Origin of the sequence: Corynebacterium sp. c24Ua_83 (assembly GCF_039907245.1) — a bacterium.
In the GTDB taxonomy this organism is placed as follows: domain Bacteria; phylum Actinomycetota; class Actinomycetes; order Mycobacteriales; family Mycobacteriaceae; genus Corynebacterium.
Genome location: NZ_JASBOI010000003.1, coordinates 115,344 through 230,686, shown reverse-complemented (window position 1 = coordinate 230,686; position 115,343 = coordinate 115,344). Strand labels below are relative to the sequence as shown.

Genomic DNA, 115,343 nt, shown 5'->3' with positions numbered 1-115,343 from the left:
ACCCGGGCGCTGGGCGCGGTGAACCATGATGGCCGCGTTCCAGCGGATCCAGCGGCGGTAGCGCTTCTCGATCTCCTCGTCGCCCGGGAAGTCGGGTTCCTGGGTGGTGGGGATGGTGTTCACGTAATCAGTGGACAGCAGGGGCGGCAGAGGGACGCGCTTGGCAGTGGCGCGCTCCAGCAGGCGCAGCATCAGGTAGCGGCCGCGATCCGGGCCCGCGGATTCCAGCAGCCCGTCGAGGGAATCCATCCACTCCTGGGTTTCCTCCGGGTCGGAATCGGCCAGGTAGGAGGCCACTCCGTCTCGGATCAAAGCAAAGTTGCTGGCATCGTATGCGCTGTTGTTCTCTTCTGCCGAAGTGGACATTGGTTCGTCCTCCTAAGATCCGCGGGTTGTGGGGCGCCCTTGTTTTTAGGCCCCTTGTGGCTTCCACAGTACGTCAAAGTCGCGTTAGAAAACCTCCGTTGGAAGCCCGACTATGTTAGGTTCAAAAATGAAGTTTTTTAACCACACCAGCTGCGATAACTGCAGGGACGTGTAGCGGTTGTGATACGGCCACTATGCGCTGGCGGTTAGCCGACGGGCTGGTTTTCTTAGAAAGGTACGAAATAACAGTGGCAATGGCCCCCGGTTCGGCTTCGAGCCCTGCAGGCTCCGCTGGCGGTGCACAAGGCAATGGCGCGAAGGATGCACAGCGCGCGCAGTCGCAGAATGGACACGGTTGGGCGGATCTGCTCAACATCGAATCCGACAGCTTGATCCAGGAGATCGGTTGGGACGAAGACTGCGATAACAGCATCAGCGAAGCCCTGGAAGACGCTATCGGCGATGCCCTGTTGGATATCGACACTGACGAAGTGGTTGATGTCGTACTCCTGTGGTGGCGTGACGAGGACGGCGATCTGGTCGACGGTCTGGTCGATGCGACCCGCAGCCTGGGAGAGGACGGCCGCATCTGGCTGATGACCCCCGCGAAGCTGGATGCCGGACGTGTGGAGCCAGGCGTGATCGCCGAGTCCGCCCAGCTGGCAGGCCTGGTGCAGACCAAGTCGGAGCGTCTGGGCGACTGGCAGGGCGCCTGCCTGGTTTCCTCCGGCACCAAGCGCTAGCCCTGTAGGTGCCGGGCAGCTCAGACATCGCGCTGAAAAAGGCGTGTGATGCTGTCTGTGCCGGGCGCCACCTGCGGTTTCGTTATTTCGTGGGTGGGCGTGCTAGAGTCATTATCGCTTCAAACGAAGCACAGTTTCTTTCTTAGAAACAGCTCGCGCCTTTAGCTCAGCTGGAAGAGCAGCTGGTTTACACCCAGCAGGTCGGCGGTTCGAACCCGTCAGGGCGCACCAAAATTTTTACCGCCTCGTGGCCCCTTCGGCTGCGGGGCTGTTTTTGTACTCTGCTGAGACTTGCTCGGCTCCGCCCGCCTGGCTCTGCCCGCTCGGCTCCGACTCTGTTCAGCTCCGCTTTGCCCGCTCGGCCCGGCTCCGCCTATTTGGCAGCCCCGCTGCTCGGGGCAATAATGGAGCACATGGCATCCTCGAAGCGCAGCGGCTGGCGAAACTTCCTCACACCCGGATGGGTCATCACCGCCATCCTGGTCCTCGCCTTCACCTACGCCGCATTCAGCTTCCTAGCCCCCTGGCAGCTGGGGAAGAACAAGGATAAGAACGCCTTCAACCAGCGCCTCGAACAATCCCTGCAAACCGACCCCGCTCCGATCACCGATGTGATCCCGGGCGATGGGGGCTCAGTGGGCGTCGAAAAAGAATGGACCAGAGTCGCACTACAGGGCCAGTTCCTGCCGGACAAAGAGGTGCTGCTGCGCAACCGCCCGGTGGAATCGGCTCATTCTTATCAAGCATTGACGCCCTTTCGGCTCGACGGCGGACAGACCGTTTTGGTACATCGCGGTTGGGTTGCCGTGGAGGGGGATGGGGCCGCGCCTAAGTTGAAGCGGGCGCCGGGAGATCACGTGAAGGTGACCGGGTTTATCCGCATGAGCGAGGCTGTGCCGGATGCGAAGCCGACGGAATCTCAGGGATACACGCAGGTCACGGGCATGTCGACGAAGCAGATTTCCGAGGTGACGGACGAGGACTTGGCGGCGGACTATGTGCAGCTGGATTCGGAGAGCGTCGACCACCTGAACGGCATGGCCGGTGATGGTGCTGACGGTGACGGCAGCGGAGAAGACGGCGGTGCGCCGGATCTGCAGGCGCTGCCGTTGCCGCACTTGGATGGTGGCACGAACTTGTCCTACGGAATTCAGTGGATTGCGTTCGGCATCCTGGCGCCGGTGGGCTTGGGCTGGTTTGTGTATGCGGAGATGCGCGAGCGTCGGCGTGAGCGCGAGGAGAGCGCCGAAGTCGCCCGCCTGAATGCCCAGATCACCGATGGTGCCGGTGGTGGAGATGCTGGTGATGGGGATGCCACTGGCAGTGGAGCCGGTGCGGGTGCTGGCGAAGTTGCTGCTAAACCCAAGCCGGCCGACTCTAAAAAGTCGGAGCCTAGTGGCGCCGAGAAGCCGAAGTCTCGGAAGCGTTCTGATCTCACCGACCGCTATGGAGGCACCCGCTCCCGTTTCGAGGAGCGCCGCGCGGAAAAGCGCGGCCGGGAGCGCTTCTAGTCCCTACAGGTCGCCGGCCCGGGCCCAGGAATGTTGGGTCGGCCCGCGGAATGTTTGTCTCCCGGACTGAGGAATGTCGTTAGATCGGGAATGTGCGAGGGCTGCCGTCCGCGAATGTCGTTAGATCGGGAATACGTCAACGCCGACGGAGCACCAAGATTTTTCAAAACTCTCTGACCTGCGGGTTTGTGTAGATGAAAATAGTTGGCATCAACGTTTTCTCGTTCTAGCGACATTTGCCCATCTAACGTGGCTGAATATGCCCGCCCCGGAGACATTTGGCCACCTGGAGTGGTTGAGAATGCCCGACCCCGGCGGCAATCGGTGGGGCGGGAAGGGCTAAATGTCGGAAAAGTTGCAGAACGGAAAATCAGCAATCGGTCGGCGCGCAAACAAAATGCTCTGACCTGCAGGTATGTGTTAGTGAAAATTGCCTGCAATAACGTTGTGCAACTTTTCCGACATTTAGGTGCCAGCGGTGGCGTTTTGAGGTCTGCGCGGACGCTGTTCTGCAACTCTGCCGAGCAGTAAGCGGCGGAAAGGCCTCCGGCCCCAGCTATCCCGGCGCCCGCGTCCGCAGGACTATCGCCCCAGCTGCTCCCGCACGTACTCCACGATCCCCGGCACGGCAGTCTCAATCTGCTGTCCGACCTCGGTAAAGTCCGACCGGTGGCCATAGTAAGGGTCGGCGACTTCGGCACCGGCGGGGGAGTTGGCGTCAAAGCTACGGAACAAACGAATGCGCTCCGGGGCAACACCCGCATTGCGCAACCCGCGCACATGCCCGTCGTCCATGGCCAGGAAAAGGTCGGCGCCCAAATGCTCAGGTCCGAGCTGTGCCGCGCGGTGCGCCGTGCCGTCGTAACCCATTGACGCCAACTCGTCCACCGCCCGACCATCAGCACCGTCGCCGATGTGCCAGCCGCCGAGTCCGCAGGAATTCAGGGTCACGGGCGCGTCGGCGGAAGCGGAGGATCCAGCGGCAGCGTCGGCGCCGTCAGCATCAGCGGCCGGGGAGTGGCTGGTGGTGATGCCGGCTTCCTCGAGGCCGGCGCGCAGAATCACCTCGCCCATCGGGGAGCGGCAGATGTTGCCCGTGCATACGACAGTGATGTGCATTGAGTTCCTTTCAGTTCGTTGAGCAGCCCGGCTAGCCTTCGTTGGCCCAGCGCTGCACCAGCGCGTCCAGCTCCTCCAGTGTGTCCACGCTGTAGGCGGCCTTGGCGTGCTCTTCTGCGGAACCGTAGCCCCAGCCGACCAGCACCGTGGGGATGCCGGACTGCGCGGCACCCTCCACGTCGTGGATGCGGTCGCCGATCAGCAGCATCTTCGTCGGGTCGAGGGCCTGCAGGCCTTCCTCGGCGCTCATGTGTGCCAGGAATTCCCGCACCTCGGGAGCCTCTTTCAGCTGCTCGAGCGCGTACTCAATAACAGCGGCCTTGGACCGGCGGGTGCCGTCCTCCTGTGCTGCGCCGAGTACCGCGAAGTACTTCAGCATGTCGTGTTCGCGCAGGATTCGCTCCGCCGACACCTCGGACTTTGACGTCGCCGTGGACAAAATAATGCCCTCGTTCGACCACTTTTCCAGCAGCTCGCGCATGCCGGGGAACGGGGTGGCTTCCTTCCAGCGTCCGTTTTCCTGGTCCGAGAGGTACGTGTCGAAGACCTTCTGCAGCAGCTCGCCTTCCAGGCCAATGTCCCGCAGAGTTTCCACCATCGGAGGGCCGGGGATCTCGCGCACGCGCTCCTCGGGAGGCACGGGCACTCCGTGTGCCTCCAGGGCATTCACAAAGCTGGCGCGGATGCCGGGGTAGCTATCCATCAGCGTTCCGTCTACGTCTACAAGCAGAATAGGTAAATCTCGCACTCCTCCAGTGTGTCAGATCTGGCTAGGCTGGGTGGAGCATGCAGCCAGCCGAGCGAGCAGCTTGGCTGGCAGCACCTTGCAGCAGCACATAGCAGTACCCCAGGAGAATCCGTGCCAGAGCCATCTACCAACCCCGCACCCGCCTCGAACCAGGCAGCCAACGCCGCATCCGCCGCGAACCAAACCACCGTCGCCGACGTCGTCGCCGCCCTGGAGGCCGCCTACCCGCCCCACCTCGCGGAATCCTGGGACGCAGTCGGCCTGATCTGCGGCGACCCCGCCGAGCCCGCCGACAAGGTCGCCTTCGCTCTGGACTGCACCGACGATGTAGTGGAGGCCGCCATCGCCCAGGGCGCGCAGATGCTCGTGGTCCACCACCCGCTGCTGCTCCGTGGCGTCACTGCCGTGCCCGCCAACTCCCCGAAGGGCCGCATCGTCCACAAGCTGATCCGCAACGGCATCGCCCTGTTCGCCGCGCACACGAACGCGGATTCCGCCCGCCCCGGCGTGAACGATCGCCTGGCTGAACTCCTCGGCGTCACCCCGGGTGCACCTCTGCGTCCGATTCCTTCCGGCACCGACAAGTGGGGCTTCACCGTTCCTGTTAATGACGCCCCCACGGTGAAATCTGCCATCTTCTCCGCAGGCGGTGGCGCGCAGGGCGACTATGAGCAGGCCTGCTTCGAGTTCTCCGTCACCGGCCAGTTCCTGCCCACGGAGGGTGCGAATCCGCATCTCGGCGCGGTCGGGGAGGTCGAGACAGTCGAGGAGGTTCGCATCGAGTTCGTTGCCCCCGCCGCGAAGCGGGAAGCGATCCGCGCGGCTCTCATCAAGGCCCATCCTTATGAGGAGCCTGCCTACGACTGTGTGGAAACCTCCCTGCCCACGCCCGCCGACCAGCAGCTGGGCATCGGCCGCGTCGGCGAGCTGGATACTCCAATGACCCTGCGGGAATTCACCACCCGCGTGGCCGAGCGCCTGCCCGCCACCGAATGGGGCGTGCGCGCAGCCGGAGACCCCGATGCCATGATCCACACCGTCGCCGTCGCCAGCGGCGCCGGCGACAGCTTCCTCGGCCAGGTCGCAAGAATGGACGTGGACTGCTTCGTCACCTCCGACCTGCGCCACCACCCAGTGGATGAGCACCTGCGCATGGGCGGATGCCCGGTCATCGATACCGCCCACTGGGCCAGCGAGTTTCCGTGGTGTTTCCAGGCGGAAGGCGTCATTAAGAAGGCAACGAAGGCACAGACCACAGTGATCGACGTGCGCACCGACCCGTGGACCGTGCACAAAAAGTAGGAGGGCAACTGCGATGCGCTGGACGACCGACGACCGAAGGATCCTGGCAGACCTAGCACGCGACCAGGAGGAGCTGGGTATCGCGCAGGCGCGGCTGGATTCGCTGCCGGAGCAGGCGAAGCTGGAGGAGCTGCAGGCTCAAAAGCGCGAAGATCGCCGCCAGCAGGTGCTGAACAATGCGCAGGTCAGAAGCGACAAAGCGACCCTGATGCGTCTGCGTCAGGACGTGGCGAAACTCAAGGAACGCGAACGGGCGAATATTGCGGGGCTGAACTCGCAGACCGACCCCGAGCGGCGGCGCGACCTGAAACACGACCTGCGCAGCACCCACGACCGGCTGCAGGATCTGGAGAGGCGACTGGAACGCTCCATGAAGGTGCAGTCCATGTTCAGTGGCGCGAACTCCGCCGCCGACGAGGCCGACGACCAGACACATGCGCAGGTCGACAAAGATATCGCCGCAGCGCAAACAGAGTTGGACCGCGCGACCAACGCACTAGAGGCAGATGTTTCCGCGATTAAGGCCCGGCTGGCCCAGCGCCGAACCGCACTGGAAGACACGAACGCGGAGCTGCTACAGGCCTACGACCAGCAGCTCGCCGAGCACGGGGTGGGTGCGGCGCTGCTGAAGGGGCGGACGTGCCAGGCGTGCTTCATGGAGTTGGACCCTCTGTCGCTGAAGGAGATCGACGCGCTGACGGCAGACGGCGGGTCAGTGCCGCGATGCCCTGAATGTAATGTCCTGCTGCTGCGATAGAGTGGCCTGAAGACGACAGAACGAGGGTGATGAATGATGCGTTTAGACGTGGAATGCGACGGAGGATCCCGCGGTAACCCGGGCATCGCCGGTTGCGGAAGTTCGGTCCTGGAGGGTGACCAGGAAGTAGCCGCACGCTGGGAGTTCATCGCCAAGGCTACGAATAATGTGGCGGAGTACCAGGGGCTCATCAATGCTCTGGAGCTGGCCATCGAGGTGGCGAAGATACGTGGGGTGGCTGCCGAGGATCTGGAGATCCAGGTGCGCATGGATTCCAAGCTCGTCGTCGAGCAAATGAGCGGCCGCTGGAAGATCAAGCACCCTGACATGAAGCCCCTGGCCGCGCGAGTCAAGGAACTCGAGGCCACCCTCGCCGCCGTCACCTACAACTGGGTGCCGCGCGCGCAGAACAAACGCGCTGACGAGCTGGCCAATCGCGCCATGGATGATGGGGTTGGGGGCCGCTGGTTTGATGACGCCCTCTCGTTCCAACCCGCCGCCGACTCAGCCGAAGCCGACGGGGATGCCGCGCCGGCACCTGCAGGGACTGCGGGCGCGGAGGCCACTGGTGCGGAGGCCGTGACCGATGCCGCGAGCGCGCCGGAATGGCACCCCGGCGGGAAGCCGACCCGCCTGTGGGTGCTGCGGCACGGGCAGACGGAGATGAGCGTGAAGAAGCAGTTCTCCGGGCTCTCCGACCCGGAGCTGACCTCCCACGGGCATGAGCAGGCTCGACGGGCCGCGGCCTACGTGGCCGGACAGCTGGCAGGCGGCGCGGGTGGCAGCGCTGGCCCGGTGGCGATCTACAGCTCCCCGCTGAAGCGCACCCGCCAGACCGCGGAGGCCGTGGCTGAGGCACTTGCCACCTCTCCCCGCGTTCACGTGACCGAGGCCCTGATCGAAATGAACTTCGGAGACTGGGAAGGCCGCACCTTCGCCGAGGTCATGGATGAATTCCCGCTCGAGCACGACGCCTGCTTCTGGGATAGCTCCGCCGCCCCCAGCGGAGGTGAAAGTCCCGACGACGTGCTCGCCCGCGTCCGCCCCTTCCTCCGCGACGTGGCTCGCAACCATCCCGGCGAGGACGTCGTGCTGGTCAGCCACGTCACGCCCATCAAATCCATCCTGCGTCACGCCCTCTGCGCAAGCGGTGCACTGTACCGCACGCTGCACCTGGACCTGGCAGGCTTGAGCGTCATCGAAATCTTCCCGGATGGCTCGAATGGTTCCGGGGGAGAAGTGGGCGTCAATAACAAGGGCAGCAACAAAGACAGCGCTGTGGTGCGAAGGGTCAACGATACGCACTTCCTCGATGGAGAAACCGTGCGCTAGAGTTAAGCCTTGTCGAGACGGCCGGGCGATCGCGGCGCACGGAACCACCCTGTACACGGGGCAGGCCGGGCGCGGAGGAAAGTCCGGACTCCACAGGGCAACGGTGGTTGCTAACAGCAACCCGGGGCGACCCGCGGGAACAGTGCCACAGAAAACAAACCGCCCGCCACGCGCGGGTAAGGGTGAAAAGGTGCGGTAAGAGCGCACCAGCACCCCAGGCGACTGGGGTGGCTAGGTAAACCCCACCGGGAGCAAGGTCAAGGTGCCCGCACGCGCGCCATCCCAGATGGTGCACCAGCGTGCGGCGTAGCTCTAGGGCTGCCCGCCCAACAATGAGCAGGTAGGCCGCTTGAAGCCACCAGCAATGGTGGGCTCAGATGGATGATCGCCTCGTCCCACGCCTTCTTCGCGTGCCCCTCGCGGGCGCTGCGGAATAGGCGGGGGATAGGACAGAATCCGGCTCATAGGCCGTCTCGGCGCAAAAATTTTTTCGGGGGTTTCCGGCGTGGCCGGGAAACTCGGCTGGGTGCGTGGCCGGGGCGGGGCGGTTGTGCCACTCTTGGAGTCATGAAACTTTTCGCCGCCGAGCTGAACTTCCGCGCCATCGCCGAGGAGTTCCAACTGCCGGAACGCTTCCCGGAGGACGTCCACGCCGAGGCGCTGCAATCCAGCGACCGGCACGCCGACCAGCGCCGCGATCTGCGGGATATTCCGTTCGTGACCATCGACCCGGCGGGTTCGATGGACCTGGACCAGGCGGTGAACATTCAGGACGCGCCGGGCGGTGAAGGCGGCGCCGCCCGGTGGCGCGTGCTGTACGCCATCGCGGACGTCGGCGCCTTTGTTGATCCGGTCGGGCCTCTGATGGCGGAATCCTTGCAGCGCGGCCAGACAATGTACCTGCCGGACGAGCCGACCCGCCTGCACCCAGCGGAGCTTTCGGAGGGCAGCGCCTCGCTGCTGCCGGACCAGACCCGTCCCGCCGTGGTGTGGGATATTCTGCTGCGTGCCGACGGTGAGGTCGCGGATTTCACCGTGTACCGCGCGCTAATCCGCTCCGTGAAGCGCTTCGACTACACCGAGGTGGAGGCGGACATGCACGGCGGCGCGCTGCACCCCGCCATCGCCCAGCTGCCGGAGGTTGGCCGGGCGCGCCAGCGCTCTGACCTGCGGCGTAAGGCTATCAACCTGCGTTTGCCCTCGATCTCTGTGGAGCGCACTCAGACCGAGGACGGCACCGAGCGCTACCTGCTGGGCATCGACGAGCGCCAGGAGATGAACGACTTCAACTCCGAGCTGTCCCTACTGGCGGGCATGTGCGCTGGCGAGATGATGGTGCGCGCGGGCGTGGGCATCCTGCGCACCCTGCCGCCCGCCGGGGACAAGGAGATCGCCGCCTTCGACCACTCCGCGCACGCCTTGGGGTTCGATCGCTCCGGCCGCCCGATCGGGGAATTGCTCGCTGATATTGACGCCTCCACGCCGCGCGGCATGGCACTCATGCGCGACGCGCAGAGTCTTCTGCGCGGGGCGGGGTACCAGCAGTTCGGCCTGGCCGGCGGGGCGGGCGGTGCCGGCGGTGCAGACGGCGCGGAGCCTGAGCCCAGCATCCACGCCGGCATCGGCGGCCACTACGCGCACGTCACCGCACCCCTGCGCCGACTGGTGGATCGCTTCGCTACGGAAATCTGCCTGGCGATCGCCAGCTCCCAGCCCATCCCGGAGTGGGTGACCGCCAACGTCGACCAGGTTCTCGGCACCATGAAATCCAGTAGCCAGACGGCCAGCGCCGTCGACCGCGCCTGCATGAAACTCACCGAGGCGGTCGTCCTGCAACCGTGGGTGGGCCAGAATTTCAACGCGACGGTGCTCAATAGCGACGGCGGAGACAAGGCGAAGATCCTAGTCGAGGAGCCGCCCATCTTGACGACTTGTGTGGGCGGCCCAGACGAGGCGTCAACAGTTAAAGTAACCCTGATTGAAGCCGAACCCGCAGCGCGAGAGGTACGTTTCGCCTGGCCGGCCGATTAGGCAGGGGGGTGTCCGGTGCGTGTGGTACACATGAGCCTATGAGCGAAAATGATGCGCAGAAGTGGTACTACGACACGAAGAGCGGCCAGGTGAGCCAGGGCAAGGACAGCGCGTGGGATAGCCGCATGGGGCCATACGACTCGCGCGAGGAGGCCGAGGCTGCCATCGAGACCGCGCAGCAGCGCACCAAGGAGGCCGAGGAGTACGACGCGGAAGATGACGACTAAGGACTCGGAGCGCTCGTGGCTGGCGCGCACCCTGCTGCCCGAGGGGAAGGAGCCGGACCCGCGCTTCACCCTGGCGAACGAGCGCACCTTCCTGGCGTGGATCCGCACCAGCCTGGCGTTTCTTGCCGGCGGGGTGGCGCTGGAGGCGTTCCGTTCGCCCAACGTGCCCGAGCATCTGTGGAGTGCCGCGGCTGTTCTGGTGCTGATCGTCGGCATGCTGATCGGCTTGGGGGCGGCGGTGCGGTGGCTGCGCGTGGAGCGTGCCATGCGGACCGGGAAGGCTCTGCCGGTGCCCGCGATCGTGCCCTTTCTGGCGGGCGTGGCCGTGGTGGCTTGCGCGGTGGTGCTGGGGTTTGTGATCTTCGGCGATTTTGGGATGGAGCTGTAAATGACGCGCCGGGAGGTGCGTGGGGCTGCGCGGGAGGTGCCCGAGCGCCCGCACTCTGACCTGGGACTTCAACCGGAGCGCACCAGCCTGTCGTGGCAGCGCACCTTGCTGGCGTTGTTGGTCGTCAGCGCGATGCTGTTCCGGTGGATCGGCCGCTACGGCGTGATCGTCCTGCCCGCCGCGGGAGTGTTGGTGCTGCTCGCGGCGCTCATTCTGCTGACGCAAAGGCGCCGCTACCTGCGCTTTAGCGCCGGTCTGCGCGCCGAACGCCTCACCGCGAACGTCGGCTCGGTCGTCGCGGTGACTGCGGCTGTCCTGATCTGCGGCGTGGTCGCCGCCACCTTCGTTATTCTGGACGCCATCTAACCCCAACCGCCCAGCATTGTTGTACTGTCCTAAGTGTTGATCAAACGCGCAGTTCAAGGCAGGTCACTATGTGCAGGCGTAATAAAGGGGCTAAAAGCGTGTGGACGTAAATGTTTTCTATCGGACTTTTGACGTCTCTGATGTTGCCCCAGGGGCTAATGTTTTAGATGTCATCTTTCACGGGTTGATCCTCTTTACTGTTCTGTCCAGCATTATGGCCTGGGTGGCAATCATTATTTTGATTTCCAGATCGGTTTGGAGAAAAAAGAACCCCGGCAGACAAACCCGTATGTGGGTAGTTTTCTTTGCTCTGTCCTTTTCGATATACGTGATTTCTGTTCCGTTGTCCTTCAAATTAGTGCTGTTCCCGGGTGAAATATCTTCCAGGATCTACACCCTGGATAAATACGGTAACGGAAGGGCGGTTCCAATGGTGACGGAAGATTCCCCAATAAACACCGTGAGAGTGGATTACGACAAGAAGACTTTTTTGGAGAAGTATCATCAAGAGGTTCTAGACGCTTTGTCCAGTGACCCAGAGTTAATGCAGTATGACCTTGTGGGATGTAGGGATCAGGGGGATGACAAGTATGAGAAGTCAATTTTCTGCGGCGGCTATCTGGATTCCGGTGTTCGTGCCGTTAAGGGAGGGAAAGAGTTTAGTTTAAATCCCCATTTTCATTTTGGGGAGAGGCCAGAATATATTCGAGAAAGTAGAGGGATGGATTTAGAAAACTCGCCTGGCGGCGGCATGCCGGTTCGGCTTACGGTTTACATTTCTGGGCGAAGCTAGTGGTGGCTGGCGGCGGCTCGCGTGGGCGTGGCTGGCGGTGGCTGGCGCGCTAAATGTCGTTAAAGTTGCAAAACGTTACTGGCAACGATTGTAGACACTGCAAAGACGCAGGTCAGAGCAATTTCGCTAGCTGGACAAATTTTTTCGGGAAGACGAATTACCACTTTAACGACATTTAGCCGCTGAGGTGGGGGTGCCAGCCGGCTCGAAGGGTGCCAGAGTGGTCTGTGGGGTTGGTGTGGCGCGGCGGAATTGGGGAGCGGGTCGGTGCCAGGCTGCCGAGGTGGGGGCGGCCGTTGGAGCGAGGGAGCCAGCCAGCCCAGACCAGTCCAGCCTAGCCAGCAGGCCTAGAAGCAGTGCTCCTGCGCCGGGAACTTACCCTCAGCAACCTCTCGCTTGTAGGCAGCAGCGGCGGCCGTCAGGTCCGAACCCACCGAAGCCCACTGCTTAGCGAAGCGCGGACGGTGCCCACCCGCCGGGAATGCAGCCATGTCGTGCCACACCAGAACCTGCCCATCGCAGTCCGGACCTGCACCAATGCCAATCGTCGGGATGTCCAGCTCCTTAGTCACGGAAGCAGCCACGTCCGCGGGCACCATCTCCAGCACCACCATGTCGGCACCGGCTTCCTGCACGGCACGGGCGTCGGCCAGCAGCTGCTCGGCGCCAGCCCCGCGGCCCTGCACCTTGAAGCCGCCCAGCTGGTTGACGGACTGCGGAGTAAAGCCGATGTGCGCGCACACGGAGATGCCGGCGTCAGTAATAGCGCGAATGCGATCCGCAATCCGCACCCCGCCTTCGATCTTCACCGCATGCGCGCCCGTGCGATGCAGCATCTCGGTGGCGGCCTTCACGGCCTGCTCATCCGAAGCCTCATAGGTGCCGAAGGGCAGGTCAGCGACCACGGCGGCGTTGCCGGCTCCGCGGACAACGGCGGCTGTCAGGTAGACCATCTCGTCCATGCTGATGCGCTGGGTGGCGTCGTACCCAAACACCACATTCGCGGCGGAATCGCCGACCAGCATGATTTCCACGCCCGCCTCGGCGAACGCGACGGCGGTGGAGTAATCGTAGGCGGTCAGCATCGCGAACGGCTCGCCCGTGCCCTTGCGCGCCTTCAGATCGGCGATGCGCACTTTCTTGGTGGGGACCAGGTAGCCGTTGGGGGTGGAGCCGGATGTTCCAGATGTTGCAGTCATGCTGTTCATTCTAGGTGACGCCCTCAACCCCAACCGCTAAACCGCCGACTAGTGCAAACGGGGGCGCGGGCGGGCGCGAACGGGGGCGTAGCCTAGCGCAAACGGGGGCGCAGCCGGGCAGGGAACTTCTACAATGGGGGATATGAATCGCCAACAGGAATATGTTCTGCGTACGCTGGAAGAACGCGACATCCGCTTCGTTCGCCTTTGGTTCACGGATATCCAGGGGTACCTCAAGTCCGTGGCGGTGGTGCCAGCGGAGCTAGAGGGGGCTTTCCAGGAGGGCATCGGTTTCGACGGCTCGGCGATTGAGGGGTTTTCCCGCATCGCGGAGTCGGACACGATCGCGCAGCCGGACCCATCGACGTTCCAGATCTTCCCGTTTAAGTCAGATGATGGAGCTTTGTCGGCGCGCATGTTCTGCGACATTGCGATGCCGGATGGCACCCCTTCGTGGGCGGATCCGCGCCAGGTTCTGCGCCGCCAGATGAAGGCCGCTGCGGACCAGGGCTTCAGCTGCTATGTGCACCCGGAGATCGAATTTTTTCTGGTGAAGGAGCTAGAGACGGAGGGGTATCCGCCGGTGCCGACGGATAACGGCGGCTACTTCGACCAGGCGGTGACTGACGATGCTCCGGCTTTCCGCGCCCACGCGATTAGCGCGCTGGAGCACATGGGGATTTCTGTGGAATTCTCGCACCACGAGAACGCGCCGGGGCAGCAGGAGATCGACCTGCGCTACGCCGATGCCCTGACGATGGCGGATAACGTGATGACCTTCCGCTACCTGATTAAGCAGGTCGCCCGCCGCAATGGCGTGGCCGCGACGTTTATGCCAAAGCCCTTCCACGAGCACGCGGGTTCCGCGATGCACACCCACATGTCCCTGTTCGAGGGGGAGAGCAATGCTTTCCACGACCCGGATGATGAACTGCGCCTGTCGGGTACTGCGAAGTCCTTCATCGCGGGCATCTTGGAGCACGCCCCGGAGATCACGGCTGTGACGAACCAGTGGGTGAATTCCTACAAGCGCATTACCTCCGGCGATGAGGCTCCGCGTGCGGCGGCGTGGGGTGCGTCGAACCGCTCGGCGATGGTGCGCCTGCCGATGTACACGCAGAACAAGGCGGCCTCCCGCCGCGTGGAGGTCCGCTCCCCGGATAGCGCCTGCAACCCCTACCTGGCTTATTCGGTTCTACTGGCCGCAGGTTTGAAGGGCATCGAGGAAGGCTACGAGCTGCCCAACCCGGCGGAGGAGGATGTCTCCCGCATGACCCGCCGCGAGCGCATCGCCGCAGGTTACAAGGATCTGCCCTCGGATCTGAACAGTGCGCTGCGGGAGATGGAGCGTTCCGAGCTGGTTGCCGATGCCCTCGGCGAGCACGTCTTTGAGTTCTTCCTGCGCAACAAGTGGCGCGAGTGGTACGAGTACCAGTCGCAGATCACGCCGTGGGAGCTGCGGAACAACCTGTCCTTCTAGTCGCCTAGTCTGCGGCTTCCTCTCCCGCACTTCCACCCCTCCCACCACCTTCAGTACTTCCTTGAGTTCCAGGAGCACCTTCACCCCATGACCCGCCCCCGCAGTTCGCGTTCCTCCGTGCCGACCGCCCGTACCCTGGGCCTGACCCACCCCAAGGCGCAGGACGACCTTGAGCGGCTCGGATGGGTGGATGTCCAGCACGCGGAGCAGATGTGGATTCTCGCCTCGACGGGTGATCCGGATCTGGCGCTGAACAACCTGATTCGCCTGGTGGAGGCGCTCGACCGCGCAGACGCTGCGAACGCTGCGGACAGTTCCAACGGCGCGGCCGGGGGCGCCGCCGGAAGCGGTAGTGGCACTGGCAGCTCCGGCAGTGCAGGCACCAGCGCCGAGCTGCTGACGCGCGTCAACGAATCCCGCCAGTTCGCCGTCCGCCTGCTGAGCCTGTTCGGTGCGTCGTCTATGCTGGGCGACCACATCGTCGCCAACCCGGCGGAGTGGAAACAGCTCGAAAACGGCATGCCGTCGGCCGAGGAAATGATGGAGCTCATGCTCGGCAGCGTCTCGGCAACTTCCGTTGAAGGATCGGGCGAGCGGGTGTTTCGGGCGGGCGTCACAGGCCCAGAGGCCGACGACGCAATGCGCCGAACCTACCGCACCATCCTCGCGCGCATCGCCGCCGTCGACGTCGCGGGCACCTTCGTGCAGCGCGGCGAGGAATCGGCCGAGCCCGTCGAGTTCGAGCTGGTCTCCCGCCGACTCTCCGACGCGGCGGACGCCGCGCTGACCGCCGCCCTGGCCGTCGCGTGCGCGCAGGTGTACGAGCCGGAAGAGCAGCCCGCCCGCCTCGCGGTGCTGGCCATGGGCAAGTGCGGCGCGCAAGAGCTGAACTACATCTCCGACGTGGACGTCATCTTCGTCGCCGAACCCGCCGACCCGAAGGCCACCCGCTGGGCGGGCGAGTTCATCAACATCGGCAGCCGCGTGTTCTTCGAGGTAGACGCCGCCCTGCGTCCCGAAGGCAAGAGCGGTGCCCTGGTGCGCACCCTGGAATCGCACGTGAAGTACTACAACCGCTGGGCCGAAACGTGGGAGTTCCAGGCGCAGCTGAAGGCGCGCCCCATGACCGGCGACCTGGAGCTAGGCCAGGAGTACGTCGACGAGCTGGCATCGAAGGTATGGTCGGCCGCCGAACGCGAGGACTTCGTGCACGACGTGCAAGCCATGCGCCGCCGGGTGATCGAAAACATCCCGGACGACATCCGCGCCCGCGAGCTGAAACTGGGCCCCGGCGGACTGCGCGACATCGAGTTCGCCGTCCAGCTGCTGCAGATGGTGCACGGCCGCACGGACGAATCGCTGCGCACTCGCTCCACCGTCGCCTCGCTGCGCGCCCTGGCCAAGGGCGGCTACATCGGACGTGCGGACTGCCAGAACCTGCAGGAAAACTACGCCTTCATGCGCCTTTTGGAGCACCGCCTGCAGCTGCAGCGCCTGAAGCGCACGCACACCCTGCCGCCGAAGGAGGACAAGGCTGCCCGCGTGTGGCTGGGCCGCACCTCCGGCTGCCGCCCAGAGGGCACGAGGAGCATGGACGAGCAGCTGGCGGCAGACGTTAAGCGCGTGAGCCTGGAGATCAGCCAGCTGCACTCGAAGCTGTTCTACCGCCCGCTGCTAACCTCGGTGGCGGCTATGCAGGCCGACACGATCCGCCTGTCGCCGGAGGCCGCGAAGCGCCAGCTGGCCGCCCTGGGCTACGCCTACCCGGACCGTGCCTTCGAGCACCTAAGCGCCCTGGCCGCGGGCAGCAGCCGCAAGGCCAAGCTGCAGGCCATCATCCTGCCCACGCTGCTGGAATGGCTGGGGGAGACGGTCGACCCGGACGCTGGCCTGTTGAACTACCGCAAGCTCTCGGAGGCCGCGCACGACTACAGCTGGTTCCTACGCCTGCTGCGCGACGAGAACATCGTGGGCAAGCGCCTCATGCACATCCTGGGCACCTCGCCCTATGTCGCGGAGTTGTTCTTAAACTCCGTGGACTCGGTGAAGATCCTGTCCGACGGCGCCACCGGCCCGAAATTCCTGGAGCGCGAGCCGCAGGTTGTCACCCACTCCCTGGTCGCAGCTGCCGGCCGCCATCGCCACCCGGACAAGGCCATCGCCGTCGCCCGTTCGCTGCGCCGCGCGGAGCTGGCCCGCATCGCCGCAGCCGACCTGCTGGGCTTCATGGACGTGGAGCAGGTCTGCGTTTCCCTGTCCTGGGTGTGGGACGCGGTGCTCGAGGCCGCCCTGCGCGCCGAGATTCGTTTCTGGGAAGACGAGAATGTGGCCAACGCACCGGCGCGCATCACCGTTATCGGCATGGGACGGTTGGGCGGTGCGGAGCTCGGGTATGGTTCTGACGCCGACGTGATGTTCGTCGCCCAGCCTGTCGAAGGCGCGGACGAATCAGAGGCGCTGAAGTGGGCCACCAGCATTTGCGACACGGTGCGAACGCGCCTGGGAAGGCCCAGCCAGGATCCGCCCCTGGACGTGGACATTGACCTGCGCCCGGAGGGGCGCAACGGCCCTGTCGTGCGCACGCTGGATTCCTACCGCCGCTACTACAAGGAATGGGGCGAGACGTGGGAGATGCAGGCGTTGCTGCGCGCCACGTGGATCGCGGGCGACAAGGACCTGGGCATCGAGTTCCTGCGCATGATCGACGACTTCCGCTACCCGCCGGGAGGCGTGGACGACAAGGTCGTCCAGGAGGTTCGCCGCATGAAGGCGCGCGTGGATGCCGAGCGCCTGCCGCGCGGCGCGGACCGCAAGACCCACACCAAGCTGGGCCGTGGCGCCCTGACGGACGTGGAGTGGACCGTGCAGCTGCTTACGATGCAGCACGGGGACGATGCGGATAACCTGCGTAACACCTCTACCCTGGAGACCCTGCGCGAGCTCGCCAGCGGCGAGTACATCGCCGAATCCGATGCGGAGATTCTGCGCGATGCCTGGATCACCGCCACCATCGCCCGCAACGCAATTGTGCTGGTCAAGGGCAAGCGGAAGGATCAGCTGCCCAGCCACGGCGACCAGCTGCGCCACGTCGCGGCGGCCGCCCACTGGCCGCCGGAGCAGGCCCAGGAGTTCCTGGACGACTACCTGAAGAAGACCCGCAAGGCCCACCGGGTGGTGGATCGGGTGTTCTGGGGCGAGGACGTTGGCATCGACTACGGCGGCTAGGCCCGCGGCCGAAGCTGCCGGCGGGCGAAGCGACTAGACCCGTGGCCGGAGCCGCGTGTAGCCAGCCGCCGGAGCCGCTCGCCGCCAGCGGGCTAGACCAGCTCGCCCTCGACGATGACGTTGTAGCCGAGGTCGTTGCTGCCGGAAACCGAGCAGGCGATCAGCACGATCCGCCCCGGACGCTTGTCGTCCATAATGTCCGGATCCACGATGGCCTCGTTCTTATCCACCAGCCAACTGCGGGTAACCTTCCAGGTCCGCTGGTGGTTCGCGCCGTCGCGCATCTTAATCTTTGCTCCGTTGAGCACGTCGGAAGAGTAGCGCTTCACCGGCTTGCCATCCGTGCCCTTTACGTTCTTCGGTGGGGCATTCAGGTCCACATCCGCCGTCACGGCCTCGCTCAAGGGGTTAAACACCAGCGGGGCCGCACCCCACGCATGCCCCAGGACGTACATCGTGCCCTTCTCCGCATCCTTCGGCGAAACACCCCAGCCATTGACCCAGCGCACCATGGTGTTCTGCGGACCCGCCGGGTTCAGCGGCAGGGCGTAGGGCATCGAGTCGAACGTTGCACCCTGCACCGGCGCGGGGCCGTCCATGTTGAAAGACCCGGTTCCCCCGACTGGCCCCGGAACCACCGAGGGGTCATCCTCGTCCTCCCGCTTGTCGTCCTTCTTCGGCTTCTTCTCGCTGGGCTTCGCGGAGCTTGAGGTGGCGGAGTTGGACGAGCCCTCGCTGGAGTTGGTGGTGTTGGAGGCCGAGGGGGCGTCCCCACCCAAAGAGTCCAGAGCAACCCAAATAAGCGAAGCGATTATGAGCAGCAGGACCACGACGAAGACCAAAACACGGAGAGGATTAGAGAAGGGGCGGCGAGAGCTCATGGTGAATAAGTTTATCCATAACCCACGGAGTAGCGTGAGATGAGTGACAGCTACGGATAAAGACAAACTCAGCGCACGCGCGCTCATCGTGTGGGGAGCCGGGGTGCTGTGCTACACCCCGGCGGTAACGGGACGCACGTCCTTCGGCGTGGCCAGTGTGGATGCCATCGACCGCTTCCACATCAACGCTGCACAGTTGGCGGTGTTTACCGCACTCCAGCTGGCCGTGTACGCCTTCGCGCAGATCCCGGTGGGACTACTGGTGGATCGCTTCGGCCCACGCAAGCTAATGGTGGCCGGCGCTTTCGTTATGGCGGTGGGGCAGGTCACGCTGGCTTTCACCACGAGCTACCCGGTGGCGATCTTCGCCCGCATGCTGATCGGCGCGGGTGATGCGACGGCCTTCCTGTCCGTGATGCGCCTGATCCCCGCGTGGATTCCGCTGCGCCACGCGCCGCTGCTCGGCCAGCTGACGGGTGCGGTGGGGCAGTTCGGCCAGTTCCTGTCTGCTGTGCCTTTCCTGAGCCTGCTGCACGCGACCAGCTGGCAGACCGGCTTCGTGAGCCTCGGCGCGGTTGGTGCGCTGCTGGCGCTGGCCGCGGGCGCGTTGGTGAAGGACTCGCCAGAGCCGGAGGCAGAGGCAGAAGCGGAGGCGGCGCGCGGAAAGGCCAGCGCTGATGCGGGCACCAAGGCCAGCGCCGAGCCCGCCAAGCCCGCCGAGCGCCTGGGCGTGAAGAAGGTCCTGGCCAACGTGCTGACCAACCGTGTCTGCTGGCACGGCTTCTTCGTCCACTGGACGGGCCTAGGCGCGCTGGTGGTGTTCACCCTGCTGTGGGGCCTGCCGATCATGACACTCGGTCTGGGGCTGCCCGCCGACCAGGCCGGCCTGGCACTCTCGCTGGGCACGCTGGCCTCCGTGGCGGTCGGCCCGATCGTGGGTCTGCTGTCCGCCCGCTTCTACAATCGCCGCATGCAGATTGTGATGGTCTTCTCCATCACCGGCTGGCTGGGCTGGCTGTGGTTCTTCACCTCCGCGCCGACGGGCGCGCTGTGGGCGGCGTGTCTAATGAACATCGTCATGGGCTTCACAGGCCCGGTTGCGAACTTGGGCTTCGACTCCGTGCGCGAGAAGGTGGACCGCCGCTTTGTCGCGACCGGCACAGGCCTGGCGAATATGGGCGGCTGGATCGCGGGAATGATCGGAGCTCAGGCCGTCGGTGTGCTGCTGAACCTGCGCGCCCCGGACGGCAACTACGACTGGGCGGACTTCGGCATGGCCTGGATCGCGGTGGCTACCGTATGGGCCTGCGGTTTCTGCGGAATGTGGCTCACGCGTGATCGCAACGTGCGCCGTTACTCTTAAGCCCTTTTCCTCAGGCTTTTTCCTTAAGACGTTCTTTCTTCGTGACGCCCTCAGCCTCCCGCTTCTTTGCGGCTCGCGACTTTAACCCGGCGTGGATGGTGAGCTTGAGCGCCAGGTAAGTGATGTAGACCATCAGGATGTTCCGGGCGGTGAGTACGAGGGCTGCGAACCAGTGGGGACCTTCGAACAGCAGGTTATAGGTGAAGGGGAACACTGCCGTGGTCAGGGCGGCAGTGAGCACGCTGAGCCATGCGAGCTTGCGCAGCGTGTCGGCCTCTCTACTCGTTCCGGCTTGCGCATTGGCCTCGTCGCGTGTGCTGTCCCGCCCGGAGGCGCCGGGGTTGTCCGGCTGCTTTGCCAACAGGACTGCCAACACCGGGCCGAACCATACGACGTACTGCGGGGAGAACACCTTGTTGGAGACGATCAGCAGCAGCACCATCGTCAGGAAGAACAGGGCGGTACTGAGGGGAGACCAGGCGTCACCAAGAAAATGCCACAGAGCCCAGGCAAGGCCGAACAACATGGTGCACGCCATCAACACGCTGCTGGCCGTGACCAGCTGATCCACGCCCGGGCCGAAGATCTCGAAACTCTTCGACGGGGCCTTATCGATGTGCCAATGGCCGGGGAAGAACGCAGCCGCGACAATCAGGGGAGTGGCGAGGATCGACTCGATCTGCAGGCCACGGACGTCCTGGTAAGTCAGCGGGGAGACCAGGCGATCCCAGCCGGAAGTCAGCGCCGTAATCGCGCCGACGACCACGAGGGTGCCACCGAACGTGGCCAGGCGAGCCCAGGTAGCGGAGCGATTCCACCGATCCACCAGCCCGGCGGCCAGCGCGGCAGGCCACAGCTTCGACATCGCTGCAAATCCCAGCAGTGCGGAGGCGAGCTTCGGGTGGGTGAACAGTGCGGCTGCGGTGGCGGCGACCAGCAGGCCGGGGATGAGATCCAGGCGAGAGTAGGCGATAGGCCCCGCGGCGGCGGTGAAGGCAGTCCAGAACAGTGCGGCGCGGTGGCTGCGGTTCAGTAGGTAGAAGAAGAATGCCGTGCTGAGGGCAATGAGGAACCCAGAGAACAGGGTGAGGAAAACAAAGGCGTTGTCTCCGCTCAGCTGGATGATCGCGCGGACGGGCCACAGGCCGGCATCCGGATACTCGGATAGCGGCAGCGCGCCATGGCTGGGATGCGTGGGCTTGCCCAAGGAATTACGGAAGTAATACATCGGGTCGCCCTTGGCGAAGGGCCAGAAGATCAGGATTCCAACGATAACCGCATTCGCCGCTACCCAGGCTGCGATGATTCTAGAACGGGGCCAAGTGGCGGTAGTTACGTTGGTCTGATCACTCACGAGAGTGAACTGTACCTAAAAGTTTTCAGCTTCCCTAGCAAGCGCACGGATGGTCTGCTGGATTCCTTCCTGCAGGCTAGCCTCGAACTTTTCCTCCCCGCCGAGGACGACCGCGACCAGTACACGGGAGATCAGGGAGGTCTTGCCACCGGGAGCCAGGCGCTTCTCTGTGAGAACCGTCTGAGCGCCGTCGGCGGCGGAGGCGAGCTCGAAGTGCCAGCGCGTGCCGTTCAGGGGGATCTTGAACTCGAAGACCTTCTCCGGCTCGACTTCGGTGACGACCGCCCAGGTGGGCCACCAGAGGATCCCCTGGCGGTTGAAGTTGATGGTAACGGTGCCTGGGGTTGGGGGCGGCGCTGGGGCGCCCGCGCCCGCTGCGTTGCCCGCGCCCGCTGCGTTGCCCGCGCCCGCTGCGTTGCTGTTGCTGGAACTGCTGCCACGCGGCAACAGGATCATCTTCTTGCACTGCGGGCTGCGCTGGCCCATCGCCGAAAGGTCGGTAACCCGCTGCCAGACTTTGCTGGCGGGTGCGTTGACGGTGGTGCTGGCGGAAATTTCCGGTGCTGCCATGTTTGTGATGCCTTTCGTAGGTGAACCGTGTTGTTAGTGGGTGATCTCGAGTGGATTGTCTCTTCAGCGGAAGTTTTGTCGCCGTAACTAGCGGTGGTTCCACACTACGTGCTGGAAGCTACATATCCACCACAATCGAAGAATCCACATCGCCATGCCGGGAGCACTCCGCCGTCCAACCCATCGGATTAACCTGCACCTTCATGCGGCGCCCGCACAGCGGGCAGAAACGCGGTGGCTCCAAACCCGCCAGTGCCCCGCGGCTCGCCTGCGCAAGCGCTCCGCGGCCGACGCGCAAGGTCTCGTCTGAAGAGTCGAGTGGCTGGCCCGTGTGGGCGTCATATAAAGGGGTACCGCCCAAGACAAACAGGGCGGTGAGTTCGCTTAAAGGCATCGAGGAAGTCACGGTATGCCTACAGGGTTGCGTTCAGGGCCTTGATCGGCAGCTGGAGCTTGCCGAGCATGTCCACGTCGCGCTCGGCCGGGCGGCCCAGCGTGGTCAGGTAGTTGCCCACAATGACGGCGTTGATGCCGCCCAGCAGGCCCTTTTCTGCGCCCAGGTCGCCCAAGGTCAGTTCGCGGCCGCCAGCAAAGCGCAGCAGCTGGCGGGGGAGAGCCAGACGGAACGCGCCGATGGTGCGCAGAGCATCGTTGACCGGCATGGGTTCGAGGTCTGCGAAAGGAGTGCCCGGGCGGGGGTCGAAGAAGTTCAGCGGAACCTCTGTGGGGTTGAGGTTCTGCAGGTCGATGGCGAACTCCGCGCGCTGCTCGACAGTCTCGCCCATGCCGACGATGCCGCCGCAGCAGACCTCCATGCCCGCGTCGCGGACCATCTCCAGGGTGGAGGTGCGCTCCTCCCAGGTGTGGGTGGTGACGACCTCCGGGAAGTAGCTTTTGCAAGTCTCCAGGTTGTGGTTGTAGCGGTGCACGCCGAGCGCCTTCAGGCGATCGACCTGCTCCTGGGTGAGGATGCCGATGGACGCGGCGATGTTGATGTCGACCTCCGCCTGGATGGCGGCGATGGCTTTGGCCATCTGGTTCATCAGGTCCTCGTCGGGGCCCTTCACGGCGGCGACGATGCAGAACTCCGTGGCGCCGGTCTTGGCAGTCTGCTTTGCGGCCTCGATCAGCTGGGCGATGTCCAGCTGGATGGAGCGGACCGGGGACTCGAAAAGGCCCGACTGGGCGCAGAAGTGGCAGTCCTCGGGGCAGCCGCCGGTCTGCAGGGAGATGATGCCCTCCATCTCCACGGCATCGCCGCACCACTTCAGGCGGACCTGGTGGGCCAGGTCCAGGAGCTCGTCGAGGTGCTCGTCGCCCAGCTGCAGAACCTGGAGGGTTTCCTGGTAGTTCAGAGGCTCGCCGTTTTCCAGGACCTTCGTGCGGGCGAGGTTTAGGATTTCTGGGGTTTCGGTGGTTGGTGGGGTAGTCATCGTCGATCTCCTCAAAGCTATTGTGAAACTTCTCGTGCGAGTTATAGGGCGCGTATTGGGCGATTATGTGGGCGTATCACTCTTGAACATCAGTCTTGAACGTCAGTATTGAACACTGTTTAGTTTCACATGCTAACGCACTGCGTTCATGACGTGTGGCATACCGGAGGTTAGGGAGTTTCGAGGGGGTGTTGGGCGCGTGGTGGGGGCGCGTGAAATGCCGGGGTTGGGCGCCTGGCGCGAGGGTGATGTCCCAAATCTTCCACTCTGTTTCTATAACTAATTCGTTTGTGCAGGTCAGGCGGTTTTGAGAATTGGGCTGCAAATGTGCTTTTCGCTGAAAGTGGAAGATTTGGGACAATGTCGCCGTAGCCACCTCGCGACTGCGGAGCCTGTGGGGCATAAGGGGTGCATGTGGCGTGAGTGGCGTGGGCGTCTGGCGCTGTGGAGGCCGCGCGGCGGAGGCTACGTGGTGCAAGGCAAAAGAAAAGTGGCACCTCATAAAGAGGTGCCACTGTCGCCAGCTAACCCAGCCACTGTGCCAGCCAGCTCAGGCCAGCTCAAGCCGGCTCAACCCACCCAGCTCAACCAGCTCTAGGCGTGCTCGTCGGCCTGCTGCTTCGGAGGCTGAACGGTCCACTCCGGCGGAACGTCCTTGCCGGACTCCTCGTCCTTCTCTGCCTGCTCGGCGGTCTCCTGCACGATGCCCTTGGCGTGGTGGCTCGGCGCGTAGATCGCGTACACCTGCATCGGCTCGTCACCGGTGTTGATGATGTCGTGCCACACACCAGCCGGAACCTGCACAGCCCAGCCGTCGGAAACCTCCTGCTGGATCGTCATGTTGTCCTTGTCCGGACCCATGATGCACTTGCCAACACCCGCGTCCAGGCGCAGGAACTGGTCGGTATTGTGGTGCACTTCCAGGCCGATGGAATCGCCGGGGGCGATGGACATGAGCGTCACCTGCAGGTACTTGCCCGTCCATGCGGTGGTGCGGTAGTTGGTGTTCTCTCGGGTGGCGGTTTCAATGTCAAAGACATTGGCCTCTGGTCCGTTGTCTACGATCTTCATGATGCTCCTTCCGGTTCGACGTCCTTCAACTCCCAGTGTAGGCCGATTTTCCTGGCCTTTCAGGCGCCCGCCAGCCTGCTGCCACAGCAACGCCGCCGCGCCGAAGCCGTAACGCTGCAACACTGGGGGCATGGCTATTTCTGACATTTATTGGAAGAACAACCCTGGTCGCCCCGGCGCTTGGGAGGTCGCGGGCCTGCGCTGGCTCGCCGAGGCTCCGGGCGGCGCGCCGGTTGTTTCTGTTCACGAGCACGATGCTCGTGGGTTGGGGATCGATCGGGTAGAGCCGATGACGCCCACACGCGCCATGGCCGAAGACTTCGGCCGAAAGCTGGCGGCCACGCATGCCGCGGGGGCGCCCCATTTCGGGTTCTCACCGACGGGAGAGGCTGGATTCCAAGGCCCCAACGACAACCTCTTGGAGCTTCCCCTGAAGCCCTCCGAAAGCTGGGGAGAGTTCTACGCGGACGTATGCTTGTCTCTGCTGGTTGCGCGTGTATTCGGTGGCGCCACAGCAGCGGACATTCCCGCCGAGGTCTCCCGGCTGCTGGAGGCTCTGCGCGCCGGGCGGCTGGACGACGGCACACCTCCGGCCCGCATCCACGGTGACCTGTGGGCGGGGAATGTGCTGTGGGGGAAGGTGGCGTCAAGAAATAAGGAAGGAGGAATCCTCATCGACCCGAGCGCGCATGGCGGCCATCCGCGCGCGGACCTGGCAGCGCTGCGACTTTTCGGTGCGCCGCACCTGAGCAGTATCGAGGGCGCGTATTTCGAGGCCAGCCCGCACGTGGATGGCTGGGGGACGGGTGCGCAGAGCGTGGATCTGCACCAGCAGCACCTGCTGTGGCTGCATGCGGCGGTGTTCGGCGGCGGTTACACCGGGGAGGCCGTCGCGGGCGCGGGGCGCGTGGTGCGCGGGCTGTGACGTGCGGGCGGCGTGCGTGGTGCGCGAGTTGTAAGGCGCCAGAACTGTTGAGCGCCGCCAGCCTCTAGCTGAAGTGCTGTAGGGAAGTCGACGGAGTACAGTCATAGTTCGGACAAAACCGCATTATTTGTTTTCTAATTTTTAGTGAAGGAGTTTTCTCAGCGTGAAGAGAACATTCTCTATCGCCATGGCCTTCGTCGGGCTGACCGTCGGCGCGGGCTTCGCCACCGGCCAAGAAGTGATCCAGTACTTCGTTTCCTTCGGGCTCAACGGCATTTGGGGCGCGGTGCTGGCCGGCATCGTTATGACCCTCGCCGGTAGCGTGATCCTGCAGGTCGGCAGCTACTTCCTGGCCGACGAGCACCGCATGGTGTTCCGCAACGTCGCGCACCCCATCGTCTCGCGGTTCTTGGATGTCTCCGTGACGATCACCCTTTTCGCCGTTGGTTTCGTGATGCTCGCCGGCGCGGGCTCCAACCTGGAACAGCAGTTCGGCCTCCCCGCCTGGGCGGGCGCGCTGTTGATGACGGGCGTGGTGCTGGCCGCCGGAATGCTGGACGTGGAGAAAGTCAGCCAGGTCATCGGCGCGCTGACCCCGCTGATCATCATCGCGGTGGTTTTCGCCTTCGTGTACACGATGATCAACATGCCCTCCGACACGTCGCACCTGAACGAGATCGCGATGGCGGAAGAATCTCCGGTTTCCCCGTGGTTCGTCTCCGCCCTGAACTACAACGGCCTGGCACTGCTGCTGGGTGTGTCCATGTCCCTAGTGATTGGCGGTAACTACTCATCCCCGAAGGAAGCCGGCATGGGCGGACTGATGGGTGGAGTGCTGTACACCGCAATGCTGATCATCGCCGCGATCACCCTGTACCTGAACATCGAGACCGTCCAGGGCAGCGACGTGCCGATGCTGGCGATGATGGACGACATCAGCCCGGTGCTGGGCGTGATCATGGCGATCATCATCTTCTTCATGATCTTCAACACCGCGATCGGCATGTTCTATGCGCTGGGTAAGCGCCTGACCGCCAGCACCGACAAGTCCTTCCGTCCGGTGTTTATCGTGGTGACGCTCATTGGCTACGGCATCAGCTTCGTGGGCTTCGATACCCTCATGACCTACGTCTACCCGGTCATCGGCTACATCGGCCTGGTGATGATCGTCGTGATGATTGCCTGGTGGCTCCGCTCCCGCGCCCGCATCTTCACAGAGTCCAAGCGCCGTGACCGCATCCACGAGCTCGCCCACGCCCGCGAGCACGACGATGAGGAGTACACCGACGAGGATCGCCAGGAGCTGCGCAAGCTGGTCGGTGAGTCCAACATCGAGGACAAGGAGCTGCACGAGACCATCACCGACGAGGTGAAGAGCGAGATCCCGGACGCGGAGCTCGAGAAGTAGCGCGCCCAGCGCGCCCGCACTGCACGCCCACTGCGCCGCGCGCCCGCACTGCACACCTGCGTGCCACGCGCCCCGCGCACACCACGCGCCCGGTGCGCCGTGCTATCTACCTGGGCGTACAATGAGTATCCATGTTTGGCGGGATGCATGAATCATTCACGACGGTTGCGATAAGCGCGGCGGATTTCACCCCGCCGCAGGGGTGGGGGCCGGTGCTGAAGGAACAGCTCGGCATTGATCTGTGGCGCATTCCGGTGGTCATGGTCGCCGCCGTCGGTATCTACCTGACGTTCCTGGTGGCGGTGCGGCTGTTCGGGCAGCGCATCCTCAGCCCGCTGGGCGGCTTCGATGCCGTCGTTATTTTCATGTTCGGCGCAGTCGCGGGCCGTACTGTTCTAGGCCACCCGCCGTCACTGGCCGCGGGCGTGATCGGCCTGCTCACCCTCATGGGCATGGAGGCTCTATTCGGCGCCGTGCAGGACGTCGTGGGTCTGCGCCGCACCATCAACCCACCCCCAACGGTGCTGATCGCCCATGGCGAGGTGCTGGAGGAGACTCTGCAGCGCAACCACATCACAGAAACCGCTATTGCCACGGCCGCACGCAAGGCGGGTGTACGCGACTTTAGCGAGGTCGCGTGCATGATTCTGGAATCCAACGGGTCGATCTCTACCCTGCGGGCGGGGGAGAAGATCGACCCGGATTTGTTGCTGGGTGTCGAGGGCGCCGAGAAGGTTTTGTGACGCCCCCTCGTCCCACCGAACCTTAAGCGTTCAGCACCGGGTGCAGTCGCTTCATGGTCCACGTTTGCTGGCTACGGGCCGATAGCGTGGTGACCAGGAAGCAGCCGAGGCCGACGAGGAACAGCACTCCCACTGCGATCGGTAGGCGTTCGTCGTAGAAGCCGTAGATCAGCTGCCTGAAGCCGTTGACTGTGTACGTCATTGGGTCGAACGGGTGCAGGAATTGGAAGAACTTGTTTTGTGTCTCGACGGGGTAGAGGCCTCCCGAGGCGACGATCATCAACATCAGCACCGCTAGGGCTGTCACGCGGCCTGGTCCAGGCCCCATGAACGCGATGAACATTTGGTTCATCAGCATCCACACCAGCGCCACGAGGGCGGCGAAGAGGAATAGTCCCGGCAGGTTATCGACATCCATGCCCACGCCCCAGACGGTCACGCCGACCACGACGGCTGCCTGGCCGATGGCGAGTAGGCCGGTCGGCAGGAAGCCGGAGAGTGCCGCACGCCAGGAGTGCACACCAGAGTTGACGGTGCGGGCCTGCAGCGGCTTGATCATCACGTAGACCATGATGCCGCCGATGAACAGCGCCATGCTGAAGAAGAACGGTGCCATGCCGGCGCCGAAGGTGTGGTTGCCGGAATCATTGTCGCTCTTCAGATCCACCGGTCCGCCGATGGTGGAGGCGGTGGCCAGGCGCTGGCCTTCGTTCCAATTCGGAACCTGCTTGGCGCCGTCGGAGAGCTTGGTGTGGAGTTCGGAGGCGCCGTCATCCAGCTTGGCGGTGCCGTCCTTGGCCTTGCCGGTGCCTTCGACGAGCTTATCCGCACCGTCCTTGAGCTTGGTGTTGCCGTCGTCCAGCTTGATCACGCCGTCCTTCAGCTTGCCCGCGCCGTCGGAGGCTTCGCCCATCTTTTCATCCAGCGTCTGCGCGCCGTCGTTGAGCTTGTTCACGCCGTCCTGAAGCTGCTTGAACTGTCCTGGCAGGCCCTTCAGCTCGGTCACGCCGTTGCGCAGTGGCGCGTTCGGGTCGTTGAGTTGGTAGGACAGCTGTGCGCTGCCGTCGGCCAGGCGCTTCAGGTCCGAGGCGTTCTGAGACTTCGGGCCGAGGCCCTGCGTTTCCAGGGAGAGGGCCACCTTGTCCAGTTCGTCGGCTGCGGTGATGGCGGCGGGTACGCCGGTGCCGCGCAGGTCGCGGGAGAGTCCACGCAGGTTAGCCGCGTGGTCGCCCTGGGCCTTGGTCACGCCACCGAGTTGAGTGTTGAGCTTCTGCACTCCGTCGTTGACCTGGCTTGCTCCGTCGCCGAGTTTATTGACGCCATCTTCCAGCTCGTTGAGCTTTCCAGCCTTGCCATTGATCTTGTCAGCCGCAGCGTTCACCTTCGTGGCGAGCTCGTCAGTACCGTCGGCTAGTTTGCCCGAGCCGTCGTGGAGTTTGACGAGTCCGTCGTCCAGATCGGTTGCGCCCTTGCGCAGCTTGCCGGAGCCGTCCTTGGCGGTGGCCAGGCCGTCGGCGAGCTTGTTGGCGCCGTCGTCCAATTGGATGGACCCGTCCTTCAGTTCGGCGGTGCCGTCGGCGAGCTTGCCGGCGCCGATGGCGGCCTTTTGCATGCCGGAGCCGGCGTCCACGATGCCGACGAGGACCTTGTCCACGGCCTCGGCACTGATCTTGTCGCCCACCACGCTGATGACCTCACGCATGACGTTCTGGCCGATCATGGTGGACAGGTAGCCGTTTGCATCGTTGTAGGTGCTGATGAGGTTGGCTTTCTCCGGGTTATCGGAGGTGGGCGAGGCCACCGCCTCGGAGAAGTTCTCCGGCAGCTCGAGGGAGAAGTAGTATTGGCCGGATTCCACGCCCTTGCGGGCATCTTCGGCGTCCGTTTCGATCCAGCTGATCTGGTCGTTTTCCTTTAGGCCTTCGATCACCGTGTCGCCGGCGCGCAGCTCCTCGCCCTCAACGTTGGTTCCCTTGTCACTGTTAACCAGTGCGACCGGCAGGCTGTTCAGGTTCCCGAAGGGGTTCCAGAATGCCCACAGGTAGAGGGCGGAGTACAGCAGCGGCATAAGCACAAGGATGACAAGTGCGGCTCGGGTGAGCCGGTTGCGCTTGAAGCTGCGGATTTCGCTGTTTAGTTTGAAACCGGCAAGCATTAACGGTTCTCCTTCTGCTCTGTGGTGTTGGTGTGGTCTTCGGGGATGTCCAGGTCGTCTAGTTCTGGATCGTCGAGCTCTGGGTCATCCAGCTCAGGGTCATGCTGGTCTGAGTAGTGTTGGTCTGGGTCGTACTGGCCTGATTCGACCTCCGCCGGGTCAGGGTATTCGCGCAGTCCGGTATGAATCGGGTGCGCGTGGCCAGCGTTGGCGTCAATTTCAATAACCTTGTGGGGCTCCACAGGACCGACAATGGGGTTCGACGAGTTAACGACCACAGGAATGTCCCGCGAAAGGCGCTCGAGCACCTGCAACAGAATCGCACGGTCGTCGTTCTCGTGCACCTGCTCGATGTCGTCCATGATCAGCAGCTCGACGGGCTTGTTGTCGGCGGGCAACAGGGCCAAGCTAATGCGCAGCATGATCTTGTCCAGGTTGTCCAGCTGGGAGATATAGGCATCCAGCGGGGGCAGGTCGCGGTCGCCGTAGACGTAGTTGCAGAAGCGCTCCAGGTCCTCTTGGGTGGCCTTGCGCATCGGCTTGAACCACGGCTTCGACCAGGACATGGACTCGGTGAGCACGTCCTGGACCGTGACGGAACGCTCCAGCAGGTCGATCTGCTCCACGCCCGCGATGGCTACGCGGGAGCGGATGGGCTTCGGCTTGGATTCGCCGAGGACGCGTAGCGAGCCGCCGGTGGGCTTCATTCGGCCAGAAAGGATCAGAGCCAGGGCCGTGCGGCCGGAGCCACCCTTGCCAAGCAGGTTGGTTAGACCCTGGTTGGGGATAGCGAAAGAAAGAGGGCCGAACACTCGGCCTTCGTCACCTTTTCGCTCGAGATCCTGGGCTTCTACTGCTAGGGAAGACATGGCTTTACCTGATTTCTGTGGGTAGGGAAGCTCGGTCTATTTCAACAGACACCCTGGACATCTTTGTAGATTTTGACGATTTCGTCAATTTCCCTTGCGGAGTGCTCCGGTGGTGCTACGAAAAAGCGCTGCAGCACCCGAGTCTACAAGGAACTTAGCTGGGAAGCTGCAGCGCTATTGGGGAAGACGGGAGGTGGGCTATATCGCCGCCCCGAATAGAGAGCCGACGGCGAAGGTGACCGCCAGGGCGGCCATTCCGCCGATCACGATACGCAGCACCGCGCGGGTCTTCGGTACGTTACTGAGGTGAGCCGGCAGGGCGCCAGTGAGCGCCAAGGCTACGAAGGTCACGCCGAAGATTACGGCGACGGGGGCAAACAGGGCGGCGGCAAACGGCAGTGCGGCACCCAAGATGAAGGAAATGAAGGATGCGATGTCCGCCGACCATGGGTTCACTAGTTGGCTTATGCCCATGGCGCGCTCGGAATCGCGCTGCGAGGAGACGGAGACGTACTCGCCGAGCGCCATGGACACGGCGCCGTCGATGACGGCGGCCAGTCCGGACATGGCGATGGTCTGTGGGTTGCTGGTCGCGCCCGCCACGCCGACGAGGACCGCGGCGGTGGAGACGATGCCGTCGTTGGCACCGAGGACAGCCGCGCGGAGGCGGTTAAGGGGCTCTTCCGGTTTCGGGGTGCGTAGCGGGGTGAAGTAGAACACGACGGGTTCAGCGGGTCACCACAACATGTAGGGGTCCCTGGTGTGAAGATGAAAGTGAAGTGTCCTGGGTTTAGTTCCGATCATTTCTAGAGAAGGATTGGAATCATGCCAAGGAAGTACAGTGACGAGTTCAAGGCCAAGGCAGTGCGTTTGGCTGAGGATCTCGTTGAGCTCGAAGGGTGTTCGAACTGGGGTGCAGCCGTAGAGATCGGTGAAAAGCTCGGCATTCCAGCGCACACACTCAACGACTGGTTGAAGCCGAATATGGCCTCGTCCGATGTTGAGATTGGCGCCGTCGAGTCAACGGCTGACGAAGTGAAGCGGCTCCGGAAAGAAATTAAGGAGCTACGCAGGGCTAATGAGATCTTGAAAACCGCGTCAGCTTTTTTCGCGGCGGAACTCGACCGTCCCACCAGAAGATGATCGAATACATCGATGCGTATCGCGATCGCTTCGGGGTCGAGGCTATCTGCCGCACAGTGAAAGAGACAGAATGTGGGTTCATCACCTCTCGTGGCTACCGAGCAGCGAAAACACGAACGCCGTCGGCGAGGAGTTTGTCGGATGCGCTGCTCATTTTTGAATTGGTGAGGGTCTACGAGGACAACTTCAGCGTCTACGGGGGCCGCAAGATGTGGAAGGCTATGCAGCGCGCCGGCTGGAACATCGGTCGTGATCAGACCGCGCGTTTGATGAAGCAAGCTGGCATTTACGGCCGTAGGCGTGGCCGCACACCGATGACAACGCTTCGGGCCAACGTGCCGGATGGCCGCCCTGACCTGGTCAACCGTGACTTCACTGCCCCCGCACCGCACCGGTTGTGGGTCGCTGACATCACCTATGTGCGCACCTTGTCTGGTTTTTCCTACACCGCGTTTATCACCGATGTGTACTCCAGGAAGATCGTCGGTATGGCAACTCGGGCGAGCATGCGTACCGATGAACTTCCGCTGGAGGCCTTTGAGCACGCCCTGTACCACGCTGGTGATCTTCGCTCAGAAGGGCTTGTCCACCACAGTGACCACGGCTCGCAATATGTGTCGATCCGTTACGGTGAAGCACTCGCCCTGGCGGGTATCGATCCATCTGTCAGCACCGTTGGCGACTCCTATGACAACGCGTTGGCTGAAACGGTCAACGGGCTCTACAAAACAGAGCTAATTTATCCCCACCGGCCGTGGACATCGGTCGGTGAAGTCGAGATCGCCACCCTTCGCTGGGTGCACTGGTGGAACAACCAACGACTTCACCAATCCCTGGGATATATCACTCCACAGGAGATGGAGCACGCCTACTATCAACGATCAGGCGCTCAAACGTTGGGCGTTAAATAAGCGGAACGAAAACCAGGACGCTTCAGTGGCTCCAAAGTTGGGGGTGTCATGGCACACGGCTCGTCAATGGACTTAAGCAGGCCCGCCGTGCGGGAAACATCCCAGAACCCGTGCCTGAAGATCTGGCCGCCGAAAACGCGAGGCTGCACCGTGAAAATCAAGAGCTACGCGACACCAATGAACTTTTAAAGGCTGCCTCAGCTTTTTTCGCGTCGGAACTCGACCCAAAACGTCGGAAATGATCCGGTTCATCGATGAATACCGGAATCGTTTCTCTGTCGAGTTCATCTGTAAGACGTTGAAGGATAACCGGGCTGGTGGGTTCATCACCTCGCGTGGGTATCGCCAGTCCAAGGCCCGTGGACTAAGTGCTCGCCGCCTTCGTGATGCTGTGCTGGTTGAACGCATTGGTGCCATTCATCGGGATAATTACGGTGTCTACGGTGTACGGAAATGTGGCATGCTCTTCATCGTGACGGAATCGATATCGGTCGTGAACAAACCGCGCGGCTGATGCGTCTAGCCGGTGTATCAGGCAAAGGCCGCTCGCCTATGACCACTTGCACACCTCAAAGGCCGGATTTGCGCCCGGACTTGGTGAAGCGAGAATTCAAAGCCGAAGGCCCGAACAAGCTGTGGGTGGCTGACATTACCTACGTTCGCACGAAGAAAGGCTTTGTGTACGCCGCATTTGTCACCGATGTTTACTCCCGACGGATCGTTGGGTGGGCGTTATCAGATTCCATGCGGACTTCAAGCGTTGCCACTGCAAGCTCTCAACCAGGCGATCGCGTGTGCTGAAGAAACAACAAGTCTCATTCACCATTCAGATCACGGCTCGCAGTATGTCAGCGTTGTCTACAACGAGCGTCTTGCCCAGCACGGGATTGCCGCTTCCACCGGAACTGTCGGGGATTCCTATGACAATGCTCTGGCTGAAAACGTTAACGGCTCCTACAACAACGAGCTGATCCATACTCGCAGGTGGAATGACGTTGTCGAGGTAGAAATCGCGACGTTCGAGTGGGTGTCATGGTGGAACGAGACGAGGCTTCACCAAAGCTTGGGATACCGAACCCCAGTCGAAGTGGAAACCGAATTTTAGGAGCAGCACCCGCCGCAAGCAATAATAGAAATCAAGGCAAATGCCTAGGAACAAAACCCGGGGCACTTCAGAAGCCTACTGGAAACCTCGTCGCCGACACTATCTGCCGTACCGCGGAAATCGGGCTTGCCATCACCGGTGCCGCTGATGCCGGACCGCTGACCCTCATTGAGGCCACGCCAGTAGCCGTTATCGGCGTGTGCCCGGACTGCGGACAGCCAGGAATGCTGCGCGACCACATCACCCGTCGACTCGTTGATCTTCCTGTTGTTGGATTTCCCACTAGGCTGCACGTAAAAGTCCCTAGATTCCGGTGCACAGCCGCCTCATGTAAGAGAAAGATCTTCCAAGAATCTTTAACCTGCGCTGATGACGGCGCCAAGCTCACTGACCGGGTTACCCGCTGGATCTTGCAACGCGTTGCTATTGACCGGATGAGTGTGTCAGCTACCGCCAAAGCACTCGGTGTGGGCTGGGACCTGGTCAATAAAGTCGCACTGAACGCCTGCCGCCAGCTTGTCTACGGCGACCCCTGCCACCTAGACGGGGTTCGCGTCCTCGGAGTCGATGAACATGTATGGAAACACACCAGAAAACCAGGCCAGGCATCAAACCTGGTGACCATACTCGTTGACCTCACCCCGCTGGTGGACGGGCGTGGGCCTGCACGTTTGTTAGACATGCGACCGGGCAGGTCCGCAGACGTGCTCAGCGGGTGGCTTAAGGAACGCAACCCCAGCTTCCGGGAGCAGATACAGGTAGTGACCATGGATGGGTTCACCGGATATGCCACCGCAGTCGAGGAGCAACTACCACAGGCGGACAAAGTCATGGACCCTTTCCATGTAGTGCATCTGGCAGCCGACAAGCTCACCAGTTGCCGACAAAGACTCCAACGCGAGACCACTGGGCGCCGCGGACGCAAAGATGACCCACTGTACAAGCACCGGCGCACCCTGTTGACCAGGACGAACTATCTCACCGAGCGGCAAAAGCAACGCTGAGAAATGTTGTGGGCCACCGATAACGACTACGTGGCCCTAGAAGTAACGTGGTTGCTCTACCAAGACATGATCGCAGCGTACGCGCATCCGAAGAAATCGGAAGGCAAAGAGCTCATGGAACGCATCATCCACACCCTGCGTAAAGGATTACCAAAAGGCTTAGAAGAGCTCGCTCAACTGGGACGCACCCTGTGGCGTCGACGCAAAGATGTGCTCGCCTACTTTGATATCGGTGCATCCAACGGCCCCGTCGAGGCAATCAACGGCAGACTCGAACACCTACGTGGCATCGCCCTAGGATTCAAAAACCTCAACCACTACATCTTGCGGTGCCTGATCCACTCCGGACAACTACAGGACAAAATCAACGCACTCTAAAACCGGAAGGGCCGGTTAAGGCTTTCGCCGTGATTCTCATCGACGTCGGCGGGCTCAGCGAGCTCGGCGCTTTCGGGGAGCTCAGCGTACTCAGCTGGGGCAGTGAGCTCGGGGTGTTCGGCTGGAGCGGTCGGCGTGTGTTCGGCCTGAGTGGCTGGCGGAACCTCTGCGTGCGCGGTCACTTCAGCCGTCGGGATGGTGATAATCCCGCGTTCGCACGTAGCCACGGCAGTGCAGCTGCCGTCGTAGTAGCGATCGCAGGGGCAAGATACTGAAGTGCTCATGACTCAATTATCGCTGAGCGTCAGATTTGCTGCAAGCATTGAAAGGCTACCTTTACGCAGGTCAGGGCACATTTTGTTAGGTGAGGCTAGGGTTGGGAAACTAAAGGTCGCGGTAGATTTTTGGGTTAGATAGTTTTGTGTTTGAGAAGTGTACGTGGGTGTCGAACTCGGAGAGCTGCTCCCAGATCTTTCGTACTTCGGACTTTGTCCGAAGCTTCTTCATCTGAAGTGCGCGGAGCAAAACATCCTCAGAGCTGAACGAACGAACTTGGCGCTTTTGTGCCATCTCCTGCCCTTGGCCGTTCTGATGCCACTGCTTCAGGGATGTAAAGGGGAGTCCGTCGATTGTGGTTCCGCGGGTGCCACATCTAGTTCTTGTTTCACCTGCTCTGAGGAAATGCCACGGGCTAGTGCGACTGCGGAAGAAGATACGACGCCCTTGCGATAGCCCCTGGTTGCGTCGGCAACCAGGCGCGGCGATGGTCGTGGCTGGTCTGAAACTAGCGCATCCGCATTGTATTGCTCCCGCCAGCCGTAGAGGGAAGCCAATTTAGGAGCGGACCATTCTTTAGATAATTCGTTGCAGACTTCCTCGCTAATCAATCCAGCTTCTTTCAGCTGGATGGCAGCTACCGAAGGGGAGACGCGGAAGTGTTGAATGATCTTGGAGAGCGTCTCGGGGGCTGCGGGAGAGAGGTTCTGAGCAAATTTCTTTACCCCACCCAAGGGGCACAGCACGTTGCGGGCAAACGAATTGGCTCGAGTCTCCGAAGGGCTGTTTGGCTCGCATTGAGGAACCTCGGAAGATCGGTCAATATCGTCAGCCAGGATGTGTCCGACCTCGTGGGCTACAGTGAAACGTTGCCGATAGGGAGAGGTGCTTGTTCCTACGCCGATGACGATGTTGCCCGTTTGTGGATCCTTGACGGAGATTGCTTCAACGTCCGTTGGGAGAGGGCGAATGAGCAGGTCAGCATTTACGTGCTCGGTAAACGATTCGATGCGATCGATGGGATCGTCTCCAAGCTCGTAAAAGTGCCGGAATTGTTCAGCAAGGCTTTTGCCTTGCCTGGTTGGGGAGGCATTTTGCTCATAGGAAAACGCACTAGGCATCTAACACCTCGTCCAGGGTGTTTCGGAGCTCGAGGTACGGCATCAGATCGCTTTTTATTTCAGAGATGTCGATCTCTTTTGAAGAACGCGCAGCCCACTGGGCGCGCTTAGAAAGTGGAATTTCGTCTGTTAGCTCATTCAGGCTGACTCCAAACACCCAGCTCAGAGCTACGAGATCGCTCACCGTTGGTGGTTTTGCCCCATTCTCCATGCGTGAGATCCCAGATTGGGAAATCACTCCCTCGAGTTCTCGTGAGAGTTCACGAGTCGACAAACCTCGCAGCTCTCTTAGGGTTCGCAGACGTGTTCCAAAATCTTCTGGCACCACTTGAATCACTTCCCCTCTTAACTGATTCACCTCAGATTAGGGCGGAATTCGGTGGTTGTAAAGGCCTGGTGGCGTCAGTAACTAACGAGCGGCACGGCGGGCGCGCAGGCGATTATCGTAGAGCGCGATGACGAGGGCGACGGCGATGAGCGAGCCGATTGTGCCGAAGCCAATGGCGGTGCCGAGAGTCCAGTTGATGGCGCGCGAGCTGGCAAAGACGATCGCGGTGATCAGCGCGAGCCCCATGGCGGTGCCGATGCGCTGGGCGGTTTGCAGGACCGCGCCGGAGCTACCCGCGTAGTTCAGTGGAACGTCCGCGAGCGTGAGGGTTTGGTTCGGGCCGATGACCGCGCCCTGGCCGGTGCCGACGAGGAAGAGGGTGGGCACCATCCACCACTCCGAAATGCCTGCGACGTGGTGCAGCACCAGGGCGAGGATGGTCAGCACGATGCCGGTCAGCGCCACGGAAATGCCGTCGATGACGACTCGCCGACCCCGGTCGGCGACCCTCTTGCCGGCCCAGTTGGCGGCGAAGGAGCTGCTGATCGCGGCGGGAATGCCGACACTACCTGCCACGAGCGCGCTATAGCCCAGGCCGTTTTGGAAGTACAGGGCCACGAGCACCCAGATGCTGGTAATGCCCATGAAGTACACTCCCGCCAGCATGGTGCCCAGGCGGAAGCTGGGGAAGCGGAAGATCTGCATGTCCACCATCGGGTCGAAGGGTTTCGACTTTTTCACGTGGCGCTCCCAGGCCAGCCACCCGGCCAGAAGGGCGACGGCGACGGGGAGGAGCAGGAAGGTGCGCGCGCTGCCGGAGGACTCCACAAATGGGAAGAGGAAGGCCAGGACGGCCAAGCCAAGCAGGAGGGAGCCGGAGGGGTCGAGGCTGCGCACTGCGCGGATGACGCCCACGTTACGGCCGGTGGCGGGATCCTTAACTCGGCTCATCAGCGGGCGCGGGAACCACAGGAGCGCGAGGACGAAGGCAAGAAGGCCGAAGGGAACGTTGACCAGGAATGTCCAGCGCCAGCCGTGCTCCGGTCCGCCGACGCGGATGAGGAAACCACCCAGGACGGGCCCGATGGCCACGGCCACACCCACGACGGTGCCGAACCAACCGAAGGCCCGGCCGCGCTCCTTGCCGCGGAAGAACTGCTGAATCATGCCCACGGCCTGCGGGTTGAGCAGGCCGGCGCCCACGCCCTGGATGAAGCGGGTGACGTTCAGGGCTTCCGCGGTGGGGGCGAAGCCCGCGGTGATGGCGGCCAGGGTGTAGACGCTCAGGCCGATGAGATACATCCCGCCCCGGCCAAGCAGGTCGCCGGCGCGGCCGGCGGCGACGAGGACCACGCCGAACGTCAGCGTGTAGCCGGAGAGCACCCACTGGATGTCCGATTCGGTGGCGCCCAGCCCCTGCTGGATTGAGGGCAGGGCGACGTTGATGATGGACACGCTGATCAGCGACATGAAGATCGTCGTGAGGATGACGCCAAGAACTTTCCAGCGGCGCGGATCCTCACCCGGGGGATAGGTGCCGGGGGACTGGATCGTGGCCTCCGTCGCGCCGGGGCGGGGGTTTGCGGTGTCCTGACCCGGAGTGCCTGGCTGCACGTCCCCGCGAGGGTTGCCCGGCTGTGAGTTTGCGGCGTGCGGGTCCTTTTCAGCCACTGTGGTGCGTGCCCTCCTTCGGATGGCCTGTGTGTAGTTCTGCCTTTATAGAAGCATAGCGCTACTAAGGGTGACCTTATTTCAGGGGTGGTGATGGTTTCAAAGTGGATAGGCTTCTGAAGTGCTGTTGTAGCCTGGGGCACAGGTGGTTCGAAGATCACGGAGGCTTTTGTGATATGGGGATAAACGACGAGTTCACCGAGGCGAACAATGCTCGGAATTCCAACTGGTATCAAATCCAGGGAGCGGAGTTCCATCTTCCGGAGGGTTATGTCTGCGGCTCTCAGCCGGAGTGGCGCCTTGCGCATTTCGCGGTGGTTCTTCCAGTGCCCGAATTATCGGAGGCTTTCGATTGGCCCGAGGCTTGGGTGCCCGGTCGTTTTCGCGGGATTAAGAAGATTGAGTTCGCAGAACGGGATGAAAAAGGGGACTTCGTTCGCCAGTTCTGGGGTAATAAAGTTGATTTTAAATATGTACCCCGCGTTTTCCATAAGAGTGCTGGGTCGTACTTCCGTGAGCCCCTAGCCAGCTCTATGGGGGCGGGTGCGGTTGATGCTGTACCGACGTCTGGTGGGGATCCCGCGGAGTGGATCTCAGATGCATCTACTAATCCTGCCAAGGTCGTCGCGCATCGCCTCGTTTTTGAGCCTGACCTAACGACGGAAGGCAAGCAGCAGGCACCAGAAATGGAGACGTATCCGCTGCGTTTCGCTTTGGACGACACTGGGCACCCCTTTGCGACCTTGAAGTTTGTGTGTGCCGAGTACTTGCAATACTCCGGGCCATGCCTTTATGACCTTGAAAGTGGCGAACCTAGTAACTTCGAACAGAATTTTCTCGTCATCCATGCCGTCGCGGAAAATTGCTCCGGAAAAGCGCTGGAGGAAGCTACTGCGTCGTTGACTAAACCACGAGAGAAAATGACCCTGATTGCGGAGGAAGGCAACGGAGAAGCAAGACAAAGAGAGCTACTTGAAGAACTCACTGGCTCACCACTGACTAACAACAAGGCTAGTGTTTGCCTATTGGAAGCTGCCGTGAAGGTTGTGGAAAAACAGCTATTCGTTGGCTCGGAAACTCACGCTCCGTGGGATCTCACCAAGGGCGGATACTTCAAAATACCCGGTAGAGGAACAAAAGCGAACCACGGGCGCCAGTCTCCTAAACCTTATTGCGTCACGATGGCTATCCCGGGCCGTACAGACATTGCCCTGCCAACCCCCATCGCGGATGCATCTGAGGAGACGGGGGAGAACTGGATGCTCCACGACCAATGGGCATGGTACTTTGCTTCCCGTTTCGACCGGTACACAACAGAAATACCTTATTTCCGCGATGGCTCTATAAACAGAAGCCTCGTGTCCCGCTATCGTGATTGGACTATTCACTCCTGCGAGGAGGGGTTGGCAGTGGTGCGCCGGGCACCGCTAGAAAACTCGCAAAATAATTTCTTTATGCTGGCTGGGACTCGCTTTGTAGACTTGGCTATTTTAGCGCTTAGAGCAGATAATTATCTGGGGTGTATTAGTGAACAACTTCGCCAATTATCTTTCGGTCCGGAAGCGCTCAATGTCTTGGAAAGCTCCGGCTCTGAGGGCAATGCTGGAACCCTCGAGAAGATAAGGGGCGCGGACCAAAAGCTGCAGGGCAGTCTACGGAAGTTCGCAAAGATACAAGCGGAACTAGTCTATGTGCGCGATCACCTCTGGTACGAGCGAGTCCCCGGACGCGACGTAGCGACCACCATTCTGCAGCATATGTTGGAAAAGACAGGTGCACGGGGAGACTTTGATGACATCGTCGGCGAACTTGAGATACGTGAGAACGTCTACACAACCCAGTACAACTTCGCACGTATCAGACTTGATGGCATCGAGGCAGACGCTCATAAGCGTAAACAAGAGCGGCGCGACGAACGCAATGAATTAATCGCGTTAGCAGCCGCAGTTCTGGCAGTCCCAAGCCTTTTTGCGCTTCTGCCCGCTGTTGGGCAGTGGTGGGTTTTCATTGTTTGCCTCGTGGCCATTGTTGTCATATCCGCGGTGACGTACTTCTCGCGCCGTCAACGGAGAAAGAAACAGTCGGGTTGATCTCGATTGCCAAGCGCTAATAAGCGGCCAGGCCTCCCCCCGGCAGCATTAACCCTCGAGGGCGGCCTTCATGCAGCGCATCGCGGCCAAAGTCTTCGGCACGCCGACGTAAGGCATGAGGTGCACGAAGCATTCGGCCACCTCCTCTGGGCTCATGCCTGCGACGTCCACAGCGGTCTTGATGTGGCCGGTGAGTTGCGGCTCTACGCCACCCATCGCAGCCAGGGCAGCCATGTTCAGCACCTGACGGTCGCGGAGAGTAATGCCATCGCGCTGGTAGATTCCGCCGAAGACGGCCTCGACAACCCAGTCGGACGCGCCGGGTGCGAACTCGTCGAGCTGCTTCTTCCACGCAGCGGCGGATTCTGGGGTTTGGGTCTCGCGGACGAATTCTTCGCCCTTGTCGCGGTTCAGTTCCATGGGGGCATGCCTTTCTCCTTGGATCCACGCTCCGGTTAGGTCCGGCTGGTGATGTAGCCAGACACGTGCACCAGGAGCGGGGTGGGTTGCCCCGAGGTTAGCCCAAGTTCTCGCACCAGGACGCGGGGCAGCCGTGGGCTAACCGGTGCACTTGCCCAAAGCCTTTGTCGTACAGCAGTGCCAATCTGAGGGCGTGCGCATGAGCATCGAACCCTTAGTTGGCGCCGAGATGTTCGATATTTTTGAATCTTTGTCTGCAACGCTTGTTAGATTGAGCACATGAATCGGACAACTGTGGTGGCAGATGCGTTGGCGATGATCCGCCTTGCGGACTCGGTACCTGCTTGGGCGATGCTTCGTGCCCATAACGCCCCAGCTGTTCTTTCTGTCTTAAGTGCTGTCTTCCAAGCAGGTAATCGCCAGATCGCCGGATCCGAGCTCACCCTAGCAGTGGAGTCCTTGCTGATCGATATTCGGGAACAGACCAATATGGAGCTGCCCAAGTCAGCCGTGGCTTATATCAATGACTGGGTGAAACTCGGATACCTCACAAGGCGCAGCCCTCAGGGCTCGAGGGAAGAGTTTTACGAGCTCACCACGGACGCGCACGTTGCTATCGACTATGTCCAGCAGTTGATCAGTCCTCAGCGGGTGGTGACCAAATCCCGCCTCGGAACTCTATTCAATAATCTCCAGGATCTGGCGGCTGAAACAGATCCCGACGAAGCGAGAGCGATTAGTCGCCTGGAAGCTCAGCGAGATCAGATCCAAGACCGTATCGACAACATCCGCATGAACGGTGTCGGCGTGATTTCCGACGAAGAGGCAGTGGAGAGGGCACGGGAAATCCTGGCTCTGGCGAGGGATTTGCCCACCGATTTCTCCCGCGTTCGGGAGGAGGTTGAGAATGTCGATCACGAACTCCGAGAATCGCTCGTCGAAGGGCAGCTAAACGCTGGTGAGGTACTGGACAATGTCTTCCGTGGTGTAGATCTGATCGCAGAATCAGAAGCGGGACGGGCATTCAACTCCTTCTATGAGCTTTTCCTTGACCCGGAGCAATCAAAGCAACTCGATGCCGTGATGGATTCGGTGCAATCGCGGGACTTCATGGAGCAGCTCGGCCCGGAAGAGCGGAACGAGATCGCGCAATTGGTAGACATGCTCGATTCCTCCTCGGGACAGGTACATACCTCGCTCACGGGCCTATCGCGGTCCCTAAGGCGCTTCGTGCAGTCCCGAGAAGCAGAATCGCAGCAGGCCCTCACACGGGCAATCAATCAGGCGCAGCAGCAAGCGCTCGAGCTCGCAAAACGAGGGATCGCGCCTTACGAGAAGATCGGCTACGAGCTCGAGCTGACGACGCGGCAACCGACGTCGCTTTCCAGTTGGGAATTACATAACCCGAAGGAATACCGCATCGAGCGGTCGATGGAAGTCAACGAGTCAGGCGAGATCGACTTCGAACAGATGCGTCGGCGTATCCGGGAATCAGAAATTGACTGGCAGGAACTGCGCGACGCAATCAACGATGTGCTCGGCAGAAAAGGGCAAGCATCGATTCGGGAAGTCTTGGAAGAGCACCCTGCCACTCAGGGTCTAGCGAGTGTGGTGGGGCTCATCAAACTTGCGCATGATCACGGCGAAAGATCCGACGGTACGGAAGTCCTGCAGTGGGAGAGACCAAGCGGGAAAAGGTATCAAGGGCGGTATGAGCGTTTCGAATTTCGGAGGAAGGTTGGGCGCATCTAAATGGAAAACAAACTGTATGAAGGCGACACCGGAACCTTGACAGGCTTGCAGCGTCGTGCCCTGGCGGAACTCATCCGCGGCCCATACGTGTCGAGCGTGAAATCGCCAGATGTGTTTGCTGCGATATCCAACTCACGTGAGATTCTTGCCCAACAGCTGGATAATCTCTTCCTCACTCTCATTCTCGACGAGCATGCAGGGGTTGCCTACACAAAGGCGTGGGAAGCGGATGTCCCTGAAAAGCGTGCGCTGCTACGCAAACAGTCGTTGACTTTTATGGACACGGTGGTGATTCTCCACCTGCGCCGTGAGCTGGTGACGACGAGCCCCAACGAGCGAACCATCGTGGATGAGGGTGAGGTTTTTGAGGCGACCCTGCCGTATCAAGGCCACGCCGGCACGGACAAGTCCACGCAGCGTAAGCGCTTTACTGCAGCGTGGAACAAGCTGAAGAGCTACTCGATTATTGCCAGCACCCCGACCGAGGGGCGTTTCGAGGTGTCCCCGGTGCTGCGCATCATCTTTTCCAGCGAAGAAATCGCCGCTGTCACCGAGTCTTTCCGAGCTCTCCTGGAGGAAGAACAATGACGACGACTCTGCCTGGCCAATTCCGACTCTCCCAAATCCAGGTTTATAACTGGGGAACATTCGACAACCTTCACTGTGTCGAGGTGCCGCGGGAGGGCTTCCTCATCACAGGCCCTTCAGGTTCCGGTAAGTCGACGCTGATTGATGCGATCTCGACGATTCTTGTTCCGCCCGGCAAGATTCGTTTCAACGCTGCGGCTGATAACCAAGCACACTCGGGCCGTAACTTGGTTACCTACTGCCGCGGTGCCTGGCGCCGCGAGCACTCGATCGAGGCGGACGAACTTACGCAGTCCTACCTTCGAACAGGTGCGACGTGGACGGGCGTCGCTCTACGCTATAGCGATGGGGCAGGGGAGACCGTAACCGCTTGCCGGTTGATGTTTTTGCCCGCTAACGCCTATTCGCGCCAGGAAATCACGGATCTTTACATTTTGCTCCCTCGGGCCGCCGATCTGACAGAGTTTGAGGATCTGGCACAGAAGAACTTGCCGGTTAGTGAGGCGAAGAAGACATACAGCGATGCCCTGCACGTCAGTCGAAATCATCCGAAGTTCAGTTTGGCGCTGCGCCGAGCGGTGGGGATCGCCGATGCCGGTGCTTTGGACCTGCTGAACCGAACGCAATCGGCTAAAACGCTCGGCGATCTTAATCACTTGATGCGTACCTTTATGCTGCCCGAACCAGAGACCTTCGAGATCGCGGAGCAAGCAGCGGAGAATTTCACAGACCTCCGAACGGCGTATGAGTCGGTGGTGAAAACTCGTGAACAGATTGAGCAACTGGCACCGGTGCGCGTGGCAGCAGAGAAGCGTGCAAGGGTCGAAAACAGGCTGACCACGGTAAAGGAGGACCGAGACGGCGTCGAAACCTTCGTCGACGAGTGGCGGCAGCGTTTCGCCGAACAGGAGCGGGATCAGTGGACTTCCGAGATTAAGACAGTCAGCGCGAAGATTGAAGAAGCCACCGGGGTTCGAGATGCACACCGGGCGCAAGCAGATCAACTGCGCACGTTGATTCATGGAGCGCAGGATTCTGCCTTGGTTTCTGCACAGGCTCGGCGTGACCGTTTGCAGGACCGGCTGGAGCGAGTGACCAAAGAGGAAGAGGCATTCAATTCCCGGCTCAAATCCATTGGGGCTGCAAAGCCCGGCAGTGTCGAGGAATTCACCAACCTTGTGCTGCAGTTGCGTGAAGAGCGGAAGCGGTTGAGTGCTGCATATGAAACAGAATACGTAAAGCTGGGTCAGGCGCACGTGCGCGTTTACGAGCTGGGCGAGAACAAGGACAAGCTGGTCGCGGAGCTTGAGGCTTTGCGAAAATACGAATCGGCCATGGATAACCGGTTGCTCCGTGCGCGAGCCTTGATTGCAGAGAAGTCTGGAGTGCGGGAGTCTGACCTTCCATTCATTGCAGACCTCGTGAGTATGAAGCCTGGTGAAGACCATTGGCAAGGAACTGCAGAGCGAGTGATGGGCGGGTTTGCCCGGCGGATCCTTGTCCCAGACGAGCACTATGACCAGGTTTCTTCAGCTATCGATGACACCTATCTCGGTGCGAAAGTGAGCTACACCAGGTTCACCCGGGATCTGGAAGAACAGCGCCCGTCCCGTTTCGTACCGAACTCACTGGGGCTGAAAATCAACGTAAAGTCCGGGCGGTATCACGACTGGATCCAGACCCAACTTTCTACGAAGTTCGATTACTTATGCTGCGGCTCTGTGGAAGAGTTTCGTGCTGCCCGGCGGGCGGTGACTGCAAAGGGTCAGGTGAAACATAACCGCAACGATCACATTAAGGATGATCGCCGCCGAATCGATGACCGTTCGAACTGGGTGCTGTGGGGCAATCTCGCTGACAAGATCGATGCCCTTCAAACAGCGGTGCGCGACATCGTGGCGAAACTTGAAGACGCTGAACGGCGACGCAAGGCCATCGCGGCCGGCCAGGAGAAAAGGCGTGCCCAAATAGCCACGATCGAGCGGCTATTGGAGACGGAACGTTTTCAGGATATCGATGTGTCATCGGTGACCCAGGAGCTTGCAGAAGCCCAGCGAGTCGTTGATGAACTCACTGATGGAAACGCGGAGCTGGCTGAACTGAAAGCGAGGTTGAAGGGCGTGGAAGCTACTCTCGACAAAGTCGAGGAGCAGGTCATGGCACAGCGGAACCAGCTTAGTGTCTCCAAAGTTCGCCTGGAGCAGGCAGAAGAAACGCTTGAGAAGATTCGGAATCGCCGAGGTGGGAAGACCGTCTCTGAGGACGTTGCGACCCGTCTGACAGAACGTTGCACGGCTATCGACCGCACCATTCGGCCCGATAACATCGATGCGCTCAACAATCGCCTCATTCGTGGTATCGAAGATCGGCTTGCAGACCTCAATGCGCACTTCACCAAATATTGTGGTGATCTGGTCAACGCAATGAACCTTTACTTGGTGCGCTGGCCTGATCGGGCGGGTGACCTCAAGGCGGATATGGAGTGGGAGCAGGACTTTCTTCGGGAACTGGGCAGGCTTGAAGCAGACGACTTGCCCCGTTTTGAACAGCGTTTCCGGGACATGCTGCAAGACGAAACCCACAAGCATCTGGGTCGGCTGCGCCGTTTAATCCGTGACGCGACAGCGAAGACTCGCAGCTCGATCCAGATGATTAATGATTCACTTGCGGAAGTCGAGTTCTATCCGGGTGCTTACCTGACGATCGAGGTGAGGGAGGCACAGCCCGCGATCGCCCGCAATTTCGTTGAACTTCTGGATTCCGCACTAGCAGGGATTATCAATGAAGCTGATCAGGAGGAGAGCGAGCACCGATTCCATAAGCTGCAGGCGGTGATCGACGCAGTGACGGTCTCGGACGGTACGACAACTCGTGATCGCCAGTTGCGTCTGGATACGAGGCAACACGTGAAGTTCCTGGGAGTGGAATACAGCGAGGATGGAACGCGCGGTGCGGTCTATGACTCGTCGGAAGGACTCTCGGGCGGCCAAGCCCAAAAGCTGTCCTCCTTCTGCCTGGCTGCAGCCTTGCGTTACAGGCTGACTGGGATGGGGTTGCCAGCCGCACAAGAAAAGAAATCCATTGTCCGGGTGGGGGAGGATATTTATCCGCGATTCGGCACGATCGTTCTGGATGAAGCTTTTGATCGTGCGGATGCGGAGTTCACTCGGGCTGCGATGGAGGCCTTTCGCCGCTTTGGTTTCCACATGATTCTGGCCACGCCCGAGAAGCTGCTGCAGACCGTGCAGGACTACATCGGGGGTGTGCTGATGGTGGAATGCCCAGACCGGAAGCGATCGCGAACGAGTTCTCTGACGATCGAGGAGGTCCAGGATGAAGACTCCTGATCAGGTGCGCCAACGCGCTGCGGTCTTTTATTCACGTAACCACCGCAGCTGGTTGGCCGGGGAATTCAAGATGCTGACCATCAACCTGGATCCGCCGACTGGAAGGTCGGCAGAGCGTGATGACGGCGCTGCCGTGAGAGCCTGGGTGGCACAGTGGAACCGCAGTTCAATTACCGTCGAGTGGGAGGATAAAAAGCTCAGCTATTTGGGGACTTATTCGCTGCCCCGGCGAGTTGTTCTCGCGGACGCGGATACTGCGGCTCGCGTGGCCGGCAAACTCGATCATTGGCAACGCCTCCGCACGGTCTTGGACCGTTTCTGCACGGAATTGGGGGAGAGCGTTCGACCTGAGCTCATCAGGCAACTTTCTGCGTGGGACGACTGGAATGATACGACTGTGGAGCAGTTCATTGCTGTTGTCCGGTGGGTTCACGAGCACGAGGTCAGCGACTTTTATATTCGCGAATTGCCAATCTTTGGTGTCGATAGCAAATGGTTCGAGGCACACAGGGCGGTCGTTGAAGCGGTGGTCGGGCCACTGAACTTCAAGCCGAAGCCCCAGTTGGTGGAGGTCCGCAGCCTTGACCCGACACTGGGAATTGGCGGTTTTCGGCACTTGGCATGTCCGGCGGCAGAACTCCGTGAGATCCCGGGGGCGCGAGTTCTTATCGTTGAAAATCACCAGAGTTTCCTTGCCTTGCCAGACTTGCCCGCGACGGTCGCGATCTTCGGTGGTGGATTGAACGCTGCCAGGATCGTCCAGCAGATGCCATCGCTAGAGGCGAAGCAAGTTCTTTATTGGGGAGATCTAGATTCGCATGGTTTCTATATCCTGGAACTCGTCAGGCGATACGTGCCTCATGCGCGATCTGTCCTCATGGACCTGGATACGGTTCGTGACCACGTTGATCTTGCGGTGGAAGAACCGCAACCTAGCCGGTTCGAGCCTGAGCTGTTGAGCTACGGGGAGCGCTTGGCATTGGACTATCTCCGGGGGCGTTCTGCGGGCGGGTGCTTGCGCGTTGAGCAGGAAAGAATCTTGTTTGACTATGCGCAGCAGCAGCTGCGTCGGGCAGTGAGTTCCAGTGGGACTGGTGCATAGCAGCGGCAGTAGACCCGGAGCTTGTGAATCAGTCGGCTAATATTCCGCTCATGAGGAAAACCACCCTTTTCCACTGTTCCCGGCGCTCACCAGGAGCTTCACGACGCCGGTGATGCAGCGAAGATGAACTCCCTGCGTGCCGGAGTTTTGGGCGCCAACGACGGCATTGTTTCCGTTGCTGCCCTGCTTATCGGCATGATTGCCACCGGCGCGGGAGATAAGGCCATCTTGATGGCGGGCCTGGCTGCCACCATTGCAGGCGCGGTGTCCATGGCTTTGGGGGAGTTTGTGTCCGTGTCCGCTCAGCGGGACTCCGAGCAGTTCTTGGTGGCCAAGGAGAGGCAGGAGTTGCGGGAGGCTCCCGAGGAGGAGCTGGAGGAACTCGCGGGGATTCTTTCCGGCTACGGCATTAACCGGGATACAGCTCTCGAAGCTGCCCGGGAAATCCATAAGGAGGATGCCCTGCGAGCCCACTTGCAGCTGGAATTGGGCATTGACCAGAACGAGCTGACCAGTGCGTGGGCTGCAGCATTCTTCTCCGCGCTGTCCTTCCTGGCTGGTGCAGCCCTGCCGATGGCTTCGGTGTTCCTGGCGCCGACGGGCACGCAGGCATGGGGGTCACCGCAGTGACGATTTTCTCGCTGGCGCTGACGGGGCTGATTTCGGCGAAGATCGCCGGCACGAGCGTAGGTCGTTCGATGGTCCGCCTGGTCATCGGTGGCGGCCTGGGCCTGGCGCTCACGTACGGTGCTGGCGCGCTGTTCGGTGGAGTGGCTTAAGAGCCGCAACTTCGACGAGGCATCGGCCCCAGTGCGGGGGCGTGCCGGACACTGAGTGAGGTCAGTCACGGGGCATAACCGGAGGAAATTTGGCGCCGCGTCGATTCCGAGAGGCCACTGGAGGGTGGCGCTGTGCCAAGCTAGTTCTGTCCCGCCCGCTGGGCCTTGAGGCGCAGATTCGCACAGACCTGGGGAGCGTTGTACTCGCCCGAATTACAGCGAGCCAGCTGTTGCTTCTCGCCACTGGTCAAACTCGGAGCTCCATTAGGAGCAGTACCGTAGCCACAGCGGTAGGCGGGGCAGTCGGGGCTTGCTCCCTGATTACCCATCGGTGGTTGCTTTTGCACTGGAGAAGTGGCTCTGGGTTGATTAGCTGGAGCCTGCTCCTCTGGCTGCGTGTTCTCTTCGGCAGCAGGGCTACTCTGCTGCGCGGGTTCCGGCGTACTGGTGACTGTGGTGGGCGGGGGCGGTGTGTCCTCGGGCGCACTGGTAACCGTGGCGGTCTCTGGTTCTGAGCTCTCGGACTCGCTAGAAGGAGCGCTGGTGACAGTAGTGGTGGACGGTTCAGCGGTTGTGTCTTCACCGCCGCAAGCGGTGAGGCCGAAAACGCTGATGAGGCTGAGGGCGAAAACTGGAGTGAGGAGTGTACGACGACGAGTGGTGATCACGTGGTGCTTTTCGTTGAGTGACAAGCACAGCTTAAAGTCCCACCCACCACTTCTCATCTTGATTTTCAGTTCGACGCAATAGTTCCTTCGCCGGCGCCTTCAAACCAACCTGTTCTGTTGAGCAGGGGAGAGGGCGAGTGAATAATACCCTTCGAACGACATCCACGAGGTGGCGTCATAAAAATAAAAACGGTGACAACCTGCCAACTAGCAGGTCATCACCGCTTGCTTTGCGCCACCAGCCGATAAGCAGCCGGCGGCGTCAAAAAGCTAGAGCAGCTTAAGCAGCAACTAGCAGTCGAAGTACATCTCGAACTCCTGCGGCGTCGGGCGCAGGCGAACAGGTGCGATCTCGTTGTCGTACTTGTAGGCGATGTAGGTGTCGATCAGGTCGTCGGTGAACACGCCGCCCTCGGTCAGGAACTCGTTGTCCTCCTCCAGAGCCTTCAGGGAAGCCTCCAGGCTGGTCGGAGCCTGCGGAATATCCTTAGCCTCCTCCGGCGGCAGCTCGTACAGGTCCTTATCGACCGGAGCGTGCGGCTCAATGCGGTTCTTCACGCCGTCCAGGCCAGCCAGCATCATCGCGGCGAAGCCGAAGTACGGGTTACCACTCGGGTCCGGAGCGCGGAACTCAATGCGCTTCGCCTTCGCGTTGGAGCCCGTGATCGGGATGCGGACCGCAGCGGAACGGTTACGCTGCGAGTACACCAGGTTAATCGGAGCTTCGAAGCCTGGAACCAGACGGTGGTAGGAGTTCAGCGTCGGGTTCGTGAAGGCCAGCACAGCGCCAGCGTGCTTCAGGATGCCGCCGATGTAGTAGCGGGCGATGTCGGACAGGCCGGCGTAACCGGACTCGTCGTAGAACAGCGGCTCGCCGTCCTTCCACAGGGACTGGTGAGCGTGCATACCCGAACCATTGTCGCCAGCCAGCGGCTTCGGCATGAAGGTCGCGGACTTGCCGGCCTGCCAAGCGGTGTTCTTGATGATGTACTTGAAGGACTGCAGGTCATCCGCAGCGTGCAGCAGGGTGTTGAACTCGTAGTTGATCTCCTGCTGGCCGCCGGTGCCGACCTCGTGGTGCGCACGCTCCAGGTTGAAGCCAGCGTTCGTCAGGTTGCGGCACATATCGTCGCGCAGATCCTGGTAGTGGTCGTACGGAGCGACAGGGAAGTAGCCGCCCTTCATGCGGGTCTTGTAGCCCAGGTTGGTGGAACCATCCGGGTTGACCTCTGCGCCACGGTTCCACCAGCCCTCGACGGAATCCAGCTCGTAGAACGCACGGTTGGTCTCTGCCTCGTAGCGGACGGAGTCGAAGAGGTAGAACTCTGCCTCCGCGCCGAAGAAGCAGGTATCTGCGATACCGGTGGAGGCCAGGTACTGTTCGGCCTTGCGGGCAACGTTACGCGGGTCGCGGGAGAACGGCTCGCGGGTAAACGGGTCGTGAACGAAGAACTTCACGTTCAGGGTCTTGGCCTTGCGGAACGGATCGATCTTGGCGGTCGCCAGGTCCGGCAGCAGGTTCATGTCCGACTCTTCGATGGTGGTGAAGCCACGCACGGACGAACCGTCGAAGGCCAGACCCTCCTCTACGACGTCCTCGTCGAATTCCGAAGCAGGGATGGTGAAGTGCTGCTCGATACCGGGAACATCGGTGAAGCGAACGTCCACGAACTCGACGTCGTTATCTTTGATGTACTTTACGACTTCTTCTGCAGTCTTGATTGACACTGTATTTCTTCCGTTCCTTGCAGTTGGAATCTCAAACTGTTGCGACAATATATAAAAGCAACACAATTGATCCTACGCATACTGGGCGCCGATTCAGGTAAAAATTTGCAAAATTGTGCCACAAACTAACAGCCAGCTAGGCTCTAGACCATCATGAGTGAATCGCGTAGCTGGCTTGAAGGCCCCCTTGTACCAGGCGAAAACGAAGACCTCGCCGAACTCAGCCCGTACCCCGGCGCCCGCTTGGGATTGCCCAAAGAAGGCCCGGGCTCACTGTCCCCCTTGTTCCCCCGGCTGGGTGCATTACTAATCGACTGGTTGGCCTGTTACGGCCTGGCCTGGTTCGTTACTTCCACTACGGACGTGCTGGGTGATTCCGCCACTGCCGCGATGATCTTCTTCATTATCTGGCGCATCCTGACCGTCTGGCTGTTCGCCCAGTCGCCGGGGCACGCCATCGTGGGCATCGGCGTGGCGCGCATCGACAAGCCCGACGAGCGCGTGGGTCTGTGGCGCTCGGTCGTCCGCACGCTGCTGACGGTCTTCCTCTTCCCCCCAATTATTCAAGACACTGACGGCCGCGGAATGCACGATCGCGCCACTGGCACGGCCGTTATCCGCAGCCGCTAAGCGTTACTTCTTTCCGCGCTGTGCCGCGCGGCGGGCGCGGCGGTTCATGCCGGACATCTTCGCGCCCTTCGGCATCGGACCCTTCGGCATGTTGTTGTTCGGGTTGCTTAGCCGCGAGATCGACTCGACCTTGGAGTTAAGGGCGTCCACCTCATTCTTCTTGATGTTGCGCGGCAGGCGCATCAGGTGGTTCTGCAGCTTCTTTACCGGCACCTGGCCCTCGCCGTCGCCGACGATCACGTCGTAGATCGGGGTCTTGCCCACGATGCGAGCGAGCTTCTTGCGCTCCTGCGCCATCATCGGCTTGAGGCGGTGCGGTGCGCCCTCGCCGACCAGCACAATGCCGGGGGTGCCTACCACGCGGTGCACTGCGTCCATGTGGGTGTTGGACGCCACGCCGTTCTCCGTAATCCACTTCATGCCCACGCCGTCACGCAAGTTGGACAAAGCCCATGCGGCGGCTCCGGCCTCGCCCTCAATCTGGTCATACACGCCGGACTGCAAGCGGCGGGAGAACACCCACATCGCCGCCATCGCGCCGATGATGATGCCCACGATCAGGTTCAGCCACCACCAGCCGAAAACCAGGCTGAGCAGCAGCAACAGCACAACGGGAATCAGGAAAGCCAGGACCATGAAGGGGATAAGCTTCTTATCCCGGTCCTTCTGCAGCTTGAAGGCTTGCCACAGCTGGGAGCGCGTCTGCTTGCGCTGCTCCTTTTTCGCTGCCTTTGCGGCCTTCTTTTCTTCCTTGACCCTTACGTCCTTTTTATCCTTCGCCATGGATTCAACAATAAGGCATGAATAAAGGCGGGGCGAAAGTGCCCCGCCGTGATGCTGCTGGCCGCGCGCAGCCTCAGCGCCAGCGCATCGCGCAGTTAAGCGCCAGCATTAGCGGCGCGACGCGGTGACCGGCGTGTCCTCCGAAGCACCATAACGCTCCAGCAGGGTAGAGGCCTCCTGCGACGTGGTGGAATCCAGAGTTTCCTCCAGGTGCTTCAGGTTCTCCGGGATAGCCTCGCCACGAGCCTGCTTCGCCTGCGCGTACAGGCGGCCGGCGCGGTAAGAGGAACGCACCAACGGGCCGGACATAACAGCCTTGATGCCCAGCTCGTAGGCTGCGTCGGAGTGCTCCATGAACTCCTCCGGCTTCACCCAACGCTCAATCGGGTGGTGCATGGAGGACGGGCGCAGGTACTGGGTAATCGTCAGAATGTCGGTGCCGGCGTCTGCCAGGTCCTTAATGGCCGCGCGGACCTCTTCCTTCTTCTCACCCATGCCCAGGATCAGGTTGGACTTCGTCACCAGGCCGTAATCGTGAGCTGCCTGAATGACCTCCAGGGAACGGTCGTACTTAAAGGCCGGGCGGATGCGCTTGAAGATGCGCGGAACCGTCTCCAGGTTGTGGGCAAACACCTCCGGCTGAGAATCAAAGACGACCTTCAGCAGCTCCGGGCGGTTGGAAAAATCGGGCGTCAGATTCTCCACACCAGTGTTCGGGTTCAGCTCGTGAATCTTCTTCACAACCTCGGCATACAGCCACGCGCCCTCATCATCCAGGTCGTCGCGCGTCACGCCGGTGATGGTGGCGTAGCGCAGACCCATCTCGCGGACATTCTCCGCCACGCGGCGCGGCTCGTCCATATCCAGCGGGGACGGGCGGCCGGACTTAATCTGGCAGAAGTCGCAACGGCGGGAACACGTATCGCCGCCGATGAGGAACGTCGCCTCGCGATCCTCCCAGCACTCGTTAATGTTCGGGCACCCAGCCTCCTGGCACACGGTGTGCAGGCCAGCGCCCTTCACGCGATTCTTAATATCCCGATACTCCGGGCCGACCTTCGCGGTCGTGCGAATCCACCGAGGCTTCGACTCGATGGGGGTTTCGGCATTCTTCGCCTCGATGCGGAGCATCCGGCGTCCATCTGCGGTCACACTCATGCCGACTAGCCTACGCTGGGTGCCGCATAGGAATCCACCTCGGTATTTTCGCTGGTGCCAGGCTGCTGGGTTGCTGGCGCAGGAGCGGAACTTTGCCTAGGGATGCACCTAGGAATGCACCGGCAAGTCACCGTTCAAAGCGTCAACGAGGTTGCGGGCGAGGGACGAGTAGGCGTCAGAAACACTAACATCGCGCCCCAGCTCCTCGGTGAGCGTCGTGACACCCGCATCCGCCAGCCCACAAGGCACAATGTGGTCGTAATACTCCATGGTGTTATCGCAGTTCAGGGACACTCCGTGCATGGTCACGCCGCGCGTCACGCGGATGCCGATCGCGGCTATCTTACGTGCGGGCTTAAGCTCGTTATTAATGACGCCCGCAGGCAGCCACACGCCCGAACGCCCCTCTACGCGGCCGGTGCCGTGAAGGCCAAGATCTTCACAAGTCTGGATCAGTGCCTGCTCCAGGCGGCGGACATAATCGACCACGTCCACCGGGTCGGCCAGCTTGATGATGGGGTATGCGACCAGCTGGCCAGGCCCATGCCAGGTGATGCGGCCTCCACGGTCGACGTCGACGACTGGCAGGCCGTTGGTGGGGCGGTCGGAATCCTCGGTGCGCTTGCCGGCAGTGTACGTCGGCGGGTGCTGGAGTAGGAGGATGGTGTCCGGGATTTTCTCTTCGGCGCGCTGGGCGGCGAGATCCGCCTGGAGGTGCCAGGTGTCCTCGTAGTCCACGGTGCCGAGGTCGCGGATGTCGATGTCCTGGATTTTTGACTTGCGGATGCTGCCTTGCTGGAATCCCATGGTTGCGATGATACTCCAGTGGTTTGTTGGTGTTGCTGGGTGCTGTCCCGTGGGCGCCAGGTGCTGCTGGGCGCTGCCGCTGGCGCCAGGTTCCGCTGGGTGCGGTCCCGCTAGCGTCAGGTGCTGCTGGATGCTGTCCCGCTGGCGCCAGGTTCTGCCAGGTGCTGCCGGATGCCGTCCCGCTGGCGCCAGGCGCTGCCGCCAGTGAGGCTGAAGTTTTTGATGGTGCTGGATGTGTCAGGTGGTGACGTTGATACTGGCACCTCCGGTGTTTGGCGCCTCCTGAAAGCTGCTAAATGTCGCTAAATGTCGGAAAAGTTGCAATTCTTCAAATCGGTATTGGTTTCCACTTTCCTAAAAGCTCCTTGACCTGCGCATTTGTATATTTGAAAACCGCTAGCATTAACAAATTGCAACTTTTCCGACATTTAAGGGTCCTGGAGGCCTCTCGAGTGGGGTTTTGGTGTGGGAGGGAGAGTCCAGAGGCGGATATGGAGCTAGGTCTGCTGAATGAGACGCCCCCGAGTCACTGCTCGGGGCAAGTCGGCACCCAACAACACAAAATGCCGACCCCGCGGGAAGCGGGGCCGGCGTTTCGCCTGGTCAGTTGCGCCGAAGCTTTAGCTAGCTGGCTTGAAGCCGTGGTTAACAGGCCGCAGCCTAGTAGCCCAGCGCCAGCCAGCCTGGTCAGTTGGCGCCTGGTACTAGCTGGCTGCAGCCAGACAGCGCAGCCTATTCCAGCGCCAGTCAGCCAGCGTGCCGTAGCAGCCTAGCTGCAGCTAGAACCTAACTTAGAGCTCCAGGTCCTCGGTGAAGTCCGAGTTCTCCAGGCGGTCACGCAGGGTGGACATGAAGCGGCCTGCGTCGGCGCCGTCGATGACCTGGTGATCGTAGGTCATCGGCAGGAAGACCATCTGGCGGATGGCGATAGCCTCGCCCTCGTCCTCACTCAGCACCACCGGGCGCTTCACGATGGCGCCGGTGCCGATCATGGCAGCCTGCGGCGGAACCAGAATCGGGGTATCGGTCAGGGCGCCCTCGGAACCGATGTTGGTGATGGTGAAAGTGCCGCCGGACAGGTCGTTCGGCTTCAGCTTCTTGTTGCGTGCGCGGTCAGCAATGTCGACGATGGCCTTGGCCAGCTCCGGCAGGGACATGTCCTGCGCATCGTGGATGACCGGGCTCAGCAGGCCAGCCTCCGAGTCGACAGCAATGCCCAGGTTGACCTGCTCGTGGTAGGTCATCTCCTTGGTCTTCGCGTTGTAGGAAGCGTTGACGTTCGGGTGGGAGATCAGAGCCTCGACCGCTGCCTTTGCGAAGAACGGCAGGTAGGTCAGGTTCACACCGTGCTTGTCGGCGAAGGCCTTCTTGTTGGCCTTGCGCAGTTCGGCAATGCGAGTCATGTCGACCTCGTGGACCTGCGTCAGCTGAGCTGCAGCGTGCAGGGAATCCAGGGTGGTCTTCGCGGTGATCTCGCGGATGCGGTTCACCTTCTTGACGGTGCCGCGCAGCTCCTGCTTGGCCGGGTCCACCTTGTAGGAGGAAGCGCGCGGGCCAGCCGGGGAAGCGGACTTCGCGGAGGAGCCGGAAGCGGAGGTGTCTTCTGCTGCGGCCAGGATGTCCTGCTTACGGATACGGCCGCCGACGCCGGTTCCCTCGACGCTCGACAGATCGACGCCATGCTTCTCAGCCAGCTTGCGTACCAGCGGAGTGACGTAGGGGAGGTTGCCCTCGGCAGGCTTCGACTGCTTTGCAGCCGGCTTGGAGGACTTGGAGTCAGACTTGGACTCGGACTCTGCCTCAGTCTTGACCTCGGCCTTCTCCTCGGCCTGCTTGGACTCAGCCTTCTTCTCCTCTGCCTTCGGCTCGGCCTTGTCCTCGGACTTCTCAGCCTTGTCCTCGGAGGCGGACTCGTCGGACTTGGAGGAACCGGAGTCGGAGGAATCAGAGGAGCCGGACTTGGCGGCGTTCTCGTCGCCGATGCGGGCGATGACCTCGCCGACGTCGACCGTGTCGTCCTCGTTGGCCAGGATCTCCACCAGGGTGCCGGCGACTGGGGAAGGAATCTCTGTATCGACCTTGTCGGTGGAGACCTCCAGCAGAGGCTCGTCGACCTCAACCTTGTCGCCGACGCTCTTCAGCCACTGGGTGATGGTGCCCTCGGTGACGGATTCGCCCAGCTCCGGCATGGTGACGTCCTCGGCCTCGCCGGAACCAGAGCCGGAACCGGACTCAGAGCCAGAGTTGTCAGAGGACTTGGACTCAGAGTCGTCGGAGGAGTCAGACTCGCTGGAGTCGGACTCGGACTCGCTGGAATCGGAGGAATCAGCGGACTCATCGGACTCGGAAGAATCGGAGCCGGAGTCAGAGGAACCGGAAGCAGCGGCGTTCTCGTCGCCGATGCGGGCGATGACCTCGCCGACGTCAACCGTGTCGTCCTCGTTGGCCAGGATTTCTACCAGGGTGCCGGCGACCGGGGAAGGGATCTCGGTGTCGACCTTGTCGGTGGAGACCTCCAGCAGTGGCTCGTCGACCTCAACCTTGTCGCCGACTCTCTTCAGCCACTGAGTGATGGTGCCCTCGGTGACGGATTCGCCCAGCTCCGGCATGGTGACGTCCTCGGCCTCGCCGGAACCAGAATCAGAACCAGACTCAGAGCCAGAGTTGTCAGAGGACTCGGACTCAGAGTCGTCGGAGTCGGACTCGGACTTCTCAGCGGACTCCTCGGCAGCGTCGCTGGAATCGTCGTCGCTGGAGCTGTCGGCGTCAGAACCAGAAGGCTCTTCGCCCTCCTCACCGATCTCGGCGATGACGGCGCCGACGTCCACAGTGTCGTCTTCCTCTGCGATGATCTTCAGCAGCACACCACTTGCGGGGGACGGGATCTCCGTATCAACCTTGTCGGTCGATACCTCCAGCAACGGTTCGTCGACGGAGACCTTGTCTCCGACCTTCTTCAGCCACTGAGTAACGGTGCCCTCGGTTACGGACTCGCCCAGTTCGGGCATTTCGACGGAGTACGCCATGGTGTTTGAAGCTCCTCAAGCTAAACGGAAATCAGCTGTGGTTATTTGGTTGAAATACTACATAAGTCTACGCGCCTTGCCTCCGCTCCGCCGAGCGCCCCTCGCCCTTATCTTTTGTGACGCCCCCTCACCGTCCCCGCGCACCTTTGGGGAACCGCCGGGTATGTGAACTAGAATCGGCTAACGTGTTTAATCTTTTCGGCCGGAACAAAAATACCTCCACCCGACCGCCGCGTGCGCCGGGGGAGACTATCCGCCCCAAGGACCTGACCTACCTGCAGCAGTGGGCCGGAACCCGCAAGGGTGTGGAGGGTTTTGTGGAGCCGGAAACCATCGTCAACGAGATGTCCGTGGTGCTGGTCGACAGCGAGGGGGAGTGGACGCGCCGCCGCATCGGCGGGCCGAAGGGCATCGACAAGGTGGCCCAGTCCGTCGGCATTCCGCTGTATTTCGCGGAGGAGACCGGCTACCCGCAGCGCATGCGGGATCGCATCGAGCGGGATCGGCTGATCAAGAAGCGCCTGGAGCAGCGCGAGCGGCGCGCGCAGTTTGAGCAGCGCCGCGCCGAGCAGGGGGAGTAGCGCAGCCCCGACGCGCCCGCGCAGGTGCGCGAGCCGCGGGCAAGCGCAGCCCGGCCTGCCTAGCCCTTCAGCGCAATATCCTCCAGCGCGGCGATGATGGTGCGCACCGGCGAGCCGGTTGCCCGCTTCGGGGTGTAGCCGTATGCCGCGCCGTCGTTGTAGGCCGGGCCCGCGACGTCAATGTGCACCCACTGCACGCCCTCGGCCACGAAGCTCTTCAGGTAGTGGCCCGCCACGGACATGCCACCCCAGCGGTTGCCGGAGATGTTCTTGATGTCCGCCACGTCCGACTTCAGCGCTTCGCCCAGCTCCGCGGGCAGCGGCATCGGCCAGCCGGCATCGCCCACGCGCTGGGAGATCATCGCCACGCGGTCGCGGAAATCCATGGAGCCCATGATGCCCGGCGTGCGGTCGCCCAGAGCCACCATCTGCGCACCGGTCAGGGTGGCGGTTTCGATCAGGTAGTCCGGGTTGTCCTCGCAGGCGCGGACGATGGCATCGGCCAGCACCAGGCGGCCCTCCGCGTCGGTGTTTAGCACCTCGGTGGTGGTGCCGCCGTAGTGGCGTAGCACGTCGCCGGGGCGGGTGGCCTCTCCGCCGGGCATGTTCTCCGCCAGCGGGACGGTGGCCGTCACGCGCACCGGAATGTTCAGCTCAGCTGCGGCGATCACCGCCGCGACGACGGCCGCGGAGCCACCCATGTCGGAGATCATGTTCCACATCTTCGCCGGCGGCTTCAGGGAAATGCCGCCGGTGTCGAAGGTGATGCCCTTGCCGACCAGCGCCACGTGCGGGGAATCCTCGGCGATCTTGTCCGGGTTGTAGTCCAGGCGCACCAGACGCGGCCCGCGCGCCGAGCCTTGCCCCACGCCCAGGATGCCGCCGAAGCCCTGCTCTTCCAGGGCGGCCTCGTCCAGCACCTCCACGGTCACGTCCGTGTGCTTCGCCGCCTCCGCGATGATGCCCGCGTAGCTTTCCGGGTACAGCACGTTCGACGGGGTGTTCACCAGGTCGCGCGCCAGTGCGACCGCCCGCACGGTGGCCTGCGCGTGCTCCAGGGTGTCTGTTGGATCCTCGCCGGTCAGCACCTCAATCGACTCGATCGTCGGCGTGTGCTCGGCCGTCTTCAGCCCGCGGTACTCGTAGGCGCCTAGCGCGTGGCCGACCAGCGCGGCCTCCGCGCCCAGCAGACCCAGGGCGCTCACCACTCGGGCGCCGTGCGGCTCGCCCTCGTTTGGGCCCTCTTGTTGTTCGGGCTTCTTGATGCTTCGGGACGCCACGCCTGCGGCCACGCGGACGTCCTCCGCCGACACCTCATCGGCCGGCCCCATACCGATTGCCAGGATCTTCTCCGGGCCGGTGGATCCAGCGCCGGCCTCGACAAGCCCCTCGGCAGTCTCCGGCTCCACGGTGGATTCCTGCACCTGGGCGGACAGGTTGCCGGTGGAGACGACCTCGCTGCGGCGCTCGGCCGAGAGGTTGGGGACCACCGTCACCTCACCAGCGGTGCCCTTCGCGCCAACGGAAATAAGTAGCTTCCACATTTCCAATTGCTGTTCGGCCGTGAGGGCGTCAATAGGAGCGCCAGTGAGCTCCAGTCCAGCCTCACCTTCGAAGACTGGGATGACCAGCGTGTCGATGACCGACGGGGTAACAGTGCCGCTGTCCTCGAGCGTGGAATCGGTGTGTACCAGCGACATCTGCGGAACGAAACCGCGGGACGGCAGGCCGGCAATGGGGGAGGAAGAGTTAGTGGCGGTCATAGGGGGTTCGACTGCTCCTTGATGTCCTTATGAATCTTGCAAGTCTTTCTAAAGTGTTAATTCGCTGGTTTCACTCTACCCAGAATCGTCTGCCGGCAGATCGACGGGAGTAACCACCCCCAAGAAATTGTTAGCCTCCTCACACTTTTTTGTAGCGGCAGAGTAGTCTGGGACTCATGACTACTCCAGAGGCAAACTCCCAGACCCAGAAGGCCCAGCAGAGCTCCCAGGTGGAGTTCAGCGTCACCCGCACCCAGAACCCGGTGACCGACGAGAAGATCGCCGAGATCCTCGCTGCCCCGGGCTTCGGCAAGTACTTCACCGACCACATGGTCGCCATCGACTGGAACGCCGAGGATGGCTGGCACAACGCCCGCGTGGAGCCCTACCAGCAGATCCAGATGGACCCGGCATGCAGCGTGTTCCACTACGGCCAGGCCATCTTCGAAGGCCTGAAGGCCTACCGCGGCGAAGGCGGCAAGATCGTCACCTTCCGCCCGGAGCAGAACGCCCGCCGCTTCCAGAACTCCGCCGCCCGCATGGCCATGCCGGAGCTGCCGGAGGAGCTGTTCCTGGAATCCCTGCGCCAGATCGTGGACATCGACCAGCGCTGGGTTCCGCAGGGCGGAGGCGAAGAATCCCTGTACCTGCGTCCCTTCATGATCTCCCGTGAGGTTGGCCTGGGTGTGCACCCGGCTAGCAGCTACACCTACTTCGTGATCGCCTCCCCGGCGGGCGCTTACTTCTCCGGCGGCATCAACCCGGTGAGCGTCTGGCTGTCCACTGACTACACCCGCGCCGCACCCGGCGGTACCGGTGCTGCGAAGTTCGCCGGTAACTACGCGGCCTCTCTGGCGGCACAGGCTTCCGCAGAGAAGGAAGGCTGCGACCAGGTGGTATGGCTGGACGCGACCGAGCACAAGTACATCGAAGAGATGGGCGGCATGAACCTGGCGTTCGTCTTCGGAAGCGAGGATGAGGGCGAAGGCGAGGCCGTCGGCGCTGGCGCCGAAAATGTCACGCTAGTCACCCCGGAGCTCTCCGGCTCGCTACTGCCGGGCGTTACCCGCCTCTCCCTGCTGGAATTGGCGCGCGACCTGGGCTACAAGGTAGAGGAGCGCCGCATCTCCACCGACGAGTGGAAGGAAGCCGCGAAGTCCGGCGCCATGACCGAGGCCTTCGCCTGCGGCACCGCAGCCGTCGTCACCCCGGTCGGCACCGTGAAGGACGAGTCCGGCGAATTCCAGGTCAACGGCGGCCAGACCGGTCCGGTGACCATGCGCCTGCGCGAGCAGCTGACGGGCATCCAGAACGGCCGCGTCGCCGACAAGCACGGCTGGCTCTACACGCTGGTGGAGCAGGCAGCCACCGCGTAACGCACCATCGGCAAGGCCAGGACGGCGCCCAGCCCCTGGCCGGTGCCGAGCTGCAGATCCAGCAGCGGCTCCAAGCCGAGCGCATTGAGCGCCGGGAGGGCAGCGGGCTCCGTGCCCGCCGAAGCCGCCAGCCACCACGCGGCGGCCCCCGGCGCCAGCATTTGCGCGCACAGTGCCGCCGCAGCCGCCCCTACGCCGTCGAAAATCACAGGCGTGCGGCGCACCGCCGCCTGCGCCAGAATCCCCGCCATCACCGCCAGGTCGGCCGAGCCGATCTGCTGCAGCGCCCGCGAGGCCACCGCCTTATCATCGCGCACGCGGAACATCGCATCGCGGATCACCGCCACCTTCGTCTTCCACGCCTCGTCATCGATGCCGGAACCCCGGCCGATGATCTTCACCGGCTCCACGTTGCACACGCTGCCAATCACCGCAGCGGCCACCGTGGTAAGCCCCCGCCCCAGATCACCCAGCAGCAGCACCTGCGTGCCCTTGTCCGCCTCCTGGTCGGCGAAACGCATGCCGCGCCGCAGGTGCCTTACATAATCCTCGGGGCTCAAAGCGTCCGCGGTGTCGATGGAACCGGAGGGGGTACCCAACGTGGCGTCAATAATAGAAAGAGAAACCCGTGCGGACCTGCAGGCATCCACAATCGGAGCGGTCGCATCGGCCAGGTTCTGGCGCACCTGGGCATTGAAGTCGTACGGCAGGGCGGAGATCTCCGGGTGCGCCTCGGCCACCCCGTGCTCGCCGGTAACCACAACCAGGCGCGCCGCGTTCAGAACCTCGGCGGGGGCGGAACCCTGGCAGGCGGCGATCCAGGTGGCGACCCCCTCCAGCCTTCCCAGCGAACCAGCCGGAATGCCGGCCTTCGTCGGCGCGGAGGTGCGCAGCTGATCGGCTCGACTGCGAGTGGCCTCGTCCGGCGGGACGATAGGCGGGAAGTTCGGGGCGGAGGTGGTAGAAGCCGAGGTCGTAGAAGCCATGGGTTTCAGTCTAAACGTTGTCGGCTTTTAAACGCTGTCGCCGATCTGCTTCTGCGGGGCAGGGGTGCGCAGGCGGCGAATCATCGTGGCGCGGGTGAACGCATACAGACCCAGGCTGAACTTGCCGTGCGGGTTGTCAGGGAAGCGCTCGTTGACCTCGCGGTTAATGCGGCGGCCGAGCCAAATGCCCTCACCGATCATGATGAGGAACACGACCATCATCACCAGCGAAGCCAGGTTGGCGATGTTCGGGTTGGACATGCCGAAGATCATGATGACGATGACCAGCAGCGCCAGCGGCAGGAAGAAGTTCATCATGTAGCGGCGGGAATCGATCCAGTCGCGGACGAAGCGCTTTTCCGGCCCCTTGTCGCGGTCCATGAGGTAATCCTCGTCGCCGGCCATCATGCGCTGGTTGGCGCGGCGTCGCTCGCGGTTCGCCTCGTCCTTCTGGCGCTGCTTCATGGCCTTGTATTCCTCCTTGGACATGGAGGCCTTGAGCTCCTTGCGCTGCTTGCGCGCCTCGCCTGGAGTGGCGGGGGCGGTGTAGGCGCTGCGGCGCACGCCGTGCTTGCGCTCCTGTTCGTTGCGCTTCGGGGTGGCCTTGCCCTTCTTCGGCGTAAAGGCCTTGGAGTTCTTTTCCTTAGTGACGCCACCGTCTGCGTCGCTGTCTACCTCAGCCGACGCATCGGCATCCTGTGGCGAGACCTGATCCTCGGCTGAGTCGGCGACCTTTTCCTGCTTCTTCCATGGCATTTTCACATGTAACAGGCTAGAGCAGGAGAGCAGGGGAACAAAACCAAAAACACTAGCGCGGGAACGCGGAGAAATATCGCTGTCGCGGGAATAACCCAAGAGGGTAGTGGCGTTGTGGAACAATGAGGCGTAGCTTGTGAGCAAAGCCAATTCAAAAATTCGGTCATTTATTGAGGAGGACCAACATGACTGCTCCAGAGAAGGTCACCGGTGTGGAGCTGACCGAGGCTGCCCAGCAGAAGGCCAGCGCCCTGCTGGCACAGGAGGGCCGCGACGATCTTTCCCTGCGTATCGCAGTGCAGCCTGGCGGTTGCGCTGGCCTGCGCTACCAGCTGTTTTTCGATGATCGTTCCCTGGACGGCGATCTGGTCGACGAGTACGACGGTGTGAACCTGGTTGTGGATCGCATGTCCTCCCCGTACCTGATGGGTGCGAAGATCGACTTCGCGGACACCATCGAGTCTCAGGGCTTCACCATCGACAACCCGAACGCTACCGGTTCCTGTGCCTGTGGTGATTCCTTCAGCTAAGCGGCTCTAGCTGCTCTAATTAATGACGCCCCCTAGGGATGAATTCCCTCGGGGGCGTTTTCGGGTCTCTAGCGTCTAGAGCGGGGCGGCGGGCTCTAGAGGTTGGCTCTAGGGGCGAGCTCTAGAGGTTGACCGGGTACTGGCGCTGGTCGATCTGTGGATCGATGCGATCCTCGACGAAGATGCCGTGCCAGACCATGAAGGCGATGACGGTCCACAGTCGGCGGGAGTGGTCCGGCCCGGAGCCGGTGTTCATCGCCACGCGGTGCTCGTCCAGCATCTTCAGGACCTCTGCCTTGTTGAAGATGTGGTCGGTCTGCGAGGCCTCGATGTTCTCCTTGGCCCAGCCGTAGAGCTCGTCGCCGGCCAGCCAGTGGCGCATCGGCACCGGGAAGCCCAGCTTCTTGCGGTGCAGAACGTGCGGCGGCACGATGCGCTCCAGCGCCTTGCGCAGCGCGTACTTGGTGGTGCCATGGGAGATTTTGAGCTCGTGGGGCAGGGTTTCCGCCACGTCGAAGACGACCTTATCCAGGAACGGCACGCGCAGCTCCAGGGAGTTTGCCATGTTGATCTTGTCGGCCTTCACCAGAATGTCGCCACGCATCCAGGTGAACAGGTCCAGGTGCTGCATGCGGGCGACCGGGTCCATGTCCTTTGACTTCGCGTAGATCGGCGCCGTGACCTCGCGGTGATCCCACTCGGGGCGGATCTCGCGCAGTACGCGCTCTAGCTGCTGGTAGTTAAAAGAGCGCGCGTTGCCGTAGTAGCGGTCCTCCATCGACATGGTGCCGCGCTGCAGCAGGGACTTGCCGCGCATGCCCTCGGGCAGTGCGTTGCCCACGCTGGACAGCACGCGCTTCAGCGGGGAGGGGATCTTGTCGAAAGGTGCCAGGCTCAGCGGCTCCTTGTAGATGGTGTAGCCGCCGAAGAGCTCGTCGGCGCCCTCGCCGGAGAGCACCACCTTGACGTGCTTGCGGGCCTCCTGCGCCACGAAATACAGCGGCACCAGCGACGGGTCGGCTACTGGATCGTCCAGGTACCAGATGATCTTCGGGATAGCCTCGGCGTACTCCTCGGGGCTGACAACCTTCACGATGTGCTCGGCGCCGATGGCGGCGGCAGATTCCGCGGCAACGTCGACCTCGGAGTAGCCCTCCCGCTCGAAACCGGTGGTAAAAGTCAGTAGATCCGGGTTATGACGCTTGGCCAGCGCGGCGATGGCGGTGGAGTCGATGCCGCCGGACAGGAAGGAGCCGACCGTGACGTCCGCGCGCATGTGCTTGGCCACGGAATCCTCCAGGGCCTCGGCGATACGCTGGAATACGGCCTCCTCGTCGCCAGCTGCGACCTTCTTCACGGGGAAGCGAGGTTCGAACCAGCGGGTTTCCTCGATCTTCCCGCCAGGGGTGACGAATCCGTAGCTGCCAGATTCCAGGCGGCGGATGTTCTTGTGCAGGCTCTCTGGTTCCGGGACGTACTGCAGATCGGTGTAGTGCGCAATAGCGCGGATATCCAGATCCAGGTTCAGGTTAAGGGCCTCTGCCATCGACAGGATGCACTTCTTCTCCGAGGCGAAGACGGTGCCCGCCTCGGTGGTAGCGACATACATCGGCTTGATGCCGAACTGATCGCGAGCCAGGAACAGCTTCTTTTCCTTGGAATCCCACACAGCGAAGGCGAACATGCCGCGCAGGTGGTTCACCACGTCGGCGCCCCAGTGGTGGAAGCCCACCACGATGGTCTCGCCGTCGCCCTCAGTATTAAAGGTATAGCCAGCTTCCTTGAGCTCCTCGCGCAGCTCGACGTAGTTGTAGATCTCACCGTTAAACGTCAGCGCGTAGCGGTTTTCCTCGCCCTCCGGGCCCCACTGCAGGGGCTGGTGCGAGTGCTCCAAGTCGATGATGGATAGTCGGTTGAAGCCGAAGACGACATCTTGGTCGTGCCACGTGCCGCTATCGTCCGGGCCACGGTGGTGCATGCAAGGGAGTGCGCCCTCTACAGCCTCAACGAAATTTTCCGCGGCGCCGTTCGCCGCAATGATTCCAAGCAATCCACACATGCGTTCTGACTTTACGCGGATGGGGTGGAGGTGAGCTAGTTGCCACGGCGGAGAGCAGACCGTTTTAAGACTGAGTTATTAAGTACATGGGGTTATTGAGCACACGGGCTATCTAGCACCTGAGTGATGTGCATTACATAATTTCACTTCTGTGAGACTGTTCAGCGATCCATGCACTGTTCTATAGCTCCGCGTAGCCTAGGAGGCATGGCAAAAAATTTCGCATCACAGCTGGTAAAGACTCTAGAAAAACAGGGCGTTAAGCGAATCTTCGGGCTGGTGGGCGATAGCCTCAACCCGATCGTCGATGAGGTTCGTCAGTCCTCCATCGAATGGATCCACGTGCGCAACGAGGAAGCCGCGGCTTTCGCCGCCGGCGCGGAATCCCTCGTCACTGGCGATTTAGCCGTGTGTGCCGCCTCCTGCGGTCCCGGCAATACCCACCTGATCCAGGGCCTTTATGATTCCCACCGCAATGGTGCGAAGGTGCTGGCCATTGCCTCCCACATCCCGAGCGTGCAGATCGGCAGCCAGTTCTTCCAGGAAACTCACCCCGAGCAGATCTTCCAGGAGTGCTCCGGCTACTGCGAGATGGTGAACTCCGCAGCGCAGGGGCCAAAGGTGCTGCACCACGCCATCCAGTCCACGCTGGCCGGAAAGGGTGTCAGCGTGCTGGTCATCCCTGGCGACGTATCCTCCCAGGAAATCGAGGAGGAAGGCTTCATCGACTCGGTGTACGCCAAGGGGCGCCCCGTGCTGTACCCGGATGCCGAGGAAGCAGCCCGCCTGGCCAAGGCCATCAACGATGCCGAAACCGTCACTTTGTTCTGCGGTGAGGGCGTCAAAAACTCTCGAGAGCAAGTGCTCGAGCTGGCAGAGAAGATTAAGTCCCCGGTCGGCCACGCCTTCGGTGGCAAGATGCACATCCAGTACGACAACCCATTCGACGTCGGCATGTCCGGCCTGCTGGGCTACGGTGCGGCGCGCGACGCGATGTACGACGCTGACCTGCTGATCCTGTTGGGAACCGACTTCCCGTACACCGACTTCCTGCCGACCGGCAACGTGGCGCAGGTCGACATCGACGGCTCCCACATCGGCCGCCGCACCACCATCGACTACCCCGTGGTCGGCGACGTCGGGGCGGTGATCGACACGATCCTGCCGCACATCGAGGAAAAGACCGACCGCAGGTTCCTGGACAAGCAGCTGCGCAACCACGCGCGGGCGCTGAACCACGTGGTGGACGCCTACACCAAGAAGGCGGGCAAGTCGAAGCCTATCCACCCGGAGTACCTGGCGGACACGATCGACCGCCTGGCGGCTGAAGATGCCATCTTCACTATCGATACCGGCATGTGCAACGTCTGGGGTGCCCGCTACATCACGCCGAACGGCAAGCGTGAAGAAATCGGCTCGTTCCGCCACGGCACCATGGCCAACGCGCTGCCGCAGGCGCTGGGTGCGCAGGCCGCGGACCGCGACCGCCAGGTGATCTCCTTCTCCGGCGACGGCGGCCTGGGGATGCTCATGGGCGAGCTGCTGACCGCCAAGCTGCACGACCTCCCGGTCAACATCGTGGTCTTTAATAACTCCTCGCTGGGCATGGTGAAGCTGGAGATGATGGTCGCTGGACTGCCCGAGCACGAAACCGACCACGAGCACGTGAACTTCGCCAAGATCGCCGATGCTATTGGCATCAAGGCGATCCGCATCGAGGACCCGGCGGACGTGGAGAGCGGCATAAAGGAAGCTCTGGCCTACGACGGCCCGGTGCTGGTGGACGTGGTTACCGACCCGAACGCGCTGAGCCTGCCGCCGAACATCACCTGGGAAATGATGATGGGCTTCTCCCGCTCCGCAACGCGCACCGTGTTTGAGGGTGGCGTGGGGCGCATGGTTGACCTGGCCCGTGCCAACCTGCGCAACATCGGTGGTGCCGGAGTGATCGAGATGAATAAGTTCTAGGGCGCTCTAGGGTGCTCTAGAGCGTTCTGGGGCGCTCTAGAGTGCCAGGGGAGAGCGTCCCAAAAAACTCCACAAAGGCGGGAGCCACGCACTGCGCGGGCTCCCGCCTAACCCGTGTGGGGGCAATGTGGGTAGCCGCCAACCCCGAAAAGGGAAAATCCCGTTCCGCGATGGTGGCAATGTCCTGTTAATGGTCTAAGGTTCTTTAAGTGAAGTGGTTGTAGGTCTATCTATCGCGCGCGAACTGCAGGCGCGCGACGGACCTCAAGGCCTACAACGCAAAGTGACGTGTGAATGAGGAAGGCAAACTCGCGTGGAACAGCGAAATAAGCACGGTTTGACTCGCCGTATTGGCCTCGCCGGTGTACTGGGTCTAGCTGGCCTGGTTCTTTCCGGCTGTACTGTCGCCCCGCCGGAGAACGGTTTCTTTAACTTCTTGCGCATGGGCTGGCCGAAGGGCATCACCCCGGAGTCCAAGGAAATGGGCAACCTGTGGGTGTGGGTCTGGGTCGTCGCCTGGATCATCGGCATCATCATGTGGGTGCTGCTGTTTGTGAACTTGGGTAGGTCTAGCGCCAAGAAGGCTGAGAAGCGCGGCGAGGACGAGTTCCCGCGCCAGACCGGCTACAACGTTCCGCTGGAGCTGGTTCTGACCACCCTGCCGGTTCTGATCGTCTGTGGCCTGTTCTTCTTCAACGTTCAGGCGCAGGATCGCGCAACGGCTCTGGACAAGGATCCGAAGGTCGTTGTCGACGTGACCGGCTACCAGTGGAACTGGAAGTTTGGCTACCACGAGGTAGCTGCGGAGCTGAACGGTGGCAAGGAGTACAAGGGCGTTGACAAGGAAGCTCAGGCTCGTGCAGAGGAATCCAAGAAGCCGGAGGAGAAGCTGGACAAGCACGGCCACCAGGTTCCGGGCCCGATCCACGGCAAGTCCAAGGATGACCTCAGCTACCTGAACTACGACAAGATCGAGACCGTGGGCACCACCCAGGAGATCCCGGTCCTGGTTGTTCCGTCCGGCACCCCGATCGAGTTCAATCTGGCTTCCGCCGATGTTGTTCACTCCTTCTGGATCCCGGAGTTCCTGTTCAAGCGCGACGTGTTCCCGCACCCGAGCGAGAACCGTTCTGAGCGCCGCTTCCAGGTTGAGTCCATCGACGAGGAAGGCGCATTCGTTGGCCGCTGTGCTGAGATGTGCGGTACCTACCACGCAATGATGAACTTCGAACTGCGCGTTGTTTCCCCGGAGAAGTTCGAGCAGTACATTAAGTTCCGCCAGGACAACCCGGAGGCACCGAACTCTGAGGCTCTGAAGGCGATCGGCGAGGAAGGCTACGCAACCTCCACCCACCCGTTCGAGTCTGACCGCACCGGTACCCGTTCTCCGGGTGAGAACTACAAGGACCGTAACGCCGCTTAATCAGCGGAGCGCTAAGGTTAATTAAGGAAGAGAGATAAGCAAATGAACTCTGGTGCAAAGCTTTTCTACAGCATCGGTACCTTCTTCGTTGCGGTTACGGTGTTCTACTTCATCGTCACCTCCTCCGTGAACGACTCAGGCAACATCATGGGCGTTGAGTGGGCTGGTGGCACTGGCCTGGTCATGGCCACCCTGCTGGCCTTCATGCTCGGTGGTTACCTCCACCTGACCGCCTCCAAGACCGACATCGGCCCGGACGACTGGGAAGAGGCAGAGATCGAGGACGGCGAAGGCGTGCTGGGCTTCTTCTCCGCGAGCTCCATCTGGCCTTTCTGGATGACCGTCTCCATCGTCGTGATGGGTGCCGGCCTGGCATGGTGGCACCTCTGGCTGGTCGCCTTCGGTGCCGTTATGCTGATCTGGGCCACCACGATGCTGAACCTGCAGTACGGCCTGCCGCCGGAGAAGCACTAAACTTCACACTTCACTAGAACCTCCCCCTCCGCCAGTCTTTAGGACCGGGCTCGGAGGGGGAGTTTTTCTTATCTAGTGACGCCCTCAGGCGTCACTAGATCAGAATTCCTTGCCGATGATCTTTTCCATCTGCTTGAGGGCGGCACCGGATTCCAGAGCCTCGCGGGCGATCTGCACCTGCTCGCGCAGAGTCTCCTGGAAGCCCTTCTCCTCCCAGCCCCGCACGGCCGTCAAGGCACCGGCGGCGTTAATCAAGACAGCATCCTTGATAGCGCCGGAGATCTCACCCTTCATCAGGCGCACGGCCACGTCCGCGTTGTACTCTGCATCGCCGCCGACCAGGCTGCCGTCCTCGTAGAAGTCGAGGCCGACGTTGCGAGGGTTAATGACTTCCTCGCCGGTGCGGCCTGCGGCGTCCACAGTAACGACCTCGGTAGGAGTGCACACAGAGATCTCGTCCATACCGTCCATGCCTCGTACCACGAGAACGCGGCTGCCCTGGCGGGCGAAAGCGCCGCCCATGATGGGCATGAACTCCTTGAAAGCGCAGCCGATAAGGCCGAACCTCGGGTACGCGGGGTTTGTCATGGGACCCAGCAGGTTAAAGATGGTGGGGGCGCCCAGCTGGCTGCGCACGGGGCCGGCGAAGCGCATCGCCGGGTGGTAGGTCTTGGCAAACATGAAGGCGAAGCCCGTGTCGTGCGCATCCTGGCGGATGGCCTCGGGGGAGCGCTCGATGTCCAGGCCCAGCGCCTCCAGCATGTCCGCCCCGCCGCACTTGGAGCTGGCGGCACGGTTGCCGTGCTTAACCACCGGCACGCCCGCGGCGCTGACCACGAAAGAAGCCATAGTGGAAATGTTCACCGTGTGGTGGCCGTCGCCGCCCGTGCCCACGATGTCCACGCAGTTCGGGACGTCCGAGAAGTCCACCGGGGTGGCGAAGCTAGTCATCGTCTCGGCTGCGGCGGCCAGCTCGGCGGCGGTGATGCCGCGCACGCGGATGCCGAAGGCAAAGGCGGCGATCTGCGCGTCGGTAGCGTTGCCCTCCATGATCTCGTTCATCGCCCAACGTACCTGGGCCTCGCTGAGCTCCTGGCCCTTGCCTAGCCGCCCAAGTAGACCCGGCCAGGTGAAGTAGCTGGGTGGTAGCTGGTCTGGGCTAAGGCCGCTGGTTTCTACGGAACGTGGGGTAGTGGGGGACATAGCTGCTTCGACGCACCTTCCTGTCAGGAACCTGTGCCGAACACCGGCACACTGAGTAAATACATACTGTACTGACCAGTCTATTAGGTGTGTGGGGGCGCGGAAGCCTTTGGGTAGGCGCGGCCCGAGGGACCGGTTCTGCGGGAAAGGCTGTCGGGGGAGCGGCGGGGGATGCAGGGCGGCTAGCCCCATAGTGGGGTGGTCGGTGTGTCAGCCCTTGACGAAAGTGGCATTTGACCTGTCGTTATGTGACTCGTCGGATACGGGGGTGGAAAAGTTCCCAATAGCCCCTAACGGGGTTGGCTTTCAGGTTTATCCAAGGTTTCACCTGGGATTTTACAGATTGCTTCCAGAAAACCGCCGAAGTGAATCGACTATCGGGCTTGAAACGGCCATACTGTTATGCGTGACGAGCGCAGTTGAAAACCCAGGTATGGCAGCACCACAACGTGTTGCGACACTGAACCGACCCAACATGGTCAGTGTCGGCACGATTGTGTTCCTGTCTCAGGAATTGATGTTTTTCGCTGGCCTGTTCGCGATGTACTTCGTGTCCAAGGCCAACTCTGGCGGCAATTGGCCGTCCGAGCCCACCGAGCTGAACGTGCCGTTCGCGGCAACGATTACGGTCATCCTGATCAGTTCTTCGTTCACTGCTCAGTGGGGCGTCTTCGCAGCGGAGAGGGGTGACGTCTTCGCGCTACGCAAGTGGTACGCATTGTCCGCGCTGCTGGGAACTATCTTCCTCATCGGCCAGGGCTACGAGTACGTGCACTTGGTGCAGCACGGAACCACCATCCCCGGATCCGTCTACGGATCGGTCTTCTTCATCACGACAGGCTTCCACGGCGCGCACGTGCTCGCCGGTGTTATCGCCTTCCTCGTGGTGCTGCTGAGGACCGCGAAGTCGAAGTTCACCCCGGCACAGGCCACCGCCGCCGTCGTTGTGTCCTACTACTGGCACTTCGTCGACGTTGTGTGGATCGGCCTGTGGATCACCATTTACTTCATTCAGTAGGCCGGCCAGGTCGGTTCTTCTCCCTCAAGAAGAGAGTCGGCCTACAGCCCATCGCAATTCCATTGACTAACAAATAAGGGAACAAGATGGATATCAACTCCACCAACGCAACCACGGAGCAAGTCTCCAGTGGTTCGAAGGGCAGTGCCGCTAAGGCACGCCGCCGCCGGAAGGTCCGCAAGGCCTTCGCCGGCGCGTTGGCTTTGCTGTTCGCGCTCACAGGCGCGGGCTTCCTCGCCAACGCATTGACCCCCGATGCACAGAACGCCGTTGCCGAGCAGAGCACGGAGGATCTGGCACAGCAGGGTAAGGAAATCTACGAGGTTGCTTGTATCACCTGCCACGGTGCAAACCTGCAGGGCGTGAAGGATCGCGGTCCTTCCCTGATCGGCGTCGGCGAAGGCGCCGTGTACTTCCAGGTGCACTCCGGCCGCATGCCGATGCTGCGCAACGAGGCGCAGGCCAAGCGTAAGCCCCCGCGCTACTCCGAGCAGCAGGCACTAGCGCTGGCCGCATACGTTAACGCTAACGGTGGCGGCCCGGGCATCGTCCGCGATGCTAACGGCGAGATCGCCATGGAGTCCCTGCGTGGCGCCAACAACAAGGATGGCAAGATCGACCCGGCCGACGTTGCCCGTGGTTCCGATCTGTTCCGCCTGAACTGTGCATCTTGCCACAACTTCACCGGTAAGGGTGGCGCACTGTCCAGTGGTAAGTACGCTCCGCCGCTGGCGCCTGCCAACGAGCAGGAGCTCTACCAGGCCATGCTGACCGGCCCGCAGAACATGCCTAAGTTCTCCGATCGCCAGCTGACCGCTGACGAGAAGAAGGACATCATTGCCTACATCAAGTCGGCTAAGGAAACCCCGAACCCGGGTGGCTTCGGCCTGGGCGGTATCGGCCCGGTGACTGAGGGCATGGTCATGTGGTTTATCGGCATCGTGGTTCTCGTTGCCTTCGCTATGTGGATTGGATCGCGGTCATGAGTGAGAACAACAAGAAGTACAGCAACGAAGAGCTGTCGAAGATGAATAACGACGAGCTCGCCCGCCTGGGTACCGAGCTCGACGGCGTGACGGTTGCATACCGCAAGGAGCGCTTCCCAATCGCCAACGATCCCGCTGAAAAGCGTGCGAGCCGCAAGGTCACCATTCTGCTGGCCCTGTCGATTCTGTTCGGCATCGCTTTCATCGGTGTCTACCTGTTCTGGCCCTGGGAGCACAAGGGTCTGGAAGAGGACGGCCTGTGGCTCTACTCGGTCTACACCCCGCTGCTGGGCATCACGTCCGGTCTGAGCATCACCCTGCTTGGTGCGGCCATCGTTGCCTACACCAAGAACTTCGTTCCGGAAGAGATTTCGGTTCAGACCCGTCACGACGGCCCGTCTGAGGAAGTCGACCGCCGCACCCTGGTCGCTCTACTGAACGACTCCTGGAAGACCTCCACCCTGGGTCGCCGCCCGGTTATCGCCGGTCTGGCCGGTACCGGTGCGGTTCTGGCTGGCCTGGTTATCGCTTTGCCGCTGGGCGGCATCGTTAAGAACCCCTGGAAGGCCAAGGCCATGGGTATTCAGGGCGACGGTACCCTCTGGACCACCGGCTGGACGCTGGTGGAGCAGGGCGAGAAGGTTTACCTGGGCCGCGACACCGGCGCAATCGCCGAGGAGCACGACGGTCACTACAGCACCAAGGGCGTGTCTCGCCTGATCCGCATGCGCCCGGAGGATCTGGACGCAGCCTCCATGGAGACCGTGTTTCCGCTGACTGAGGACATGGTCAACGATGGTGACAAGTTCGACAAGAACCGTGACGTCTACGAGGAGCACATGCACTCCATCCACGGCTCGCGCAACGCCGTAATGTTGATCCGCCTGCGCCCGGAGGACGCTGACAAGGCGATTCTGCGTGAGGGCCAGGAGGACTTCCACTACGGCGATTACTTCGCTTACTCGAAGATTTGTACTCACATCGGTTGCCCTACGTCCCTGTATGAGCAGCAAACTAACCGCATCCTCTGCCCGTGCCACCAGTCTCAGTTCGATGCACTGCAGCACGGTAAGCCGATCTTTGGACCGGCAGCTCGCGCCCTGCCTGAGCTGTCGATCTCGGTCGACGAAGAGGGATACATGTACGCCGACCGTAACTTCATCGAGCCTGTCGGCCCGGCATTCTGGGAGCGTCGTTCATGACCACTAAACAACAGAGCCGCGCTGCTAAAGCGGCCAACAACATCGACGAGCGGTACACTGCCTCCGGCCTGATCCGCCCGCAAATTAACAAGGTATTCCCGACTCACTGGTCCTTCATGCTCGGTGAGATCGCGCTGTACTCCTTCATCATCCTGATCCTGTCCGGTGTCTACCTGACGCTGTTCTTCGATCCGTCCATGTCGAAGGTGATCTACGACGGCGCCTACGCACCGCTCAACGGTGTGGAGATGTCCGCCGCCTACCACACCGCACTGGACATCTCGTTCGAGGTTCGCGGTGGCCTGTTCATCCGCCAGGTCCACCACTGGGCTGCACTGCTGTTCGCAGTGTCCATCATGGTTCACATGATGCGCATCTTCTTCACCGGTGCATTCCGCAAGCCACGTGAGGCTAACTGGATCATCGGTTGTGTCCTGCTGCTGCTGTCCGTGGCAGAGGGCTTCATGGGTTACTCCCTGCCGGACGACCTGCTCTCCGGTGTTGGTCTGCGCATTATGTCCGCCATCATCGTTGGTCTGCCGATCATCGGTACCTGGCTGCACTGGATCATGTTCGCTGGCGACTTCCCGGGTGAGATCATCATTCCTCGCCTGTACATCGCCCACGTGCTGCTGATCCCGGGCATCCTGCTGGCCCTGATCGCCGCCCACTTGGCACTGGTTTGGTACCAGAAGCACACCCAGTTCCCTGGACCGGGGCGCACTGAGAACAACGTTGTCGGCGTACGTATTCTGCCGGTGTTCGGTCTGAAGGCTGCTTCCTTCGGCCTGATCACCTTCGGTGTCGTCGCTCTGATGGCTGGTCTCTTCCAGATCAACGCAATCTGGAACCTCGGCCCGTACAACCCGTCGCAGGTTTCCGCCGGTTCCCAGCCGGATATCTACATGCTGTGGACTGACGGTGCTGCACGTGTCATGCCTGCATGGGAGCTCTACCTCGGTAACTACACCATTCCGGCTGTGTTCTGGGTAGCTCTGCTGCTGGGCAGCCTGGTTGTGCTGCTGTTCGCTTACCCGTGGATCGAGCAGAAGATGACTGGCGATGACGCCCACCACAACCTGCTGCAGCGTCCGCGCGACGTGCCGGTTCGTACCGCACTGGGTGTCATGGCACTGGTCTTCTACGTGCTGCTGACCATCTCCGGTGGTAACGACCTGGTTGCACTGCACTTCACGATCTCGCTGAACCTGATGACCTGGGTAGGCCGTATCGGCCTGGTGCTGCTGCCGCCGATCGCGTACTTCATCACCTACCACCTGTGCATCTCCCTGCAGCGTAACGACCGCGAGGTTCTGGAGCACGGCATCGAGACTGGCACCATTCGCCAGCTGCCTTCCGGTGGCTTCATCGAGGTTCACCAGCCGCTGGGCCCGGTCGACGAGCACGGCCACCCGATCCCGCTGGAGTACCAGGGTGCATATGTTCCGAAGACCATGAACGAGCTCGGCGCAGCCGGCCAGCCTGGCCGCGGCAGCTTCTTCACCCCGGATTCCCCGGAGATCGCGGAGAAGGCCGAGCGCATCGAGAAGGCCAACCACGCGGAGCAGAAGGAAATGTTCGAGCGACTGAACGAGGAGAACCGTCGTCGCCACGAGGAGCTCGACAAGTAGTCTCCATTCGAGCTAACTCAACTGCTCTCACATAAGGCTCGAGGAAATCCCGTCCACCATTCGGTGGGCGGGATTTTTGCTGTCAAGAGTTAGGAAGCTGCCGGCAGCGCCCGGAGGGCTTTAGTGCGCCGACAGCGCCCGCAGGACGTCGTAGGTGGCTAGGGCGTCGCTCATTGCGCGGTGTAGCGGACGGTGGGGGACTTTAAGGTATGACGCCACGTTTCCCAGCCGATAGCGCCCCACCGACTCTCTGGGGATGAGCGAGCGGGAAGCCTCCGCAGTGCACACCAGGCGCGGGGTGTATGGAGGGATAACGGGGTCCGGGGCTGGGGCGACATCGCCCAGCTGGGCGCGGAGGATCTCGTGTTGGAGGAAAGAGAAGTCGAAGGAGACATTGTGTCCTACTAGGCGCGGAGTCCCCATGCTTGGTGTCGAGGCTGGGGCCGAGGCTGCGGCCGATCCTGACGCATCCCGGAGGAAAGCCAGCAAGCCCGGCAGAATCTCGGCGAAGCTGGGCTTGTCGGCCAGCAGACCGTCGGAGATGCCCGTGAGGTCTGTGATTTCCTGAGGCACGTTGCGATGCGGGTTGAGCAGGGTAGTGAACTGATCCTGGAGGTCGCCGTCGCAGATACGCAAGGCGGCGATCTCAATGATTCGCTCATCCTGCGGCCGTAGCCCCGTGGTTTCAATATCGATGACGATGCAGTTCTCAAGGGTCTGCTGTAGATCTAGGCGCAGCTTGCCGCTGTGCAGACTTGATGATTCATCTGGAGAGTGAGGCTGGGTAGGGGACACGGGGAGTAAGTCTAGCGGGCGGGTAGGACAGCGGTGGCTGAAGTGATGCGCCGTGGGGTCGTAGGGGCGTCAATAACAGGACAGAAACACGCCAGTAACAGTGCATGTGATGAGGATCACATAAAAGACTTCCTTAAGAGACCCTAAACGAGATTTTTCAACAGTCGCTAGTGCCGCGATTTCCAAATTCGCAGGTCAACGAATTATAAAGCTTTGGTAACTTTCACGTTCGCCTTGAGGGTTTAGAAAATCTCAGTTTTATAACAACGGCACGTCGGCGGCTGAAACGCAGGATATTTGACGAAGAGCTGGACACGGCTTGTGTTCATTTCGTAATCTTTTCGAGACCTTAAGGGTGAGCGACAAAGAGTTCACCGCACCGCGGTAGCGCACAGGAGCTACCGGGCGAGGGGAGAAGGAAGAGTTCCGAACCCCAGACAACGGATTGAAAGGTAATTGAGGACTTATATGGGCAAGCACAGCCTGAAGAAGAACAACGCACCCCGCAACGCAGCAATGATCGCCGCTGTCGGTGTGGGCGCCGCTGTACTGAACCCCGCTGCAGCCCAGGCTGCTCCGGTTACCCACACCCCGTCCGGCGTCACCGTTGACGTCCCGGACCACCTGATGCCGACCATCAAGCCCTACTTCAAGCAGGCCAACCTGACCGCCGGTGGCAACAACGCTCCAGCGCCTGCAGCTAAGCCGGCTGCTAAGAAGCCTGCTGCTTCCTCCGTCGGCCAGCGCATCGCTAACATCGCGAAGTCCAAGGTTGGCGCTCCGTACTCCTGGGGCGCATCTGGTCCGAATGCTTTCGACTGCTCCGGCCTGACCTCCTGGGCTCACCGCCAGGTTGGCAAGAACATTCCGCGTACCTCCTCCGCACAGGCTAACACAGGCAAGAAGGTCTCCCTGAACGCTCTGCAGCCGGGCGACGTCATCTCCTACTACGGCGGTGCTTCCCACGTTGCTATCTACATCGGCAACGGCAAGATCGTCCACGCACTGAACTCCTCCAACCCGGTGCGTATCGACAACCTGCACATGATGCCGGTTTACAACGCGGTGCGTTTCTAAAATTTTTTAGTGACGCCCACCCGGCGTTTCGCCAGCTCGACAGATGCGATCGGGGCTGGTGTGACAACTGGTGAGCATGTGATTGAGTGGGGCTGGAACTCGGTTGAGGCCAGTCCCACTTTTGCCCTTTGTTGTGGCAGAATATCTATCGTTATCAAACGTTGATAAACGTTACCTGGCCGTTCGGCGGCCCGGATTCAGTGAGAATTAAAGAAAGTCCAGTCGTGAACGTGTTGTCTTCCTCTTCCCGTGATCGCCGCTTCGGCACCCGCACCGTCGCCAAGACCGCCACCGCGGCTTTGCTAACCCTCGCCGTTGGCGCCTCCCTTCCGCAGGCCGCGGCGGATCCGCAGCAGGATCAGCAGCAGGGCAACCCGCAGCAGCACGAAGAGAAGAAGGACGACAAGAAGGCCGAGCAGAAGCGCGCCGACGAGATCCACCGCCTGCTGGACGCGCCGATCCCTAAGGACGTAGACGGCCTGCTGGCTCACGTGGACAAGATCTCCGGCTTCGCCTCCGAGACCTCCGACGAGGTTGAACAGCTGAAGATCGACATCGACCAGGCGCAAGGGAACTTGGACAAGGCCAACAAGTCCGCCGAAGACGCGCAGAAGAAGGCCGACAAGCTCAATATCGACGTCGAGGCTTCCCGCAAGAACGTCTCCGGCGTGTCCAAGGCCATGTACCGTGGCGCAACCGTGGATCCCGTCTCCGCCTTTGTTGGCTCGCAGGGCCCGCAGGCAGCCGTTGAGCGTTCCTCCTACCTGGCATCCATCGGCGACAAGCGTGCAGAGACCGTTACCGCACTGAGCCAACAGCTCAAGGAAGCCGTCAGCGAGAAGAACAAGGCCAGCCGTTCCAAGGCCACCGCCGACTTCCAGCTGCGCACTCTGAACGACCGAAAGAAGGACCTGGAAGAGCGCAACGATCAGCTGGATGCGCTGAAGGACAAGGTCATGAAGGCCGTGGACGGCTTGAGCCCGGAGGATCGTCGCCGCTGGGTCGACCGCAATGGCCCGATCGACGTGGACGTCGAGCAGTTCCTCGGCGACCTGAAGAAGAAGGCCGGCTCCGACGGTCCGGTGAACGCCACCGGCGTGGTTGCCGCAGCGTTGTCCAAGCTGGGCGCGCCATACTCCTGGGGCGCCACCGGCCCGGATGCCTTTGACTGCTCCGGCCTGATGTTCTGGGCTTACCAGCAGGAGGGCAAGTCCATTCCGCGTACCTCCTCCGCCCAGATCGCCGGCGGCCAGTCGGTCTCCATCAACGACCTGCAGCCGGGCGACATCGTCGGCTACTACCCGGGCGTGACCCACGTCGGCATGTACATTGGCGACGGCAAGATCGTCCACGCCTCCGACTACGGCATCCCCGTCCAGGTCGTTCCGGTGGACTCCATGCCGATCCAGGGCGCGGCGCGCTACTAAGGCACCTGCCTGTAACGGCGCGTGCGGTAGCATCCTTGCGTATGGCCAAGGAAGACCAGCCCCAAGAAAACCGGCAGAGCCACCCGCGCGTCCTCGTCGTAACTAACGACTTCCCGCCGACCCTCGGCGGGATTCAGACCTACGTGCGCGACTACCTCTCCACGCTGAACCCGGAGAACGTCGTTGTCTTCGCCTCCACGCAGAACACGGAGGATGCCCGCGCCTTCGACGCGCAACAGTCCTACCGGGTGGTTCGCTGGCCGCGCAGCGTGATGCTGCCCACCCCAGCCACCGCACGGAAGATGCAGCAGCTGATCCGCGAGCACAACATCCACACCGTCTGGTTCGGCGCCGCCGCACCGCTGGCGCTGATGGCCAAGGCCGCACGTGCAGCGGGAGCTCGCCGCGTGGTCGCCTCCACGCACGGCCACGAGGTCGGCTGGTCCATGTTCCCCGGCTCCCGCCAGGTGCTACGGCGCATCGGCAACACCGTGGACTGCCTGACCTACGTTTCCCACTACGCGCGCAACCGCATGGCCGCCGCGTTTGGCCCCACCGTCGCCTGGGAACCCATGCCCGGCGGGGTGAACACCGACCTTTTCCGCCCGGACCCAGCCATGCGGGAAACCCTGCGCGCCCGCTATGGCCTGGGGGACAAGAAGGTCATCGTCGCCGTTTCCCGCCTGGTCCCGCGCAAGGGCCAGGACACGCTGGTCAGAGCCATGCCCGCCGTCCTGCGCGAGCACCCGGATGCGCACCTGCTGATCGTCGGACCCGGTACGTACCGCGGGAAGTTGGAGAAACTGGCGCGTCGGCTGGGCGTCATAAAGAACACAACTTTTACCGGCGCCGTCGATGTAGAGGAGCTACCGGGGCATTTCGTGGCCGGCGATGTGTTTGCGCTGCCGGTGCGCACGCAGCTGGGCGGGCTGTCGGTGGAAGGCCTCGGCATCGTGTTCCTGGAGGCGCAGGCCGCCGGAGTGGCCACTGTCGCGGGCAATGGCGGCGGCGCGCCTGAGACGGTGATCGATGGGGAGACCGGGCTGGTCGTGGACTCACGGGACCTCGATGACGTTGTGGGGTGTATCTCTTCTTTGCTTGGTGACGCCCCCACGCGCCAGCGGCTATCGAACGCAGCGAGGGAGTACGTGACGGGGAAGTGGACCTGGGAAGTCCTCGGCCACCAGTGCCGTGCGGTGATGGCCGGAACCGGCGGCATTCCGCCGCACCACAGCTTCGCCTGAGACCCGGCTGGCCGGGGGAAGGTAGCGGCAGAATTTCTATGCGCTGCCCGGCTGGCTAGAATGAGGGGGTTAATCGGCACAGAAGAGTACAGACAAGCACAGACGAAGTGGAGAGGGTGGAACGCCTAGTGACTGGGACCCTAACCGTGGGCGTGGACATCGGTGGCACGAACCTGCGCGCCGCCGTAGTGGACGCGGACGGGCAGATCCTGGACATCGAGAAGCTGCCCACACCCTCTAGCGTGTACGCGCTGGAAACCGCGCTGGCGCACGCCATCGGCTGCCTGCAACGCCGCAACGAGGGCATTGTGGCGGTGGGCCTGGCCGTGGCGGGGTTTATTAACTCCCAGCGCGATACGGTGCGCTTCGCCCCGCACCTGCCGTGGCGCAACGCGAAAGTGACCGAACGGCTGAGCGCGAAGCTAGGGCTGCCGGTGGAGCTGGAGCACGACGCAAACTCGGCCGCGCTGGGGGAGTACTACCTGGGGGCCGCGCAGAACGCGGGGACGTGGGTCCTGTTCGCACTGGGCACCGGCATCGGTGGTGCCGTGATGGTGGACGGGGAGATCTACCGCGGAGCTTTCGGCACCGCCCCGGAGTTTGGGCACCTGACCGTCATGCCCGGCGGGCGGGCGTGCCCCTGCGGCAAGCAGGGCTGCCTGGAGCGCTACTGCTCTGGCTCGGCGCTGGCGCTGACGGCGCAGGACCTGATTGCAACCGGCCGCTACCCGGATTCGGCCATCACCCGCGAGTACGTCCAGCACCCGGAGGAGATCTCCGGCCGGGCGATCGTGCGCCTGGCCCGGGAGGGCGATCCGCTGGCCCGCGCCGCCATCGAGGACATGGGGCTGTGGCTGGGGCGCGGCCTGTCCCTTGTGCAGGACGTGCTGGATCCGGAGCTGATCGTGATCGGCGGGGGAGTCAGCTCCGACGCGGACCTGTTCCTGGACCAGGCGGAATCGATGATGAACTACAGCATCGTCGGTGCAGGCCACCGCCCGGTAGCAGAGGTGAAAACCGCACAGCTGGGTGGCGATGCCGGTATGATCGGCGTGGCGCTGCTGGCGCGCAAGCAGCTTGAGCGTGGCGCTGAATAGGGAAGCCACCAAGGGACGGTAAGTTTTAGAACATGCAGAACAAGGCGTATTGGTTTTTCAAGTACATCCTCATTGGCCCGTGGCTGCGCGTGTACAACCGCCCCTTCACCAAGGGGTTGGAGAAGCTGCCGAAGGAGGGGGCGGGCATCCTGGCCTCCAACCACCTGGCGGTGATGGACTCGTTCTACCTGCCACTGGTATCCAAGCGCCAGCTGACCTTCCTGGCTAAGAAGGAATACTTCACCACCCCGGGCCTGGTCGGTGGCATCCAGAAGTTCTTCTTCAGCTCCGTCGGCCAGGTGCCGATCGACCGCGAGGATAAGGAATCCCAAAACGCCGCCATGGGCACCGCCCTGAAGGTACTGGAGCGCGGGGATCTGCTGGGAATGTACCCGGAGGGCACCCGCTCCCCGGACGGGCGCCTATACCGCGGCAAGACCGGCCTGGCCCGCATCGCCCTGGAATCCGGCCAGAAGGTCTACCCGGTGGCCATGATCAACACGAACAAGGCCAACCCGATCGGCACCTGGATCCCGCGCCCCGCCCGCTGTGGGGTGTACGTCGGCGACCCGATCGATCCGGATGATTTCCGCGATGCCGGCGACGACTACGCGCAGGCCAGGGCTCTGACCGACGCGATTATGGAGGCCCTCCACGAACTGTCCGGCCAGGAGTATGTAAAGGACTTCTACGCTGCTGACGTGAAGAAATCCCTCGAGGCTGGCAAGGGTTACCCGCCGGGCTCCGAGCCGCGCAGCTAGCTATTCAATAGCTACTAGGTAGCTTCTTGGTAGCTACTCGGTAGGACTTTCACCAGGCATTTGCGTCCCCTCATTGGTTTGACTTCACGCGTGTGAACCTGATTCTGTTATAAGAATTATGGCAACTAAAGCGAGAGTCGAATGGGCTGATGCAGCCAAGGGTTTGTCCATCATTGGCGTGTGCATCATGCACGTCGTCACCGGTGTTCCCGGTGGCCAGGACACGGGACTCGGCCATTTCTCTAGTTTCCTCGACCCACTGCGGATGCCACTGTTCTTCCTGGTGTCGGGGCTTTTTGCACACCGCATTCTAGAACGTTCCTTCGCTGACCTGTGGTACCGCCGATTGTGGTTCCTGCTGGTGCCCTACCTGGTCTTCAACCCGTTCCACGCGCTGACGCGCATGCGGATCGACGGCAATGTCTCCTGGCTCGGCTTGGGTAAAGCCATGGTGCTGGGCAACGTGGGGCTCTGGTTCCTCTACGCCCTGATGCTCTACAACATCTTCGCCTGGATGCTGCGCAAGCAGCCGCCGTGGCTGGCGACCCTGGTTTCCTGCATCCCGCTGGTCGTCGGAGCCTTCCTCGGCGGCGGCGAGGACATTTTCTTCCGCCACGTGCTGACGTACGCCCCGATGTTCTTCATCGGCCTGCACTACCGCGACTTCTTCTTCCGCCTAGCCCGCGAGGCCTTCCGCCCCTGGGTGGTAATCGGCAGCGCGGTGTTGTTCTTCGGCACCGAGTACGTGATGCGCACTTTATCTAAGACACTTTTTAGTGATTGGACGCCCACTGTTGCGGCTATAACCCTGGGAACGGACCTGGTGCGCTCCTTGGCTGCTGTGCCGTTTGCCATCGTCGTTTCCGTTTGGATCTGCGCGATTCCGCATGTAAACCGCCTGTTCCTGTTCGTCGGCCGCAACACCTTGCAGGTCTACGTCTTCCACCCCTTGGGCCTGTATCTTCTGGGCGGGATTGCCGGGTCCTTGGCCACGGCACACCCGGAAACGCTCTCCTTCCTGGGCACCATGGCAGGTCAGCTGTGGTGGGGCATCGGCGCTTGCGTGGTGGCCTCCGCAGTCGGCTATGCGATCGGGAAGACTCCCTACCTGGGCTGGGTGCTGTTCCCGCCGGCACTGCGGCGTCCACAAGAAGAGCAGCAACAATCTCGCAACAGCGCACCCGCAGGCGGCGAGCGAGCCCCTTCGGCCTAGCGCGACCCAAAGGGATCTAAACTGGATAATCGTGCGCTACTTCTACGACACAGAATTCATCGAAGACGGCTCCACGATCGACCTGATCTCCATCGGCGTGGTGGCTGAGGACGGCCGCGAGTTCTACGCGGTCTCTACCGAATTCAACGAGCACCGGGCAGGGCAGTGGGTGAAGAAGAACGTGCTGCCGCTGCTGCCCCCGCGCTCAGACAAGGCGTGGATGGATCGCGCGACGCTGCGCACCAAACTGCATGAGTTCCTGGTTCCCGAGCGCACCACCCGCGGTCGCGGTAAGCCTAGCGACCGGCCTGAGCTCTGGGCCTGGGTGGGCGCCTACGATCACGTGGCCCTGGCGCAACTGTGGGGCGATATGACGGGCCTGCCCTCCGACCTACCGCGCTTCACCCACGAGCTCAAGCAGCTGTGGGAGATGGCCGGCCGCCCGCGGCTACCCGAGAGCCCGAGCAATGCCCACGACGCGCTGGCGGACGCCCGCTTCAACGTGGTGAAGTACCGCCTGTCCATGGAGGCCCTGCAGTCCTAATCGCCCCGCCGGGGCTTCAGCGCAAGGGCCGCAGCCGTGGCGCCCCGCGCAGCTGAAAGGGATCTAAATGGCAATGAAACAGGCCACATACAGTATGATCTGCCTATGGCTTGGACTATTGATGCACCGTTAGATGAACTCCCCGATCTGCCGCCGCTGCCAGCGGACATGGCGGAGAAATTAGAAGACGCGCTGTCCCGCGACGCGAAGCAGCAGCCCAGCTGGGATCCGGACCACGCGGGCCGCGTGCGCAAGATCCTGGAATCCGTGCCGCCGATCGTGGTGGCCCCGGAAGTTAAGAAGCTGAAGAAGCAGCTGGCAGACGTGGCCTTGGGCAAGGCTTTCCTGCTGCAGGGCGGCGACTGCGCCGAAACCTTCGAGACGAACACCGAGCCGCACCTGCGCGGCAACGTTAAGACCCTGCTGCAGATGGCAGTCGTGCTGACCTACGGCGCCTCCACCCCCGTGGTGAAGATGGGCCGCATCGCCGGCCAGTACGCGAAGCCGCGCTCCGCGGACCGCGACTCCAACGGTTTGCTGAACTACCGCGGTGACCTGGTCAACGGCGTGGAGGCCACCGAGGAAGCCCGCGCCCACGACCCATCCCGCATGGTGCGCGCCTACGCAAACTCCTCCGCGGCGATGAACCTGGTGCGCGCGCTGACTAACTCCGGCACCGCCGACCTGTACAAGCTGCACGAGTGGAACCGCGAGTTCGTGACGAACTCCCCGGCGGGTGCCCGCTACGAGGCCCTGGCCACCGAGATCGATCGCGGCCTGGAGTTCATGTCCGCTTGCGGTGTGACCTCCGAGAGCCTGCGCTCCGCGGACATCTTCGCCTCCCACGAGGCTCTGGTTCTGGATTACGAGCGCGCAATGCTGCGCCTGGCCCACGACGAAGAGGGCAACGACGCGCTGTACAACCTGTCCGCGCACCAGGTGTGGATCGGCGAGCGCACCCGCGGCCTGGACGACGCGCACATCCGCTTCGCGTCCCTGATCGCCAACCCGGTGGGCGTGAAGATCGGCCCGACGACCACCCCGGAGGAGGCTGTCGGCTACGTCCGCCAGCTGGACCCGAACAACACTCCGGGCCGCCTGACGCTGATCACCCGCATGGGCTACGACAAGATCCGCACGGCCCTGCCGCCCATCGTCGAGGCAGTGGAGGCCACCGGCCACAAGGTCATCTGGCAGTGCGACCCGATGCACGGCAACACCTACACCTCCAACAACGGCTACAAGACCCGCGACTTCGATCGCATCATCGACGAGGTTCAGGGCTTCTTCGAGGTGCACCGCAAGATCGGTTCGCACCCGGGCGGCATCCACGTGGAGCTGACCGGCGAAGACGTTACCGAGGTTGTCGGCGGCGGCCAGTCCATCACGGACCTGGACCTGCCGGAGCGTTACGCCACCACCGTGGACCCGCGCCTGAACACCCAGCAGTCGCTGGAGCTGGCGTTCCTGGTCGCGGAGATGCTGCGCAACTAAAGCGCTAAGCGCCCGGGCGCCGGTATCAGCCCTGGGCGCGCCCAAGCCAGCGCCCAGCTGGCGTGCAAGCGCCGGCTGCGCGCGAGCTTTTAGACCGTGGTCAGCGTGACCACGGCACCGCGGTGGCTACGAGCGCTGGGGCCGGGGGATTGACCCAGAACCAAGCCGTTGGGATCCCCCTTGATCTCCACCTCGAAGCCCGCGTCTTCCAGCTTCTCCCGAGCCCTTTCCCCAGTGAGCCCCAAAACCCAGGGCACGCGCTGGGACGTTGACTCGCGGATCTCCACATCTGTGTTCTTCGACGGGTCCACCAGTTCACCCGCACCAGGCGATTGCTCTGCTACGTCGCCGGAATCCTCGGAAGAGTCCTCCACGGGGGCGCCATCGACCGGGTTGAGGCCGGCCTCCCGCAGAGCCTTACGGGCGTCATCAATAGAAAGACCCTGCACGTCCGGCACCTCGATTGCGTTCGAGAGCACCAGAGTCACCTCCGATCCGGACTCGACCTCCGCGCCCTCCTTCGGGTCGGTGCGGATGGCCTGGCCGGCGGGGATGTCCTTGTTGAACTCCTCGGTTTCCTCGGCGACCTGCAAGCCAGCCTTCTCCAGGGTCTTCTTCGCCCGCTCGCTGTCCTGGCCTTTCACGCCCGGCACGGTGACGGGGCGCTTGCCCTTGCTCATGCGCACCTCGACGGTGGAACCGGTGTTTACTTCGGTTCCAGCGGCGGGTTGAACCTCTGCGACGTGGCCTTTTGCGATCTCGTCGGAGTAGACGTCATCGCCCTTCTTCACCTTGAGCGTGCGGTCGGTGAGCTTGTTCGTGTAGTACTGCAGGCTCGAGTTGGTGCCCGGATCCGGGACCGTTGGCTTGCCCAGGGAAAGCAGTACCGCGACTTCGGAACCCCGCACGGCCTTCTGCCCCTTGGCGGGATCGGTGCCCATGACGGTGTTCTTCTCCGACTTATTGTCGTAGCGCTCGTCCAGGGTGGAGCTGAAACCAGCTTCCTCGACAGTGGCCTGAGCTGTGGCTTTATCCATGCCTATTACGGTCGGGATTTCGCCGTAGCGGCCCGTGGTGAACCACCATCCGCCCAGCACCATGCCAATGACCAGGGCGATGAGGAGGACGATCCAGAAGACCGTCGCCACCGGGGACTTGTTGCTGAGCTTCGGCGCCCGCCGTGCTGGCCCCGGGCGGTGCGGTGCGTGACGGTTTTGCGCGTGCGGTGCCGGGTTATGTGGCACAGGGTTATGTGACGCAGGGCCGTGCTGTGCATACGGCGCGTGCGGCTGGTGTTGCATGCGCGTCGGGTTGGTGTGCGGGGCGTTGGCATTGTGGGGGAGCACCCCCTCGCCCGGTTCGCCCGGCCGCTCCGCGTACCCCGGTCGGCCTTCCGGCTGGAATTGCGTGACGGCGGTGTGGTGCGTCCCCGGCCGAGCGCGATCCTCCTGGGGCAGGACGACCGCGCGGGTGGACATAGATTCGTCGTCCCACGGGGTGCGCTCGCCGAAGTCGGTTCCCGCCAATGCGCTGCGTACGGCGGACTCGGTGGGGGCGGGCACCTGGAAATCGGGGACGTCGAGGTCCTCGGCGGCCTGCTCTACGGCTTCTAGGAACTCGGCGCCGTCTACGAAGCGCTGCGTAGGGTCGCGGTGGCAGGCGCGCAGAACCAGCTCGTCGATCTCCGGCGGGATATCGGGCATCAGCGTGCTGGGGGCGGGGACGGGGCGGTTGATGCGCGCCATGGCCGTCTCGATGGGCGTGCCGCCCTTGAAAGGCGTGCGTCCGGTGAGCAGCTCAAAAAGCAGGATGCCGGCGGAGTACACGTCGCTGGCTTGAGTCAGGTTCTCCCCGCGCACCTGCTCCGGGGAGAGGTAGCCGACGGTGCCGATGACCTGCCCGTTGACGGAGGTGGTGGCGTTGGTGGGGTCGCCCATCGCCTTGTTGATGGCACGCACCAGTCCGAAGTCGGCCAGCTTGACCTGGTTCCGGTCGCTGATCAGCACGTTATCCGGCTTGATGTCGCGGTGGATCATGCCCTTGGCATGGGCGATCGACAGCGCGGTGAGCACCGGCCGCATCACTGCGATGGCGGCGTGGGGCGGCATGGGGCCGCGCTCCTTTAGTAGTTCGCGGAGCGATCCGCCTTCGACCAGCTCCATCACCAGGAAGACATAGTCGTCGTCCACGCCCTGGTCGAAGACGTTCACCAGCGACGGGTCGCTGAGCTTCGCCACCGCGCGGGCCTCGCGCTCGAAGCGGGTGCGGAAGGCAGGTTCGCGGGCGAGTGCCGGATCCATCACCTTGACCGCCACTTCGCGGTCCAGGCGCGTATCGATAGCTGCATAGACTGTGGACATGCCACCGCGGGCGATCTGGGCGCCGATGCGGTAGCGCCACTCCAGCAGGTCTCCGGGGTGTAGCTCGCTCACGTCTATTTTCAGCCTCGTTTTCTAGCGGTTATCAGGGTCTATGGGTGGGCTTACAAGAGATGCTCTTGTGTGTAGTTGTGCTCAGTGTTACGCAATTATTCTAGTGGTACTCGTGTCATTATACGTTTAGCCTGGTGCGCGCCCTACTCGTTTCCTATTGACTCTTATTGACGCCCACGCGCTACAGTGGCCACCGTGAGTAAAGAAAACAAGCACGCAGAAGATCACGGCACCTCCGCACGCTCTGGCGCACGCCCTGGCCAGGAGGGGCAGGGGCGCGTACTCGCGGAGCCGGTGAACGGCGTTCCCGCTGGTGAAGAGGTTCTGACCCTACCAGAAGTCGCGGAGCGAATGAACTTGGTTGTTACCAAGGTCATGGACATTCTGGGCAAGAAGCAGCTGCTGGCAGTCGAGATCGACCGCGTGCGGCACGTGCCGGCCCGCTTCTTGGACGAGGACGGGCAGCTGAACCGCTTTGTCCCCGGGGCGATCGCCCTGCTGAGCGACGGCGGCTACTCCGACGCGGAGATCCTGGATTACCTCTTTACTGAGGACGACTCTCTGCCGGGGCGCCCGGTGGATGCCCTGCACGGCCACCTTGCCCGCGAGGTGATGCGTCGGGCGCAGGCGATGGCAATTCTATAGCCCACCGCGCCTGCTGCGCCTGCTTATCCTGCTGCCCCTGCTGCTGACGGCGGGGCGGAAATTCCAGGCAGGCCTGGACCACCCAGGCGAAGATCGCCGCGAAGGCGAGCACCCACCACAGTGCGTACAAGCGATTGTTTCCGCCGCCGTCGAACATGAAGGTAACCCACATGCAGAACACGCTGGTGAGGTAGATGACCATGCGCGATTGGCTGGCCAGCACAACCAGCGCTAGGGGCGCGGTGTAGTACCAAGGCAGCGTCACCGTGTTGAGCACGCAGGTGATCGCATAGGCGACGGCCATGCCGGTAAACGCGGTGCGCTCGTCATGGCGGAACAGCCACCAGCTGGCGACCAGACCGAGGAGCATCAGGGCGCTGCTGACCGGACGGATCGCATCCACCAGCACGTTGAAAGTCAGGTCGTCATTGATACGCGACAGCACGGGCTCCAACGAGGAGGCGAGGAAGGACGGCAGCGCCAGGGGGTTAATGACCTTGGAGTTGCCGGTAACTTCTGTGACCCAGCCCCACGTCTGATTGGTTAGGGCGGTCACGAGCGCCAGTACGCCTACACACGCCAGCACGCTGAGCAGACCCGCCCACACCAGCGTGCCGAAGCGGCGCCACGTATCGGCAAGGCGCAGCCACCGAGCCTTGCCTGCGGAGTAGGGCAGGGGGCCTGCCAGTCGAGCAACCATGATCCAGACGACGAAGGGCAGGGCGATAAACGCCGTGGCCTTCAGCGCTGCCGCCACTCCAATCAGGGCCGATGCAGCCAGGCCGCCTGGAACCGGCTGCAGCTTCACCGCGCACAGGCAGCCGAGAAGTACCAGCGCCATCATCATGTTCTCGGTGTGCATACCGCCCACCAGGTGCAGCACGCTCAGGGGGTTGAACACGCCCAGCCAGACGGCAACGTCAGGCCGGATACCCAGATGTGTAGCGAGCTTCGCCACCGCCCAGGCCATCATCAGCACGGATGCGATGGAGAGCAGCTTAAAGGCGAAGATGCCGGCGGTGATGTTATCGCCGGTGACGGAAGTGATGGCCTGCCCCACGCCCATGTGCAGGGGGCCGTAGGGCGTGGTGGTGTTGCGCCAGTCGGCGCTGACCTCGAACAGCAGAGGGCCGGGGTTGGCCGCCGCGCCGACCTCGTAGGCGTTGAAGCCATCGCGGGCCAGGGTGCCTTGCATCAGGTAGGAGTAAATATCCCGCGACATCAGCGGTCCGGCCAGCACCAAGGGGCCGATCCAGGCGGCGACGGCGGAGCGGCGCAGCGGCTCACCGTGCACGAGGATATGCCGCCCGACGATGATCCAACTGAGCACCATCGCCGCCAAGGCGAACCACATCACAACCGTCACCATGCCTGCGGCATGGCCGAAGGTAAAGGAGCTTAGGCCGATGACCTGCATGATGCCACCGCGCGAGCGCACGGCGCCGACGCTGTGGGAGGTGATCGTCAAAATGATGCTGCCGACGAGCCCCAGCCAGATAGCGCGGCTGTAGCCCACCGACTGCAGCCAGTAGCGAACCCGGTCCGCAAAGCTCTCCGCAGCCGCCGTCACAACACACCACCGCCGGTGATACGGCGGGCAGCCAACGCTCCGGAGAGGATGACGGTAGGCACACCCACTCCCGGCGTGGTCGAGGAACCGGCGAGCACCAGGTTGTCCACACCGAACGCGCGGGCATTTCGAGGCCGGAACGGGCCAGTCTGGGTGAAGGAATGCGCCAACGCGAACGGGGTGCCCGCGCCGAAACCGTGGTCGGCCTGCCACGAGGCCGGGGTATCCACCCGGGCGGTGCGGAAGTGCTCAGCAATACCCGTGTAGCCGCGGGCCTCCAGCATCTCCACAAGTTCCTGGACGTACGGGTCCGTGACGTTCTCCCAGTCGATATCTGCCGAACGGAGGTTCGGAGCCGGGGCGAGGATGCTCAATGGTTCAAAGGCGCTGGCCGGAGGAGACACGGCGTCACCCTCAAGTACACCGCCGAAGGTGCGGTCAGCAACAGATCGCGCCGGGCGAGTAAGCAGCAATGATGGGTCACTCATCAGCCTGCCGCGACCGTGCGGGGCGGTGATCTCGCGGAAGGTTTCGTCCCATGCCTCCCCGAAGCTGATGGTGTGGTGGCGCTGCGACTCCCAGCGGCGGGAAACGTCCGTCGGAATGCTGCCGTGGATCACCACCGCCGAGGGGGACCAACGCAGTGGGGCGACCTTGCGCCACACGCGGCGGGCGAAGGAGCGGGAAACCAGCCCGCTTTCCCGGCCGGAACGGGTGAGCAGCTCGCCTACCACCGGCAGATCCGGGGTGGCCACGACCGCATCGCACTCAATGTACTCGCCGGAACGGGTGCGCACGCCTGTGATGAGGTCCTCCGCGAAGTCTACGTGCTCGACCGCATCCGAAGTGATGATGCGCCCGCCGGCGGCCCGTAGTGCCGCGGCCATGACCTCCGGCACCTCGCTCATGGAAAAGTCCGGGTAGAACACTCCCATGGAGGTATCCATGTGTGAAATGACGGTGTAGACTGCGCGCGCGTTCTTTGGCGCTACACCTGCGTAGAGCGCCTGGAAGGTAAACAACCGCTGGAGTTCTGCGTCGGGGATGTGCCGTGCTGTGGTCTTGCCGAGGCTGCCGAAGGCGCCGAGGGAGCCGAGGTGGCCAAGGTCGGACGCCGCAGCGGGCGTGGACAGCAGATCCAGCGCACCGTCGAAGTCGGCGGCTAGGAAGTTCTCGAAGCTGGCGCTGAAGACATTCTGCGACCATTCCCGGTGGGTCAGATAACCGGCGGCCAGCTCGTCTGTGGCGGCGCGGTCCAGGCCCTTGGAATCCGCGAAGCGGCGGATCTCCGCCACCATCGCATCGCGGTCGGCGAAGACCTCGGCGTGGCGGCCGCTGGCAAACTGCGCGTGATAGGCCGGAGCCAGGCGCTGGGGAGCCCACGGGCGCTCCAGACCCAGCTGCTCGGCGGCGGCCTCGGAGCGTAAGTCGATGCCGACGGAGGCCACGGCGGATTCGACCAGGCCGGGCATCGTCAGCACGGTGGCGCCGGTATCGGCCACGAAGTCCCCGTGTGCGCTGGTCAGCTGCTCGCTACGGCAACGGCCACCCACGGCGTTGGCGGCCTCGATGACGGTGACCTCGCGCCCCGCGGAACGCAACCGCAGGGCGGCGGAAAGCCCGGCCAGTCCGGCGCCGATCACAACTACGCGCTCGCCGTTGCCGGGCAGGCGCTTGCGCATCGTGGGGCGCGTCATGGGTACCAAGGGGCTGGGCAGGCTCAGGTGACGGCGACCGTCGGCAGAGCGGGTGGATAGCTTCATTTAAAACCTCCGGTGCGTTAGTTCTTCCGCCAGCTGGGTCAGCTCCGCGGTGATGTCGGTGCCCAGACCACCAGCTTGCAGGGAGTCGATGGCCCGCTGCGTGCGCGCCTCGATCAGCTTTTCCACCTCGGCCTGCGCGCCCGTGTCGTAGATGATGTCGCGGAGGCGTTCGATGTCCGCCTCCGCGGACTGCGCGCCCTTGCCGAGCCCTTCGCGTAGGGCTGCGACCTGGGATTCGTCGCCCCGCTGCAATGCCTCGTTGATAAGGGTGGTGCGCTTGCCGGTGCGCAGATCATCGCCGGAGGGCTTGCCGGTGACCTCCGGATCGCCGAACACTCCCAACTGATCGTCGCGCAGCTGGAAGGCCTCGCCGATGTCCTGGCCCACAGTGCGGAGCATGGTCTGAGTCTGTTCGTTGGCGCCCGCCAGCGCGGCGCCGATGTGCAGCGGGCGGGCGACGGTGTAGGAGGCCGTCTTGTACTTGATCACGGCAAAGGAATCGGCGACGTCCTCGCTGCCGTTGGCTTCCAGGGCGATGTCCAGGATCTGACCGGCGATCACCTCGGTGCGCATTGCCCGCCAGGCTGGGCGCGCCCGCTGTAGCGCGGTGGTGCTCAGCCCCGAGCCGTTGTACAGGTCGTCCGCCCAGGCGAAGGCGAGGTCGCCGATGAGGATTGCCTGGCTGACCCCGTAGTGCTCGGAGGAACCCAGCCAGCCGCGTTCGCTGTGCTTCGATTCGAAGGTGCGGTGGGCGGTGGGGAAGCCGCGCCGGGTATCGGAGCGGTCAATGATGTCGTCGTGGATGAGGGCGCAGGCCTGGATGAACTCGAAGGCAGACAGTGCGTTCAGAATGGCGCCCTGGTCGATGCCTGCAGCTGGCGATGAACCGCCGCCGCCTTCGAGCGCCGCGCGGATGCCGGCCCAGGCGAAGGTCGGGCGGACGCGCTTGCCTCCATTGACGATGAAGTCGCGCAGCACCGTGATGGCACCGCTGACGAGGGAGCCGATGTGGGAGAACTCCTCTTGGGAGCGGCTCAGGTACTCCTTTAGTTGGGCATCGACGGCGGACGGAACTGCGGACAGTGGGGAATCGAGGCGCCAGGGGTGCGCGGCCAGCTCATCGGTACTCATGGCTCTCTATTCTAAGGGCTCGCGCGACAAGTGCGAGCAACGGTAGTGCTGGGATGACGCCACCGTGGCGGGCGGGTGGCACGGGGCAGCGAACGGACAGGCCGCGGGGGTGATTGCGCGCAGGGAAAATACCAAATGTAGACCAAAGCCTTGAAATGGACAGCTCTGTCTATATGATCTTTGGGTATGGCTAGTATCCGCAGGCAGGTTGCCGTATCCCAGTCCCTTTCGCTCTACACTCCCGGGCGCGTTCCGTTCTCCGTGGAGTTCATGCCGCCGCGCGATGACGCGGCCGAAGAGCGTCTGTGGAACGCAGCCGAGGCATTCCACGACCTCGGTGTGAGCTTCGCCTCGGTAACTTATGGCGCCGGCGGCAGCACTCGCGAGCGCACCCTGCGTGTCGCCGAGCGCCTAGGTACTAAGCCGCTGACAACCCTGGTGCACATGACGCTGGTGCAGCACACCAAGGAAGAGCTGCAAGACATGCTGCGCACCTATGCCTCGCTGGGGCTGACGAACCTGCTGGCGCTGCGCGGCGACCCGCCGGGGGATCCAAACGCCGAATGGGTGCCCACCCCCGGTGGTTTGAACTACGCCAGTGAGCTGATCGAAATGATCCGCGAAATGCCCGAATGCGCCGACTTCGACATCGGCATCGCCAGCTTCCCGGAAGGCCACTACCGCACGGGATCTTTGGAGCAGGACACGGAATACACTCTGGTCAAGCTCCGCGCCGGAGCACAGTACTCGATCACGCAGATGTTCTTCGACGTGGACCACTACCTGCGCTTGCGCGATCGCCTGGCGAAGGCGGATCCGGAGCACGGCCAGAAGCCGATCATCCCGGGGCTGATGCCGATTACCTCTCTGCGGAGTGTGCGCCGCCAGATGGAGCTGGCGGGTGCTGCTCTGCCACCGAAGCTGGAGAAGCGCCTGCTGGATGCGGCAGCCGGGGACGAGGTCGCCAACCGCGACGCCATCCGCGAGGTCGGCATCGAGGTGACCACTGAGATGGCCGAGCGTCTCATTGCCGAGGGAGTTCCGGACCTGCACTTCATGACGATGAATAACGTGCGCGCCACCCAGGAGGTCCTGCATAACCTGGGCATGGCTCCGGCATGGGGGCCGGGGCTGGGTCACGACATGGTGCGCTAGCCACAGGCGCACTCGACGCTAGGAGTGGCCCGTTAGCTGCGCTTGCGTTGCAGAATTCCGAACGGCCGGGGGTCCGCCGGGAACTTAAAATTCCGCAGCACATCGGTAAACCCGGCCTTGCGATAAAGCTGCCAGGCCGCGTTGGCCTCGCCTTCCACCTCGGGCGTGGAGAGCATCACCGTGTTCTGAGGTGTTCGCTCTAGCAGGTCGTTCAGGATTGTGGTGCCGACGCCCTCACCTTGCGCCGGCGGGAGTACATGTATTTCGGATAATTCGGCGTAGGCGTGCAGTATCCGGGTGGCCTCCGCACGGGAGTGTCCGTTAAGCACTAGACCGCGGGCGACTTGGCGATACCACCAGGTGTTGGGGGAGCCACGGAAGGTAAAACCGATGCCCACGCAGCGCTGGCGGGCGTTGCCCGGATCCGGCTGTTCCTCCGCGCGATGTAGGAGTGCCATGCTGCAAGTGAAGTCCGGTTGGGATCCGTTGTAAAACCACAGAGACTTGCGCTGGGGGTGCGTCTCGTTTGGATAGTCCATGGCCGCAAGGTGAATATCGATGAGCTCGTCGAGCCGAGTGATGAAGTGGCGATTGGTGGCGGGAACCACGGACACGCGCATGGGGGAATCGGCGGCGGGGGGTGTGCGGGGCGTGTCCTGGGGCATGGCTTCAATAGTGCCACTGCTGGGGGAGGCGATGGAGGAAGATTGGCGCGAAAGATGACGATTAGAACATATGTTCTATTTTGAGTCTTGTTTTCGGTGATATGTCCGAGGCGCTTCCTAGGGTGAGGCCTAACGGTCAAGACGATAGGCCAACAAAGCGATAGGCCAAGAGAATAAGGGGACGAGACGATGGACGAGAACATTCAGGCCCAACCCAAGCAGCTGGGGGCGCGGGCTCGTTACAGTCGCAGTCGCGGGGTGCGGGGGTTCCTGGACGAGGCGGAGCGCCAATTGGAGCTATCTCGATCGGAACTACGTGAGCCCGAGGCGATCGTCTATGCCTATCGAGCTGCCTTGCGGGCGGCGGGTGCTTTGATTGAGTGGGAGATGGCCACGCGAAAGCGTCGACCTTCCGGGAGTGCGTGGGTGAAGCTGCGGGTTTTGCGCCCCGACTTGGAGGATTGGGCAGAGACTTTTGAAGTACACGCACGGGTAGCAAGCAGGGCGGGGTTGGGGCTTAATCGAGGGCTGCCCGAGAATGCGCGTGGCACGATCTATCGCGATGCTTGCGATCTGGTGGACCTTGCCCGCGGGGTAGTGAACTACCTGCCGGAGGTTGCCTAGATCGAAAGCGGGCATTGTTTGAAAACCGCAGGTTGATGTAGGGTGGATGGGTGAGAAGTGGGCGGAGCTCGCCCGGGCTGGAAACTTTCTTTACGTCTTAAGCGTTAGGAAGAATAGCCGCAAACATTTGGGAGGTCGCGATGGCTCTATCGGAGCAAGAGCAGAGGATGCTCGCGGAGATCGAACGGGCGTTGATCGCCGAGGATCCGCGCTTGGCAAAGCAGGCTTCCAGTAGCGGCGAACAGACGATCAGCTTCAACATCCGCTCGATTGCGCTCATTGTCCTTGGCCTTGCGGTGATGGTTGGCGGCATTGCCGCGGCTCAGCTCTCGCTGTGGTTCGTGGCGCTGAGTGTGCTCGGGTTCCTGATCATGTTTGGCGGCGGCCTTCTGGCATTCCAGTCCAACGATGATCCGGAGACTGCGGCCATCAAGCGCTCCAAGTCTTCCAAGAGCGGCAAGCCCGGTGTGGCGAAGAAGGCTGGCTCGGGCCACTCCGGTGGCATCGGCGACAAGATGGAAGATAGCTTCCGTCGCCGCTTCGAGCGCTAGGTCAAGCCCGCTAGTTAGATCTAACTTCAGGAACCACCGTCCTCCATGCATGGAGGACGGTGGTTTTGTCGTATCCAGTCGAAACCAGGGGGATTCTCCCCACTTTGCCCCACCTCAAGCCTTTTTGATCTCTCTGGTGTTGTGGACGGGAGCGTCCAAGCGTCGGCAGAGGGATGGCTTGAATATTCCTAGCTGCGCAAATGTCTCAGTTGGCTGAGGTGAAGGGGTGGGGGAATGGTGGCGTCACAAAGAAAGAAGGGTGAGGGGTCGTGTGTGAAGGGGTGAGGGGCGAAGGGGTAAAGTCCAGCTTGAACGTTGTTGATGTGAAGAATATTGAGAAAAGATGCGCACAAACACCTCGTGTTGTGGAGTTTGTGGGGGAGAGTGGGGTAAAGTGGGGCTCGTTGGAACAAAGCTGTGCCAACAACTCCAAACTTCATAGCGAAACCACTGGTCAGGGCTAGTAACAGTCCGCTACCTACGGCAAAAACGGCGATAGAAAGCAAGAGATCTTCCAACAGAAAGGGGCCGATGTATGTTTTTCGGCACCTTCACGCCGAAGCTGGACGACAAGGGTCGACTGACCCTGCCAGCAAAGTTTCGGGAAGAGCTCGGTGACGGCCTGATGGTCGTGAAAGGGCAGGATCGCAGCCTGGCTGTGTACCCCAAGGCAGAGTTTCTGGTGCGGGCGAAGAAGGCGGCTGAAGCCTCACGCACAAACCCGAAAGCTCGCGCCTTCGTGCGCAACCTGGCGGCCAGTGCCGACGAGCAAACCCTCGATTCGCAGGGGCGCATCTCAGTCTCGGCGATGCACCGGGACTACGCGGGGCTGACGAAGGAATGCGTTGTGATCGGCAACGTCGACTTCATTGAGATTTGGGACGCCGAAAGCTGGGCCGAGTACAGCGCGGAGCACGAAGAGGATTTCTCTGACGGCGACGACGAAGTGTTGGCGACATTCCTGTAGCCCCGAAGGCCTTAGCGCTTGACCAGATAAGACAAATTCATAGTGAAAACGGAGTGTGCGCAGGCCCTTACCTGCGTGGACGACGCGGAATCTTGACGTACTTCCCCAATGTCAAGCCCGCACCCACGCAGGTGAGGCCCTGTACGCGCTCCTTTAGCTTTTGAGTCACATAAGTATCTATGTGGCACATGAACTACATAGAGCCCCAAGAAACGCAGTGAAGGAAGGAGGGAACATCGATGAAGGAAGAGCACGGTACCGAGCAGCGCGAAAAGCACGGCCATACCCCAGTCATGCGCGACCGCATGGTCGAGCTCGTGGGGCTGGGTGTGAACAGCGAAAACGCGCCCGCCCACCCCGTCATCGTCGATGGCACCCTCGGCGCCGGTGGCCATAGCGAGGCCTTTTTGGACGCCTTTCCCCACGCAACCGTCGTCGGCCTAGACCGCGACCCCAACGCCCTGGCGGAGGCCAATGAGCGCCTGGCGCGCTTCGGGGGCCGCTTCGTTTCCTACCAGACCCGCTTCGATGGAGTAACCGAAGCGCTGGAGGACCTGATGGAGCAGGGCAAGCTCCCGGCCAGCGTGCGGGAGCACGGCATCTCCGGGTTTCTGTTCGACCTCGGAGTGTCCTCCATGCAGCTGGACCAGCCGGAACGCGGATTCGCCTACGCGGTAGACGCGCCGCTGGATATGCGCATGGATCCCAGTAGCCCGCTGACCGCCGCCGAAATCCTCAACACCTACAGCCACGGCGAGATCGCGCGCATCCTGAAGACCTACGGCGACGAGCGCTTCGCGGGCAAGATCGCCTCCGCCGTCGTCCGCGAGCGCGAGAAGCAACCCTTCGAGAACTCCGCGCGGCTGGTGGAGCTGCTGTACGCAACCATCCCGGCAGCGTCGCGCCGCACCGGCGGGCACCCGGCGAAACGCACCTTCCAAGCGCTGCGCGTCGAGGTGAACGCGGAACTCGAGTCGCTGGAGAACCTGATCCCCGAGATCTCCCGCTGGCTACATGTCGGCGCCGTCGGCGTGTTCATGAGCTACCAGTCGCTGGAGGACAAGATCGTCAAGAAGGCATTGATGCAGCTCAGCACATCAAAGACCCCGCCGGGGTTGCCGATGGAGCTGCCCGGCATGGAAGCCGAGTTCGAGCTCAAAACCCGCGGGGCAGAGAAGGCCAGCGAGGTGGAGATCGAGCAGAACTCCCGGGCCGCCCCCGTGAGGGTGAGAGCCTACAGCAGGGTCAGCGACAGAGGAAAAACAACATTTCCGCTGGACACGCCCAGTTAGCTAAGCAAAACCCCCCCAAATACCACTGATAGAAACAGCCCCGAACCTGCCGAAACTTCGGAAGGAATCACATGACAGCACCAGGCACCATCCGCACCCGAGGCCAGCACACCGACCGCGATCGCACCACCGTAGCCGGTCGCGGCGCTGCCGACCGCTCACGCGCCAAGGCTCGCCCGGCGCGCTCTAGCCAGCGCACCGCCGAGCCGACCCGCCGCGGAAGTGCCTGGGATGCCAACCGCACCAGCGCCCCGGGGCGCAGCACTCGCCGCTTCGGCGGTAGCCGGGTGGGCTCGCGCCAGCAGGTCTCGGTCCGCGGACGGCGCATCATTGCCCTGGAGCGCGGGAACCCGAAGCTCACCCGCCGAATCGTGCTGGCGGTTACTGTTTTCATCCTCGGCGTGGTTTCCATCATGGCGCTGTCCGCCGTCACGACTAAGCAGTCGTTCCAGATCTCCGATGCGCAGTCTCGAAGCACCACGTTGGAAAACGAGATCGAGAGTCTGAACCGGGACGTCGCCAACGCGAAGTCCTCCGCCAACATCGCCAAGGAAGCCAGCGAGATGGGCATGGTTACCCCGAACCAGTCCGGAATTTTGGAGGATCGCGGCGGCAAAATCGAGGAAACCCGCCCGGCCAACGCTGAAGATGGCAAGGAAGTCGTCGACGTCAACGGCGAAGCTAAGCGTCGTGGCGCAACCAGTGATCCGAACAAGACCGAACGCGTCGAGGGCCTGCACCCGGATCACCCGGTCCTCGCAGGTGACCGCGCCCCGGATGTAAACGTCATCGGTCCCCGTAACAACTCGCAGGGCAACGGTGGTCTTCCGTACTCCGGCGGCCCGGCGGGTCAGGCGCCTGCACCGGCGGCACCTGCTCCCGCTCCATCGCCTGCAGCTGAGGCCCCGGCCCCGGCACCGCGCTAGGTCACCGCGGACAGCGAACCGAAAACTTCAGACACGCCGGGGCCAACCCCGGCCTGTTTTCGTATTTACGGGGACAATAACCAAGAGTGAATAGAAAGGAGGGCAACCACGTGTCCACACCCAACGACCGCCGCTCCCCGCGGACGGTTGACTCTAACTCGTGGTTGATCCTGGATACCTCCTTCGCGCGCTTTAACAAGCGCGTACGCCTTGTGTTCCTAGTCATCTTCCTGACGGTTCTCGCCCTGATGCTGCGCCTTGCTTGGGTACAACTGGTTGCCGGCCCATCGCTGTCTAATCAAGCGCAGCTGCAACGTACTTCGGTGATTACCGAACCGGCTCTGCGCGGAGGCATTACGGATCGCAATGGCCAGGTGCTGGCCTACACCATGGACGCACGCAGCCTCTCTGTGCTCCCGAAGCAGGCCGAAAAGCGCATGCAGGACAGTTATGAAGAAAATCCCGAGGAGAACCCCGAGCCCAAGCGGCGCATCGAAGAGATCGCCAAGCGTCTGCCCGAGATGATCAATAAAGAAGGCGACGATATCGAGGAAGACGATATTCGCGACAAACTGACCAGCGATAGGAATTACCAGGTGCTGGTGCGCAACGTCGACCCGGACGTTGCCGAGAAGGTCGGCAAGGAATTCCCCGAGATCACGGTCGAACGCCAGGACCTGCGCCAATACCCCAACGGTGCGGTGGCGCAGAACATGATCGGCAAGATCAGTACCGATAACCAGGGGCAGTTCGGCCTGGAGCTTTCCCAGGATGCGCGCCTGCAGGGCATCAACGGTTCGCGCACCGTGGACATTGGAGGCGATGGCTACCTGATTCCGGGGTCTACCCGCGATGTGCACCCGGCCGTCAACGGCGATTCCTACGAGTTGACCATCGACCTGGACGCGCAGACCTATGTACAGCAGGCATTGCAACAGGCGCGGGAGAAGTCGGGCGCAAAATCGGCCTCGGCCGTCGTGCTGGATTCGAAGACCGGCGAGATCATCGCCATGGGCTCTAGCGATTCCATCGACCCGAACGGGGACATCGAAAAGCAGCTGAAGCGCAAGAAGGTCTTCGGCGATCGCGCCACGGCCGATTCCTTCGAGCCTGGCTCCGTGGCCAAGATCATGACCGCCGCGGCAGCCATCCAGGAGGGCAAGACCACCCCGGATGAGGTGCTTAAGGTTCCCGGCAGCATCGAGATGTCCGGCGTGACAGTGAAGGATGCATGGGACCACGGCGAGGTCCCGTACACCACCACCGGCATCTTCGGTAAGTCCTCGAACGTCGGCACCCTGATGCTCGCCGAGCGCGTGGGCGAGGACAAGATGTACGACTACTTCCGCAAGTTCGGTGTGGGCCAGACTGCGGGCGTGGGATTGCCATACGAGGTTGCTGGCTACATGCCGGAGCGGAACCAGTGGTCCGGCGGCACTTTTGCTAACCTGCCGATCGGCCAGGGCATGTCCATGAGCCTGCTGCAGATGACCAGCATCTACCAGGCGCTGGCCAACGATGGCGTGCGGGTGGAGCCCCGGCTGATCAACAAGATCACCACTTCTGACGGCGCGGAGCTGGACTCCGACCCGGTGAAGGAGACCCGCGTGGTCTCCCCGGAGACCGCCCGCACGACCGTGGACATGTTCCGCGCGGTGACGCAGAAGGACGAAAGCGGAGTTCAGCAGGGCTCTGGCGCGCCAGCGGCCATCGACGGCTACCAGGTTTCCGGCAAGACGGGCACGGCCCAGCAAGTGGACCCGGACACGGGTGCCTATTCGAACTCCAAGTACTGGATCAACTTCGCGGGTATCGCACCCGCCGACAAGCCCCGCTTCGTGGTGGGCATCATGCTGGATGACCCCGAGCGCGGTACTGACGGGGGCGCAGGTGGCAGCGCGGCGCCTCTGTTCCACGACATCATGGCGTGGATGCTCGACCACTACAACGTGCCACTGTCCAAGGAAGCAGGACCAAAGCTGATGCTGGAGGCAAATCAATGACATCGCTGAAGCAGCTCGCCGAAATCTGCGGAGGAACCCTCACCGGCCCCTGGGAGGGTGTGGAGGTGACCTCTGCCGCGATCGGTTCTAATGATGTGCAGCCGGGCGGCCTATTCTGTGCCGTTCCTGGTTCGAAGGTCCACGGCGCGACCTTCGCCGCGGATAGCAAGGCCGCCGCCGTTCTTACCGACGCCGCAGGACAGCGCATTATTGATGACGCCCCTACGCCGCTACCGTGCATCGTCGTCGACGACGTTCGCGAGTGGATGGGCGCCGTGTCTGCGGAGGTTTATGGCCACCCGGCACGCCAGCTGAAGACCATTGGCATCACCGGCACGTCCGGCAAGACCACCACCAGCTACCTGGTGGAGAAGGCTCTGCTGGATTCGGGGCTGAAAGTGGGGCTGATCGGCACCACCGGCACCCGCATCAATGGCCAGCCCATTCCGACCTCACTGACCACCCCGGAGGCTCCCACCCTGCAGGCCCTGCTGGCGCGCATGGTTGCTGAGGGCGCCACGCACCTGGTGATGGAGGTCTCCAGCCACGCCCTGCAGCTGGGGCGTGTGCGCGGGGTGCACTTCGACGTGGTGGCGTTTACGAACTTGAGCCAGGATCACCTGGATTTCCACCCGACGATGGAGGACTACTTCCAGGCGAAGGCGCTGCTGTTCGAGCGCGTGGAGGACGGTAGCGTTCCAGGCACCGCTGTGATCTGCTGCGAGGACGAGTGGGGCGAGCGCATGCGCGCCATCGCCGCGGAGCACTCGCCGACCGTCGCGCTGTACCCCCAGGGTGGTGACCATGCGGCCGAAACTGGTGGGCCGGTATGGTCCATTGTCTCCGCCGAAGTGACCCCTAGCGGTCGTCAGCACATTCGCCTGTCCATCGCCGGCGGCGCCGAACCCCGCGAGCTGGATTACAGCATCGGTATGGCTGGCTCCTTCAACCAGGCCAACAGCTTGGTGGCGCTGGCCTGCATCGAGACCGCCATGGGAGACCCGCTGACCAGCGACAGCGCCGCCGTACAGGCCCTGAAGGACGTGCAGGTGCCCGGCCGCATGCAGCTGGTCGAGGAGGGCCAGGACTTCCTGGCGATGGTTGACTATGCGCACAAGCCGGGCGCGGTTCAGGCCGTGTTGGGCAGCTTGCACGACTACCTGCCGGACCCGGAAGCCCGCATCGGCATCGTCCTCGGGGCCGGCGGAAACCGCGACCACGACAAGCGCGCGATTATGGGCCGCATCGCCGCGGAACTGGCGGATGCGGTGTTCGTCACGGATGACAACCCTCGGGATGAGGAACCTTCCGCGATTAGGGAGGCTATCTACGCGGGGGCGCGAGAGGGCGTCCAAAAGAAGGAACAAGAACAACCAACAGACGGCGAGACCGTGTGCGAGATCGTGCCCGACCGTGCAGAGGCCATCGCCGCGGCTGTGGCGTGGGCACGCCCCGGAGACGCGGTGGTCGTGGCCGGCAAGGGGCACGAAAAGGGCCAGTTGGTGGCCGGTACGATGCACCCCTTCGACGATGTGGAGGAGCTGGCGGCGGCCCTGAAGAACCGGGTGCGGCAAGAGCGTGAGGCAGATAATGGTGAAGGTAGGCAGAAGCGATGATTGAACTAACAACCCAGAAAATCGCCGAGGTAACGGGCAGCACGCTGATTAACGACGTGGACCCGCAGGCCGTAGTGACCGGCCCGGCGGAGTTCGACTCGCGCAAGATCACCCCTGGCGCGATCTTCATGGCCCTGCCCGGAGCCCGCGCCGACGGGCACGACTTCGCCGACGCTGCACTGCAGAACGGCGCCGCGCTACTGATCGTCGGCCGTCAGGTGGAGCAGCCCGCGCTGCTGGCCGCTCCGGTGGAGGTCAACGAGCAGACCTCCAACGCCACCGCCTTTGAATTCGACGTGGAAGGCCACGGCGCCGCAGTGCTGGCTGCCGTGGACAAGCTCGCGCGCTACAACACCGACGTGCTGGCCGCCGAGGAGGGCATGGTCGTCGTTGGCGTGACCGGCTCCGCGGGCAAGACCTCCACGAAGGACCTGATCGGCGCGGTGCTGCGCGAGGCGGGGGAGACCGTCGCCCCGCCCGGCAGCTTCAACAATGAGATCGGCCTGCCGTACACCGCCCTGCGTGCCGGCCGCGACACGCGCTTTCTCGTCAGTGAGATGTCCGCCCGCGGCGTGGGCCACATCCAGCACCTGACGACCGTCACTCCACCGCGCGTGGGCGTGGTGTTGAACGTCGGCAGCGCCCACTTGGGCGAGTTCGGTTCCCGCCAGGCCATCGCGCAGGCGAAGGGCGAGCTCGTGGAGGCGCTGCCAGCCGCCGCCGAGGGTGGCCTGGCCGTACTGAACGCCGACGACGACAAGGTCGCGGCGATGGATAAGCGCACCGCGGCGCGCGTTGTGCGCTTCTCCACGGAGGGCGCGACGGGTGCCGCGGGTGTTCCGGCGGATTACTATGCCACCGACATCGAGCTCGATGCCGTGGCCCGCGCCAGCTTTATGCTGCACCACCCGGCAGGTCAGCCGGTGCGCGTGGAGCTTTCGGTGTTCGGCGCCCACCAGGTCTCGAACGCGCTCGCCGCCGCGGCGGTTGGTATCGAGTTGGGTATTGACGCCGCCACGGTTGCATCCCTACTGAGCTCTCACGTCGCCGCCAGCGTGAACCGCATGGACGTGCGCACCCGCGAATCCGATGGGGTGACCATCATCAACGATTCCTACAATGCCAACCCCGAATCTATGCGGGCGGGAATCGACGCGCTGGCCTATACAGCCAAGGGCCGCCCCGAGGCGGAAAGCTGGGCTGTGCTGGGGCAGATGGGCGAGCTGGGCGAGGACGCAAGCGAAGAGCACGCCGAGCTCGGCCACGTGCTGGCGCAACGCCGCATCGACCACGCGGTCATCGTGGGCAACGGGGTGAACCAGCGCGCGCTGGCCGAGGCTGCCCGGGAGAGCGGGGTAGAAACGCAGGTCGTCGAGAACATCGACGGTGCGGTGAACTACCTAGACATGAGTTTGAACCCGCAGGATGCGGTGCTGATCAAGGCATCGTATTCAGACGGACTATGGGCGGTAGCAGAAGGACTGCTCATCGGCGAGGACCAAGGAGCTTAAAAATCCCATGTTGCAAATCTTTATCGCAGGTGCGGTTGCTTTCCTTGTGTCCGTACTGCTGACCCCGGTGCTGATCCGTTGGTTCTCCGCCGAAGGACTGGGCCAGGAGATCCGCGAGGAGGGGCCGAAGTCGCACTTTAAGAAGCGCGGCACCCCCACCATGGGCGGCATCGCCGTGCTGGCGGGCATCGTGTTCGGCTACCTGGTGGCCGTGCTGGTGGGGCTCATAACCACCGGCGCCGGGCCGGGCGTCAGCGGCTGGCTGGTGCTCGGGCTGACCCTGGCCCTCGGCGGGCTGGGCTTCGCCGATGACTACATCAAGCTGGTGAAGGGGCGGAACCTGGGACTGAACGCGAAGGCGAAGCTCGTCGGGCAGCTGGTTACCGCGATTGTCTTTGGCCTGCTGATCCTGCAGTTCCCGAACGCGCACGGGCTCACCCCGGGCTCCACGCACCTGTCGTTCGTCCGCGATATTGCGACGTTCGACATCGCCATTGGGGCGGCTATCGTGGGCATGGTTCTGTTCCTGATCTTCATCTACTTGGTGATTTCCGCCTGGTCGAATGCAGTGAACCTCACCGACGGCCTGGATGGCCTGGCAAGTGGCGTGACCGCGATGGTGATGGGCACCTACGTGCTGATCACCTTCTGGCAGTTCCGTAACTCCTGCACCATCAGCGCAGCGACCGCCTGCTACGCGGTACGCGACCCGTTGGATTTGTCGATGCTGGCCTCCGCTGGCCTGGGCGCCTGCCTGGGCTTCCTGTGGTGGAACGCGGCTCCGGCGAAAATCTTTATGGGCGATACCGGCTCGTTGGCTCTGGGCGGCCTGGTGGCCGGCCTGTCCATCACGACGCAGACCGAGCTGCTGATGATCCTGGTCGGCATCATTTTCGTCATCGAGGCCGCGTCCGTGGTGATCCAGGTGATCTCCTTCAAGGCCACCGGCAAGCGCGTGTTTCGCATGGCGCCGATCCACCACCACTTCGAGAACAAGGGGTGGGCGGAGACCACCGTCGTTATCCGCTTCTGGCTGCTCGCCGCGCTGGCTGCGATGTCCGGTTTCGCCATCTTCTACGCGGAGTGGCTCAACGGCGCCAGCTTCTAGGCCTGCCGGTGGCAGGCCCGCAAACCCACAATTCGCTAGCAATGTAAGGACAATCCAGCCGTGGAATCGACACACGCACTTCAGCCCGCAGACGCCCTAGAGACCATGCGCACCCAGACCGTGCTGGTCGCGGGTGCGGGCGTGGCCGGGCGGGGTGTGATCTCCATGCTCTGCGCCCTCGGCGCCCGGTCGGTCCTGGTGGCAGACGACAACGCGCAGGCGCTTGGCCACATCGCCGACGATGGGGAGACGGAACTGCGGCTGCTGAATGTCTCCGAGGCCATCGACTCCCTAGAAGACCTGGCGCCGAGACTCGTCGTGACCTCCCCGGGCTGGAAGCCCGAGTCCCCGCTGCTGGCCCGCGCCACCGAGCTGGGCATTCCCGTGATCGGGGATATTGCCGCAGCCTGGCTGGCGGACCAGGCCGGGGCCTTCGGCGAGCCCCGCACATGGCTGGCGGTGACGGGAACGAATGGTAAGACCACCACTACGGCGATGCTGACCTCCATGCTGATCGCCGATGGGCGCGCTGCCCTGGCTGTGGGCAACATTGGCATCGCCCCTTCCGCCGCCCTGGCTGGCCAGCACCGTGGCGAACCCCGCTCCGACGTCTTTGTCGCCGAGGTATCGAGCTTCCAGCTGCACTGGGCGCCCATGTTCGAGCCCGCCGTTGGCTGCATTCTGAACCTCGCCGAAGACCACCTGGATTGGCACGGGAGCTACGACAACTATTGCGCGGACAAGGCACAGGTCTTGACCGCTGAGGAGTCTGTCCTGGCCCTGGACGACTCAGACGTTGTGGCCACCGCACGCGCTCGCCAGGTCGCGGCTCGCCGTGGGTACACGATTCACGACCCTGAAGAGGTGGCGTCAGAAAACACGGAACGAGTAGTCGGGGTGCGCGACGGGCGGCTGATCGAGGTCGTCATCGACGACCCGAGCCAAACCACGGGCCTCGCTCCGGCGCAGGGGATTAGCCCTCCCGGACCTGCAGGGCTTGCCGATGCCGCGGCGAGTGCGGCGATGGCGCGTGCGCTGGGCGTGGCTCCGGCGGCTATCGAAGCCGCGCTGGCCGGATTCAAGGTGCAGGCACACCGCGGGCAGGTTGTGCTAGAGCACGGAGGCGTTACCTGGATCGATAACTCGAAGGCCACCAACCCGCACGCCGCCGAGGCCGCGCTGCGGGGCCAGCGCAACGTGATCTGGGTTGCCGGCGGACAGCTGAAGGGTGCCGCGGTCGACGGGCTAATTCGGGCGGTCGGCGGCGCTCTCAAGGCAGTCGTGGCCCTGGGCGTGGATCGCGCGGAGCTCGTCGCGGAAGTGTCGCGGCAGCTGCCCGACCTGCCGGTCACTGTTATTGACGCCACCGATCCAGAAGAAGCGATGCGTGCCGTCGCCCGCGCCGCCCACGGGTTGGCGCAACCCGGCGACAGCGTGGTGCTGGCCCCGGCGGCAGCGTCGCTGGATATGTACACCGGCATGAGCCAGCGTGGCGACCTGTTCGCCCAGTATGCGGTGGCATATGCTGGGGCCGATACAGCCGAACAAAAGGCCCAAGAGGCCCAAGAGACTCAAGCAACACAGGAAAGGGGATAGGCGCGCGATGTCCACTCCGACGTCCAATTCGAAGCGCCGGCGCATCCCCGGCGCAGGGGAGAACAGCCCGCACGGTGAGCGACCCGAGCCGGAGCGCAAGGCCGCGAACCAGGAATCTGGCGCCGAGCGCGGCTTGGCATCCCTGCACCGCAAGTTCACCGCTCAGCTGGCCACCCCGCAGCTGAACTACAAGGTGCTGATGGTCGTCACGGCGTGCCTGACCATCCTGGGGCTCGTCATGGTGCTGTCGTCGTCGATGGTGACTTCCTATGCCAGCGGCGCGAGCGTCTTTGGTGAGTTTATTAAGCAGGCCGTGGTCGTATTCCTCGGATTGGTGGCTATGTGGGTGGCGCTACGGATGCGCCCGGAGACGATTCGCAGGTATTCCCCGTGGCTGCTGGTAGTTGCGATTGTGATGCTGATAGCGGTGCTCATCCCCGGAGTTGGCATCGGCGGCGACGAGGTCGGTTCTAACTCGTGGATCCGTATTGGCCCCGTTGGCGTGCAGCCCTCTGAGGTGGCGAAGTTAGCGCTGGCGGTGTGGGGCGCAGCGACCGTTTCTTACCGAGCACGCGCCACGCAGCGCCTTAATACCGGCCTCGGTGCCTTCTTGGCCGTAAGCACTGCGATTGTGATGCTGGTGCTGTTACAGAAGGACCTCGGCATGATGTTCTCCGTGGGCATCGTGGTCGCCGCGCTCATTATCTTCGCCGGCGTTAGCCGTCGAGTGATCACCTGGGTGCTGGGGGCAGTCGCGGTGCTGGGCGTGTATGCGATCACCCGTCAGAGCTTCCGCGGTGATCGTATTAAGACGTGGAAGGACGCCCTGACGCTGAACTTCAGCGAGTCCACGACCCAAGGTGCGGCCTACCATTCCCACCAGGGCATTTTGTCTCTGTCTGATGGTGGGATGTTCGGCGTCGGTTTGGGACAGTCCCGAGCAAAGTGGTTCTACCTGCCAGAAGCAAAGAATGATTTTATTTTTGCCATTGTGGGCGAGGAGCTGGGGCTTCTTGGCGCACTCTTCGTTGTGTTCCTGTTTGGAATGCTGGCCTGGTTCGGGATTCGCACAGCCCTGGCGCAAAAGGATCCTTTCCTGCGGCTGCTGGCGGCAACGCTGACCATCGGTATTTCCGTGCAGGCTTTCTTCAACATGGGCTACGTTGTGGGTCTGCTGCCGGTGACTGGCATCCAGCTGCCGCTGATCTCCGCCGGCGGTTCGTCGGCGATCATCACCCTCATTTCCATGGGGCTGCTGTGCAACTGTGCCCGTAACGAGCCCGAGACGGTCTCCTCCATGCAGCACGAAGGCCGACCGCTCATCGACCGCATTCTCCTGCTGCCGGAGCCGCAGGGTTACAAGGCGGGCGAGCAGCGCCGGAACGAGCGCCGCGAGACGGCCTATAGCTACGGCGAGCCAGTTACCCGACAGCGGGCGAGCGCTGGCCGGGGGAGCCAGGACGTCCGCCGCGAACGCGACCGGGTGGAGCAGTCCATCCGTCGCGTCGGCGGCGAGTCGCGCCTGCGTGGCTACGATGGAGTGCGAAGGCAGGACCTGCCGCCCACTGCGACACCGAAGCCAATGCCGCGTAGCCGCCACCGCGCGGACGAGGCGGGGCCGCCGAGGGCGCGCAAGACTCGCAGAACTATCGATAACCGACACAGGAGGCGCTAGCCAAAGTGAACCCGAAGCCAGAAGCCGACCGGAAGCTATCAGTCGTCGTTGCCGGCGGCGGAACGGCCGGGCACATTGAACCCGCCATGGCCGTGGCAGAGGCAGTTCGCGCGCAGCGCCCCGACGCGCGCATCACCGCGCTGGGCACCACCCGTGGCCTGGAGACCACCTTGGTGCCGGCACGCGGCTTCGACCTGGAGCTGATCCCTCCGGTGCCGGTGCCGCGCAAGGTGAACAAGGACCTGGCTACGCTGCCGCTGCGCCTGCGCAAGGCTCTGAAGGAGACGAAGCGGGTGCTGCGCGAGGTGGAGGCCGACGTGGTTATCGGCTTCGGCGGCTATGTTTCCGCCCCGGCCTACCTGGCCGCACGCTCTTTGAAGATCCCTTTCTTCGTCCACGAGGCCAATGCCCGCGCGGGCGTGGCCAACAAGCTGGGCGTGAAGCTGGGCGGAACTGGCCTGGCCGCGGTGGAGGATTCTGGCCTGGATGCCGAGATCGTGGGCATCCCCGTGCGCGAATCCGTGCTGAAGATGGATCGCAAGGCCCTGCGCGCGGAAGCTCGCGAGTTCTTCGGCGTGGATCCGGAAGCTCCGCTGCTGCTGGTCACCGGCGGTTCGCAGGGCGCGCGCAGCATTAACAACGCAGTGGTGGATGCGGCGAAGACCCTGCAGGACGCGGGCATCGGTGTGCTGCACGCCTACGGCAAGAAGAACGAGGTTGAGCTGCCCACAGCGGTGAAGGAGGGCACACCTCCCTACGTGGCCGTGCCGTACATCGAGCGCATGGATCTGGCTCTCGCCGCCGCGGATGCGATCCTGTGCCGCTCAGGCGCAATGACCGTGGCCGAGGTCTCCGCCGTCGGCCTGCCGGGAATTTACGTGCCGCTGCCGCACGGCAACGGCGAGCAGGAGCTCAACGTCCGCCCGATCACCCACGCCGGTGGCGGAGTGATCATCAAGGATGCCGAGCTTACCGGCCACCGCGTTTCCCAGGAAGTCATCCCGTTGCTGCGCGACGAAACCCGCTGGCACGCCGCCAGCCTGGCAACGCTGGCCGCGGGCCACAGGGACGCTGCCGAGAAGATCGCCGAAAAGATCATCGCAGCAGCCGAAGCTTAGCCCTAGCCCCCATAACAAATTCTTTGTACCCCCTCCTTCCAGAAAGGCATCTTCCACGATGAGCGAGCAGCCTCAGACCACGGACCTCTCCCGCGTGCACATGGTGGGCATCGGCGGTGCCGGCATGTCCGGTATCGCCCGCATCCTGCTGGACCGCGGCTACCAGGTCAGCGGGTCGGACATGAAGGAGTCGCGCAGCATCATGGCGCTGCGCGCGGCCGGCGCGCAGATCCAGGTCGGGCATGCAAAGGAGAATCTGCGCCTGCTGGGGGAGGCGCCGACGGTGGTCGTCACCTCCTTCGCCGCGATTCCGCAGGATAATCCGGAACTCGTCGGCGCCCGCGAGGCAGGCATTCCGGTGCTCCGCCGCTCCGACATCCTGGCGCTGTTGCTGCAGGATCGTCGTGCTTTCCTGCTGGCGGGTACGCACGGCAAGACCTCTACGACGTCGATGGCTGTGGCGGCGCTGCAGGCTGCGGGGCAGGATCCTTCCTTTGCCATCGGCGGCCAGCTGAATCGCGCGGGAACGAATGCCCATAACGGCACCGGCGAGATCTTCGTAGCCGAGGCTGACGAGTCCGATGGTTCCTTCCTATCCTATTCGCCCGAAATCGCGGTGGTCACGAACATCGAGCCCGACCACTTGGATTACTTCAAGACCGAAGCGGCCTACCGGGAGGTATTCGAGAAGTTCGCCCACCGCATTGTGCCGGGTGGCTTCCTGGTCGCGTGCCTCGACGATCCGGGTTCGGCCGCGCTTGCCGAGAAGCTTATCGCCGGTGCCGAGGACGGCGAGCCCTTGCCGTTTAGCGTTGTTGGTTATGGCACTGCCGAGGCTTGTGACGCCCACTCTTCTGTGCCCCCAGCAGCGATCATCGAAAGCACGGAGGTTACCGCCGAGGGCACCGTCTCCGCCTTGCGACTGACTGAGACCGTGAACAGAGCCGCGCAGCAGGGCGCTGGCACCTATTCGCTGCGCGTGGCCATTCCGGGCATCCACATGGTGTTGAACGCAACTGCGGCCGTGCTGGGCAGTGTGCTGCTGGGCGCGGACGTGGAGAAAGTCATCGCGGGCGTCGGTGGTTTCGACGGCGTTCGCCGCCGCTTTGAGTACCACGGCACCCGCCAGGACGTGGAAGTCTACGACGACTACGCGCACCACCCGACCGAGGTCGCGGCCGTCCTGTCGGCCGCACGTCAGCGGGTGGAAGCCCGCGGTGGGCGCATCGTGGCCGTATTCCAGCCGCACCTTTACTCGCGCACGATCAACTTCGCCGACGAGTTCGCCGAGGCATTGTCCTTGGCCGATCAGGTGGTGCTGCTGGACATCTTCGGCGCCCGCGAGGAGCCGGTGGAAGGCGTGGATTCGCGGATTGTTGGAGACAAGATCGATGCCTCCACCGAGTGCGTCTTCGAGCCTGACTTCTCGCGTGTGGCCGGGGTAGTCGCCGGGCTGGTGCAGCGTGGCGACATGGTTCTGACCATCGGCGCGGGCACCGTGACGATGCTGGCGGACGAGATTCTGCTGGAGCTGGACCGTGGTGATCGCGGGTGAGTAGGGCGTCAAGAGCAAGAAGCGAGAAGAACCAGCGAAGCTCGAAGGGCCAGAAGGGTCAGAACACGCCGCGTAAGCGCCTGCAGTGGCTGGTCGCGGGGCTAGTGGCGCTGGTCGTGCTGCTGGGTGTGCTCGCGTATGCGGCGCCCATCGTGAAGGTGTCGCAGATCGATGTGCAGGGCACGACGAACGCGGATCCGCAGGCGATCCGAGAGGCCAGCGCCATTAACGCGGGCGACAACATGCTGCGCCTGAACATGGCAGAAGCCGCCCAGGGCGTATCAGCCGTGCCGTGGGTGGAGAAGGTGACCGTCAAGCGCTCCTGGCCCACGACGGTGACGGTCGATGTGACCGAGCACCAGGCCATCGGCTACGTCATGGATGGCGACACACCGCACGTGGTGGACGAAAATGGGCAGGTGTTTTTGACGGGTGTGAAGCCTGAAGGGTCTTTGGAGTTTAAGAAGACCAAGGCGGACGACGCCCGGGCTATCGACGCGGCGACGAAGGCTCTGACTGCGCTTTCGGATGATCTGCGCGGGAAGCTGGAGGGGATCGAGGCCGAGTCGGCGGATAGTATTCGTCTCTTCTTCCCTAATCAGGCTGTGTATTGGGGCTCCGCCGATAGGGCGGACGAGAAGGCCGAGGCGACCCGAATTGTGTTGGGACGCGAGGGAAATTGGAACGTCTCGAACCCCGCTATGCCCACCGTCAGGCAGGGCTGAAGTGGGGATGAAACCCCAGTTTAAGCTTTAAGTTGAACTTTAAGGATACGACACGCCACCAAAAATGTGCACCGTCAAATGCTTGACGGCTAGGAAGATGGACGCAACAGCAAACCGGTAAACCGCAAAGCACGAAAAATTCTTTAGGAAGGCGGAAAAGCGCACATGACGAATCCTGGAAACCACCTCGCTGAGATCAAGGTGGTCGGTGTCGGCGGCGGCGGAGTAAACGCCGTCAACCGCATGATCGACGAGCAGCTGCAGGGCGTGGAGTTCATCGCCATCAACACTGATGCGCAGGCTCTGATGCTGACCGATGCGGACATCAAGCTGGACATCGGCCGCGAGGAGACCCGCGGCCTGGGCGCTGGCGCTAACCCGGACGTTGGTCGCAAGTCCGCAGAGGATCACAAGGACCAGATCGAAGAGATCCTGGCCGGTGCCGACATGGTGTTCGTCACCGCAGGTGAGGGTGGCGGCACCGGCACGGGTGCAGCCCCGGTCGTGGCGAACATCGCGAAGAAGCAGAACGCCCTGACCGTCGGCGTGGTTACCCGCCCCTTCGGCTTCGAGGGCCGTCGCCGCAGCAAGCAGGCCATGGAGGGCATCGAGGCCCTGCGCGAGGTCTGTGACACGCTGATCGTTATTCCCAACGACTCGCTGCTGAAGATGTCCGAGGAACAGCTGTCCATGATGGAGGCCTTCCGCAAGGCCGATGAGGTGCTGCTCAGCGGTGTTGAGGGCATTACCAAGCTGATCACCACCCCCGGTGTGATCAACGTGGACTTCGCCGACGTGCGCTCCGTCATGACCGACGCGGGCTCTGCCCTCATGGGCATCGGCACCGCTCGCGGCGATCAGCGTGCGGTCAAGGCCACCCAGGCGGCTATTAACTCCCCGCTGCTGGAGAGCACCATGGAAGGCGCCAAGGGCGTGCTGCTTTCCTTCGCTGGCGGCTCCGACCTGGGCCTGTTGGAGGTTTCCCAGGCCGCGGACCTGGTGGAGGAGAAGGCCGACGAGGACGTCAACCTGATCTTCGGCACCATCATCGACGACCAGCTGGGCGACGAGGTCCGCGTGACCGTCATCGCCACCGGCTTCGACGATTCCCCGTCCGCGACGTCCAACAACCAGCGCTCCGGTGCGCACCACGCGCAGGAGAGCGCGGACGCGGCTGCAGGTGCCGGCGCTGCACAGTCGACCAACCTGTTCGGCGGCCAGGAGGCTCCGCAGGCTGGCCAGAACTCCCAGTACGCAGTGCAGGGGCAAGAGGCCCCGCAGGCGGGCTCCGCGCAGGCCGATCCGGCCGCACCGCAGGCTGGCACCCAGTCCAGCTTCGCGCAGCGCCGTGGCACCGTGCCGCAGCACGCGCAGCCGGAGCCGCAGACTAACCAGGGTGGCGGCCTGTTCACTTCCGCTCCGCAGCAGCCGCAAAACTCCACCAACTCTGGCGTGGATCTGACTGAGGAAGAGGACGACCTGGATCTGCCGGACTTCAACTAGTCCGCCGGATACCACCTCACCAGATGCCAAAACTAAGGAGTTTGCTTTGAGCCACGACCAGAGCCCGAAGGTGCGGAAGGTCTTCACCGACCGCAACGGTGGGATCTCTACGGGCGCCTACGCCTCGTTCAACCTGGGCGATCACGTGGGCGATGACCCGGCGGCTGTGGCTCACAACCGCCAGCGCCTGGCGGATGTGCTGGGTCTGGACGTGGGGCGCCTGGTGTTTATGGAGCAGATCCACTCGCCGAACGTCACGGAGGTCACCGCCGACCACCTTGTGTCTTCTGCGCCCGCTGAGGCTCCTGCGTCGCCCGTCATCGAGGCTACTGACGCCCTCATTACCACCCTGCGAGGTACTGCGCTGATCGTCCTCACCGCTGACTGCGTTCCGGTTTTGCTGTCCGATGAGGACGCGGGCGTGATCGCTGCGGTTCACGCTGGGCGAATGGGAGCCCGCAACGGAATTCTGCGCCGCACCATTGCCCGCATGGAAGACCTGGGAGCTGTGCCTAGCAACATTCACGCGCTGCTCGGCGCCGCTGCTAGCGGAGAGAACTACGAAGTGCCGCAGGCTATGGCTGCGGATGTGGAGTCCAAGCTTCCCGGCTCGGCAACCACCACCGCCCAGGGCACCCATGGGTTGGACATTCGTGCTGGTCTGACCCGCCAACTGCTCTCCCTCGGAGTGCGCAGTATTGATGCGGATCCGCGCTGCACAATCGACCCGGAGCACGCCGATCGTTTCTTCTCCTACCGCCGGGAGGGGACGACTGGCCGTCAGGCGGGCGTAGTGTGGATGCCATGACGGAGCAGAAGAGCGTGAACAGCGAAAACCAGGTGGCCGATGACCTTCCCGGTGGCTCGGCGAACCTGAGTCCCCGGGCGCAGGAGATCGCTGAGAACCTGGCGCGCGTCAGGCGCCGCATTGCGGTGGCCGGGGGAGCGGATCTGCTGCCCATCACCAAGTTTCACCCTGCTGAGGACGTGAAGCTGCTGACACAGCTGGGCGTCACCGCCGTCGGCGAGAACCGCGAACAGGAAGCGCGCGATAAGCACGCACAATTGGTAGATACAGGTCTGCAGTTCCACATGGTGGGTCAGGTGCAGACGAAGAAGGCGAACTCTGTTGCGCGGTGGGCAGCCGCCGTGCACACCGTGGATTCGCTGAAGCTGCTGAATGCGCTGGATCGCGGCGCGGGCCTGGCGTTGGAGCGCGGCGATCGAAGCGAGCGCCTGCCGGTGCTCCTGCAATTCAGCGCCGACGGTGATCCGCAGCGCGGCGGGGCAGTGGAGGCGGACATCGACGAACTGGCCGATGCCGTGGCCGCGGCCGAGAACCTGGAGCTGCGCGGGCTGATGACGGTACCGCCGCTGGACGCCGATCCGGCGGCCGTATTTGCCCGGGGTCGGCAGCTCGTCGAGCGCATCACAGACCGTGTGACGGGCGCTGCCGTGTACTCCGCTGGAATGAGCGGCGACCTGGAGATTGCCCTCGCGGAAGGCTCCACGCTGGTGCGTGTCGGTACGGATATAATGGGCGCGCGACCAGTACTTTAAACCACATAGCTGCATACATTCCTTAACAAGCTAAGAGATTCAACCAACGGAAGGTTCCTACAGAGCAATGTCAGAAAACTTCATGGACAAGACCAAGCGGTTCTTCGGTTTTGATTCCGTGGAAACCTACAACACGGATTACTACAGCGACGGCTACGGCTCTCGCGAGCGCGACCGTGCTGATCGCGCAGACCGTGTTGAGCGTGATGCCCACGAGCCTTCCTACCGTTCCCGTTCTGAGCGTGACTTTGGCGACCGCGCAGAGCGCGGCGGCCGTTATGGCCGTTCCGAGTACGCTGACCGCGCAGAGCGGGGCGACCGCGAGGATCGCTACTCTTCCCGCGGCGGAAGCCACTATTCCTCCTCCTACGCGGAGGCTCCGGCGAAGGAGAAGGATCCTTCGGCCTTCGTGTCCTTTACCTTGAGCTCCTACACCCAGGCCGGCGAGCTGGTGGATAGCCTCAAGGCTCGCGAGGTTGTCGTCTTCTCCCTCAGCGGAATGGAAAAGGGCGAGGCAAAGCGAGTACTAGACTTCGCCGCTGGCCTGAGCCGCGGCCTGGATGCACAGCTAAAGAAGCTCAAGGGTGTGCGTAACTTCATCTTGCTGCCGAAGGGCGTGACCCTGGCGCAGGATCAGCTGGATGCCATCGCGGAGACCATCTAGCCAGCGCGCCAGCCGTTTTAGAAGTCTTTTAACTCATAAAGGTCGTTAAACAATAGAGAGTGCTTAAGTGAACGAAATCCTGCTTCTGCTGATGTGGCTGATTCGCTTCTACATTCTGATTTTGATCTTGCGCATCATTATCGAAATGATTCAGTCCTTTTCCCGTAACTGGCGCCCGCAGCGCTGGTTCAGCATTGTGGCCGAGC

At 62.6% G+C, this 115,343-nt stretch carries 98 protein-coding genes, 1 tRNA gene, 1 other RNA gene, 2 pseudogenes and 1 other annotated feature (2 of these 103 cut by a window edge); of the genes and pseudogenes, 68 read left to right on the top strand and 34 right to left on the bottom strand.

The genetic code is table 11. The features are described from left to right. On the bottom strand, positions 1 to 366 hold the 5' portion of the coding sequence (gene aceE, locus QKE30_RS04130) for a pyruvate dehydrogenase (acetyl-transferring), homodimeric type (RefSeq protein ID WP_347934170.1). 2,391 nt of this gene lie to the left of the window's left edge; only the first 366 of its 2,757 coding nucleotides appear in the window; its start codon is at positions 364 to 366; the stop codon falls past the left edge of the window. A gap of 254 nt (positions 367 to 620) precedes the next feature. On the opposite strand from aceE, the gene QKE30_RS04125 reads away from it, so the two are divergent. From QKE30_RS04125 to QKE30_RS04115, 3 genes are all read left to right on the top strand, one after another. Next, positions 621 to 1,109, top strand: coding sequence for a DUF3052 domain-containing protein (locus QKE30_RS04125; RefSeq protein ID WP_347934169.1), 489 nt, complete (start codon positions 621 to 623; stop codon positions 1,107 to 1,109). 155 nt (positions 1,110 to 1,264) lie between these two features. Beyond that, positions 1,265 to 1,340 (top strand) — tRNA-Val (locus QKE30_RS04120). 182 nt (positions 1,341 to 1,522) lie between these two features. After that, on the top strand, positions 1,523 to 2,620 hold the full coding sequence (locus tag QKE30_RS04115) for an SURF1 family cytochrome oxidase biogenesis protein (protein WP_347934168.1): 1,098 nt from the start codon (positions 1,523 to 1,525) through the stop codon (positions 2,618 to 2,620). 582 nt (positions 2,621 to 3,202) lie between these two features. On the opposite strand, the gene QKE30_RS04110 is transcribed toward QKE30_RS04115, so the two are convergent. Together QKE30_RS04110 and QKE30_RS04105 are read right to left on the bottom strand one after the other, a co-directional pair. Continuing rightward, positions 3,203 to 3,739 carry a low molecular weight protein-tyrosine-phosphatase gene (locus QKE30_RS04110; protein WP_347934167.1) on the bottom strand — a complete coding sequence of 179 codons (537 nt, stop codon included), beginning with the start codon at positions 3,737 to 3,739 and terminating at the stop codon, positions 3,203 to 3,205. A gap of 31 nt (positions 3,740 to 3,770) precedes the next feature. After that, complete coding sequence (locus QKE30_RS04105; RefSeq protein WP_347934166.1) at positions 3,771 to 4,487, bottom strand: HAD hydrolase-like protein; 717 nt, start codon at positions 4,485 to 4,487, stop codon at positions 3,771 to 3,773. A gap of 111 nt (positions 4,488 to 4,598) precedes the next feature. On the opposite strand from QKE30_RS04105, the gene QKE30_RS04100 reads away from it, so the two are divergent. The 9 genes from QKE30_RS04100 to QKE30_RS04060 all read left to right on the top strand — a co-directional run bounded on the left by QKE30_RS04100 (position 4,599) and on the right by QKE30_RS04060 (position 11,683). Continuing rightward, positions 4,599 to 5,789, top strand: coding sequence for a Nif3-like dinuclear metal center hexameric protein (locus QKE30_RS04100; protein ID WP_347934165.1), 1,191 nt, complete (start codon positions 4,599 to 4,601; stop codon positions 5,787 to 5,789). A gap of 13 nt (positions 5,790 to 5,802) precedes the next feature. Beyond that, positions 5,803 to 6,546: a C4-type zinc ribbon domain-containing protein gene (locus tag QKE30_RS04095; protein WP_347934164.1), complete on the top strand. Its 744-nt coding sequence runs from the start codon at positions 5,803 to 5,805 to the stop codon at positions 6,544 to 6,546. A gap of 36 nt (positions 6,547 to 6,582) precedes the next feature. Then, positions 6,583 to 7,878: a bifunctional RNase H/acid phosphatase gene (locus QKE30_RS04090; RefSeq protein WP_347934191.1), complete on the top strand. Its 1,296-nt coding sequence runs from the start codon at positions 6,583 to 6,585 to the stop codon at positions 7,876 to 7,878. A gap of 13 nt (positions 7,879 to 7,891) precedes the next feature. Then, positions 7,892 to 8,358: RNase P RNA component class A (gene rnpB / locus QKE30_RS04085), an RNA gene on the top strand. Positions 8,359 to 8,445: 87 nt separating this feature from the next. Then, positions 8,446 to 9,909 (top strand): RNB domain-containing ribonuclease, encoded by a 1,464-nt coding sequence (locus QKE30_RS04080; protein ID WP_239201259.1) that lies wholly within the window; start codon positions 8,446 to 8,448, stop codon positions 9,907 to 9,909. A 38-nt stretch (positions 9,910 to 9,947) separates the two neighbouring features. Next, complete coding sequence (locus QKE30_RS04075; RefSeq protein ID WP_239201260.1) at positions 9,948 to 10,136, top strand: SPOR domain-containing protein; 189 nt, start codon at positions 9,948 to 9,950, stop codon at positions 10,134 to 10,136. Beyond that, entirely contained in the window at positions 10,126 to 10,524 is a 399-nt protein-coding gene (locus QKE30_RS04070; protein ID WP_070488843.1) for a DUF202 domain-containing protein, read from the top strand. The genes QKE30_RS04075 and QKE30_RS04070 overlap by 11 nt, the downstream gene beginning before the upstream one ends. Beyond that, on the top strand, positions 10,525 to 10,890 hold the full coding sequence (locus QKE30_RS04065; RefSeq protein WP_239201261.1) for a DUF202 domain-containing protein: 366 nt from the start codon (positions 10,525 to 10,527) through the stop codon (positions 10,888 to 10,890). A 100-nt stretch (positions 10,891 to 10,990) separates the two neighbouring features. After that, a complete protein-coding gene (locus QKE30_RS04060) occupies positions 10,991 to 11,683 on the top strand; it encodes a hypothetical protein (RefSeq protein WP_239201262.1) in 693 nt (230 codons plus the stop codon). A 347-nt stretch (positions 11,684 to 12,030) separates the two neighbouring features. Here QKE30_RS04060 and panB read toward each other — a convergent pair whose 3' ends face one another. Continuing rightward, entirely contained in the window at positions 12,031 to 12,891 is an 861-nt protein-coding gene (panB, locus tag QKE30_RS04055) for a 3-methyl-2-oxobutanoate hydroxymethyltransferase (protein ID WP_239201263.1), read from the bottom strand. A 133-nt stretch (positions 12,892 to 13,024) separates the two neighbouring features. Between panB and QKE30_RS04050 the strand changes: the two genes are divergently transcribed. After that, positions 13,025 to 14,362 (top strand): glutamine synthetase family protein, encoded by a 1,338-nt coding sequence (locus QKE30_RS04050; protein ID WP_034965301.1) that lies wholly within the window; start codon positions 13,025 to 13,027, stop codon positions 14,360 to 14,362. An 87-nt stretch (positions 14,363 to 14,449) separates the two neighbouring features. Next, positions 14,450 to 17,587, top strand: coding sequence for a bifunctional [glutamine synthetase] adenylyltransferase/[glutamine synthetase]-adenylyl-L-tyrosine phosphorylase (locus QKE30_RS04045; RefSeq protein ID WP_347934163.1), 3,138 nt, complete (start codon positions 14,450 to 14,452; stop codon positions 17,585 to 17,587). Positions 17,588 to 17,679: 92 nt separating this feature from the next. Here the strand turns inward: QKE30_RS04045 and QKE30_RS04040 are convergent, their stop codons facing one another. Beyond that, positions 17,680 to 18,468, bottom strand: coding sequence for a sortase (locus QKE30_RS04040; protein WP_347934162.1), 789 nt, complete (start codon positions 18,466 to 18,468; stop codon positions 17,680 to 17,682). A gap of 43 nt (positions 18,469 to 18,511) precedes the next feature. Between QKE30_RS04040 and QKE30_RS04035 the strand changes: the two genes are divergently transcribed. Continuing rightward, the gene (locus QKE30_RS04035; RefSeq protein ID WP_347934161.1) at positions 18,512 to 19,831 is read left to right on the top strand and encodes an MFS transporter; all 1,320 of its coding nucleotides are present in this window, start codon (positions 18,512 to 18,514) and stop codon (positions 19,829 to 19,831) included. Between the two features lie 10 nt (positions 19,832 to 19,841). On the opposite strand, the gene QKE30_RS04030 is transcribed toward QKE30_RS04035, so the two are convergent. The 5 genes from QKE30_RS04030 to QKE30_RS04010 all read right to left on the bottom strand — a co-directional run bounded on the left by QKE30_RS04030 (position 19,842) and on the right by QKE30_RS04010 (position 24,259). Then, positions 19,842 to 21,185 carry a hypothetical protein gene (locus QKE30_RS04030; RefSeq protein WP_347934160.1) on the bottom strand — a complete coding sequence of 448 codons (1,344 nt, stop codon included), beginning with the start codon at positions 21,183 to 21,185 and terminating at the stop codon, positions 19,842 to 19,844. A 15-nt stretch (positions 21,186 to 21,200) separates the two neighbouring features. Beyond that, positions 21,201 to 21,755, bottom strand: coding sequence for an SRPBCC family protein (locus QKE30_RS04025; protein WP_347934159.1), 555 nt, complete (start codon positions 21,753 to 21,755; stop codon positions 21,201 to 21,203). Positions 21,756 to 21,873: 118 nt separating this feature from the next. After that, positions 21,874 to 22,149: a hypothetical protein gene (locus QKE30_RS04020; RefSeq protein WP_080721636.1), complete on the bottom strand. Its 276-nt coding sequence runs from the start codon at positions 22,147 to 22,149 to the stop codon at positions 21,874 to 21,876. A gap of 19 nt (positions 22,150 to 22,168) precedes the next feature. Then, positions 22,169 to 23,188, bottom strand: a complete 1,020-nt coding sequence (gene bioB / locus QKE30_RS04015; protein ID WP_297666286.1) for a biotin synthase BioB — start codon at positions 23,186 to 23,188, stop codon at positions 22,169 to 22,171. A gap of 594 nt (positions 23,189 to 23,782) precedes the next feature. Further along, entirely contained in the window at positions 23,783 to 24,259 is a 477-nt protein-coding gene (locus tag QKE30_RS04010) for a cupin domain-containing protein (RefSeq protein ID WP_347934158.1), read from the bottom strand. 130 nt (positions 24,260 to 24,389) lie between these two features. On the opposite strand from QKE30_RS04010, the gene QKE30_RS04005 reads away from it, so the two are divergent. The 3 genes from QKE30_RS04005 (at position 24,390) to QKE30_RS03995 (ending at position 27,335) form a co-directional block, all read left to right on the top strand. Further along, entirely contained in the window at positions 24,390 to 25,184 is a 795-nt protein-coding gene (locus QKE30_RS04005) for a fructosamine kinase family protein (RefSeq protein WP_347934157.1), read from the top strand. Between the two features lie 163 nt (positions 25,185 to 25,347). Continuing rightward, entirely contained in the window at positions 25,348 to 26,592 is a 1,245-nt protein-coding gene (locus tag QKE30_RS04000) for a hypothetical protein (RefSeq protein ID WP_297666283.1), read from the top strand. A gap of 143 nt (positions 26,593 to 26,735) precedes the next feature. Next, positions 26,736 to 27,335, top strand: coding sequence for a YetF domain-containing protein (locus QKE30_RS03995; RefSeq protein ID WP_297666282.1), 600 nt, complete (start codon positions 26,736 to 26,738; stop codon positions 27,333 to 27,335). Between the two features lie 22 nt (positions 27,336 to 27,357). Here QKE30_RS03995 and QKE30_RS03990 read toward each other — a convergent pair whose 3' ends face one another. From QKE30_RS03990 to QKE30_RS03980, 3 genes are all read right to left on the bottom strand, one after another. Next, positions 27,358 to 29,490, bottom strand: a complete 2,133-nt coding sequence (locus QKE30_RS03990) for a YhgE/Pip domain-containing protein (RefSeq protein WP_347934156.1) — start codon at positions 29,488 to 29,490, stop codon at positions 27,358 to 27,360. Further along, a complete protein-coding gene (locus QKE30_RS03985) occupies positions 29,490 to 30,359 on the bottom strand; it encodes an ATP-binding cassette domain-containing protein (protein ID WP_347934155.1) in 870 nt (289 codons plus the stop codon). The genes QKE30_RS03990 and QKE30_RS03985 overlap by 1 nt, the downstream gene beginning before the upstream one ends. Positions 30,360 to 30,557: 198 nt before the next feature. Then, positions 30,558 to 31,079 (bottom strand): VIT1/CCC1 transporter family protein, encoded by a 522-nt coding sequence (locus QKE30_RS03980; protein ID WP_347934154.1) that lies wholly within the window; start codon positions 31,077 to 31,079, stop codon positions 30,558 to 30,560. A gap of 105 nt (positions 31,080 to 31,184) precedes the next feature. On the opposite strand from QKE30_RS03980, the gene QKE30_RS03975 reads away from it, so the two are divergent. From QKE30_RS03975 to QKE30_RS03960, 4 genes and pseudogenes are all read left to right on the top strand, one after another. Beyond that, a protein-coding gene (locus QKE30_RS03975) for an IS3 family transposase (protein ID WP_347934153.1) occupies positions 31,185 to 32,413 on the top strand; the annotation gives its coding sequence in 2 pieces (ribosomal slippage) (positions 31,185 to 31,461 and positions 31,461 to 32,413; 1,230 coding nt in all). Next, positions 31,460 to 31,556, top strand: a sequence feature (AL1L pseudoknot). Its footprint overlaps the gene before it by 97 nt. A 238-nt stretch (positions 32,414 to 32,651) precedes the next feature. Next, on the top strand, positions 32,652 to 32,927 hold the full coding sequence (locus QKE30_RS03970; RefSeq protein WP_347934152.1) for a hypothetical protein: 276 nt from the start codon (positions 32,652 to 32,654) through the stop codon (positions 32,925 to 32,927). 186 nt (positions 32,928 to 33,113) lie between these two features. Continuing rightward, positions 33,114 to 33,518 carry an integrase core domain-containing protein gene (locus QKE30_RS03965; RefSeq protein WP_347934151.1) on the top strand — a complete coding sequence of 135 codons (405 nt, stop codon included), beginning with the start codon at positions 33,114 to 33,116 and terminating at the stop codon, positions 33,516 to 33,518. 101 nt (positions 33,519 to 33,619) lie between these two features. Further along, positions 33,620 to 34,900: pseudogene (locus QKE30_RS03960) on the top strand (ISL3 family transposase). On the opposite strand, the gene QKE30_RS03955 reads toward QKE30_RS03960, so the two are convergent. The 4 genes from QKE30_RS03955 to QKE30_RS03940 all read right to left on the bottom strand — a co-directional run bounded on the left by QKE30_RS03955 (position 34,897) and on the right by QKE30_RS03940 (position 38,296). After that, positions 34,897 to 35,184, bottom strand: a complete 288-nt coding sequence (locus QKE30_RS03955) for a hypothetical protein (RefSeq protein WP_347934150.1) — start codon at positions 35,182 to 35,184, stop codon at positions 34,897 to 34,899. The pseudogene QKE30_RS03960 and the gene QKE30_RS03955 overlap by 4 nt on opposite strands. A 318-nt stretch (positions 35,185 to 35,502) precedes the next feature. Further along, a complete protein-coding gene (locus QKE30_RS03950) occupies positions 35,503 to 36,297 on the bottom strand; it encodes an ImmA/IrrE family metallo-endopeptidase (protein ID WP_347934149.1) in 795 nt (264 codons plus the stop codon). Continuing rightward, on the bottom strand, positions 36,290 to 36,622 hold the full coding sequence (locus QKE30_RS03945) for a helix-turn-helix transcriptional regulator (protein WP_347934190.1): 333 nt from the start codon (positions 36,620 to 36,622) through the stop codon (positions 36,290 to 36,292). The genes QKE30_RS03950 and QKE30_RS03945 overlap by 8 nt, the downstream gene beginning before the upstream one ends. A gap of 84 nt (positions 36,623 to 36,706) precedes the next feature. Continuing rightward, on the bottom strand, positions 36,707 to 38,296 hold the full coding sequence (locus QKE30_RS03940; protein WP_347934148.1) for an MFS transporter: 1,590 nt from the start codon (positions 38,294 to 38,296) through the stop codon (positions 36,707 to 36,709). Positions 38,297 to 38,472: 176 nt separating this feature from the next. Here QKE30_RS03940 and QKE30_RS03935 point away from each other — a divergent pair, with 176 nt between their 5' ends. Next, positions 38,473 to 40,386, top strand: a complete 1,914-nt coding sequence (locus QKE30_RS03935) for a hypothetical protein (protein WP_239201282.1) — start codon at positions 38,473 to 38,475, stop codon at positions 40,384 to 40,386. 48 nt (positions 40,387 to 40,434) lie between these two features. Here the strand turns inward: QKE30_RS03935 and QKE30_RS03930 are convergent, their stop codons facing one another. Next, a complete protein-coding gene (locus tag QKE30_RS03930; RefSeq protein WP_239201286.1) occupies positions 40,435 to 40,806 on the bottom strand; it encodes a carboxymuconolactone decarboxylase family protein in 372 nt (123 codons plus the stop codon). A gap of 279 nt (positions 40,807 to 41,085) precedes the next feature. Here QKE30_RS03930 and QKE30_RS03925 point away from each other — a divergent pair, with 279 nt between their 5' ends. The 5 genes and pseudogenes from QKE30_RS03925 (at position 41,086) to QKE30_RS03905 (ending at position 48,374) form a co-directional block, all read left to right on the top strand. Further along, positions 41,086 to 42,558, top strand: a complete 1,473-nt coding sequence (locus tag QKE30_RS03925) for a DUF3375 domain-containing protein (RefSeq protein WP_237744776.1) — start codon at positions 41,086 to 41,088, stop codon at positions 42,556 to 42,558. Beyond that, complete coding sequence (locus tag QKE30_RS03920) at positions 42,559 to 43,146, top strand: DUF4194 domain-containing protein (protein WP_034978096.1); 588 nt, start codon at positions 42,559 to 42,561, stop codon at positions 43,144 to 43,146. Beyond that, complete coding sequence (locus QKE30_RS03915; protein WP_347934147.1) at positions 43,143 to 46,493, top strand: ATP-binding protein; 3,351 nt, start codon at positions 43,143 to 43,145, stop codon at positions 46,491 to 46,493. The genes QKE30_RS03920 and QKE30_RS03915 overlap by 4 nt, the downstream gene beginning before the upstream one ends. Continuing rightward, on the top strand, positions 46,480 to 47,595 hold the full coding sequence (locus tag QKE30_RS03910; protein ID WP_347934146.1) for a DUF3322 domain-containing protein: 1,116 nt from the start codon (positions 46,480 to 46,482) through the stop codon (positions 47,593 to 47,595). Before QKE30_RS03915 ends, QKE30_RS03910 begins: the two co-directional genes overlap by 14 nt. Before the next feature lie 123 nt (positions 47,596 to 47,718). Next, positions 47,719 to 48,374: pseudogene (locus QKE30_RS03905) on the top strand (VIT1/CCC1 transporter family protein). Positions 48,375 to 49,333: 959 nt separating this feature from the next. On the opposite strand, the gene glnA reads toward QKE30_RS03905, so the two are convergent. After that, the gene (gene glnA / locus QKE30_RS03900; RefSeq protein WP_239201293.1) at positions 49,334 to 50,770 is read right to left on the bottom strand and encodes a type I glutamate--ammonia ligase; all 1,437 of its coding nucleotides are present in this window, start codon (positions 50,768 to 50,770) and stop codon (positions 49,334 to 49,336) included. A 153-nt stretch (positions 50,771 to 50,923) separates the two neighbouring features. On the opposite strand from glnA, the gene QKE30_RS03895 reads away from it, so the two are divergent. After that, complete coding sequence (locus tag QKE30_RS03895) at positions 50,924 to 51,400, top strand: RDD family protein (protein WP_239201294.1); 477 nt, start codon at positions 50,924 to 50,926, stop codon at positions 51,398 to 51,400. Positions 51,401 to 51,403: 3 nt separating this feature from the next. On the opposite strand, the gene QKE30_RS03890 is transcribed toward QKE30_RS03895, so the two are convergent. From QKE30_RS03890 to sucB, 4 genes are all read right to left on the bottom strand, one after another. Further along, on the bottom strand, positions 51,404 to 52,183 hold the full coding sequence (locus QKE30_RS03890; RefSeq protein WP_239201298.1) for a DUF4191 domain-containing protein: 780 nt from the start codon (positions 52,181 to 52,183) through the stop codon (positions 51,404 to 51,406). A gap of 108 nt (positions 52,184 to 52,291) precedes the next feature. Then, complete coding sequence (lipA, locus tag QKE30_RS03885) at positions 52,292 to 53,341, bottom strand: lipoyl synthase (RefSeq protein WP_011273327.1); 1,050 nt, start codon at positions 53,339 to 53,341, stop codon at positions 52,292 to 52,294. A gap of 108 nt (positions 53,342 to 53,449) precedes the next feature. Further along, on the bottom strand, positions 53,450 to 54,148 hold the full coding sequence (gene lipB, locus QKE30_RS03880; RefSeq protein WP_347934145.1) for a lipoyl(octanoyl) transferase LipB: 699 nt from the start codon (positions 54,146 to 54,148) through the stop codon (positions 53,450 to 53,452). A gap of 791 nt (positions 54,149 to 54,939) precedes the next feature. Continuing rightward, positions 54,940 to 57,174: a 2-oxoglutarate dehydrogenase, E2 component, dihydrolipoamide succinyltransferase gene (gene sucB, locus QKE30_RS03875; protein ID WP_347934144.1), complete on the bottom strand. Its 2,235-nt coding sequence runs from the start codon at positions 57,172 to 57,174 to the stop codon at positions 54,940 to 54,942. A 185-nt stretch (positions 57,175 to 57,359) separates the two neighbouring features. Between sucB and QKE30_RS03870 the strand changes: the two genes are divergently transcribed. After that, the gene (locus tag QKE30_RS03870) at positions 57,360 to 57,755 is read left to right on the top strand and encodes an oxidoreductase (RefSeq protein ID WP_239201304.1); all 396 of its coding nucleotides are present in this window, start codon (positions 57,360 to 57,362) and stop codon (positions 57,753 to 57,755) included. 59 nt (positions 57,756 to 57,814) lie between these two features. Here the strand turns inward: QKE30_RS03870 and QKE30_RS03865 are convergent, their stop codons facing one another. Beyond that, positions 57,815 to 59,518, bottom strand: coding sequence for a leucyl aminopeptidase (locus QKE30_RS03865; RefSeq protein ID WP_347934143.1), 1,704 nt, complete (start codon positions 59,516 to 59,518; stop codon positions 57,815 to 57,817). A 176-nt stretch (positions 59,519 to 59,694) separates the two neighbouring features. On the opposite strand from QKE30_RS03865, the gene QKE30_RS03860 reads away from it, so the two are divergent. Continuing rightward, entirely contained in the window at positions 59,695 to 60,894 is a 1,200-nt protein-coding gene (locus QKE30_RS03860) for a branched-chain amino acid aminotransferase (protein WP_347934142.1), read from the top strand. On the opposite strand, the gene QKE30_RS03855 is transcribed toward QKE30_RS03860, so the two are convergent. Continuing rightward, the gene (locus tag QKE30_RS03855; protein WP_239201310.1) at positions 60,861 to 61,880 is read right to left on the bottom strand and encodes a nicotinate-nucleotide--dimethylbenzimidazole phosphoribosyltransferase; all 1,020 of its coding nucleotides are present in this window, start codon (positions 61,878 to 61,880) and stop codon (positions 60,861 to 60,863) included. The two genes, QKE30_RS03860 and QKE30_RS03855, sit on opposite strands and share 34 nt — an antisense overlap. A 27-nt stretch (positions 61,881 to 61,907) precedes the next feature. Next, a complete protein-coding gene (locus QKE30_RS03850; RefSeq protein ID WP_239201312.1) occupies positions 61,908 to 62,636 on the bottom strand; it encodes a DUF3043 domain-containing protein in 729 nt (242 codons plus the stop codon). 185 nt (positions 62,637 to 62,821) lie between these two features. On the opposite strand from QKE30_RS03850, the gene QKE30_RS03845 reads away from it, so the two are divergent. Beyond that, positions 62,822 to 63,166, top strand: a complete 345-nt coding sequence (locus tag QKE30_RS03845) for an iron-sulfur cluster assembly accessory protein (RefSeq protein ID WP_239201315.1) — start codon at positions 62,822 to 62,824, stop codon at positions 63,164 to 63,166. 121 nt (positions 63,167 to 63,287) lie between these two features. Here the strand turns inward: QKE30_RS03845 and asnB are convergent, their stop codons facing one another. After that, the gene (gene asnB / locus QKE30_RS03840; protein ID WP_239201316.1) at positions 63,288 to 65,225 is read right to left on the bottom strand and encodes an asparagine synthase (glutamine-hydrolyzing); all 1,938 of its coding nucleotides are present in this window, start codon (positions 65,223 to 65,225) and stop codon (positions 63,288 to 63,290) included. 207 nt (positions 65,226 to 65,432) lie between these two features. Between asnB and QKE30_RS03835 the strand changes: the two genes are divergently transcribed. The 3 genes from QKE30_RS03835 (at position 65,433) to QKE30_RS03825 (ending at position 69,090) form a co-directional block, all read left to right on the top strand. Further along, positions 65,433 to 67,193 (top strand): pyruvate dehydrogenase, encoded by a 1,761-nt coding sequence (locus tag QKE30_RS03835; RefSeq protein ID WP_347934141.1) that lies wholly within the window; start codon positions 65,433 to 65,435, stop codon positions 67,191 to 67,193. Positions 67,194 to 67,506: 313 nt separating this feature from the next. Then, positions 67,507 to 68,616, top strand: a complete 1,110-nt coding sequence (locus QKE30_RS03830) for a cytochrome c oxidase subunit II (protein WP_347934140.1) — start codon at positions 67,507 to 67,509, stop codon at positions 68,614 to 68,616. Positions 68,617 to 68,658: 42 nt separating this feature from the next. Next, complete coding sequence (locus tag QKE30_RS03825; RefSeq protein ID WP_347934139.1) at positions 68,659 to 69,090, top strand: cytochrome c oxidase subunit 4; 432 nt, start codon at positions 68,659 to 68,661, stop codon at positions 69,088 to 69,090. Between the two features lie 99 nt (positions 69,091 to 69,189). Here QKE30_RS03825 and trpD read toward each other — a convergent pair whose 3' ends face one another. Continuing rightward, positions 69,190 to 70,293 (bottom strand): anthranilate phosphoribosyltransferase, encoded by a 1,104-nt coding sequence (gene trpD, locus QKE30_RS03820; protein ID WP_347934138.1) that lies wholly within the window; start codon positions 70,291 to 70,293, stop codon positions 69,190 to 69,192. Positions 70,294 to 70,699: 406 nt separating this feature from the next. Here trpD and QKE30_RS03815 point away from each other — a divergent pair, with 406 nt between their 5' ends. From QKE30_RS03815 to QKE30_RS03800, 4 genes are all read left to right on the top strand, one after another. Beyond that, positions 70,700 to 71,311, top strand: coding sequence for a heme-copper oxidase subunit III (locus QKE30_RS03815; protein WP_034965190.1), 612 nt, complete (start codon positions 70,700 to 70,702; stop codon positions 71,309 to 71,311). An 86-nt stretch (positions 71,312 to 71,397) separates the two neighbouring features. Then, on the top strand, positions 71,398 to 72,297 hold the full coding sequence (locus QKE30_RS03810) for a cytochrome c (RefSeq protein WP_347934137.1): 900 nt from the start codon (positions 71,398 to 71,400) through the stop codon (positions 72,295 to 72,297). Then, positions 72,294 to 73,499 carry a ubiquinol-cytochrome c reductase iron-sulfur subunit gene (locus QKE30_RS03805; RefSeq protein WP_347934136.1) on the top strand — a complete coding sequence of 402 codons (1,206 nt, stop codon included), beginning with the start codon at positions 72,294 to 72,296 and terminating at the stop codon, positions 73,497 to 73,499. Before QKE30_RS03810 ends, QKE30_RS03805 begins: the two co-directional genes overlap by 4 nt. Beyond that, positions 73,496 to 75,130 carry a cytochrome bc complex cytochrome b subunit gene (locus QKE30_RS03800; protein WP_239201335.1) on the top strand — a complete coding sequence of 545 codons (1,635 nt, stop codon included), beginning with the start codon at positions 73,496 to 73,498 and terminating at the stop codon, positions 75,128 to 75,130. The genes QKE30_RS03805 and QKE30_RS03800 overlap by 4 nt, the downstream gene beginning before the upstream one ends. A 120-nt stretch (positions 75,131 to 75,250) precedes the next feature. On the opposite strand, the gene QKE30_RS03795 is transcribed toward QKE30_RS03800, so the two are convergent. Next, positions 75,251 to 75,925, bottom strand: a complete 675-nt coding sequence (locus tag QKE30_RS03795; protein WP_239201336.1) for a 3'-5' exonuclease — start codon at positions 75,923 to 75,925, stop codon at positions 75,251 to 75,253. A 468-nt stretch (positions 75,926 to 76,393) separates the two neighbouring features. Between QKE30_RS03795 and QKE30_RS03790 the strand changes: the two genes are divergently transcribed. From QKE30_RS03790 to QKE30_RS03755, 8 genes are all read left to right on the top strand, one after another. Further along, a complete protein-coding gene (locus tag QKE30_RS03790) occupies positions 76,394 to 77,002 on the top strand; it encodes an NlpC/P60 family protein (protein ID WP_239201337.1) in 609 nt (202 codons plus the stop codon). 224 nt (positions 77,003 to 77,226) lie between these two features. Further along, positions 77,227 to 78,429, top strand: a complete 1,203-nt coding sequence (locus QKE30_RS03785; RefSeq protein ID WP_239201338.1) for an NlpC/P60 family protein — start codon at positions 77,227 to 77,229, stop codon at positions 78,427 to 78,429. Positions 78,430 to 78,470: 41 nt separating this feature from the next. Then, entirely contained in the window at positions 78,471 to 79,673 is a 1,203-nt protein-coding gene (locus QKE30_RS03780) for a glycosyltransferase family 4 protein (protein WP_239201340.1), read from the top strand. 128 nt (positions 79,674 to 79,801) lie between these two features. After that, positions 79,802 to 80,770, top strand: a complete 969-nt coding sequence (locus QKE30_RS03775; RefSeq protein WP_239201342.1) for an ROK family protein — start codon at positions 79,802 to 79,804, stop codon at positions 80,768 to 80,770. A 32-nt stretch (positions 80,771 to 80,802) separates the two neighbouring features. Beyond that, positions 80,803 to 81,531, top strand: a complete 729-nt coding sequence (locus tag QKE30_RS03770) for a lysophospholipid acyltransferase family protein (protein WP_239201345.1) — start codon at positions 80,803 to 80,805, stop codon at positions 81,529 to 81,531. Between the two features lie 118 nt (positions 81,532 to 81,649). Then, the gene (locus QKE30_RS03765) at positions 81,650 to 82,744 is read left to right on the top strand and encodes an acyltransferase family protein (protein WP_239201347.1); all 1,095 of its coding nucleotides are present in this window, start codon (positions 81,650 to 81,652) and stop codon (positions 82,742 to 82,744) included. 31 nt (positions 82,745 to 82,775) lie between these two features. Further along, positions 82,776 to 83,288: a polyadenylate-specific 3'-exoribonuclease AS gene (locus QKE30_RS03760; RefSeq protein WP_239201349.1), complete on the top strand. Its 513-nt coding sequence runs from the start codon at positions 82,776 to 82,778 to the stop codon at positions 83,286 to 83,288. A 105-nt stretch (positions 83,289 to 83,393) separates the two neighbouring features. Continuing rightward, entirely contained in the window at positions 83,394 to 84,782 is a 1,389-nt protein-coding gene (locus QKE30_RS03755) for a 3-deoxy-7-phosphoheptulonate synthase class II (protein WP_035005483.1), read from the top strand. A gap of 89 nt (positions 84,783 to 84,871) precedes the next feature. On the opposite strand, the gene QKE30_RS03750 is transcribed toward QKE30_RS03755, so the two are convergent. Then, positions 84,872 to 87,214, bottom strand: coding sequence for a PASTA domain-containing protein (locus QKE30_RS03750; RefSeq protein ID WP_239201351.1), 2,343 nt, complete (start codon positions 87,212 to 87,214; stop codon positions 84,872 to 84,874). A 294-nt stretch (positions 87,215 to 87,508) separates the two neighbouring features. Here QKE30_RS03750 and QKE30_RS03745 point away from each other — a divergent pair, with 294 nt between their 5' ends. Further along, a complete protein-coding gene (locus QKE30_RS03745; protein WP_239201369.1) occupies positions 87,509 to 87,859 on the top strand; it encodes an Rv2175c family DNA-binding protein in 351 nt (116 codons plus the stop codon). Here QKE30_RS03745 and QKE30_RS03740 read toward each other — a convergent pair. Genes QKE30_RS03740 through QKE30_RS03730 form a run of 3 tightly spaced genes read right to left on the bottom strand, consistent with a single transcriptional unit; the run spans position 87,759 to position 92,323 of the window. Further along, positions 87,759 to 89,429, bottom strand: a complete 1,671-nt coding sequence (locus tag QKE30_RS03740) for an alpha-(1->6)-mannopyranosyltransferase A (RefSeq protein WP_239201353.1) — start codon at positions 89,427 to 89,429, stop codon at positions 87,759 to 87,761. The genes QKE30_RS03745 and QKE30_RS03740 overlap by 101 nt on opposite strands. Next, positions 89,426 to 91,192, bottom strand: a complete 1,767-nt coding sequence (gene crtI, locus QKE30_RS03735; protein ID WP_239201354.1) for a phytoene desaturase family protein — start codon at positions 91,190 to 91,192, stop codon at positions 89,426 to 89,428. Before crtI ends, QKE30_RS03740 begins: the two co-directional genes overlap by 4 nt. Beyond that, the gene (locus QKE30_RS03730) at positions 91,193 to 92,323 is read right to left on the bottom strand and encodes a polyprenyl synthetase family protein (RefSeq protein WP_239201355.1); all 1,131 of its coding nucleotides are present in this window, start codon (positions 92,321 to 92,323) and stop codon (positions 91,193 to 91,195) included. It lies immediately after the preceding gene. A 186-nt stretch (positions 92,324 to 92,509) separates the two neighbouring features. Here QKE30_RS03730 and metF point away from each other — a divergent pair, with 186 nt between their 5' ends. Continuing rightward, complete coding sequence (gene metF / locus QKE30_RS03725) at positions 92,510 to 93,478, top strand: methylenetetrahydrofolate reductase [NAD(P)H] (RefSeq protein ID WP_239201356.1); 969 nt, start codon at positions 92,510 to 92,512, stop codon at positions 93,476 to 93,478. A gap of 32 nt (positions 93,479 to 93,510) precedes the next feature. On the opposite strand, the gene QKE30_RS03720 is transcribed toward metF, so the two are convergent. Then, entirely contained in the window at positions 93,511 to 94,143 is a 633-nt protein-coding gene (locus QKE30_RS03720) for a GNAT family N-acetyltransferase (RefSeq protein WP_239201359.1), read from the bottom strand. A 189-nt stretch (positions 94,144 to 94,332) separates the two neighbouring features. On the opposite strand from QKE30_RS03720, the gene QKE30_RS03715 reads away from it, so the two are divergent. From QKE30_RS03715 to QKE30_RS03625, 19 genes are all read left to right on the top strand, one after another. Continuing rightward, a complete protein-coding gene (locus tag QKE30_RS03715; RefSeq protein ID WP_239201362.1) occupies positions 94,333 to 94,767 on the top strand; it encodes an SAV_6107 family HEPN domain-containing protein in 435 nt (144 codons plus the stop codon). A gap of 140 nt (positions 94,768 to 94,907) precedes the next feature. Further along, the gene (locus QKE30_RS03710; RefSeq protein ID WP_239201363.1) at positions 94,908 to 95,318 is read left to right on the top strand and encodes a DUF3040 domain-containing protein; all 411 of its coding nucleotides are present in this window, start codon (positions 94,908 to 94,910) and stop codon (positions 95,316 to 95,318) included. 535 nt (positions 95,319 to 95,853) lie between these two features. Continuing rightward, positions 95,854 to 96,285 (top strand): division/cell wall cluster transcriptional repressor MraZ, encoded by a 432-nt coding sequence (gene mraZ / locus QKE30_RS03705; protein WP_239201372.1) that lies wholly within the window; start codon positions 95,854 to 95,856, stop codon positions 96,283 to 96,285. Positions 96,286 to 96,524: 239 nt separating this feature from the next. Next, the gene (gene rsmH / locus QKE30_RS03700; RefSeq protein WP_239201376.1) at positions 96,525 to 97,577 is read left to right on the top strand and encodes a 16S rRNA (cytosine(1402)-N(4))-methyltransferase RsmH; all 1,053 of its coding nucleotides are present in this window, start codon (positions 96,525 to 96,527) and stop codon (positions 97,575 to 97,577) included. 71 nt (positions 97,578 to 97,648) lie between these two features. After that, positions 97,649 to 98,503 carry a hypothetical protein gene (locus tag QKE30_RS03695; protein WP_239201378.1) on the top strand — a complete coding sequence of 285 codons (855 nt, stop codon included), beginning with the start codon at positions 97,649 to 97,651 and terminating at the stop codon, positions 98,501 to 98,503. 110 nt (positions 98,504 to 98,613) lie between these two features. Beyond that, the gene (locus QKE30_RS03690; protein ID WP_239201380.1) at positions 98,614 to 100,506 is read left to right on the top strand and encodes a penicillin-binding protein 2; all 1,893 of its coding nucleotides are present in this window, start codon (positions 98,614 to 98,616) and stop codon (positions 100,504 to 100,506) included. Continuing rightward, positions 100,503 to 102,122: a UDP-N-acetylmuramoyl-L-alanyl-D-glutamate--2,6-diaminopimelate ligase gene (locus QKE30_RS03685; protein ID WP_239201382.1), complete on the top strand. Its 1,620-nt coding sequence runs from the start codon at positions 100,503 to 100,505 to the stop codon at positions 102,120 to 102,122. The genes QKE30_RS03690 and QKE30_RS03685 overlap by 4 nt, the downstream gene beginning before the upstream one ends. After that, complete coding sequence (murF, locus tag QKE30_RS03680; RefSeq protein ID WP_239201384.1) at positions 102,119 to 103,633, top strand: UDP-N-acetylmuramoyl-tripeptide--D-alanyl-D-alanine ligase; 1,515 nt, start codon at positions 102,119 to 102,121, stop codon at positions 103,631 to 103,633. Before QKE30_RS03685 ends, murF begins: the two co-directional genes overlap by 4 nt. Positions 103,634 to 103,640: 7 nt before the next feature. Beyond that, positions 103,641 to 104,741, top strand: coding sequence for a phospho-N-acetylmuramoyl-pentapeptide-transferase (gene mraY / locus QKE30_RS03675; RefSeq protein ID WP_239201386.1), 1,101 nt, complete (start codon positions 103,641 to 103,643; stop codon positions 104,739 to 104,741). 105 nt (positions 104,742 to 104,846) lie between these two features. Then, on the top strand, positions 104,847 to 106,337 hold the full coding sequence (gene murD, locus QKE30_RS03670) for a UDP-N-acetylmuramoyl-L-alanine--D-glutamate ligase (protein ID WP_347934189.1): 1,491 nt from the start codon (positions 104,847 to 104,849) through the stop codon (positions 106,335 to 106,337). Between the two features lie 7 nt (positions 106,338 to 106,344). Next, a complete protein-coding gene (gene ftsW / locus QKE30_RS03665) occupies positions 106,345 to 108,012 on the top strand; it encodes a putative lipid II flippase FtsW (RefSeq protein ID WP_347934135.1) in 1,668 nt (555 codons plus the stop codon). A gap of 5 nt (positions 108,013 to 108,017) precedes the next feature. Next, complete coding sequence (gene murG, locus QKE30_RS03660; protein ID WP_239201389.1) at positions 108,018 to 109,130, top strand: undecaprenyldiphospho-muramoylpentapeptide beta-N-acetylglucosaminyltransferase; 1,113 nt, start codon at positions 108,018 to 108,020, stop codon at positions 109,128 to 109,130. 58 nt (positions 109,131 to 109,188) lie between these two features. Beyond that, positions 109,189 to 110,685 carry a UDP-N-acetylmuramate--L-alanine ligase gene (gene murC / locus QKE30_RS03655; RefSeq protein ID WP_347934134.1) on the top strand — a complete coding sequence of 499 codons (1,497 nt, stop codon included), beginning with the start codon at positions 109,189 to 109,191 and terminating at the stop codon, positions 110,683 to 110,685. Beyond that, the gene (locus tag QKE30_RS03650) at positions 110,682 to 111,410 is read left to right on the top strand and encodes an FtsQ-type POTRA domain-containing protein (RefSeq protein ID WP_239201393.1); all 729 of its coding nucleotides are present in this window, start codon (positions 110,682 to 110,684) and stop codon (positions 111,408 to 111,410) included. Before murC ends, QKE30_RS03650 begins: the two co-directional genes overlap by 4 nt. A 165-nt stretch (positions 111,411 to 111,575) precedes the next feature. Continuing rightward, positions 111,576 to 112,913 (top strand): cell division protein FtsZ, encoded by a 1,338-nt coding sequence (gene ftsZ / locus QKE30_RS03645; protein WP_239201397.1) that lies wholly within the window; start codon positions 111,576 to 111,578, stop codon positions 112,911 to 112,913. A gap of 46 nt (positions 112,914 to 112,959) precedes the next feature. Beyond that, positions 112,960 to 113,721 carry a peptidoglycan editing factor PgeF gene (gene pgeF, locus QKE30_RS03640; protein WP_239201401.1) on the top strand — a complete coding sequence of 254 codons (762 nt, stop codon included), beginning with the start codon at positions 112,960 to 112,962 and terminating at the stop codon, positions 113,719 to 113,721. Next, positions 113,718 to 114,473 carry a YggS family pyridoxal phosphate-dependent enzyme gene (locus tag QKE30_RS03635; RefSeq protein ID WP_239201403.1) on the top strand — a complete coding sequence of 252 codons (756 nt, stop codon included), beginning with the start codon at positions 113,718 to 113,720 and terminating at the stop codon, positions 114,471 to 114,473. The genes pgeF and QKE30_RS03635 overlap by 4 nt, the downstream gene beginning before the upstream one ends. Before the next feature lie 67 nt (positions 114,474 to 114,540). Further along, the gene (sepF, locus tag QKE30_RS03630; protein ID WP_239201409.1) at positions 114,541 to 115,137 is read left to right on the top strand and encodes a cell division protein SepF; all 597 of its coding nucleotides are present in this window, start codon (positions 114,541 to 114,543) and stop codon (positions 115,135 to 115,137) included. Positions 115,138 to 115,204: 67 nt separating this feature from the next. Further along, on the top strand, positions 115,205 to 115,343 hold the 5' portion of the coding sequence (locus QKE30_RS03625) for a YggT family protein (protein WP_034986534.1). It continues 152 nt past the right edge of the window; the window shows 139 of its 291 coding nt (coding positions 1–139); its start codon is at positions 115,205 to 115,207; the stop codon falls past the right edge of the window.

Bases quoted from the DNA above. Each gene is read 5' to 3' on its own strand.
- QKE30_RS03965 (WP_347934151.1), top strand. From the start codon at position 33,114: ATGTTTACTCCCGACGGATCGTTGGGTGGGCGTTATCAGATTCCATGC.
- murC (WP_347934134.1), top strand. From the start codon at position 109,189: ATGAGCGAGCAGCCTCAGACCACGGACCTCTCCCGCGTGCACATGGTG.
- QKE30_RS03855 (WP_239201310.1), bottom strand. From the start codon at position 61,880: ATGGCTTCTACGACCTCGGCTTCTACCACCTCCGCCCCGAACTTCCCG.
- asnB (WP_239201316.1), bottom strand. From the start codon at position 65,225: ATGTGTGGATTGCTTGGAATCATTGCGGCGAACGGCGCCGCGGAAAAT.
- QKE30_RS03925 (WP_237744776.1), top strand. From the start codon at position 41,086: ATGAATCGGACAACTGTGGTGGCAGATGCGTTGGCGATGATCCGCCTT.
- ftsW (WP_347934135.1), top strand. From the start codon at position 106,345: ATGTCCACTCCGACGTCCAATTCGAAGCGCCGGCGCATCCCCGGCGCA.
- QKE30_RS03755 (WP_035005483.1), top strand. From the start codon at position 83,394: ATGGCTTGGACTATTGATGCACCGTTAGATGAACTCCCCGATCTGCCG.
- QKE30_RS04115 (WP_347934168.1), top strand. From the start codon at position 1,523: ATGGCATCCTCGAAGCGCAGCGGCTGGCGAAACTTCCTCACACCCGGA.
- QKE30_RS04070 (WP_070488843.1), top strand. From the start codon at position 10,126: ATGACGACTAAGGACTCGGAGCGCTCGTGGCTGGCGCGCACCCTGCTG.
- panB (WP_239201263.1), bottom strand. From the start codon at position 12,891: ATGAACAGCATGACTGCAACATCTGGAACATCCGGCTCCACCCCCAAC.
- QKE30_RS03790 (WP_239201337.1), top strand. From the start codon at position 76,394: ATGGGCAAGCACAGCCTGAAGAAGAACAACGCACCCCGCAACGCAGCA.
- lipA (WP_011273327.1), bottom strand. From the start codon at position 53,341: ATGAGTGTGACCGCAGATGGACGCCGGATGCTCCGCATCGAGGCGAAG.
- QKE30_RS03835 (WP_347934141.1), top strand. From the start codon at position 65,433: ATGGCAAAAAATTTCGCATCACAGCTGGTAAAGACTCTAGAAAAACAG.
- QKE30_RS03970 (WP_347934152.1), top strand. From the start codon at position 32,652: ATGATCCGGTTCATCGATGAATACCGGAATCGTTTCTCTGTCGAGTTC.
- metF (WP_239201356.1), top strand. From the start codon at position 92,510: ATGGCTAGTATCCGCAGGCAGGTTGCCGTATCCCAGTCCCTTTCGCTC.
- QKE30_RS03720 (WP_239201359.1), bottom strand. From the start codon at position 94,143: ATGCCCCAGGACACGCCCCGCACACCCCCCGCCGCCGATTCCCCCATG.
- QKE30_RS03800 (WP_239201335.1), top strand. From the start codon at position 73,496: ATGACCACTAAACAACAGAGCCGCGCTGCTAAAGCGGCCAACAACATC.
- QKE30_RS03825 (WP_347934139.1), top strand. From the start codon at position 68,659: ATGAACTCTGGTGCAAAGCTTTTCTACAGCATCGGTACCTTCTTCGTT.
- QKE30_RS03915 (WP_347934147.1), top strand. From the start codon at position 43,143: ATGACGACGACTCTGCCTGGCCAATTCCGACTCTCCCAAATCCAGGTT.
- QKE30_RS03995 (WP_297666282.1), top strand. From the start codon at position 26,736: ATGCATGAATCATTCACGACGGTTGCGATAAGCGCGGCGGATTTCACC.
- QKE30_RS03990 (WP_347934156.1), bottom strand. From the start codon at position 29,490: ATGCTTGCCGGTTTCAAACTAAACAGCGAAATCCGCAGCTTCAAGCGC.
- QKE30_RS03845 (WP_239201315.1), top strand. From the start codon at position 62,822: ATGACTGCTCCAGAGAAGGTCACCGGTGTGGAGCTGACCGAGGCTGCC.
- QKE30_RS04045 (WP_347934163.1), top strand. From the start codon at position 14,450: ATGACCCGCCCCCGCAGTTCGCGTTCCTCCGTGCCGACCGCCCGTACC.
- QKE30_RS03695 (WP_239201378.1), top strand. From the start codon at position 97,649: ATGACAGCACCAGGCACCATCCGCACCCGAGGCCAGCACACCGACCGC.
- QKE30_RS03920 (WP_034978096.1), top strand. From the start codon at position 42,559: ATGGAAAACAAACTGTATGAAGGCGACACCGGAACCTTGACAGGCTTG.
- QKE30_RS03730 (WP_239201355.1), bottom strand. From the start codon at position 92,323: ATGAGTACCGATGAGCTGGCCGCGCACCCCTGGCGCCTCGATTCCCCA.
- QKE30_RS03685 (WP_239201382.1), top strand. From the start codon at position 100,503: ATGACATCGCTGAAGCAGCTCGCCGAAATCTGCGGAGGAACCCTCACC.
- QKE30_RS04065 (WP_239201261.1), top strand. From the start codon at position 10,525: ATGACGCGCCGGGAGGTGCGTGGGGCTGCGCGGGAGGTGCCCGAGCGC.
- bioB (WP_297666286.1), bottom strand. From the start codon at position 23,188: ATGACTACCCCACCAACCACCGAAACCCCAGAAATCCTAAACCTCGCC.
- sepF (WP_239201409.1), top strand. From the start codon at position 114,541: ATGTCAGAAAACTTCATGGACAAGACCAAGCGGTTCTTCGGTTTTGAT.
- QKE30_RS04040 (WP_347934162.1), bottom strand. From the start codon at position 18,468: ATGAGCTCTCGCCGCCCCTTCTCTAATCCTCTCCGTGTTTTGGTCTTC.
- QKE30_RS03895 (WP_239201294.1), top strand. From the start codon at position 50,924: ATGAGTGAATCGCGTAGCTGGCTTGAAGGCCCCCTTGTACCAGGCGAA.
- murF (WP_239201384.1), top strand. From the start codon at position 102,119: ATGATTGAACTAACAACCCAGAAAATCGCCGAGGTAACGGGCAGCACG.
- QKE30_RS04050 (WP_034965301.1), top strand. From the start codon at position 13,025: ATGAATCGCCAACAGGAATATGTTCTGCGTACGCTGGAAGAACGCGAC.
- QKE30_RS03635 (WP_239201403.1), top strand. From the start codon at position 113,718: ATGACGGAGCAGAAGAGCGTGAACAGCGAAAACCAGGTGGCCGATGAC.
- QKE30_RS03710 (WP_239201363.1), top strand. From the start codon at position 94,908: ATGGCTCTATCGGAGCAAGAGCAGAGGATGCTCGCGGAGATCGAACGG.
- sucB (WP_347934144.1), bottom strand. From the start codon at position 57,174: ATGGCGTACTCCGTCGAAATGCCCGAACTGGGCGAGTCCGTAACCGAG.
- QKE30_RS03890 (WP_239201298.1), bottom strand. From the start codon at position 52,183: ATGGCGAAGGATAAAAAGGACGTAAGGGTCAAGGAAGAAAAGAAGGCC.
- QKE30_RS03955 (WP_347934150.1), bottom strand. From the start codon at position 35,184: ATGAGCACTTCAGTATCTTGCCCCTGCGATCGCTACTACGACGGCAGC.
- crtI (WP_239201354.1), bottom strand. From the start codon at position 91,192: ATGAAGCTATCCACCCGCTCTGCCGACGGTCGCCGTCACCTGAGCCTG.
- mraZ (WP_239201372.1), top strand. From the start codon at position 95,854: ATGTTTTTCGGCACCTTCACGCCGAAGCTGGACGACAAGGGTCGACTG.
- QKE30_RS03910 (WP_347934146.1), top strand. From the start codon at position 46,480: ATGAAGACTCCTGATCAGGTGCGCCAACGCGCTGCGGTCTTTTATTCA.
- QKE30_RS03805 (WP_347934136.1), top strand. From the start codon at position 72,294: ATGAGTGAGAACAACAAGAAGTACAGCAACGAAGAGCTGTCGAAGATG.
- QKE30_RS04110 (WP_347934167.1), bottom strand. From the start codon at position 3,739: ATGCACATCACTGTCGTATGCACGGGCAACATCTGCCGCTCCCCGATG.
- QKE30_RS03810 (WP_347934137.1), top strand. From the start codon at position 71,398: ATGGATATCAACTCCACCAACGCAACCACGGAGCAAGTCTCCAGTGGT.
- QKE30_RS03985 (WP_347934155.1), bottom strand. From the start codon at position 30,359: ATGTCTTCCCTAGCAGTAGAAGCCCAGGATCTCGAGCGAAAAGGTGAC.
- QKE30_RS04075 (WP_239201260.1), top strand. From the start codon at position 9,948: ATGAGCGAAAATGATGCGCAGAAGTGGTACTACGACACGAAGAGCGGC.
- QKE30_RS03765 (WP_239201347.1), top strand. From the start codon at position 81,650: ATGGCAACTAAAGCGAGAGTCGAATGGGCTGATGCAGCCAAGGGTTTG.
- QKE30_RS03935 (WP_239201282.1), top strand. From the start codon at position 38,473: ATGGGGATAAACGACGAGTTCACCGAGGCGAACAATGCTCGGAATTCC.
- QKE30_RS04090 (WP_347934191.1), top strand. From the start codon at position 6,583: ATGCGTTTAGACGTGGAATGCGACGGAGGATCCCGCGGTAACCCGGGC.
- QKE30_RS04020 (WP_080721636.1), bottom strand. From the start codon at position 22,149: ATGCCTTTAAGCGAACTCACCGCCCTGTTTGTCTTGGGCGGTACCCCT.
- rsmH (WP_239201376.1), top strand. From the start codon at position 96,525: ATGAAGGAAGAGCACGGTACCGAGCAGCGCGAAAAGCACGGCCATACC.
- QKE30_RS03850 (WP_239201312.1), bottom strand. From the start codon at position 62,636: ATGCCATGGAAGAAGCAGGAAAAGGTCGCCGACTCAGCCGAGGATCAG.
- QKE30_RS04005 (WP_347934157.1), top strand. From the start codon at position 24,390: ATGGCTATTTCTGACATTTATTGGAAGAACAACCCTGGTCGCCCCGGC.
- QKE30_RS04025 (WP_347934159.1), bottom strand. From the start codon at position 21,755: ATGGCAGCACCGGAAATTTCCGCCAGCACCACCGTCAACGCACCCGCC.
- mraY (WP_239201386.1), top strand. From the start codon at position 103,641: ATGTTGCAAATCTTTATCGCAGGTGCGGTTGCTTTCCTTGTGTCCGTA.
- QKE30_RS03930 (WP_239201286.1), bottom strand. From the start codon at position 40,806: ATGGAACTGAACCGCGACAAGGGCGAAGAATTCGTCCGCGAGACCCAA.
- QKE30_RS04010 (WP_347934158.1), bottom strand. From the start codon at position 24,259: ATGAAGATCGTAGACAACGGACCAGAGGCCAATGTCTTTGACATTGAA.
- QKE30_RS03780 (WP_239201340.1), top strand. From the start codon at position 78,471: ATGGCCAAGGAAGACCAGCCCCAAGAAAACCGGCAGAGCCACCCGCGC.
- lipB (WP_347934145.1), bottom strand. From the start codon at position 54,148: ATGGGATTCCAGCAAGGCAGCATCCGCAAGTCAAAAATCCAGGACATC.
- trpD (WP_347934138.1), bottom strand. From the start codon at position 70,293: ATGTCCCCCACTACCCCACGTTCCGTAGAAACCAGCGGCCTTAGCCCA.
- QKE30_RS04125 (WP_347934169.1), top strand. From the start codon at position 621: ATGGCCCCCGGTTCGGCTTCGAGCCCTGCAGGCTCCGCTGGCGGTGCA.
- QKE30_RS03715 (WP_239201362.1), top strand. From the start codon at position 94,333: ATGGACGAGAACATTCAGGCCCAACCCAAGCAGCTGGGGGCGCGGGCT.
- QKE30_RS03950 (WP_347934149.1), bottom strand. From the start codon at position 36,297: ATGCCTAGTGCGTTTTCCTATGAGCAAAATGCCTCCCCAACCAGGCAA.
- QKE30_RS03865 (WP_347934143.1), bottom strand. From the start codon at position 59,518: ATGACCGCCACTAACTCTTCCTCCCCCATTGCCGGCCTGCCGTCCCGC.
- QKE30_RS03860 (WP_347934142.1), top strand. From the start codon at position 59,695: ATGACTACTCCAGAGGCAAACTCCCAGACCCAGAAGGCCCAGCAGAGC.
- QKE30_RS03770 (WP_239201345.1), top strand. From the start codon at position 80,803: ATGCAGAACAAGGCGTATTGGTTTTTCAAGTACATCCTCATTGGCCCG.
- murD (WP_347934189.1), top strand. From the start codon at position 104,847: ATGCGCACCCAGACCGTGCTGGTCGCGGGTGCGGGCGTGGCCGGGCGG.
- ftsZ (WP_239201397.1), top strand. From the start codon at position 111,576: ATGACGAATCCTGGAAACCACCTCGCTGAGATCAAGGTGGTCGGTGTC.
- QKE30_RS04095 (WP_347934164.1), top strand. From the start codon at position 5,803: ATGCGCTGGACGACCGACGACCGAAGGATCCTGGCAGACCTAGCACGC.
- QKE30_RS04080 (WP_239201259.1), top strand. From the start codon at position 8,446: ATGAAACTTTTCGCCGCCGAGCTGAACTTCCGCGCCATCGCCGAGGAG.